The organism is Burkholderia sp. BCC0097 (genome assembly GCF_902832985.1).
GTDB lineage: Bacteria > Pseudomonadota > Gammaproteobacteria > Burkholderiales > Burkholderiaceae > Burkholderia > Burkholderia orbicola.
Map to the genome: position 1 here is coordinate 727,451 of NZ_CADFDM010000001.1, position 114,433 is coordinate 841,883.

At 64.2% G+C, this 114,433-nt stretch carries 102 protein-coding genes and 7 pseudogenes (1 of these 109 only partly in view); 68 read left to right on the forward strand and 41 right to left on the reverse strand.

The window, feature by feature from the left end; genetic code table 11:
• From HWX07_RS03200 to HWX07_RS03210, 3 genes are all read left to right on the forward strand, one after another.
• Positions 1-735: the 3' portion of a M20 aminoacylase family protein gene (locus tag HWX07_RS03200; protein WP_175875147.1), read on the forward strand. It extends 453 nt beyond the left edge of the window; the window shows 735 of its 1,188 coding nt (coding positions 454-1,188); its start codon lies beyond the left edge, outside the window; it ends in the stop codon at positions 733-735.
• A 61-nt stretch (positions 736-796) separates the two neighbouring features.
• The gene (locus HWX07_RS03205; RefSeq protein ID WP_175875148.1) at positions 797-1,969 is read left to right on the forward strand and encodes a porin; all 1,173 of its coding nucleotides are present in this window, start codon (positions 797-799) and stop codon (positions 1,967-1,969) included.
• A 13-nt stretch (positions 1,970-1,982) separates the two neighbouring features.
• Positions 1,983-3,263 carry an MFS transporter gene (locus tag HWX07_RS03210; RefSeq protein ID WP_175875149.1) on the forward strand — a complete coding sequence of 427 codons (1,281 nt, stop codon included), beginning with the start codon at positions 1,983-1,985 and terminating at the stop codon, positions 3,261-3,263.
• A 65-nt stretch (positions 3,264-3,328) separates the two neighbouring features.
• Here HWX07_RS03210 and HWX07_RS03215 read toward each other — a convergent pair whose 3' ends face one another.
• Together HWX07_RS03215 and HWX07_RS03220 are read right to left on the reverse strand one after the other, a co-directional pair.
• Positions 3,329-4,390 (reverse strand): alkene reductase, encoded by a 1,062-nt coding sequence (locus tag HWX07_RS03215; RefSeq protein WP_175875150.1) that lies wholly within the window; start codon positions 4,388-4,390, stop codon positions 3,329-3,331.
• 81 nt (positions 4,391-4,471) lie between these two features.
• Positions 4,472-4,780, reverse strand: a complete 309-nt coding sequence (locus HWX07_RS03220; RefSeq protein ID WP_006496873.1) for a helix-turn-helix transcriptional regulator — start codon at positions 4,778-4,780, stop codon at positions 4,472-4,474.
• Between the two features lie 251 nt (positions 4,781-5,031).
• Here HWX07_RS03220 and HWX07_RS03225 point away from each other — a divergent pair, with 251 nt between their 5' ends.
• The 3 genes and pseudogenes from HWX07_RS03225 to HWX07_RS03235 all read left to right on the forward strand — a co-directional run.
• On the forward strand, positions 5,032-5,742 hold the full coding sequence (locus HWX07_RS03225; RefSeq protein ID WP_175875151.1) for an HAD-IA family hydrolase: 711 nt from the start codon (positions 5,032-5,034) through the stop codon (positions 5,740-5,742).
• Positions 5,743-5,827: 85 nt separating this feature from the next.
• Positions 5,828-7,033, forward strand: a complete 1,206-nt coding sequence (locus HWX07_RS03230) for an alpha/beta hydrolase (RefSeq protein WP_175875152.1) — start codon at positions 5,828-5,830, stop codon at positions 7,031-7,033.
• A gap of 59 nt (positions 7,034-7,092) precedes the next feature.
• Positions 7,093-8,061: pseudogene (locus HWX07_RS03235) on the forward strand (D-2-hydroxyacid dehydrogenase family protein); the annotation flags it as partial.
• A gap of 274 nt (positions 8,062-8,335) precedes the next feature.
• On the opposite strand, the gene HWX07_RS03240 reads toward HWX07_RS03235, so the two are convergent.
• The 4 genes and pseudogenes from HWX07_RS03240 to HWX07_RS03255 form a co-directional block, all read right to left on the reverse strand.
• Positions 8,336-9,475 carry a patatin-like phospholipase family protein gene (locus HWX07_RS03240; RefSeq protein WP_175767637.1) on the reverse strand — a complete coding sequence of 380 codons (1,140 nt, stop codon included), beginning with the start codon at positions 9,473-9,475 and terminating at the stop codon, positions 8,336-8,338.
• A gap of 151 nt (positions 9,476-9,626) precedes the next feature.
• A pseudogene (locus HWX07_RS03245) lies at positions 9,627-9,779 on the reverse strand (transcriptional regulator); the annotation flags it as partial.
• 94 nt (positions 9,780-9,873) lie between these two features.
• Positions 9,874-10,215, reverse strand: a complete 342-nt coding sequence (locus HWX07_RS03250; protein WP_175767638.1) for a cupredoxin family copper-binding protein — start codon at positions 10,213-10,215, stop codon at positions 9,874-9,876.
• A 19-nt stretch (positions 10,216-10,234) separates the two neighbouring features.
• Positions 10,235-11,179, reverse strand: coding sequence for a metallophosphoesterase (locus tag HWX07_RS03255; protein ID WP_175875154.1), 945 nt, complete (start codon positions 11,177-11,179; stop codon positions 10,235-10,237).
• A 254-nt stretch (positions 11,180-11,433) separates the two neighbouring features.
• Here HWX07_RS03255 and HWX07_RS03260 point away from each other — a divergent pair, with 254 nt between their 5' ends.
• The 11 genes from HWX07_RS03260 to tssJ all read left to right on the forward strand — a co-directional run bounded on the left by HWX07_RS03260 (position 11,434) and on the right by tssJ (position 28,287).
• Positions 11,434-11,643, forward strand: coding sequence for a phosphate transporter (locus tag HWX07_RS03260; protein ID WP_175875155.1), 210 nt, complete (start codon positions 11,434-11,436; stop codon positions 11,641-11,643).
• Positions 11,644-11,730: 87 nt separating this feature from the next.
• Positions 11,731-13,485, forward strand: a complete 1,755-nt coding sequence (locus HWX07_RS03265; RefSeq protein ID WP_175875156.1) for an ABC transporter permease subunit — start codon at positions 11,731-11,733, stop codon at positions 13,483-13,485.
• Positions 13,486-13,496: 11 nt separating this feature from the next.
• A complete protein-coding gene (locus HWX07_RS03270; RefSeq protein ID WP_175875157.1) occupies positions 13,497-14,843 on the forward strand; it encodes a nitrate/sulfonate/bicarbonate ABC transporter ATP-binding protein in 1,347 nt (448 codons plus the stop codon).
• Positions 14,844-15,379: 536 nt separating this feature from the next.
• Positions 15,380-17,731, forward strand: a complete 2,352-nt coding sequence (locus HWX07_RS03275; RefSeq protein ID WP_175875158.1) for a type VI secretion system tip protein VgrG — start codon at positions 15,380-15,382, stop codon at positions 17,729-17,731.
• Positions 17,732-17,735: 4 nt separating this feature from the next.
• Positions 17,736-19,985 (forward strand): M23 family metallopeptidase, encoded by a 2,250-nt coding sequence (locus tag HWX07_RS03280; RefSeq protein WP_175875159.1) that lies wholly within the window; start codon positions 17,736-17,738, stop codon positions 19,983-19,985.
• 150 nt (positions 19,986-20,135) lie between these two features.
• On the forward strand, positions 20,136-20,588 hold the full coding sequence (locus HWX07_RS03285) for a hypothetical protein (protein ID WP_175875160.1): 453 nt from the start codon (positions 20,136-20,138) through the stop codon (positions 20,586-20,588).
• A gap of 219 nt (positions 20,589-20,807) precedes the next feature.
• Positions 20,808-21,068, forward strand: coding sequence for a PAAR domain-containing protein (locus HWX07_RS03290; RefSeq protein WP_175779911.1), 261 nt, complete (start codon positions 20,808-20,810; stop codon positions 21,066-21,068).
• On the forward strand, positions 21,068-22,405 hold the full coding sequence (locus HWX07_RS03295) for a hypothetical protein (protein ID WP_175875161.1): 1,338 nt from the start codon (positions 21,068-21,070) through the stop codon (positions 22,403-22,405). The genes HWX07_RS03290 and HWX07_RS03295 overlap by 1 nt, the downstream gene beginning before the upstream one ends.
• Positions 22,371-25,913, forward strand: coding sequence for an ImcF-related family protein (locus HWX07_RS03300; protein ID WP_175875162.1), 3,543 nt, complete (start codon positions 22,371-22,373; stop codon positions 25,911-25,913). Before HWX07_RS03295 ends, HWX07_RS03300 begins: the two co-directional genes overlap by 35 nt.
• Positions 25,910-27,760 carry a type VI secretion system baseplate subunit TssF gene (tssF, locus tag HWX07_RS03305; RefSeq protein WP_175875163.1) on the forward strand — a complete coding sequence of 617 codons (1,851 nt, stop codon included), beginning with the start codon at positions 25,910-25,912 and terminating at the stop codon, positions 27,758-27,760. Before HWX07_RS03300 ends, tssF begins: the two co-directional genes overlap by 4 nt.
• Before the next feature lie 17 nt (positions 27,761-27,777).
• A complete protein-coding gene (tssJ, locus tag HWX07_RS03310) occupies positions 27,778-28,287 on the forward strand; it encodes a type VI secretion system lipoprotein TssJ (protein ID WP_175767675.1) in 510 nt (169 codons plus the stop codon).
• Between the two features lie 120 nt (positions 28,288-28,407).
• On the opposite strand, the gene HWX07_RS03315 is transcribed toward tssJ, so the two are convergent.
• Positions 28,408-29,286: a MurR/RpiR family transcriptional regulator gene (locus HWX07_RS03315; RefSeq protein WP_124676378.1), complete on the reverse strand. Its 879-nt coding sequence runs from the start codon at positions 29,284-29,286 to the stop codon at positions 28,408-28,410.
• Between the two features lie 372 nt (positions 29,287-29,658).
• Here HWX07_RS03315 and ggt point away from each other — a divergent pair, with 372 nt between their 5' ends.
• On the forward strand, positions 29,659-31,410 hold the full coding sequence (gene ggt, locus HWX07_RS03320; protein WP_175875164.1) for a gamma-glutamyltransferase: 1,752 nt from the start codon (positions 29,659-29,661) through the stop codon (positions 31,408-31,410).
• A gap of 154 nt (positions 31,411-31,564) precedes the next feature.
• Positions 31,565-32,893, forward strand: coding sequence for a dicarboxylate/amino acid:cation symporter (locus tag HWX07_RS03325; RefSeq protein WP_077220095.1), 1,329 nt, complete (start codon positions 31,565-31,567; stop codon positions 32,891-32,893).
• A 3-nt stretch (positions 32,894-32,896) separates the two neighbouring features.
• On the opposite strand, the gene HWX07_RS03330 is transcribed toward HWX07_RS03325, so the two are convergent.
• Together HWX07_RS03330 and HWX07_RS03335 are read right to left on the reverse strand one after the other, a co-directional pair.
• Complete coding sequence (locus HWX07_RS03330) at positions 32,897-33,286, reverse strand: DUF3331 domain-containing protein (protein WP_175875165.1); 390 nt, start codon at positions 33,284-33,286, stop codon at positions 32,897-32,899.
• Positions 33,287-33,330: 44 nt separating this feature from the next.
• A complete protein-coding gene (locus tag HWX07_RS03335) occupies positions 33,331-34,623 on the reverse strand; it encodes an NAD(P)/FAD-dependent oxidoreductase (RefSeq protein ID WP_053525056.1) in 1,293 nt (430 codons plus the stop codon).
• A gap of 146 nt (positions 34,624-34,769) precedes the next feature.
• Here HWX07_RS03335 and HWX07_RS03340 point away from each other — a divergent pair, with 146 nt between their 5' ends.
• Positions 34,770-35,429: a TetR/AcrR family transcriptional regulator gene (locus tag HWX07_RS03340; RefSeq protein ID WP_124479727.1), complete on the forward strand. Its 660-nt coding sequence runs from the start codon at positions 34,770-34,772 to the stop codon at positions 35,427-35,429.
• A 24-nt stretch (positions 35,430-35,453) separates the two neighbouring features.
• On the opposite strand, the gene HWX07_RS03345 is transcribed toward HWX07_RS03340, so the two are convergent.
• On the reverse strand, positions 35,454-36,365 hold the full coding sequence (locus HWX07_RS03345; protein WP_175875166.1) for a LysR family transcriptional regulator: 912 nt from the start codon (positions 36,363-36,365) through the stop codon (positions 35,454-35,456).
• 112 nt (positions 36,366-36,477) lie between these two features.
• Here HWX07_RS03345 and HWX07_RS03350 point away from each other — a divergent pair, with 112 nt between their 5' ends.
• Complete coding sequence (locus HWX07_RS03350; RefSeq protein ID WP_175875167.1) at positions 36,478-37,239, forward strand: SDR family NAD(P)-dependent oxidoreductase; 762 nt, start codon at positions 36,478-36,480, stop codon at positions 37,237-37,239.
• Between the two features lie 24 nt (positions 37,240-37,263).
• Here the strand turns inward: HWX07_RS03350 and soxR are convergent, their stop codons facing one another.
• A complete protein-coding gene (soxR, locus tag HWX07_RS03355; protein ID WP_175875168.1) occupies positions 37,264-37,743 on the reverse strand; it encodes a redox-sensitive transcriptional activator SoxR in 480 nt (159 codons plus the stop codon).
• Positions 37,744-37,822: 79 nt separating this feature from the next.
• Between soxR and HWX07_RS03360 the strand changes: the two genes are divergently transcribed.
• Genes HWX07_RS03360 through HWX07_RS03370 form a run of 3 tightly spaced genes read left to right on the forward strand, consistent with a single transcriptional unit; the run spans position 37,823 to position 43,726 of the window.
• Positions 37,823-39,019 carry an efflux RND transporter periplasmic adaptor subunit gene (locus HWX07_RS03360; protein WP_175875169.1) on the forward strand — a complete coding sequence of 399 codons (1,197 nt, stop codon included), beginning with the start codon at positions 37,823-37,825 and terminating at the stop codon, positions 39,017-39,019.
• A 13-nt stretch (positions 39,020-39,032) separates the two neighbouring features.
• The gene (locus HWX07_RS03365) at positions 39,033-42,206 is read left to right on the forward strand and encodes a multidrug efflux RND transporter permease subunit (RefSeq protein ID WP_175875170.1); all 3,174 of its coding nucleotides are present in this window, start codon (positions 39,033-39,035) and stop codon (positions 42,204-42,206) included.
• On the forward strand, positions 42,203-43,726 hold the full coding sequence (locus HWX07_RS03370) for an efflux transporter outer membrane subunit (protein WP_175875171.1): 1,524 nt from the start codon (positions 42,203-42,205) through the stop codon (positions 43,724-43,726). Before HWX07_RS03365 ends, HWX07_RS03370 begins: the two co-directional genes overlap by 4 nt.
• Positions 43,727-43,777: 51 nt before the next feature.
• Here HWX07_RS03370 and aceE read toward each other — a convergent pair whose 3' ends face one another.
• Entirely contained in the window at positions 43,778-46,462 is a 2,685-nt protein-coding gene (gene aceE, locus HWX07_RS03375; RefSeq protein WP_175875172.1) for a pyruvate dehydrogenase (acetyl-transferring), homodimeric type, read from the reverse strand.
• A gap of 173 nt (positions 46,463-46,635) precedes the next feature.
• Here aceE and HWX07_RS03380 point away from each other — a divergent pair, with 173 nt between their 5' ends.
• Positions 46,636-47,091 carry a MarR family transcriptional regulator gene (locus HWX07_RS03380; RefSeq protein WP_175767659.1) on the forward strand — a complete coding sequence of 152 codons (456 nt, stop codon included), beginning with the start codon at positions 46,636-46,638 and terminating at the stop codon, positions 47,089-47,091.
• Between the two features lie 18 nt (positions 47,092-47,109).
• Here the strand turns inward: HWX07_RS03380 and HWX07_RS03385 are convergent, their stop codons facing one another.
• On the reverse strand, positions 47,110-48,222 hold the full coding sequence (locus HWX07_RS03385; protein WP_175875173.1) for a pyruvate dehydrogenase: 1,113 nt from the start codon (positions 48,220-48,222) through the stop codon (positions 47,110-47,112).
• A gap of 105 nt (positions 48,223-48,327) precedes the next feature.
• On the opposite strand from HWX07_RS03385, the gene HWX07_RS03390 reads away from it, so the two are divergent.
• The 3 genes from HWX07_RS03390 (at position 48,328) to HWX07_RS03400 (ending at position 51,297) form a co-directional block, all read left to right on the forward strand.
• A complete protein-coding gene (locus tag HWX07_RS03390) occupies positions 48,328-48,975 on the forward strand; it encodes a glutathione binding-like protein (protein WP_175875174.1) in 648 nt (215 codons plus the stop codon).
• A 282-nt stretch (positions 48,976-49,257) separates the two neighbouring features.
• Positions 49,258-50,508: an MFS transporter gene (locus HWX07_RS03395; protein WP_175875175.1), complete on the forward strand. Its 1,251-nt coding sequence runs from the start codon at positions 49,258-49,260 to the stop codon at positions 50,506-50,508.
• A gap of 177 nt (positions 50,509-50,685) precedes the next feature.
• Positions 50,686-51,297 (forward strand): cysteine hydrolase family protein, encoded by a 612-nt coding sequence (locus tag HWX07_RS03400; RefSeq protein ID WP_175875176.1) that lies wholly within the window; start codon positions 50,686-50,688, stop codon positions 51,295-51,297.
• Positions 51,298-51,362: 65 nt separating this feature from the next.
• Here HWX07_RS03400 and HWX07_RS03405 read toward each other — a convergent pair whose 3' ends face one another.
• The gene (locus tag HWX07_RS03405; protein ID WP_175767664.1) at positions 51,363-51,839 is read right to left on the reverse strand and encodes a nuclear transport factor 2 family protein; all 477 of its coding nucleotides are present in this window, start codon (positions 51,837-51,839) and stop codon (positions 51,363-51,365) included.
• Between the two features lie 326 nt (positions 51,840-52,165).
• Between HWX07_RS03405 and HWX07_RS03410 the strand changes: the two genes are divergently transcribed.
• Entirely contained in the window at positions 52,166-52,552 is a 387-nt protein-coding gene (locus HWX07_RS03410) for a helix-turn-helix domain-containing protein (RefSeq protein ID WP_175875177.1), read from the forward strand.
• Between the two features lie 250 nt (positions 52,553-52,802).
• On the opposite strand, the gene HWX07_RS03415 is transcribed toward HWX07_RS03410, so the two are convergent.
• Positions 52,803-53,174, reverse strand: a complete 372-nt coding sequence (locus HWX07_RS03415; protein ID WP_175875178.1) for a YXWGXW repeat-containing protein — start codon at positions 53,172-53,174, stop codon at positions 52,803-52,805.
• Between the two features lie 586 nt (positions 53,175-53,760).
• Between HWX07_RS03415 and HWX07_RS03420 the strand changes: the two genes are divergently transcribed.
• Positions 53,761-54,849, forward strand: coding sequence for a porin (locus tag HWX07_RS03420; protein ID WP_006480960.1), 1,089 nt, complete (start codon positions 53,761-53,763; stop codon positions 54,847-54,849).
• A gap of 176 nt (positions 54,850-55,025) precedes the next feature.
• Here HWX07_RS03420 and HWX07_RS03425 read toward each other — a convergent pair whose 3' ends face one another.
• Complete coding sequence (locus HWX07_RS03425; protein WP_006486027.1) at positions 55,026-55,424, reverse strand: GreA/GreB family elongation factor; 399 nt, start codon at positions 55,422-55,424, stop codon at positions 55,026-55,028.
• Positions 55,425-55,936: 512 nt separating this feature from the next.
• Here HWX07_RS03425 and HWX07_RS03430 point away from each other — a divergent pair.
• Positions 55,937-56,266, forward strand: a complete 330-nt coding sequence (locus tag HWX07_RS03430) for a DUF4148 domain-containing protein (protein WP_175875179.1) — start codon at positions 55,937-55,939, stop codon at positions 56,264-56,266.
• A gap of 155 nt (positions 56,267-56,421) precedes the next feature.
• On the opposite strand, the gene HWX07_RS03435 is transcribed toward HWX07_RS03430, so the two are convergent.
• On the reverse strand, positions 56,422-56,883 hold the full coding sequence (locus HWX07_RS03435; protein ID WP_012339746.1) for a CBS domain-containing protein: 462 nt from the start codon (positions 56,881-56,883) through the stop codon (positions 56,422-56,424).
• A gap of 411 nt (positions 56,884-57,294) precedes the next feature.
• Here HWX07_RS03435 and HWX07_RS03440 point away from each other — a divergent pair, with 411 nt between their 5' ends.
• A complete protein-coding gene (locus tag HWX07_RS03440; protein ID WP_175875180.1) occupies positions 57,295-58,452 on the forward strand; it encodes a tyrosine-type recombinase/integrase in 1,158 nt (385 codons plus the stop codon).
• A gap of 1,088 nt (positions 58,453-59,540) precedes the next feature.
• Here HWX07_RS03440 and HWX07_RS03445 read toward each other — a convergent pair.
• The 4 genes from HWX07_RS03445 to HWX07_RS03460 form a co-directional block, all read right to left on the reverse strand.
• Complete coding sequence (locus HWX07_RS03445) at positions 59,541-60,161, reverse strand: type VI secretion system amidase effector protein Tae4 (RefSeq protein WP_175875181.1); 621 nt, start codon at positions 60,159-60,161, stop codon at positions 59,541-59,543.
• Between the two features lie 3 nt (positions 60,162-60,164).
• Positions 60,165-60,719: a PAAR domain-containing protein gene (locus HWX07_RS03450; RefSeq protein WP_175875182.1), complete on the reverse strand. Its 555-nt coding sequence runs from the start codon at positions 60,717-60,719 to the stop codon at positions 60,165-60,167.
• A 239-nt stretch (positions 60,720-60,958) separates the two neighbouring features.
• On the reverse strand, positions 60,959-61,378 hold the full coding sequence (locus HWX07_RS03455) for a lysozyme inhibitor LprI family protein (RefSeq protein ID WP_080466856.1): 420 nt from the start codon (positions 61,376-61,378) through the stop codon (positions 60,959-60,961).
• A gap of 88 nt (positions 61,379-61,466) precedes the next feature.
• Positions 61,467-62,303, reverse strand: a complete 837-nt coding sequence (locus tag HWX07_RS03460) for a hypothetical protein (RefSeq protein WP_175875183.1) — start codon at positions 62,301-62,303, stop codon at positions 61,467-61,469.
• Between the two features lie 282 nt (positions 62,304-62,585).
• On the opposite strand from HWX07_RS03460, the gene HWX07_RS03465 reads away from it, so the two are divergent.
• Both HWX07_RS03465 and HWX07_RS36890 read left to right on the forward strand, forming a co-directional pair.
• Complete coding sequence (locus HWX07_RS03465; protein WP_154817377.1) at positions 62,586-62,954, forward strand: helix-turn-helix transcriptional regulator; 369 nt, start codon at positions 62,586-62,588, stop codon at positions 62,952-62,954.
• 84 nt (positions 62,955-63,038) lie between these two features.
• A pseudogene (locus tag HWX07_RS36890) lies at positions 63,039-63,284 on the forward strand (PAAR domain-containing protein).
• A 932-nt stretch (positions 63,285-64,216) separates the two neighbouring features.
• On the opposite strand, the gene HWX07_RS03470 reads toward HWX07_RS36890, so the two are convergent.
• On the reverse strand, positions 64,217-64,753 hold the full coding sequence (locus HWX07_RS03470; protein ID WP_175875184.1) for a hypothetical protein: 537 nt from the start codon (positions 64,751-64,753) through the stop codon (positions 64,217-64,219).
• A gap of 76 nt (positions 64,754-64,829) precedes the next feature.
• Between HWX07_RS03470 and HWX07_RS03475 the strand changes: the two genes are divergently transcribed.
• The 9 genes and pseudogenes from HWX07_RS03475 (at position 64,830) to HWX07_RS37150 (ending at position 71,839) form a co-directional block, all read left to right on the forward strand.
• Complete coding sequence (locus HWX07_RS03475; RefSeq protein ID WP_175875185.1) at positions 64,830-65,555, forward strand: hypothetical protein; 726 nt, start codon at positions 64,830-64,832, stop codon at positions 65,553-65,555.
• Positions 65,556-65,577: 22 nt separating this feature from the next.
• Positions 65,578-66,135 carry a hypothetical protein gene (locus tag HWX07_RS03480; RefSeq protein WP_175875186.1) on the forward strand — a complete coding sequence of 186 codons (558 nt, stop codon included), beginning with the start codon at positions 65,578-65,580 and terminating at the stop codon, positions 66,133-66,135.
• Between the two features lie 1,305 nt (positions 66,136-67,440).
• Positions 67,441-67,731 (forward strand): annotated as a pseudogene (locus HWX07_RS03485) (DUF72 domain-containing protein); the annotation flags it as partial.
• 106 nt (positions 67,732-67,837) lie between these two features.
• On the forward strand, positions 67,838-68,473 hold the full coding sequence (locus HWX07_RS03490; RefSeq protein ID WP_244129928.1) for a DarT ssDNA thymidine ADP-ribosyltransferase family protein: 636 nt from the start codon (positions 67,838-67,840) through the stop codon (positions 68,471-68,473).
• A gap of 2 nt (positions 68,474-68,475) precedes the next feature.
• Positions 68,476-69,180, forward strand: coding sequence for a hypothetical protein (locus HWX07_RS03495; RefSeq protein WP_175875187.1), 705 nt, complete (start codon positions 68,476-68,478; stop codon positions 69,178-69,180).
• Positions 69,181-69,196: 16 nt separating this feature from the next.
• Positions 69,197-69,397: pseudogene (locus HWX07_RS36895) on the forward strand (EexN family lipoprotein); the annotation flags it as partial.
• A gap of 24 nt (positions 69,398-69,421) precedes the next feature.
• Positions 69,422-69,826 (forward strand): type II secretion system major pseudopilin GspG, encoded by a 405-nt coding sequence (gene gspG, locus HWX07_RS36900; protein WP_347879180.1) that lies wholly within the window; start codon positions 69,422-69,424, stop codon positions 69,824-69,826.
• Between the two features lie 124 nt (positions 69,827-69,950).
• Positions 69,951-70,178, forward strand: a complete 228-nt coding sequence (locus tag HWX07_RS37145) for a DUF262 domain-containing protein (RefSeq protein WP_175875189.1) — start codon at positions 69,951-69,953, stop codon at positions 70,176-70,178.
• Between the two features lie 11 nt (positions 70,179-70,189).
• Positions 70,190-71,839: a DUF262 domain-containing protein gene (locus HWX07_RS37150; protein ID WP_347879181.1), complete on the forward strand. Its 1,650-nt coding sequence runs from the start codon at positions 70,190-70,192 to the stop codon at positions 71,837-71,839.
• 120 nt (positions 71,840-71,959) lie between these two features.
• Here HWX07_RS37150 and HWX07_RS36915 read toward each other — a convergent pair whose 3' ends face one another.
• The 5 genes and pseudogenes from HWX07_RS36915 to HWX07_RS03535 form a co-directional block, all read right to left on the reverse strand.
• A complete protein-coding gene (locus tag HWX07_RS36915; protein ID WP_175875191.1) occupies positions 71,960-72,712 on the reverse strand; it encodes a phage antirepressor KilAC domain-containing protein in 753 nt (250 codons plus the stop codon).
• Between the two features lie 169 nt (positions 72,713-72,881).
• Positions 72,882-73,046: a hypothetical protein gene (locus HWX07_RS03520; protein WP_175875192.1), complete on the reverse strand. Its 165-nt coding sequence runs from the start codon at positions 73,044-73,046 to the stop codon at positions 72,882-72,884.
• Positions 73,047-73,225: 179 nt separating this feature from the next.
• Positions 73,226-73,387, reverse strand: a pseudogene (locus HWX07_RS03525) (RNase H family protein); the annotation flags it as partial.
• 1,077 nt (positions 73,388-74,464) lie between these two features.
• Positions 74,465-75,136 (reverse strand): hypothetical protein, encoded by a 672-nt coding sequence (locus HWX07_RS03530; RefSeq protein WP_175875194.1) that lies wholly within the window; start codon positions 75,134-75,136, stop codon positions 74,465-74,467.
• Positions 75,137-75,190: 54 nt separating this feature from the next.
• Positions 75,191-75,793, reverse strand: coding sequence for a GIY-YIG nuclease family protein (locus HWX07_RS03535; RefSeq protein WP_175875195.1), 603 nt, complete (start codon positions 75,791-75,793; stop codon positions 75,191-75,193).
• Positions 75,794-76,437: 644 nt separating this feature from the next.
• On the opposite strand from HWX07_RS03535, the gene ribA reads away from it, so the two are divergent.
• Positions 76,438-77,082 carry a GTP cyclohydrolase II gene (gene ribA, locus HWX07_RS03540; RefSeq protein ID WP_124652145.1) on the forward strand — a complete coding sequence of 215 codons (645 nt, stop codon included), beginning with the start codon at positions 76,438-76,440 and terminating at the stop codon, positions 77,080-77,082.
• 282 nt (positions 77,083-77,364) lie between these two features.
• Here ribA and HWX07_RS37250 read toward each other — a convergent pair whose 3' ends face one another.
• The gene (locus tag HWX07_RS37250; protein WP_175875471.1) at positions 77,365-77,751 is read right to left on the reverse strand and encodes a VOC family protein; all 387 of its coding nucleotides are present in this window, start codon (positions 77,749-77,751) and stop codon (positions 77,365-77,367) included.
• 301 nt (positions 77,752-78,052) lie between these two features.
• Here HWX07_RS37250 and HWX07_RS03550 point away from each other — a divergent pair, with 301 nt between their 5' ends.
• Entirely contained in the window at positions 78,053-78,343 is a 291-nt protein-coding gene (locus HWX07_RS03550) for a hypothetical protein (RefSeq protein WP_077218667.1), read from the forward strand.
• Between the two features lie 205 nt (positions 78,344-78,548).
• Here HWX07_RS03550 and HWX07_RS03555 read toward each other — a convergent pair whose 3' ends face one another.
• From HWX07_RS03555 to HWX07_RS03565, 3 genes are all read right to left on the reverse strand, one after another.
• On the reverse strand, positions 78,549-79,313 hold the full coding sequence (locus HWX07_RS03555; RefSeq protein WP_175875196.1) for a hypothetical protein: 765 nt from the start codon (positions 79,311-79,313) through the stop codon (positions 78,549-78,551).
• Between the two features lie 50 nt (positions 79,314-79,363).
• Positions 79,364-79,972: an acyl-homoserine-lactone synthase gene (locus tag HWX07_RS03560; RefSeq protein WP_011547407.1), complete on the reverse strand. Its 609-nt coding sequence runs from the start codon at positions 79,970-79,972 to the stop codon at positions 79,364-79,366.
• 210 nt (positions 79,973-80,182) lie between these two features.
• Complete coding sequence (locus tag HWX07_RS03565) at positions 80,183-80,626, reverse strand: DUF4902 domain-containing protein (protein WP_175875197.1); 444 nt, start codon at positions 80,624-80,626, stop codon at positions 80,183-80,185.
• Positions 80,627-80,699: 73 nt separating this feature from the next.
• On the opposite strand from HWX07_RS03565, the gene HWX07_RS03570 reads away from it, so the two are divergent.
• On the forward strand, positions 80,700-81,419 hold the full coding sequence (locus HWX07_RS03570) for an autoinducer binding domain-containing protein (protein ID WP_011547409.1): 720 nt from the start codon (positions 80,700-80,702) through the stop codon (positions 81,417-81,419).
• Positions 81,420-81,457: 38 nt separating this feature from the next.
• On the opposite strand, the gene HWX07_RS03575 is transcribed toward HWX07_RS03570, so the two are convergent.
• The 6 genes and pseudogenes from HWX07_RS03575 to HWX07_RS03600 all read right to left on the reverse strand — a co-directional run bounded on the left by HWX07_RS03575 (position 81,458) and on the right by HWX07_RS03600 (position 88,675).
• On the reverse strand, positions 81,458-82,165 hold the full coding sequence (locus HWX07_RS03575; RefSeq protein ID WP_006483946.1) for an MgtC/SapB family protein: 708 nt from the start codon (positions 82,163-82,165) through the stop codon (positions 81,458-81,460).
• 305 nt (positions 82,166-82,470) lie between these two features.
• Positions 82,471-84,015, reverse strand: a complete 1,545-nt coding sequence (locus HWX07_RS03580) for a TolC family protein (RefSeq protein WP_175875198.1) — start codon at positions 84,013-84,015, stop codon at positions 82,471-82,473.
• Positions 84,002-86,068: an FUSC family protein gene (locus HWX07_RS03585; RefSeq protein WP_175875199.1), complete on the reverse strand. Its 2,067-nt coding sequence runs from the start codon at positions 86,066-86,068 to the stop codon at positions 84,002-84,004. The genes HWX07_RS03580 and HWX07_RS03585 overlap by 14 nt, the downstream gene beginning before the upstream one ends.
• A complete protein-coding gene (gene mdtN, locus HWX07_RS03590; RefSeq protein ID WP_175769609.1) occupies positions 86,049-87,098 on the reverse strand; it encodes a multidrug transporter subunit MdtN in 1,050 nt (349 codons plus the stop codon). The genes HWX07_RS03585 and mdtN overlap by 20 nt, the downstream gene beginning before the upstream one ends.
• Positions 87,095-87,388 carry a hypothetical protein gene (locus tag HWX07_RS03595; RefSeq protein WP_175875200.1) on the reverse strand — a complete coding sequence of 98 codons (294 nt, stop codon included), beginning with the start codon at positions 87,386-87,388 and terminating at the stop codon, positions 87,095-87,097. The genes mdtN and HWX07_RS03595 overlap by 4 nt, the downstream gene beginning before the upstream one ends.
• A gap of 383 nt (positions 87,389-87,771) precedes the next feature.
• Positions 87,772-88,675, reverse strand: a pseudogene (locus HWX07_RS03600) (LysR substrate-binding domain-containing protein).
• 188 nt (positions 88,676-88,863) lie between these two features.
• Between HWX07_RS03600 and HWX07_RS03605 the strand changes: the two are divergent.
• The 5 genes from HWX07_RS03605 (at position 88,864) to HWX07_RS03625 (ending at position 93,279) form a co-directional block, all read left to right on the forward strand.
• Positions 88,864-90,009 carry a metallophosphoesterase gene (locus tag HWX07_RS03605; protein ID WP_175875201.1) on the forward strand — a complete coding sequence of 382 codons (1,146 nt, stop codon included), beginning with the start codon at positions 88,864-88,866 and terminating at the stop codon, positions 90,007-90,009.
• Positions 90,010-90,180: 171 nt separating this feature from the next.
• Positions 90,181-90,780 carry an alpha-ketoglutarate-dependent dioxygenase AlkB gene (locus tag HWX07_RS03610; protein ID WP_175875202.1) on the forward strand — a complete coding sequence of 200 codons (600 nt, stop codon included), beginning with the start codon at positions 90,181-90,183 and terminating at the stop codon, positions 90,778-90,780.
• Between the two features lie 305 nt (positions 90,781-91,085).
• A complete protein-coding gene (locus HWX07_RS03615) occupies positions 91,086-91,292 on the forward strand; it encodes a hypothetical protein (protein WP_006478718.1) in 207 nt (68 codons plus the stop codon).
• 321 nt (positions 91,293-91,613) lie between these two features.
• Positions 91,614-92,093: a type 6 secretion system effector deamidase TecA gene (tecA, locus tag HWX07_RS03620; RefSeq protein ID WP_175875203.1), complete on the forward strand. Its 480-nt coding sequence runs from the start codon at positions 91,614-91,616 to the stop codon at positions 92,091-92,093.
• Positions 92,094-92,382: 289 nt separating this feature from the next.
• Positions 92,383-93,279, forward strand: a complete 897-nt coding sequence (locus HWX07_RS03625) for an IclR family transcriptional regulator (protein WP_011547419.1) — start codon at positions 92,383-92,385, stop codon at positions 93,277-93,279.
• A gap of 108 nt (positions 93,280-93,387) precedes the next feature.
• Here HWX07_RS03625 and HWX07_RS03630 read toward each other — a convergent pair whose 3' ends face one another.
• Complete coding sequence (locus HWX07_RS03630; RefSeq protein ID WP_175875204.1) at positions 93,388-94,467, reverse strand: porin; 1,080 nt, start codon at positions 94,465-94,467, stop codon at positions 93,388-93,390.
• Positions 94,468-94,911: 444 nt separating this feature from the next.
• Between HWX07_RS03630 and HWX07_RS03635 the strand changes: the two genes are divergently transcribed.
• From HWX07_RS03635 to HWX07_RS03710, 16 genes are all read left to right on the forward strand, one after another.
• The gene (locus HWX07_RS03635; protein WP_006478721.1) at positions 94,912-95,229 is read left to right on the forward strand and encodes a non-heme iron oxygenase ferredoxin subunit; all 318 of its coding nucleotides are present in this window, start codon (positions 94,912-94,914) and stop codon (positions 95,227-95,229) included.
• Between the two features lies 1 nt (position 95,230).
• Complete coding sequence (locus HWX07_RS03640; protein ID WP_175875205.1) at positions 95,231-95,542, forward strand: recombinase-like helix-turn-helix domain-containing protein; 312 nt, start codon at positions 95,231-95,233, stop codon at positions 95,540-95,542.
• Positions 95,543-95,602: 60 nt separating this feature from the next.
• Positions 95,603-96,673: an aromatic ring-hydroxylating dioxygenase subunit alpha gene (locus HWX07_RS03645; protein ID WP_175875206.1), complete on the forward strand. Its 1,071-nt coding sequence runs from the start codon at positions 95,603-95,605 to the stop codon at positions 96,671-96,673.
• Complete coding sequence (locus HWX07_RS03650) at positions 96,666-97,436, forward strand: SDR family oxidoreductase (RefSeq protein WP_175875207.1); 771 nt, start codon at positions 96,666-96,668, stop codon at positions 97,434-97,436. Before HWX07_RS03645 ends, HWX07_RS03650 begins: the two co-directional genes overlap by 8 nt.
• A gap of 34 nt (positions 97,437-97,470) precedes the next feature.
• Complete coding sequence (locus tag HWX07_RS03655; RefSeq protein WP_011547424.1) at positions 97,471-97,998, forward strand: cupin domain-containing protein; 528 nt, start codon at positions 97,471-97,473, stop codon at positions 97,996-97,998.
• An 18-nt stretch (positions 97,999-98,016) separates the two neighbouring features.
• The gene (locus HWX07_RS03660; protein ID WP_175875208.1) at positions 98,017-98,928 is read left to right on the forward strand and encodes an alpha/beta hydrolase; all 912 of its coding nucleotides are present in this window, start codon (positions 98,017-98,019) and stop codon (positions 98,926-98,928) included.
• A complete protein-coding gene (locus tag HWX07_RS03665) occupies positions 98,925-99,782 on the forward strand; it encodes an IclR family transcriptional regulator (protein WP_011547426.1) in 858 nt (285 codons plus the stop codon). The genes HWX07_RS03660 and HWX07_RS03665 overlap by 4 nt, the downstream gene beginning before the upstream one ends.
• Positions 99,779-100,576 (forward strand): SDR family oxidoreductase, encoded by a 798-nt coding sequence (locus tag HWX07_RS03670; protein WP_175875209.1) that lies wholly within the window; start codon positions 99,779-99,781, stop codon positions 100,574-100,576. Before HWX07_RS03665 ends, HWX07_RS03670 begins: the two co-directional genes overlap by 4 nt.
• On the forward strand, positions 100,569-102,236 hold the full coding sequence (locus HWX07_RS03675) for a thiamine pyrophosphate-binding protein (RefSeq protein WP_175875210.1): 1,668 nt from the start codon (positions 100,569-100,571) through the stop codon (positions 102,234-102,236). Before HWX07_RS03670 ends, HWX07_RS03675 begins: the two co-directional genes overlap by 8 nt.
• Complete coding sequence (locus HWX07_RS03680) at positions 102,229-103,056, forward strand: aspartate dehydrogenase (RefSeq protein WP_175875211.1); 828 nt, start codon at positions 102,229-102,231, stop codon at positions 103,054-103,056. Before HWX07_RS03675 ends, HWX07_RS03680 begins: the two co-directional genes overlap by 8 nt.
• Positions 103,057-103,128: 72 nt before the next feature.
• Positions 103,129-104,619 carry an aldehyde dehydrogenase gene (locus tag HWX07_RS03685; protein WP_175875212.1) on the forward strand — a complete coding sequence of 497 codons (1,491 nt, stop codon included), beginning with the start codon at positions 103,129-103,131 and terminating at the stop codon, positions 104,617-104,619.
• 18 nt (positions 104,620-104,637) lie between these two features.
• Positions 104,638-105,600 carry a VOC family protein gene (locus HWX07_RS03690; RefSeq protein WP_175875213.1) on the forward strand — a complete coding sequence of 321 codons (963 nt, stop codon included), beginning with the start codon at positions 104,638-104,640 and terminating at the stop codon, positions 105,598-105,600.
• Positions 105,597-106,841, forward strand: coding sequence for an FAD-dependent oxidoreductase (locus tag HWX07_RS03695; protein WP_175875214.1), 1,245 nt, complete (start codon positions 105,597-105,599; stop codon positions 106,839-106,841). The genes HWX07_RS03690 and HWX07_RS03695 overlap by 4 nt, the downstream gene beginning before the upstream one ends.
• Positions 106,842-106,879: 38 nt before the next feature.
• Positions 106,880-108,280 (forward strand): MFS transporter, encoded by a 1,401-nt coding sequence (locus HWX07_RS03700; RefSeq protein WP_175875215.1) that lies wholly within the window; start codon positions 106,880-106,882, stop codon positions 108,278-108,280.
• Between the two features lie 173 nt (positions 108,281-108,453).
• Positions 108,454-109,005, forward strand: coding sequence for a GNAT family N-acetyltransferase (locus tag HWX07_RS03705; protein ID WP_175875216.1), 552 nt, complete (start codon positions 108,454-108,456; stop codon positions 109,003-109,005).
• Positions 109,006-109,079: 74 nt separating this feature from the next.
• Positions 109,080-109,481, forward strand: a complete 402-nt coding sequence (locus tag HWX07_RS03710; RefSeq protein WP_175875217.1) for a PPC domain-containing DNA-binding protein — start codon at positions 109,080-109,082, stop codon at positions 109,479-109,481.
• A gap of 147 nt (positions 109,482-109,628) precedes the next feature.
• Here HWX07_RS03710 and acnB read toward each other — a convergent pair whose 3' ends face one another.
• Positions 109,629-112,214 carry a bifunctional aconitate hydratase 2/2-methylisocitrate dehydratase gene (gene acnB / locus HWX07_RS03715; protein WP_175875218.1) on the reverse strand — a complete coding sequence of 862 codons (2,586 nt, stop codon included), beginning with the start codon at positions 112,212-112,214 and terminating at the stop codon, positions 109,629-109,631.
• Positions 112,215-112,620: 406 nt separating this feature from the next.
• On the opposite strand from acnB, the gene HWX07_RS03720 reads away from it, so the two are divergent.
• Complete coding sequence (locus HWX07_RS03720; RefSeq protein ID WP_175875219.1) at positions 112,621-113,385, forward strand: BPL-N domain-containing protein; 765 nt, start codon at positions 112,621-112,623, stop codon at positions 113,383-113,385.
• A 22-nt stretch (positions 113,386-113,407) separates the two neighbouring features.
• On the opposite strand, the gene HWX07_RS03725 is transcribed toward HWX07_RS03720, so the two are convergent.
• The gene (locus HWX07_RS03725; RefSeq protein WP_124460524.1) at positions 113,408-113,881 is read right to left on the reverse strand and encodes a nuclear transport factor 2 family protein; all 474 of its coding nucleotides are present in this window, start codon (positions 113,879-113,881) and stop codon (positions 113,408-113,410) included.
• A 139-nt stretch (positions 113,882-114,020) separates the two neighbouring features.
• Positions 114,021-114,269: a hypothetical protein gene (locus HWX07_RS03730; protein WP_006478739.1), complete on the reverse strand. Its 249-nt coding sequence runs from the start codon at positions 114,267-114,269 to the stop codon at positions 114,021-114,023.
• Between the last annotated feature and the right edge of the window lie 164 nt (positions 114,270-114,433).

Here is a 114,433-nt window from a genome sequence, read left to right on the forward strand (position 1 = left end):
GAGGGCCTGTTCGAGCGCTTTCCCTGCGAGCGCGTCTATGCGCTGCACAACGCGCCGGGCGTACCGGTCGGTCATTTCGCGCTGCGCTACGGCGCGATGATGGCGTCGTCCGATTCGGTGATGATCACAGTGACGGGCAAGGGCGGGCACGGCGCGATGCCGCAGCACGCGAGCGATCCGATCGTCGCGGCGGCGAACATCGTGACCGCGCTGCAATCGATCGTCGCCCGCAACATCGATCCGGCCAAGGCGGCAGTGGTGACCGTCGGTACGTTCCATGCCGGCACGGCCCCGAATGTGATTCCGGAGACCGCGACGCTGCAACTGTCGGTCCGCTCGCTCGACGCGGCCACGCGCAACGAGGTCGAGGCGCGGATTCGCCGGATCGCCGACGCGCAGGCCCAGGCCTACGGGACCGTTGCGCAGGTCGACTATCAAGCCATCTCGCGCGTGGTCGTCAACGACGCCGCTGCCGCGGATCTCGCGGTCGAGACGATCACGGCGCTGGCCGGCGCCGGTGGGCTCACGCTGCTCGACGACGGTGTGATGGGCAGCGAGGATTTTTCGTGGATGACGGAACGCGTGCCGGGTTGCTACGTGATGCTCGGCAACGGACTCGATTCGCACGGCGGCTGCTCGGTTCACAACCCGGGCTACGACTTCAACGACGACGCGCTCGGCTGGGGCGCGGCCTATTTCGTCGGTATCGCGGAGCGCTTCCTGGCAGCAGTCTGACGAGGGCGCTGGCCAGTCGCGGCAATTCGGAATTTTTCTCGATGAAAAATAAGGAAAACGAATGAAGAAGAGACTGACATGTGGCGCTGCGTGCCTGGCGCTGGGCGCCGGAAATGCCTGCGCCGTGCCGTATCAGGACGTATTGCTCGCGACGGTGCCGGAGTTCAACGGCGGGCTGAAGGAGGGCGTGGCGCTGTACGGCTCGGTCGACATGGGGATCAACTACCAGTCGGTGGCTGGGCGGTCGACGTGGCAGACCCAGAGCGGCGGCGAGTGGACGTCGAAACTCGGCTTCTTCGGGCGCGAGAATCTCGGCGGCGGATGGCGCGCCGAATTCAATCTCGAAAGCGGTTTTCTCGCGAACAACGGTGCGCAGCAGGATACGCAGTCGTTCTTCAACCGGCAGTCGTGGATCGGCCTCGTGTCCGACCGCTATGGCCGGCTGCGGGTCGGCAAGCAGATCGGCACGGGGCTGCCGCTGTTCATCGACGTGTTCGGCACCGTGGGCACCAATTCGGTGTACACGTGGCTCGGCGCGGCCGCCGTGCAGACGGCGCGCGGCGTCGGCTACAACAGCGACCTCGGACCGGGCGCGACACAACTGCCGGCGCGCGTCGACAACGCGATCACCTATCGGACGCCGATCGTGGCCGGCACCACGACGCTGATGCTGATGTACGCGCCCAGCAACGTTGCGGGGCGCGCGCCGGCCGCGTCCGCGCAGGGCGCGCTGCTGCAGTGGTACAACGGCACGACCTATCTGGCGGCGAGCTACAACCAGGTGTGGGGCGTCAATGGCGCGAGCACGGTACGCAACGACCTTTACGGGCTTGGCGCCGTGTACGACACCGGACGGCTCGTGCTGTCCGCGTCGTTCAATCAATATGCGCCGAAACTTGCCGGCGACGGGATCGCGCGCGTGTACACCCTGGGCACGATCGTGCCGTTCGGCGTGAATGCGGTTCGCGCGTCGGTCGTCTATCGCGATACGTCGGGCGTGCGCGATGCCGCCGGCCGGCCGGCGAAGGATTCGGCGCTCGGCGTCATGCTCGGCTACGACTACCTGTTGTCCAAACGTACCGGCCTCTACGCGCGGGCGGGGTTCATCCGCAATTACGGGATGTCGACCGTTCTGCTGAACGGCAATCCGTTGCCGACCGAGCCCGGCGGCTCGACACCGCGCACCGGCATGACGCCCGTGACGATGTCGCTCGGCATGTATCACAACTTCTGAACGAGGGCTTCGGATGAGCACCCTGAATCGCGCGGCTGCCGCGCAGACCGTCGACGCGCGACGCGCGATGCGGCGGACCGTCGCCGCGGCTGCACTCGGCAACGGACTCGAATTCTTCGACTTCACCGTATACAGCTTCTTCGCTGTACTGATCGGCCGGCTGTTCTTTCCGGCGTCCAGCGATGCGGGGGCGTTGATGCTGTCGCTGGCTACGTTCGGCGTCGGTTTCGTCGCGCGGCCGCTCGGCGGCGTCGCGATCGGCGCGTATGCGGACCGCGTCGGGCGCAAGCCCGCGCTGGTGCTGACCGTCGCGCTGATGGCGCTCGGCACCGGCATCATCGGATTCGCGCCGACCTACGCGCAGATCGGCATCGCGGCGCCGTTGCTGATCGTGATCGGCCGGTTGCTGCAGGGTTTTTCGGCAGGTGGCGAGGTCGGGGCCGCGACGACGTTGCTGATGGAGTCGGGCGGCACCCGTCGGCGCGGCGAACTGGTGAGTTGGCAGATGGCCAGCCAGGGCGGTGCGGCGCTCGCCGGCGCGCTCGTCGCGTTGACGCTGTCGCGCAGGCTGTCGCCCGATGCGCTCCAAGGATGGGGCTGGCGTGTGCCGTTCGTGCTCGGCCTGCTGATCGGGCCGGTCGGGTTTTATCTGAGACGCCATCTCGACGACACGCTGCCGCATCCGGCAGCCGGCGCGCCGCGTGTCAGCCGCCGCATTCCCTGGCGGCAGGTCGCGGCCGCCACGTTGCTCGTGATCGGCGGCACGTCGACGATGTATACGATCGTGTTTTTCCTTCCGTCGTTCCTGACGCTGACACTCGGCATGCCGGCTTCCGTCGCGTTGCTGTCCGGTTGCACGGCGGGTGGGGTGATGCTGGTCGGCTCCCCGTTCGCAGGCCGGTTCGCGGACCGCCTGCGCCGCCGCAAGCCGATGCTGCGAACGGTGTGTGTGATATCGACCGCACTCGTGCTGCCGGCGTTTCATGCGATGCACACGTGGCCGTCGGTCTTCACCGTGCTGGCGGTCGTGATCGTGCTGATCGGTCTGATGACGCTGTCGAGCCCCGCGGGCTTCGTGATGATTCTCGAAGCCTTGAGACCGGAAGTCCGTGCGACGTCGCTCGGGATGATCTATGCGCTCGGTGTGACGATCTTCGGCGGTTTCGCGCAGTTGATCGTCAGCGCGCTGTGGCGGGCGACGGGCAGCTTCTATGCGCCGGCCTGGTACGTGCTCGCCGGCGGGGTGGCCAGTCTCGTCGGCCTGGCGCTGTTTCGCGAGGAAACGGCACGCTGAAGCAGCGTGCCCACGCGACGAGAAGGGCGCGGCGCACGGCCGTGTGCCGCGCGTGTCGTCGGCCGTCAGGCCGCGTCGCTCAGCGCCGGGTAGTCGGTGTAGCCCGTTTCGCCTTCCGCGTAGAACGTCTCCGGCACCGGCTTGTTGAGCGGCGCGCCGATTTCGAGGCGGCGCGGCAGGTCCGGGTTCGCGATGAACAGCTTGCCCCACGCGATCGCGTCGGCGGTGCCGTTCGCGAGCGCGGCCTGCGCGGTGTCGAGCGTGAATTGCTCGTTCGCGATCAGCGGGCCGCCGAACGCTTCCTTCAGGCGCGGGCTCAACTGGTCGCCCGAATACGATTCGCGCGTGAAGATGAACGCGATCTTGCGGCGGCCGAGTTCGCGCGCGACATAACCGAAGGTGGCCGCCGGATCGGAATCGCCCATCGTATGCGCGTCGCCGCGCGGTGCGAGATGCACGCCGACCCGGCCGGCGCCCCACACGTCGATCGCCGCGTCGACCACTTCGAGCAGCAGGCGCGCGCGATTCTCGATCGGGCCGCCGTACGCGTCGGTGCGGCGGTTGGTGCTGTCCTGCAGGAACTGATCGAGCAGGTAGCCGTTCGCGCCGTGGATCTCGACGCCGTCGAAGCCCGCAGCCTTCGCGTTTTCCGCGCCCTTGCGGTATGCGGCGACGATGCCCGGAATTTCGTCGAGTTCGAGGGCGCGCGGCGTCACGAACGGGCGCGGCGGACGCACGAGACTCACGTTGCCGCCCGCGGCGATCGCGCTCGGTGCGACCGGCAGGTCGCCGTTCAGGAACATCGGATCGGAGATTCGGCCGACGTGCCAGAGTTGCAGCACGATGCGTCCGCCGGCCGCGTGCACGGCTTGCGTGATCTGCTTCCAGCCTTCGACCTGCTCGTCGGACCAGATTCCCGGCGTGTCGGCGTAGCCGACGCCTTGCGGCGTGACCGACGTCGCTTCGGTAATGATCAGGCCGGCCGACGCGCGCTCGGCGTAGTAGCGCGCCATCAGTGCGTTCGGCACGCGCGCCGCGCCCGCACGGGAGCGGGTGAGCGGCGCCATCACGATGCGGTTCGGCAGGGTCAGGTCGCCGAGAGTAACGGGATCGAACAGCGTGGGCATGGCAGATAACCTCTTCACGAAAGGCGGGGAAGCCGTCGCGTCATGTGCGATGGCGCCCCGCATGGCCGGTTCGGCCGTTGGCTAGAGTTCGCGGCGCAGTGCGTCGTGAAATGCGTCGATGACGGCCTCGTTGCGCTGGAAGAACGCCCACTGGCCGATCCGCGTCGACGTCACGAGCCCCGCGCGCTGGAGTGTCGCGAGGTGCGCGGAGACGGTCGACTGCGACAGCCCGCAGCGCGCGTCGATCTGGCCCGCGCAGACGCCGTGTTCGTACGGTAGCGTCTGCTGCGGGAAATGCTCGCCGGGCGTTTTCAGCCAGACGAGGATCTCCCGGCGCACGGGGTTCGAAAGCGCTTTCAGGATCGCGTCGATGTCGAGTTCGGTCGGCATGGAAAGGCTGGGCGTTCGGTCAGGCAAACGGGTATCGTCGTTAGGCGAATCATATATCGGACTTTGACGATATGTTTGAAAGCACTATCGACAATGGGGTTGATAGCGTGGGGCGATCGCGAGGGCGGATCAACGCCGGGGCACCGCGCCTTCAACCCGGCTGCCCGGTTTCAGGTCGCGTCGGCGACGATCTCCTATCGCCGCCCGCGTAACATACGGGACAGCGTTCCTCGTGTTTACGGAGTCCTTTCATGTCTGTTCGGGCCGTCATATTCGATTTCGACCTGACGCTGGCGGATTCGTCCGCCGCGATCATCGAATGCACCGAGTACGCATTGCATCAGCTGGGCGCCGCCGGTCCGACGCCCTCGCGGATCCGCGCCGTGATCGGGCTGCCGCTGCCCGACATGTTCCATTCGCTGACGGGCGAAACCGAAGCGGCGCGGGCCGAGGCGTTCGCACGGCACTTCGTGGCGCGCGCCGACGAGATCATGGTGCCGGGCACCCGCATCTATCCCGAAGTGCCGCCGCTGCTCGCGGCGTTGCGCGAGCAAGGGCTCGCCGTCGCGATCGTGTCGTCGAAGTTTCGCTACCGGATCGACGCGATTCTCGAGCGCAACGGCTTGCAATCGCTGGTCGACGTGTTGATCGGCGGGGAAGACGTGCAGCGCCACAAGCCGGATCCGGAAGGGCTCGTGCAGGCCCTGGCGCGGCTCGGTTTGCCCGCTGCGGCGGCGATCTACGTCGGCGACCACGCGGTGGACGCCCAGGCGGCCGAGCGTGCCGGCGTGCCGTTCGTCGGCGCGGTGAGCGGCATGACGTCGTTCGGCGCATGGACGCAAGCCGGCAAGCAGGCAGTGCCGACGCATATCGGCGAACTGGTCGGCATCGTGCAGCAGATGCAGTGTCGCGCGGACGAAACGTGCGCCGACGCCGAACGCGGTGCGCAACCGGCCGGCTGACCCGTTTTGCGTGACCGGCAGGCGGCGCGCGACGGATTTTGCGACCATCGCCGTTCAAGTCATATCCGCCACTCGAGCTGCCGCCATGTCCGTCATTTCCGTCGCCTTTTCCCGCATTCGACGCTCGCGTGCGCCATCGGTCGCCCGGGCCGTGTCATATGCCGTTCCGCTCGTGCTGGCCTGCGCCGCCGTCGGCATGCTGGTCGGTGCGCGGCCGGCCGAAGCCATGACACCCACGCAACGCGAACGGCTCGAAGCGCCGGTCAAGGCCGTCGCCGACCAGCGCGTGACCGTCGACACGCCGCAGGGCAGCGCGGTGCTGCCCGTCTACGCCGACCATCCGCTCGATCAGGCCGCGCCCGACGTTGTACGCGTATTCATCGTGATTCACGGCACGCTGCGTAATGCCGACGCGTACTACGCATCGGGGCGCAAGGTCGTCGAAAAGGCCGGTGCGGCCGGCGCGGGCACGATGGTCGTCGCGCCGCAGTTCCTGACACGCGCCGATGCGCGCGCGTTTTCGTTGGGCGCATCGACGCTCGCGTGGACGCAGGAAGGATGGAAGGGCGGCGAACCGGCCCGCCAGCCGGCCCCGGTCAGCTCGTTCGCGGCGCTCGACGCGTTGCTCGCGCATTTCGCCGACCGCAGCCTGTACCCGTCGTTGTCGACGGTCGTCGTGATGGGCCATTCCGCCGGCGCACAGTTGCTGCAGCGTTATGCGGTGGCCGGGCGCGAAGGCGACGCGCTGGCGCGTACCGGCATCGCGGTGCGCTACGTGGTCGCGAACCCGTCGAGCTACCTGTATTTCGACGACGAACGGCCGAATGCCGATGCGCTTGCGGGGGGCGCCTGTCCGCGCGCGACCGAATGGAAATACGGGTTGAAGTCGGCGCCGTCTTACGTTGCGTCACAGGACGTGCGCGATCTCGAAACGCGTTACGTCGCGGGCCATGTCGTGTACCTGCTCGGGCAGGCCGACACGAATCCCTATACGCATTTCATCGATCGCTCATGCGCGGCGATGGCGCAGGGGCCGTACCGGCTGGCGCGCGGGCTCGCTTATTTCGATTACCTGAAGAACCGGCATCCGGACGATCTCGCGCAGCAGGTCGTCGAAGTGCCGGGTGTCGGACATGACGGCCTCGGCATGTTCACGTCCGCTTGCGGGCTGGCCGTGCTGTTCGGGCAGGCGTTGCCGCGGTCGTGCCCGGTCATGGCCGGCACCGCGGCGGACTTGCGTGCGCCCGACGAAAATGGATCGATCAGAAAAATGCAGGAATCGGGAAGATAAATTCATTTCCACGCGCGGCCTTCGCGGTTCAGGATGACGGCGTGCCCAGGAGTTCCCCGATGAACATCACGATCCTCGACGACTATTCCGACACGCTGCGCACGCTGCCGAGCTTCCGCAAGCTGGACGGGCATGCGGTCACGGTCTGGAACGACCCTGTGCAGGACGACGACGTACTGGCCGAACGCCTGCGCGATATGGAGGTGCTGGTGCTGATCCGCGAGCGCACGCAGATTCGCGCACCGCTCATCGCGCGGTTGCCGAAACTGCGGCTGATCAGCCAGCGCAGCGTCTATCCGCATATCGACATCGATGCGTGCACCGCGCACGGCGTGATCGTGTCGTCGAACCAGCACGCGGGCACGCCTTCCTATGCGGCCGCGGAACTCACGTGGGGCCTCGTGCTGGCCGCGATGCGCCAGATCCCTCGGCAGATGCAGGCATTGCAGGCGGGCAACTGGCAGATCGGCGTCGGACGGACGCTGCGCGGGCGTACGCTCGGCATCTACGGCTATGGCCGGATCGGCGCGGAAGTCGCACGATACGGCGCCGCGTTCGGGATGAACGTGCTCGTCTGGGCGCGCGAAGCGTCGCTGCAGCGCGCACGCGACGACGGCTGGCGCACGGCGCCGGACAAGCGCACGTTCTTCGAAACCTGCGACGTGCTTTCCCTGCACATGCGGCTCGTGCCGGCCACGCACGGGATCGTGACGGCCGAGGATCTGGCGCGGATGAAGCCCGACGCGCTACTGGTGAACACGAGCCGCGCGGGCCTCGTCGCGCCGGGCGCGCTCGAAGCGTCGTTGCAGGCAGGCCGGCCCGGGATGGCGGCGGTCGACGTGTACGACACCGAGCCGCTGCGCGATCCGCAGCATCCGTTGCTGCGCTTGCCCAACGTCGTATGCACGCCGCATATCGGCTACGTGACCGAAGACGAATACGAAACGCAGTTCTCGGATGTGTTCGACCAGATCGTGTCCTATGCGGCGGGGCAGCCGATCCACGTGGTCAACCCGGATGTGCTCGCGCGCGAAGCGGCATCGATCGAGCCGCTGATTCTCGATCTGCTCGAATGGATCGGGTCCGGCGCGCGGCCGTACGACGAGGTGATCGACGCGTGGCGCACGTCGTGCCCGCGCCTGCCGGTGTGGGAGGAGGCCTGCGCACGCGGCTACGTGGTCCGCCATCATGCGCCGGGCGGTGTGGCCGAGGTTGAAGTGAGCGAAGCCGGCCGTGCGCATATCCGGGCCGCGCGCGCATGACCGTGCCGGGCAGTCGGCGCGCGGTGGCGTCTCCCGCGTGTCATGCCGTTTTTTCCGGGGCCGGCGCGGCGTCCGGATCGAACACCGTCAAGCCTTCCGTCGGGTCCATCGGCAGCTCCCACGGCCGGGCGGCGATGGCCCGTTTCGCCGCGTCGTAGCCAGCCTGCCGGCGGGCCGCGACGCCGGCAGGCGTGAAATCGATATCCTTCCACTGATTGTCGCCGTCGAGCCGCGGTGCGGCGAGCTTGATCAAGTGCATCGTGGTTTCGCATCCCCACGCGGCGAGCCGTCGCACGGCCGGCGACGCGCGGTCGGCTTCCGGCACGTGCCGGACCAGTTCGCGGATCACGTGACGCAAGCGGTGAATCTGCTGCTGGCGCGCGATGTGGCTGTCGGTGCGGCTCGCGTACTGGATGTCCTTTTGTCGTTCCGACACCTGCCAGATGCTCTCGGGCTCCGGGCCGGCCGGATTCCACATCTGCACCGAGAAGATGACCGAGCTGCGGCGCGGGTTGTCGTCGAGCACGACCTCGACCGGTGTATTCGAATACACGCCACCGTCCCAGTACGGCGCGCCGTCGATCCGTATCGCCGGGAACGCGGGCGGCAGCGCGCCCGAACTCATGATGTGGTCGATGCCGAGCCGCGTATCGCGCGAATCGAAATAGCGCATCGTTCCCGTGCAGGCATTGACCGCGCTGACGGTCAGGCGCGGATGGCCCGCGTTCAGCAGATCGGGATCGATCAGCGACGCCAGCGTGTCGCGCAGCGGCGCGATCCGGTAGTACGACGCACGATCGACGCCGAGCCGTACCAGCGGCCCGAGCCACGACGCCGGATTGGGCTGGAAGAAACCCGCGATGCCGCCGCCGATGATCATCAGCTCGGCCAGTGCCCGGTCCCAGCCGGGCAGCAGCGGCGGGACGTCGAAGCGGGTTCGCTCCGTCACGCGATGCCAGAATGCCGACAGCTGGTCGTAGCGCCGTTCCGGTGGATTCCCCGCGATCAGCGCCGCGTTGATCGCGCCGATCGACGTGCCGACCACCCAGTCGGGCCGGATCCCGGCTTCATCCATTGCCTGGAATACACCAAGCTGGAACGCGCCCAGTGCGCCGCCGCCCTGGAGCACGAGCACGACTTGCCCGGGGAGGTCCATTCGTGCCGGCTGGCTCGTGGTCATGGCTTGCCTCGCTGCGTGTGACGGTGGGATCGGAACCGAACGGTTCGATTCAGTTTAGGCGATCGACGGCGCGGAGCCGCCCGCTGCGCAATGGCGGCTTGCGCTTTTTGCTGCGCCGGTCGCTTTCGATCCTTGGGTGCGGCGGGCCGGCGGGCGGCACGTGCACCCGGTTGACGCCGAAATCGCGCAGGCCGCCGGCGTCGCCGAGACGCTGGCGGATGCGCTGCGCGCACGGCGCATCGAACGGCCGCGGGTAGCCACTGCCGCGGCGTTCGGGCACGGCCTCGACATCGAGGGTGGGCATGGGCGGCGCCGTGTGCGGCGCGGACGAAGGGGACGACGGTCACTATCGGCGGCGGCCGCCCGTCGTTCCCCCGCGCGTTGCGTGGCGGGCCGCGTCATTCGACGGTGATCGTCTCCTTCATGTACGGATGAATCCCGCAGAACACCTTGTAGACGCCCGGCTTGTCGAAGCGGAACGCGTACGTCTCGTCCTGGTCGAGCGCCTTCGAATGAAAGATGCCGGCGTCGTTGACGACGGTATGCGGCTCCGCGTCGAGGTTCTTCCACGTGATCGTCGTGCCGGCCTTGATCGTGGTCGACATCGGCGAAAACATGAAATTGCGGATCGTCACGAGCGGGCCGTTCGGGCCCTGCGCGAACGCGGTGGGCGGCGTGCCGGCGGCGGCCCCGCACAGGAGCAGCGTCGCGACGAATCGAGATGGCTTGAAGCGGATCATGTCGGTCTCCTTATATTCATCAGGCGAGCGTCGCATCGTGCAGCGTCGACGCGACCGGATGGCCCGCGAATTCGACGGTCGTCACGCCGAGCATCGACGGCAGCCGGTCGCGCGGCACCGTGAGCGGCACGGGGCCCGGGCCGTTGCCGGCCGTCGGCTGCGGGAACGCGGTCGAGCGAGCGGTATGGAACGTCACGTTGCCCTCGACCTTCGACACGATTTGATGGATGTGCCCGTTCAGGACGGTGACCGAGCCGAAGCGGCGCAGCAGCGCCATCGTCTGCGGCGCGTCGCCGGTGCCCCAGCCCCACGGTTCGTAGATGGTCCACATCGGCATGTGCGAGAACACGACGATTGGCGTGCTCGACGAGCGGCCTTTGAGATCCTGCGCGAGCCACGCGAGCTGCTCGTCGCCGAAGCTGCCGAGCCCGTTCGGCTTGAAGTGCATCACGTTGACGAGGCCGATGAAGTGAACGCCCGCGTGGTCGAAGCTGTAATAGCCGCGGTTGTCCGACGCCTTGCCGAATCGGCCGAAATATTCGGCGCCCGAACCGTCGGTGACGTCGTGTTCGCCGGGCACCGTATGCAGTTCCGGCACGCGCAGCGCGGACAGCAACTGCGACGCGTGGTCGAATTCCTCGGGCTTCGACAGGTGCGTGATGTCGCCGGTATGGATCGCCAGCGCGGGCAGCGCGGGCATCCCGTTGACGAGGTCGATCGTCTGCTTCAGCGTGGCCGACACGTCGGGATTCGCGTCCTTGTTGAAGCCGATGTGCGTATCGCTGATCTGCACGAACAGCGGCCGGCCCGCGTCGGCCGGGCGCGCCTCGCCGGTCTGCGCGAGCGCGAGGTCGAACGGCGTGAGGATGCCGCCCGACAGCGTGAACAGCGTGCCGAGGCCGCCGAAGGCCATGCATTGCAGGGCCTTGCGGCGCGACGGGCGGGTGGGGGGCGATGAAGACATGTAAGCCTCGCATTCGTGTGACGAAACCGGACGGCCGGATCGTCCTGGAATAAGCCGGCGCCTTCCCATGCGATACCGGCGAAGCGGCGGATTTATTCCCGACCGTTGCGAGATCGAACGCGCGTGTCGGCGGCCGGCGGCGCGATGCGCGACTGCCGCCGGATGACCCGTCAATGTCCTGTAAGTGACACGTCACATTTGCGTCACGGCCGCCCGATAGCCTCCCACTCCGAATCCCCTCTCCGGAGCCCTTCATGCCGAACCTCGCGGCAACGGACACGGGCGGTGCGGTCGGTCGCCGCATGCGCACCCTCGGCCTCGCGCTGCTTTTTCCGATCATTGTCAGCGGCATCGCCCCTGTCGGCATGCGTCCCGGCGCGGATCGCCGCTTAGTCAAGGAAGGCCCGGTGCTGTCGTTCGCGCTGCCGATCACCTCGTACCGGGCACTGCACGGACCGTCCTGATTCGCGCCGCTGCCGCGACGCCTGGCCGCGCGGCACGCGGCCGGACCCATCGATTTTCAATTCAACACAAGACACAAGACGCTACCGATGGATATCAGTTTCTTCGATCCGAATCGCACCGCCAACGCGTCCGCGTGGCGCGTGCTGCCCAACCGCTGGGACGCGATCGCGTTTCCGCTGATCATCGGCATACTCGCGATGGCGATCGTCGGTTTTCACCAGACGATGGCGCCGATCGGTGTGCTGCAGACGCAGAAGATCTCGCTCGATCCGTCGAACCTGCCCGAATACGCGTTGCGCACCACGCTGCGGATGCTCGCCGCGATGATCGCGTCGCTCGTGTTCACGCTCGTCTACGGCACGCTCGCCGCGAAAAGCCGCCGTGCGGGCATGGTGCTGATCCCGATCCTCGACATCCTGCAGTCGGTGCCGGTGCTCGGCTACATCTCGTTTACGGTCACGTTCTTCCTCGCGCTGTTTCCGGGCCGCGTGCTCGGCGCCGAACTGGCCGCCATTTTCGCGATCTTCACGAGCCAGGCCTGGAACATGACGTTCAGCTTCTATCAGTCGCTGCGCACCGTGCCGCGTGACCTGAGCGAAGTGTCGCGCGGCTTTCACCTCACGGCGTGGCAGCGCTTCTGGAAGCTCGAAGTGCCGTTCTCGATGCCGGGCCTGATCTGGAACATGATGATGTCGATGTCCGGTGGCTGGTTCTTCGTCGTCGCGTCGGAAGCGATCACCGTCGGCAACCAGAAGATCACGCTGCCGGGTATCGGCGCGTATCTCGCGCAGGCGATCTCCGACAAGAATCTCGGCGCGGTCGGGTGGGTGATCGTCGCGATGTCGGTCGTGATCCTCGCCTACGACCAGTTCCTGTTCCGTCCGCTCGTCGCATGGGCCGACAAGTTCCGGATGGAGAACACCGCGTCGGGCGATGCGCCGCAATCGTGGCTGCTCGACATGATGCGGCGCACGCACCTGATCCATCAACTGCTCGTGCCGGCCGGCTGGCTGCTGTCGCAGGCCGCGCGGATTCCGCTGCGCGTGCCGTCGCTGACGGGCACGCGCGTGCGCGGCGCATCGGCGCGCCGTTCGTCGCGCATCGGCGACATCGTGTGGGCCGCGTTCGTGATCCTGCTGACGGCGTACGTCGCATGGCGCGTCGTCAGCTTCGTCGCGACCGGCGTGACGATGGCCGAGGTCGGCCACGTGCTCGTGCTCGGGCTCATCACGCTGCTGCGCGTGCTGGTGCTGATCGCGATCGCGTCGGTGATCTGGGTGCCGCTCGGCGTGCTGATCGGGCTGCGCCCCAAGTTGGCCGAGAAGATCCAGCCGCTCGCGCAGTTCCTGGCCGCATTCCCGGCGAACCTGCTGTTCCCGGTGTTCGTGATCGTCATCGTTCATTTCCACCTGAACGCGGACATCTGGCTGTCGCCGCTGATCGTGCTCGGCACGCAGTGGTACATCCTGTTCAACGTGATCGCCGGCGCGATGTCCTATCCGAACGACTACAAGGAAGCGACGAAGAATTTCCGCATCCGCGGCTGGCAATGGTGGCGCCAGGCGATCCTGCCCGGCATCTTCCCGTACTACGTGACCGGCGCGATCACCGCATCGGGCGGTGCGTGGAACGCGAGCATCGTGTCCGAGTTCGTGCAGTGGGGCGACACGAAGGTCGTCGCGCACGGTCTCGGCGCCTACATCGCGCAGACCACCGCCGCCGGCGATTTCCCGAAGATCATCCTCGGCATCGCCGTGATGTCCCTGTTCGTCACCTTGTTCAACCGCCTGCTGTGGCGTCCGATGTACGCCTATGCGGAATCCCGGCTCCGTCTCGATTGAGAGTAAGCGCGATGCAAAATTCGAACGTTATCAACGCCCCCGTCAAGACGTCCCAGCCGCTGCAGCCGCCCCGGCTCGGCGAAGAAATCCTGCGCGTCGAGCATGTGAGCCGCGGCTTCAACAAGACCCAGGGCGAGCTGCTCGTGCTCGACGACGCGAACCTGTCGCTGCGCGAAGGCGAAATCGTCGGGCTGCTCGGCCGCTCGGGCTCGGGCAAATCGACGCTGTTGCGCATCATCGCCGGCCTGATCGAACCGACCGGCGGCGAAGTGACCTACCTCGGCAAACCGCTGCGCGGCCCGGCCGAAGGCGTCGCGATGGTGTTCCAGACCTTCGCGCTGTTCCCGTGGCTCACCGTGCTGCAGAACGTGGAAGCCGGGCTGGAGGCGCTCGGCGTCGGCGCGCGCGAACGGCGTGAGCGTGCGCTCGCCGCGATCGACCTGATCGGTCTCGACGGCTTCGAGAACGCGTATCCGCGCGAGCTGTCGGGCGGGATGCGCCAGCGCGTCGGTTTCGCGCGTGCGCTCGTCGTCGACCCGACCATTCTGCTGATGGACGAGCCGTTCTCCGCGCTCGATGTGCTGACGGCTGAAACGCTGCGTACCGATTTGCTGGACCTGTGGACGCAAGGTCGCATGCCGATCAAGTCGGTGCTGATCGTCACGCACAACATCGAGGAAGCGGTGTTCATGTGCGACCGGATTCTCGTGCTGTCGTCGAATCCGGGCCGGGTGATCGCCGAGATCAAGGTGCCGTTCAAGCATCCGCGTAACCGGCTCGATGCCGATTTCCGCAAGCTCGTCGACGACATCTACGCGAAGATGACCGCGCGTCAGACCGACGAAGCGACGAAGAAGGGGCTCGAGCTGGGTAGCTGGATGCCGCGCGTGTCGACCAACCTGATGGCCGGCCTGATCGAGACGCTCGCGATGGCGCCGTACCATGGCCGCGCGGACATGCCGGAAATCGCACGCTCGCTGCATCTGGAGGTCGACGAACTGTTTCCGATCGCGGAAGTGCTGCAGCACCTCGGCTTCGCCGACGTGCGCGAAGGCGACGTGTTCCTGACGCCGCCCGCCCGCGTGTTCGCGGAATTCGGCACGCAGGAGCGCAAGCTGATGTTCGCGGATCACCTGCTGAAGCACGTGCCGCTTGCCGCGCGGATCAGGAAGGTGCTGAACGAGCGTCCGGGTCATCGCGCGCCGCGCGTGCGTTTCGAGCAGGAACTGGAGGATTTTCTGTCCGACGAAGCGGCGGAGGAAACGCTCGATGCGGTGATCGACTGGGGGCGGTATGGGGAGGTCTTTTCGTACAACGACAAGACGGAAGTGTTCAGTCTGGAGGATGTCGAGTCGTAAAGCCGGAAAGTAGAACTGTAGGGCGCGACATCCATTCGTCGTCGATGTCGCGTCGACGTCGGAGCGTGACAATTTTCTACATTTCCAAATTCGGTTATTTATCATATTGTCGGCTTAATGTCGCTCGATATATTGAAGGTTTATAGGGGGGATTTATTGGATATCGTTCCGTCTAAAATCTACTTGAATTTCGCGAGAGTGGATTTCTCCGGTAGTGACCGGTGAGCCTCTTGGTGGCAGTATTAAGACCTATCTTTCTCATTCAGTGGTTGGATTTTAGTGGTGCTTGTTGAGATCGCTTTTGATGTAATAAGAGATAAGAAAAATAGAAATTTAATTTTATTTGTATGAAAATTTCATCAAATAAAAAATTGATTTATGTGAGTGTGTAAATATTTCGAATTGCCAGATATGTGACCGGTGCGTGTTCATTTTCGTGAGCACATGCTTCACTGGCGAGAGCGTTGTGGCACTGCGTCCCTGAATGCGTAAATGGGCGAGCGTGCCGGTGTAAAACCTCTCGTTCAACGGCAACCATGCGAACCATTCAGGATGTACTGAAACACCCCAATTCGGTCGTTACCCAGCCGCTGCATCTCGAGATTGCGGCGCTCGATGCGCCAGTCTCCGTTTTGTCGTTCGTCCTGACCGAGGAAATGAATACGCCATTTCTCGCGGACATCACCGTAACCTCGCAGGACAAGCGGATCGACGGTGCGACTATTGTGGGCCAGCCGGCAGTCTTCACGATCGAGGAGCATGCTTCCGTGCCGGCGCTGGCCGCGGTGATCGATCCGGTCCGGCATGCGGCGCGTACAGTGCACGGCGTCGTCACGCAATGGACTCGCGTCAGAACGTCCCGCGACGAAGCAACCTACCAAGTCCATCTGAAGCCGCGTTTCGCGCTGCTTGAAGAGGTGCACGATTCGGCCGTATTGCTGGACAGGTCGTTTCGCGAGCTGCTGAGCGACATGATCGTCGATCGCAGCCTGTTCCAGTCCTTCGACGTCGAGTTCGAGCTGGAAGGGCTCGACGGGAAGCTGGAACAAACCGTGATGTATGAGGAGACGGTCGCGAACTTCATCGACCGGCACTGCCGGCGCGCGGGAGTCTATTACTACTTCAAGCAGGCGAAGAAAGAGGACGGCCCGCAACGCGACACGCTGGTGTTCGGCAATACGCCTCGGGGCTATATGCGAGCGCTCGAGGTGCCGTTGATGCCGCATTCCGGTCTGACGAGTTGGCACGAGGCGGTTCTGACGCTGGAAGTCACGCGCGCGCTGGTGCCGCAGACGGTGCGCGAATGGGACCACAACTATCGCGTCCCCGACGATCCGCTGCAGGTCGAATCGATCGTGGCCCATGACGACCCCTCGGTATACGGGAGCGTCAACCGCAGCATCGAGCATTTCCATTCGGTCGAGGAGGGGCAGGCGCTGGCTGACGCGCGGCGTGACGAACTGCTCACGCGGCAAGTGCGGCTCACGGGCACAAGTAACGTCATCGGCATGACGCCTGGCATGGTGGTGCGGATCACCAATGACGAGGTGGACGAGGCGCCGCACGGGATGGTGATCACGAAGCTCGTCACGATTGGTAGCCGGAGCCAGTCGGTGGTCAACACCTTCGAAGCGATTCCCGCACATCGGACCTATCGGCCCGAATATGTCCCTGAAAAGCATTGGCGATGGATCGCCGGCATGCTGATTGGTGTGGTCGAGTCGGGCGATGACGAGCCGTACGCTTGGATGGACGAATATGGCCGATATCGCGTCAGGCTCCTGTTCGCCCGGCACAGCGGCAAGCGCGGCACGAACAGCATGCCGTTGCGCGTGCTGCGTACATCCGCGTCGTACCAGGGCGGCCTGCACATCCCCTTGCTGCCGCGGTCCGAAGTACGCGTCGTCGCGACCCAGGGAAATTGCGACCGCCTGCTGATCGCGGGGGCTCTGCATGACCATGCGCGTCGGGACCTCGGCCATGGCAAGGAGGGTTGGTATAGCCGCGCCGTATTCCGCTCGCCATTGCTCGGCAACAAGTTGCGCTTCGAGGATCTGAAAGACCACGAGGGCATCCGGTTGGCGACGGTGTTCGGGCAGTCGTCGCTCAACATGGGCCATCTGGTCGACAGGGACAAGAACAAGCGCGGCCAGGGTTTCGAATTGACGACGCAGAACTGGGGCACGTTGCGCGCGCCGAAGGGGCTGTTCGTTTCGGCAGACGCAGCAGGCGGATCCGGGACGCCGCATCTCGACATGCCCGCCGCTATCGCGCAACTCAAGACCGCATTGCAGCGCGTAACGGACCTTGCGGCCGCGACGACGCAAGCCAAGGCCGACCCTGCTGACCGCGCGACGCAGGCGGCGCTGCTCGACGGCCTCGATCAGCTTCGCGACGCGGGGCTGCTTGCGAGTGCTCCCGGCGGCATCGCATTCGTGACACCGAAATCACTGCAGCAATCGGCGGGTGAGAACGTGATCGTGACCGCAGGCCGGGACATGGATGTGAGCATCGTCAGGCGGCTGCGCATGGTCGCGGGTGACCTGATCTCGCTGTGTGCGCACAAGCTCGGCATCAAGATTTTTTCGAAAGGAAAAATCGAGCTTCAGGCACAAGGCGCTTCAATGGATCTCTTCTCCGACGAGCAATTGCACGTGTCGAGCGCCGGCGCGAATGTGCTCGTGAGCGCCAAGACAAGGGCGATGGTGGCTTGCGGCGGCGCGTCGATGACTATCGAGAACGGGAATGTCGTCTTCAATTGCCCGGGTGAATTTCGTATCAGGGCTTCCTCGTTCGTGTTCGAAGGGCCGCGCCATACATCCATCAACTTGCCGCAACTGCCGGTGAGCGACTACTCGCCCAGTTCAAGATACAGCCACACACGGTAACGACATGATCATCAGCCCACCTTTTTTGCCCAAAGCCGGCCTTGCGGCGCCGACCGGGACGAACCCCGATCCGATGATGGACGCCGTAGACGAGCGCGAATGCGATCACGGCGTCTATCCGATCGCCTTCGATCGGCGCTGGCATTGCGGCATGCATCTTCAGCCCGATGAGAAAGGCGAGGTGTACGCGATCGCCGATGGGGAAGTCGTTGCCTATCGGGTCTGCCAGCATGCGGTCGACAGCGGCAGGAGCCATACGGGATTTGTGTTGCTCAAGCATACGACCGAGACGGGCGAAGGCCGTACGCTGATCTTCTACTCACTTTATATGCATCTGCTGCCGCTGGTGGAATATAGGAAGCACGGTGCGGACAAAGAGCGTTTGCCGGAATTCCTGCGCATGCCGACTGGCCCGGTGAGCAAGGGGCAGGTGACGCCGGCTGTCTCGGGAGAGGGCAAGAAGATCCGGCGCAAGGATGTACTGGGGTGGCGCGGCCAATATGAGGACATGCCGCATTTGCATTTCGAAATCTTCATGTTGCCGGGGGATTTCGACGCTTATTTCGGAAGCACGCAACTGGGTAGCAGCACGCCCACTTCGCCGAATGGAACGGACTGGTGGGGGCACGCGTATTTCGTCATTCCGGCAGGCAGCAACTTTCGTCGTTTGCCTGAGAAGGCTGATGCTCGAAACAAGTTGCACGGGATTGAATTCAAGCCGGGTCACGAGGGCTCGAATACCTTGCCGTTGCTTGTCGAGACCTACTTCAGCGTCGGCTCGAAATACACCAAGGTCTGGAGTATGGCGGAGGACGGCACCCGCACGCTGCTTACGCCGCAACCCGTCAAGGAAAAGGACTACGAATACGACCTGTACAAACGTGCGACGGAGCTTTATTCGTCATGTCCGAGCGACGGCTACGAGTTGCTGCGCTTCGGTCGCATCCTGTCGCAGTCTCAAACACTGGCGGCAGATGCGCGCACGACGTGGATGCAGGTCAATTGGGCGACAGGCAAGGCAGGCTACATCGATATCAATGACCCAAGTATCCAGAAGTTCTCCGACGCAGATTTCCTGTCATTTATGGGCTGGCAGAAAATCAGTGAAGGGAGCACGCCGTTCGACATTGATGGAATGTGCGATGTGGCTGCGTTGAAGGAAATACTGGGCGATGCCGCTCCGTACGAGGTACCGGCAGTGAAAGATGAAACGCCGGAAGCTCATACGACGAGAGCGCTTTCAGGGTATGTGCAAGGCAACGCGCAGGTACGGCAGCAGTTGCGCGGGCTCATCTGCAACGCACCGAGTGAATGGGACAGTACGAACAACGAGGAGCGCTATGCGCGTCTGCTCGACGAGGGTGGCTACTATCACGGAAATAACAAAGGCTACAACGATTTCATGAAATATTTGAAGGAGGTTCAGTTTTGGGACAAAACAGGGCTTCCGGCGGGGCAGAAGTTGTGGTTTTTTCATCCGCTTGCGTTCATTCGGCATTTTAGGAAGTGCGGGTGGCTAAGCAAGGACGAAACCGCTCACTGCATCCGCAGCACGATTAGGGAAAAAGGGCGTGAGGTTGCTCTGCTCTCAAGGTCTGTCGTTATTAAGCGGCTTAGTGAGGCGACGGAGCGGCGTCCGGAAAATTTACATGCGAGTTTTTATATTATTGCTAGAAAATATGGAATCTCGTCCAGTTTTTTGCGTCTCGCACATTTGTTCGGTCAGTTGACGGCAGAAACGGGGCGCCTGGAATTTATGCTCGAAGGTGGTGGTCCTTCATACTTCGATAAATATGAACCTGGCCATCTGGAGGGCAACAACCTCGGCAACACGGAGAAAGGTGACGGAATACGATTTAAGGGGCGGGGATTGATCCAGGTTACTGGAAGATATAACTATAAATTGTATGGAGAATATCGAGGTAGGGCTTTCGATACGGATGAAACTAGTTCCTTGCTTGTAACGGATCCCTATAACACATGTGATGCTTCGGGGTGGTATTGGGCATCGAAACAGCGACGGCGGCTTGTTAAAAATCCGATAACTCGTAAAGACGAGATGGTGCCGCTTGGTAAACTCAGCATCAACTACTGGGCCGACCAAGGCGGGAGCGATGCTGTGACACTTCAAGTTACGAAGTGTATCAATCCAGCCGGTGTGGCTATTGATTGGCGCAAGCAGGGGTTTAATAACGCTTGGTACGAGCTCAATGATGAGGTAGGACCGAATGTCGACTACAAGCCAGTAATGTGAGGAATCGTGAGGCTAATCATTTTTCTTAGATTTGGTATTTTGGGTCTTGTGGCATTTGTATGTGTGGCGAGCGGCAAGGAACCAGAGAGAGTGTCGAGAGCTGATTGTCATTTGTCGTTTGCGGTTCCCAATGGTTTTGAGTATGTCGACGTGAAGCACACCATCACATTGGGGAAAGATGAGTGCTACATACCGTTTCTATATACGGGGCGGCTCGCGCTTAAGCGAGCGGGCGCTATACCGCGCATGTCCGACGACTGGCGCGCTTTGACAGATTTTTCTCTGACCGTCGAGGCAGTGCCGGTAGCGGATACTCTGACGAAAATCGAGTCGACGGCGGGGGCGCCTCAAAACGGTCTATTTAAGATGGTGTCGCGGGAGCATATTCGGTTGTCAGGTGGTGATCTCTATATCATAAACTACTCAGCTAAAGAACCGACGGCGATTGATGTTGGGTATCAAAAAAGGCAGCTAGTTTTCATCGCTGGCAACGGTGCGCGCTCGACTGTTTTTCGTCTGTATTATGGAAATCGAACTGATAAGGTAGGTAAGGAGAGGGAGCGGGCGTTCAGGGGTCTATTCTCGTCATTTCGCTTTTTTTGATTTGCTGGGTAGGCCGAAAAGCATGCATGAATTCAGGGCGGTAGTGTGCAAAAAAGATGTCGCTATGGGAATTAACGAAGAGGTGAGTGATTCAGAAATGTCCAAAAATAGTTTTTGGTTGATCAGACAAGCTTCTCTTGCGTGCTCCAGTCTGCTGTGAAGGCAAGGCCAATTTCTTGGTGCGTTGCCTCCTTAAATAACTCGATGGATCATCAAAAAATGAAATCTCCCATCCGCAAAGACGACAAACTCGAACACGGCGGCGAAGTCACCAATGGCTCACCATGGACAACATTCATGGGCAAACCGCTTGCCCGCAAGGGCGACGAGGCATTCTGCGAGCAGCATGGCCAGACCGTCATCGACGAAGGCGCCGACAAGTTTCCCGATCGCGACAACAAGCCATTCGCGCTGGACGGCCATCGCTGCGCATGTGGTTGTCGATTGATCTCGTCGTTACCGAACGTCCACTTCGAATAATGCCTGTCGACCTTTCCCAGGCGGGGCGCCCGAGCGCCTATCCGAGCCATCCCCGCTTGTGGCCGTGGTGGTTCTGCATCTGGCTAGCCTGCGCGGTTTCCGGAGCAGCAATTGCCCTGCTGACCTGGCCGAAGGGTGAACGGGCAGGTAGCCTCTGGTTCTGGTTCTGCATCGTCGGTATCCCGAACGGGCTATTCGGCCTTCTGTTCGCGATCGAACGCGCACGCTATGAGGCCATGTGGTACCGCGCATACCACCGGAATCTCCTTCGCGATCGATGGCTGGCGGAGCGAATCCGTGTCGCGCAGCAACCGCTTCGAGTGCTTGGCGTGGGTTACTGCTTGCCTTTGAACGGCCAGACGCTTGCCCAGGCGATCCGTGCCGGCGCGCGTCTGCCGCGATCGCAACAACCTCGCTATGGCGCGGGAGTCGTCGTGCATTGTCGCTTTGATGACCCGCCGGAGAGATCCGACGAGGTCGGCGACATCGACGAGATTGATCTGGCCGGCGACAGTGAAGCCGATGCCACAGCAGATGCACCGCCAAAGCGACCCCTTACTCAGTTGGCGTTCAGGATCGCCGAAGCGCTCGAACCAATCGCAGCGAGCCTGCACGCGCTGACGCACTACGAAGCCACCCACTGGCCGAAGGTGCGCGTACTGGCCGAACCCGGCAAAGAAGCTTTGCGCGAGCAGGAAGTGCACGACGCGCTGCAGTTAGCCGGTCTGCCGCTGCTTGCGGTGTCAGCCGCACCAGCTTCGCACGGGTTACTGATTGCAGACGCATGGCTCGACACCCGTGACGCATGTCCGCTGCTCGTAATCGCAACGGCATGGCATGAAGAATGGCCTCCTACCGGCAGTACGGAGGGATGTGTCGCGGTGCTGCTCGATGCCGGCGTCTACCGTCTACCGGAAGGGGTGCCCGTGATGGCGTCCCTGCATCGGCCTGTCGAGGGCAAGCGTGACGAGATCGAATACGGTTTCGCGAATGCCGTGATCTGGGGCGATACCGATTCCGATGCCGTGACGCGTGCCTGGATCACGCGCGCGATCAAGCGTTGCAATAAGGGGCTACGCATCGCGAACCTGACGACGCTTGCGAATAGCGACGCGCAATACGACCTCACCACCATCGTGGGGGATTTTGGCAATGCCAACGGCTGGCTCTCCATCGCAGCCGCTATCGAATGCGGTGCTGTCGACGCGCCGCAACTGATCGTCGATGGCGTGCAGTCCGCCATCATCCATGTGCTTCCCGGTATCCCCGGGAAGGAAACTTCGTTGCCTGGACACACTCAGAATGACCGATCCGAAACTGACTTTGCGATCGCTTGACTCGGCACGCGCTGCAGATGCTCAGCCCTCCGGACGCGTTGCGCTCTGGGGCGTGGTGGTTGCGGCACTGATCGTCGCGGCTTTCGTGATCGGCCTTGTATGGGCGCGCGGCGACTTGTTCGATCTCGCGCCCGGCGGGGCGCGGATGCAGATGGTGGTCGTCATCGTCATTGCGTTGATCGTCTTCGTTGCCATACATCTCTGCTTGTTTTTTATTGGCGCATACAGCATCGCCGGACGGATGTTTCGGCGGGACATCGGCGAGGCGACGAAGGCGCAGAAGCCGCTGAAACGCGACGCCCGTCTGCAACGCCTAGTCGAGGAACTACAGGTATCGCAGGGCCGGCTCTGGCGATACCGATCACCGTGGCTGATGGTGAGCGGCGCGGACACGTTGATCGATCAAGTCGCGCCGGGCCTGAAGCGTGCGGGCGCGATGCCGGTCGGCAACGCGATCCTCGTACATGCAGCACCTGACGGCATCGACGCGGGCGTATGGCGCAGGCAGATCCGTAAGCTGCGGAGCAGACAGCCGGTCGACGGCGTTGTGCACGTCACGCACGTGGACGAGCGCGATATCGAATTGCCGCGCGTACTTGCTGCGCTGGCGGCCGACATCGGCTGGGCCGCGCCTGTCACGTTGCTGCACGCCGTGCCCGCGCAGGGCGATCGCCCCGAAACGTTCGAAGCGATCGGTGCATTTCCGCGGGCGGCGTACAAGGGGGAGCAGCCGGCGCTGGACTTGCGCGATCAGCTTGCCGCGATCGAACGTGGTACGGCGGACGCGGGCGTGCAGCAATGTACGGCGCCCACGCGGATCACCTATCTAGCTGAAATCTCGCAATACATCGGGACACAGCTCGAATACATCGTTACCGGCTGGCAAGTGCTCCTGGCATCGCAATGGTTGCGCGCGCCCCTGGCTGGCGTGATGTTCGCCCCCGTATTTAAGGCGACAGCGGCCATGCCGACGCCGGTGCCGATCGCTGCGGACCATAGCGCACCGGTGACGAACATGTCGATTGAGTTCCCGCCGCAACCCGCTGCACTTCTACCCGCGTGGGGCGCAATCGCCAGCAGGCGACGCATTGGCCGGCGGGTAGGATTCTACTGGCCGAATGCGCTGGCGATCGGCGTGATCGTTGCGGCGATAGCGTGGTGCGCATGGATGACCGCATCGTTCGTCGGCAACCAGCAACTCATGCGCGAAGCGAAGGCGGCAGCGCGCGCAGCGGTCGATGCGCGGCCGCAGACCGCTGCCGCCTGGCGCGCGCAACTGGCGCTACAACAGTTGATGGAAAGGCTCGAATACCGGCAGCAGCATGGCGCACCGTGGTACCTGCGGGCGGGGCTGTCCCGCAATGACGATATCCTCGCCGGTCTCTGGCAACCGTACCGAATCGCTGCGACCCGCAACTTGCAGGCGCCTGTCGTACAAACGATCGACGAACTGTTGAAGGCAGCAGATCAGGCGCGCGCCGATAGCCTGCAATCTCAGGACACGCGACGTAGTACCTACAACGCGCTCAAGACTTATCTGATGCTCGGCGAGCCCTCGCTTGCCGAGCCCGCATTCCTGAAGCGCGCGCTCGTCACCCTGTGGGCGCGGCCGGTCGAGATGCCGCTCGGCGAGCGTGACGATACTGGCAGGCGGCTTGCAGGCTTCTACGCCGATCACCTGAAAGCGCATCCCGAATGGCGGATCGCGACTGACGATCGCATCGTGACTTCGACCCGCAACATGCTGGTCACGCAGATGGGACTCGCATCGGCTGACGACACGGTGTACCAGCGCATTCTCGACGAGGTCAAAAACAAATACGCCGACGCGTCGCTCGAAACGCTCCTGAGCGGCGCCGATGCGCGCGGGATGTTCGCAGCGTCGCAGACTGTCCCGGGGATCTATACCCGTGCCGCGTGGGACGGCATGGTCGCCGCGGCAATCGACAAGGCGTCACATGAACGCCGGATCAGCAGTGACTGGGTGCTGTCCGGTCCGCAGGGATCGCAGAGGGTCGGCAATACGCTCGCGTCGGGCATGATCCAAGCCACGGCAATCGGCGCTGAGAAACGCGCCGCCGAGGAACTGAAGCAGCGATTGACGGTCCGGTATTTTGGCGAATACACGGCGGCATGGCAGCGCATGCTCAACAGTATGCAATGGCAACCGGCGCCCAATCTCAGCGGTGCGATCGAACAGCTTTCCCGACTGGCGGACGCTCAGACGTCACCGTTGATCGCGCTGATGAGATCCGTGCAGTATCAGGCGTTAGCGGGGCGGCCATCGCAGGCGCTGGCCGACACCCTGGTGAGAAAGGCGCAGAACCTGATCGGGGCTGACGACGAGGTGGGGACGACCGTCGTCAACCCGCTCGACAAGGCGTTTGGCCCGCTGCTGGTGCTGATGGGCGACACGGGCGCGGCGTCTCCCGGGGAAAACGGAAAGCGCGCCACGCCGGCCGACATCGCGCTAAGCGGTGTCAGCTTGTCGCGCTACCTGACGGCCGTCACGACGATGCGGCTGAAGTTGCAACAGATCGCGAGCAGTCCGGACGCTCAGGTCATGGCGCGCTCGCTCGCCCAGGCAGTATTTCGAGGAAAGTTGTCGGAATTGTCGCAAGCGCGCAACGACGCGGCGCTCACGGCCGCGAGCCTGGGTACGGCGTGGGCGGGTTTCGGCGATACGGCGTTTGCGCAGCCGCTCGAAGCCGCATGGCAGACGATCCTGCAACCGGCAGCAGCGAGCCTGAATGACGCATGGCGAGCCGGTGTTGCCGCACCGTTCAACGCGGCGATGAGCGGCCGCTATCCGTTCTTCGATACGCAGGCCGATGCGTCCTTCGCCGAGCTTGGCCGCTACGTGCGGCCCGATACCGGATTGATTTCGCGTTTCGTTGCGACGCAACTGGCCGGTGTGATGAAACTCGAGGGCGACCATTGGGCACCCAGCGAGCTCGCCCCGCAGGCGTTGCGGTTCGATCCGGCATTCCTGAGCGCCGTTCGGCAGTTGTCGACGGTTGGCGCACAGCTCTACCCGCAGGCCGACGCCGGGGAGAAGTTCGACATGATGGCGCTGCCGACGCCGAACGTGACGCGCTCGGAACTGTCGTTCGACGGCATGCAGATCGTCTATTTCAATCAGCAGGAGCGCTGGACCCCGTTGGCGTGGCCCGGCAACGGCCTGAACGGGCACGCGAGGCTCACATGGCAGACGCTCGACGCCGGCCTGCGACAGGCATTTGATGCGACCGGCGATTGGGCATTCCTGCGTCTGCTGAGCCAGGCCGAGATCAAGCCGCTCGACGGCACGCGCTATCGGCTCACGTGGAACACGGGGGGCGATGAGCCGTTGTCGTACGTGTTGCGCACGCGGGTCGGAGCCGGGCCGATCGATTTGCTGAAACTGCGCGGGTTCCGCATGCCGGATCGCATTTTCGTCGTCGGCAAGGCAGGTGCCGTGCCGACGATGCCGCTTCTGCCGCCGCTGCCACCGGATTTCCAGCCATGAGTGAAGACAAGACCCATCCGACGAAGCACGCCGGCGGCGGTTTCGGGACGGAGGACGACTGGTACCTGCGCTATTTCGATGCGGAGATGCGATACCTGCGCGAGGCGGGGAGGGAGTTCGCGAGGTCCCAGCCCCAAGGCGCCCGCCGCGTGGGGATGACGATGCCCGGCGCGCGCCACGACAGTGTCGAGCAGACCTACGAGGGTTTCGCGTTTCTCACGAGTCGGCTGCGGATGAAGCTCGACGACGCCGCGCCGGAAATCACCGATCCACTGCTCGATCATCTGTGGCCGCATGCAGGCCGCACGATTCCGTCGCTGACCATCCTCGAGTGCGTGCCGCGCTCCGGCGAGGCGCGGATACTCGATACGCTGCCGCCGGGATTGCAGGTACGTTCGACACCGGTCGGACCGGACGGGACGATATGTGTCTATCGAACCACTCGGGCGATACACCTGTTGCCGCTCAACGTGCGTGAAGCGGGCGCGCGCATGCGCGAGGACGGCCGTACGGTGATCCGGTTCGCGTTCGACCTGCTGCACCGAGAACAGCGGTTGCTGGACGACCTGTCGCGTATCCGGCTATACCTGCATGGCGACCGGCCGACTGCATCGGCGCTGTACGCGGTTTTCACGCGCCAGGTGGAGTCGATCGGCGTGCGCATGCCGCGCCTGCTCGACGGCCAGCTACAACCCCGCCCGGCGATGACGATCGAGGCGGCGGGCTTCGGCGCGCAGGCGCGACTGTGGCCGACCGACCTTGATGCACGCGACGCCGATCTCGACTGCGAGCAGACGATGCTCGAATATTTCTCGTTCCCCGAGAAGTTCCACTTCGTGGACTTGTGCGGTTTCGACGCGGCCAGTGTGCCGCCGGGCGAAACACGGCTTGAATTCGAGATCGTGATTCGAGACCGGATTCCCGGTGACGCCACGTTAGGCGCGGACAACATCCGGTTGTTCTGCACGCCGGTGATCAATCTGCTCGAACTGGACGCGCAGGCCATTCGCCCCAATGCGCATGACCGCGACTATCCGGTGCGCGCCCCGGCCTCCGCAGGCGAGCACGTCGAGCCCTACGACGTACTGTCGGTCGTGGCGACCGATCCGCGTACCGCAAGGCAATACCCGTATCAGTCCATCAAGGCATTCCGGCACCGCGGCGGGATGATCCGGCACGAGTCGCCGGATCGGTACTACCACGCTTCGATTCGGCAGGGCGTGACGGGCCGGCGCGAGATGGTCGTGACGTTGGGCGGACATCTTTGGGATGAACCGGGCAGCTTGCCGGACGGACACGTAACGGTCCGGGTGTTGGCAAGCAACGGGCGCCTGCCGCGGATGGCGCTGCGTGAATCGATGGTTACCACACCTGCTTCGACCTTCAATGGTGTCGAGCGCGTGCACAATTTGACGGCCCCGACGATGCCGCTGTATCCGCCGCGCGGCGGCGATTATGACTGGCGGGTGATTTCTCACTTCAATGGGGCCGGCACAACCGAGCTGAACATGATGGACGCGAATGTGCTGCGCGGCGCGCTGTCGTTGTACGACTGGACACGAGAGGACGATAACCGGCGACGCATCGATGCGATTCATCACGTTTGGCTCGATGAGGAAACGGAACTGGTGGGGGCGCGTGTCGACCGTATCGTGAATGTGAACGTGGGTATCGAGCCGTCGGGTTTCGCCGGGCCGGGTGACGTCGCGCTGTTCGGCGACGTACTCAGCCGTTTCGTCGGCCGCTATGCGTGCTTCCATTTCGCGGTGCGGCTCGTTCTGTATGAAGGCGTGGGCGGCCCGAGCCGGCGCTATCCATGCACGATCAAGACGGGAGGCTGGCTGTGACACCGCGAGCACGTTCGATGATGCGAAGCATTCGATTGGCGGCTGCTATTGCGATGACGGCCGCGTTGCTGTCTGGCTGCGGTATGTGGCAATCGATGAAAGAGACGACCGCCGGCATGACACGCGCGATTTTCGTCACGAAGGTCAAGCAGATGAACCTCGTGATCGAAAGCCGCGCCGCACTCAACGAGAACGAGCAGGGACAATCGCTACCGGTCGTGATGCGTGTCTATCAGTTGAAGGATGTGAATATCTTCGAGAATGCAGCTTACGTCTCGCTGCTCGATGACGACAGTGCGTTACTGAGGGCGGATCTGCTCGACAGCATGGAGACCACGCTCGTGCCGGGCGCCACGGTGACGCTGTCCGCGCCAATGGCAGCCGACGCGCAAGTTGTGGGCGTGGCGGGATTCTTTCGGGATCAGCGCGATGCCGAGTGGCAACTGGTGATTCCGAAGTCGCAGTGGAAGAAGACGAATCCCGTCAAGCTGGTCGTGACGGGCAACCGGATGGAGCTGGCGCCCTGAACGAGGGAACGCGACGGTGGTTGGCGTGGCGCGTTACCAGTGGGGTATGAAGTTCGGGATTCGAATTGCACACGCAACGAGGCCGAGCGCTGATGCCCAGGCCTGAATGACGAGGCGCCATCACTCCGGCAAATCCCGCCGACTCACATCCCACTCGATCCCGCCCGCATTGAGCTGCTCGATCTTCTCCATCCGCTGCCGCGCCAGTTCCGGCAGCCGGTTCGTCACGCCGATCACCAGCGCTTCGGCGAGCGCCAGCGCGGGCACGTTGGTCTGCAGCATCGCGAAAGGGCGGCCCTGGATACGCAGCACGATCTCCGCGAACTCGCCGATCGGCGAGCGCCATTCGTCGGTGATCAGCAGGATGCGCGCGCCGAGTTGGTGCGCGGCCTGCGCGAAGCGGATGCTGTCCTTCTGGTAGCGGCGAAAATCGAAGATCACGAGCACGTCGGTGCGCCCCATGTCGGCCAGCGCGACGGACGCGAGATTCACGTTCGGCTCGACGTACTGCACGTGCGGCCGCGTGTAGGCGAGCATGAACGAGAACAGCGACGCGAGCGGTGCCGTATAGCGCCCGCCGCCGCAGAAGACGCGCACGTCCGGATCGGCCAGCACCGCCACGGCTGCGTCGAACGCGGCCGCGTCGAGCCCGTCGATCGTCGTCGCGAGCGATTCGGACAGCCGCTGGAAAATCGCCGCGTGACTATCGCGCATACCCGTTTCCGAATGGAACGCATCCATCCGCGCGAGCGGCGAATTCATCGCGGTGTCGATCTCGTCGTGCAGCGCCTGCTGGAACGACGAGTAGTTCGGAAAACCGATCCGGACGACGAAGCGGAACACGGTCGGGTCGCTGACTTCCGCCTGCTTCGCAAACTGCGCGATGGGGCCCAGGCCGAGACTGGGATAGCGATCCAGCAACGCCTGCGCGACCTTCTGTTCCGACGGCGTGAAGCTATCCATCTGGGATAACAGCAACGCCCTGATGCTCGTCCCCATCGGCACTCCGGCTCTCTATCTGAATTGAATGACCAAATGAAACGGCAGACGTGCGTCCGCCGGCGACTGCACGCATGTTAGCCGATTGACGGGCGACAGGCCGCGTGCGGTCCCAAATTAGAGGGACGTATCACCCGGCCCGACGATATGTTCATATGTGTAATAAATCAAACATTCGTCGGTAGACATCTCGGCGTACCTTCATTTTAAATTCAGTAATTACCCTAGTTTTTGACGCAAAAAAGCGAGTGATATGATCGCGGCCTCGCTGAAATGTATCGTTTATTACATGTCGAATCGGCAGCGTCGACAACCAGTCGCGCGTCGACGCATCCCGGCATGGTCCGGTTTATTCGTCTGGAGGATTCCGTCATGAGGCGGCTCGTAGTACTCACCCTGTTGTCGGCAATCGGCGTGTGCGCGTTCGCCGCGTCGGACCCGGCGGTCGAAGCGAAGAACGGCATGGTCGTGTCGTCGCAGCATTTCGCGTCGCAGATCGGCGTCGACATCCTGAAGGCGGGCGGCAATGCGGTGGACGCGGCGGTGGCCGTCGGCTATGCGCAGGCCGTGACCAACTCGTGCTGCGGCAACATCGGCGGCGGCGGTTTCATGACGATCCACCTGGCCGACGGTCGCGACCGCTTCATCAATTTCCGAGAGACCGCGCCGGCCGCGGCATCCGCGAACATGTATCTCGATGCGGCGGGCAACGTGATTCCGGACCAGAGCCTGTACGGCTATCGCGCGGTCGGCGTGCCGGGCACGGTGGCCGGCCTCGATCTCGCGCAGCGCAAGTACGGGAAGCTGACGCGCAAGCAGGTGATGGCGCCGGCGATCCGGCTCGCACGCGACGGCTTCGTGCTGACGCGCGGCGATACCGACATCCTCGACACGACCGTCGAGCGTTTCAGGAAGGACCCGGAAGCCGCGCGCATCTTCCTGCGCCCGGACGGCACGGCGCTGCAGCCGGGCGACCGCCTGGTGCAGAAGGATCTGGCCCGCACGCTCGAGCGCATCGCGGAGCAGGGGCCCGACGCGTTCTATCACGGCGAGATCCCGAAGATCGTCGAGGCGGCGGCCAGGCGCGGCGGCGGCGTGATCACGGCGGCCGATTTCGCGTCCTATCGCGCGCAGGACATGGCGCCGCTGACGTGCACGTACCGCGGCTACGAGTTCGTGTCGGCGCCGCCGCCGAGCTCGGGCGGCGTGACGATGTGCGAGACGCTGAACATCCTCGAAGGGTATGACCTGCGCAAGCTCGGCTACCACTCGGCCGCGGCGGTCCACTACATGATCGAAGCGATGCGCCATGCGTACGAAGACCGCAACACGCTGCTCGGCGATCCGGATTTCATCGACAACCCGGTCGCGAAGCTGACGAGCAAGGAATACGCGGCGCAGATCCGCAAGAGCATCCATGCCGATACGGCGACGCCGTCGGTCGACGTGCAGCCGGGTGTCGGCGTGCACGAGAAGCCGGAAACGACGCATTACTCGATCGTCGATCACGACGGCAATGCGGTGTCGACGACCTATACGGTCAACGGCCGCTTCGGCGCCGTGGTCATCGCGCCGGGCACGGGTTTCTTCCTGAACGACGAGATGGACGACTTCACCGTGAAGGTCGGCGCGCAGAACCTGTTCGGCCTGGTGCAGGGCACGCGCAACTCGATCGCGCCGGGCAAGCGTCCGCTGTCGTCGATGGCGCCGACCATCGTGAAGAAGGACGGCAAGGTGTTCATGGTGGTCGGCTCGCCGGGCGGCTCGCGCATCATCACGATCACGCTGCAGACCGTGCTGAACGTGATCGACTACGGAATGACGCCGCAGGACGCAGTGGCCGCGCCGCGCATCCATCATCAGTGGCTGCCCGACGCGGTCTATTACGAAACCTACGGCCTGTCGCCCGACACGCTCGCGATCCTGCGCAACATGGGCTACAAGATGGTCGAGCAGACGCCGTGGGGCGCCGCCGAGCTGATCATGGTCGGCCTGCCGGGCACCGAAGCGGCGAGCCGCCAGAGTTCCGGGAACGATTCGTCCGTGTCCGGCAACGTGCGCGTCGGCTTCATCTACGGCTACAACGACCCGCGCCGTCCGGCGGGCTCGGCGATCGGCTACTGACCCGATCGTTCCATCCTGAATCGCTGCCGCCGGCGTTCGCGTTGCCGCGAATGCCGGTGCGGCGGCAGGCGCGTCCGTCAGCGGGCATCCGCCGGCACGAGCGGCATGCGCGCCTTTCTTCCGTCAACTCCATCGCCACCCGGCGAATTCAGTCATGAACAAACGAATGTCTGCGGCAGGCTGGATCCTGCTCGCGATGGCAGCCGGCATCCTGGTCGGCTACCTGATCTACACGCAGCTTCCCGACAAGCAGGCGGCCACGGAAGTCGCCGGCTACATCTCGCTCGTCTCCGACGTGTTCCTGCGGCTGATCAAGATGGTGATCGGCCCGCTGGTGTTCTCCACGCTGGTCGTCGGCATCGCGCACATGGGCGATGCGTCTTCGGTCGGGCGCGTGTTCGTGAAGGCGCTCGGCTGGTTCGTCACCGCGTCGCTGATCTCGCTGCTGCTCGGCCTGCTGATGGCGAATCTGCTGCGGCCCGGCGAGAACCTCGGCTTGCCGCTGCCGGACATCGGCGCGTCCGCGCATCTCGCGACGTCCAAGTTCACGCTGAAGGATTTCGTCGGTCACATGGTGCCGAAGTCGATCGCCGAGGCGATGGCGAACAACGAGATCCTGCAGATCGTCGTGTTCTCGATGTTCTTCGGCGTGGCGCTAGCCGCCCTCGGCGAGCGCGGCAAGATCCTCGTCGCGGCGATCGACCAGCTCGCGCACGTGATGCTGAAGATCACCGGCTACGTGATGAAGCTCGCGCCGCTCGCGGTGATGGCCGCGATGGCGTCGACCGTGGCGGTCAACGGGTTGTCGATCCTGCTGAAGTTCGCGGTGTTCATGGGCGATTTCTACGCGAGCCTCGTGCTGCTGTGGGCCACGCTCGTCGCGGCCGGGCTGCTCTTCCTCGGCCGCCGCGTGTTCAAGCTGCTCGCGCTGATCAAGGAAGCATTCATGCTGTCGTTCGCGACCGCGAGCTCCGAAGCCGCGTATCCGAAGATCCTCGACGCGCTCGACCGTTTCGGCGTACGTCGCAAGATCTCGAGCTTCGTGATGCCGATGGGTTACTCGTTCAACCTCGACGGCTCGATGATGTACTGCACGTTCGCGACGCTGTTCATCGCGCAGGCCTACGACATCCACCTGTCGCTCGGCACGCAAATCACGATGCTGCTGATCCTGATGCTGACGTCGAAGGGGATGGCCGGCGTGCCGCGCGCATCGCTCGTCGTGATCGCGGCCACGCTGCACCAGTTCAACATCCCTGAAGCCGGGTTGCTGCTGATTCTCGGTGTCGACACGTTCCTCGACATGGGGCGCTCGGCCACGAACGCGGTGGGCAACTCGATCGCCAGCGCGGTGGTCGCGAAGTGGGAAGGCGAGCTGATGTCGGAGTCCGAAGCGAGCGCGCATGCCGCGCATCTCGATGCCGAACTTGAACGACAGAACAACGCTCCGGCCTATGGCGCCGGTCAGCCCACATCGACCTGACGGTCAGGCCGCCAGCGCTTCGTCGATGCACGCCGCGAGCACCATCGCGGCGGCGTTGCCGGGCGTCGAGCCGAGCAGTTGAGGCGCATAGACGCTGTCGCCGATCTCGATCGATCGCCCCGACAGCGCGCACACGCCGCGCTTGCGCGTCGTGAACAGGCGCCACTTCTGGTAGCCGTAGTGCCCGGTGCAGGCGTCGCACCACGAAATCATCACGGTGTCGGCCGTGGGCCGTTCGAGCACGCTGATGGTCGGCTTGCTCGTCGCATCCCACGACGGCAGCCGGTCGCGCGTGACGCTGCGCCGTCGCGGCCCGCCCCACGAGACGGACGGCATGTCGAAGCTGCCGATTGCGGCGACGGTCATGACCCAGGGCGCTACACGATTGTTCATGTTTCTGTTCCTCGAAACGTTACGCGGTGCCGCGACGCGCGGCATCACGACAGGCGGATGCGCGGCTGCACCCAGCCGTTGATCCGTTCGGCGATCCACAGCAAGGTCGCCTTGGAGAAACCGTGCAGCGCCTGCTGGTGCCGCCGGTAGAGCATCAGGTGGCTGAACTGCGCGAAGCGCCCCTGGATGAAGCCGCCGCGGAAGAAGCCGAACTGCCCGAGCGTGCCGAACGCGTCGTAATCGCTGATCGACACCAGCGCGCCGAAATCGTGGAACGCGAACGGCGGAATCGGCGTACCGTCGAGCCAGGCGGGCAGGTGCTTCGCGAGATGCTCGGCCTGTTGCGTCGCGACCTGCGCGGTCGGTGGCAGCGGCCGCTCCTGGCCGTCGGGCAGCAGGCTGCCGCAATCGCCGATCGCGAACACGTGCTCGTCGCCGGTCGCCTGCAGCGTGGGGCCGACCACGATCTGGTTCGCGCGGTTCGTATCGAGCCCGCCCAGCGCCTGCATGAAATCGGGCGCCTTCACGCCGGCCGCCCACACCATCAGGTCGGCTTCGGCGAACGAACCGTCGCCGTAATGGAAACCGTTCGCGTCGGCCGACGTGACGCGCGTCGACGTCAGCACGCGAAAGCCGATCTGTTCGAGCCGCCGCTGGGCCGATGCGGAAATCCGCGGCGGAAACGCGTTGAGGATGCGCGGGCCGCTTTCGAGCAACGTGAGTTGCAATCGCTCGCGCACCGTGTCGTCGCCGTACGCCTGCGCCACTTCCAGCAAACGGCTCAGCTCCGCCGCGAGTTCCACGCCCGTCGCGCCCGCGCCGACGATCGCCACGCGAAACGGCTCGTCGCGCGCGATGCTGCGGAACACGCGCATCCGTAACGCTTCGTTGAAGGTCTCCGCCTGCTGCTGGCTGTCGATGAAGTAGCAGTGCTCGCGCACGCCGGGCACGCCGAAATCGTTGGCCTGGCTGCCGAGCGCGAGGATCAGCACGTCGTATTCGAGTTCGCGTGCGTCGATCACCACGTCGCCGTCCTGCGAGCGGATCTCGCCGAGCTGCACGCGGCGGCGCGCGCGATCGAGCCCCTTCAGTTCGCCGGGCTGGTACGTGTAGCCGTGGTCGCGGGCATGGGCGAGGAAAATCACCTGTTGCTGCTGGACGTCGCGCGTGCCGGCCGCGATCGTGTGCAGCATCGGTTTCCAGATGTGCGTCGGACTGCGATCGACGACCGTGATCTGCGCGCGCCCGGACCGGCCGAGACGCTCGCCCAGGCGGGTCGCGAGCTGCAGCCCGGCGATCCCGCCGCCGACGATGACGATGCGTGTAGGGGTTGTCATGTATAAATCATCAAGTGATGAATAAGGTATGATCCTAGCGCTTCCCGGCTCCGCGTGTCAACGGAGCGGGGCAGGCCGCCCGCTTCCGGTACGTGAAACCGGGGACCGAACACGGGCATTCGAATCGTTCAAGGAGCAGGAAAAACGTGGCAGAAGTCACTGAGCGCGCGCCGTCGAAGCGGCGTACGCGCGGACGGCCGCTGGCGGATGCGTCCGTCGGCCCGGACGTGATATTGCGGGCCGCGCGCCGCACGTTCGCGAAGCGCGGCTACGACGCGACGAGCGTGCGCGAAGTCGCGCGCGAGCTGGGCATCGACGCGGCGCTGATCGCCCATCACTTCGGTACGAAGGAAACGTTGTGGCTGGCGGTCGTCGAGCAGATCGTCGAGCTGGCCGAACCGATGTTCGACGCGCTGCGTGCGTTGCGCGCGTCGTCGCTGCCGCATCGCGACCGCGTGCGGCGCGCGCTCGAGCTGTGCGTCGATCACGAATTCGCCGAGCCGGATATCGGCATGTTCTTCTCGACGGCGGCGACCGAGGAGGGCGGGCGGCTCGACCGGCTGCAGGAGCGGATCGTGCGCCCGTATCACGACGCGATGTTTCCGCTGCTGGCGGACGCGGTCGAGGCCGGCGCGATCCGTCCGGTCGAGCCGAACGTGCTGTTCTTCATGATCGCGAGCGCGATCGGCACGACGGTGTCGTACAGCCACATGATGCTGGAGTACACGTCGCTGCCGACACGGCCGGAGGCGTTCCGCGAGGCCGTGCTCGGCGTCGTGTTCAACTTCCTCGGCGACCGGGCCTGAGCGCCGCGCGCGCGATGCGCGCGGTCACGTCGCGGCAACCAGCCCCAGTTCGCGTACCGCGTTCCGCGCGCTCTCGCGCAGCGCATCGACGAGCGGCGATGACGTGCGGTACGCGAGCGCCAGTTCGTACGCGAGCGGGCTGCCCGCATCCTTCAGTTCGCAGAACGTAATGCCTTGCGGATGCATCGGCACGAACAGGCGCGGCATCAGCGCGACGCCGATGCCGCCCGCGACGAGCCCGGCCGTCGTCTGCATCTGGCGCGGCTGCTGGACCACCCGCGGCGCGAAGCCCGCCTGCGCGCACGCCGTCACGATCAGCGCATGCATGCCCGGCCCGTGGTGCGCGGCAAACATGACCCACGGTTCATCCGCCAGCTCGGCCAGCGCGATGCGGCGGCGGTGCGCGAGCCGGTGGCCGTCGGGCAGCGCGGCGACCATCCGGTCGCGCAGCAGCGGTTCGACATGCACGTCGCCGGCGTCGGCCACCGGCAGCACGACGAGGCCGGCGTCGGTGCGGTCCTGCCGCAGCGCGAGCACCTGGTCGGCGGTCGTGCCTTCCTCGAGCTGGAAATCGACGTTGGGATGCCGTTCCTGAAACGCGCGGAGGATCAACGGCAACAGCGCGTTCACGGTGCTGTCGACGAAGCGCAGCCGCAGCGTGCCGCCGAGGCCGGCGCCCGCGCGGCGCGCCACGGCCACCGCGCGCTCGGCCTGTTCGAGCGCGCGCCGCGCTTCGAGCAGGAAGGCCTCGCCGGCCGGCGTGAGCCGCGCGCCGCGGTTGTCGCGTTCGAGCAAGGCGACGCCCAATTCGTCCTCGAGCTTGCGGATCGCCGTGCTGAGCGGCGGCTGGGCCATGTGCAGCCGCTCGGCCGCGCGCCGGAAGCTGAGCGTTTCGGCGACCGCGATGAATTGCCGGAACTGGCGCAGATCGATCATGCGATACCTTTTACGTATCAAGATGTCATTGAATTCGTATTTTACCTATCGTCGTACGTTGCCCACACTGCAAATGTCACCGATCGTCAAAACAGAGAAAGGAGGGCAGGTCATGACGGACAACGAACGGCAGCGAACGGCCATCGTCACGGGCGGGTCGAGCGGAATCGGCTTCGCAATCGCGAGCCGGCTGGTGCAGGACGGGTATCGCGTCGCGATAGTCGGGCGCGATGCGGCGCGGCTGGAGGCGGCCGTCGCACGGCTCGGCGGTGCGGCGATCGGGCAGGCAGGCGATCTGAGCGTGCGGCGCGACGCGGAAGCGGTGGTCGCCGCGATTGCCGCAAGGTGGCCGCGTATCGACGTCCTCGTCAACAACGCGGGACTGACCGGACGCGTCGGCGCGGATACGAAGGCGGGCGAAGCGGAGGCCGTATGGGACGCGGTGCTCCAGGCGAACCTGAAAAGCCTGTTCCTGACGACGATGGCCGTGCTACCGCACCTGGCCGATCGCGCCGCGCGCATCGTCAACATCGGCTCGATCGCGGCACGCGCCGGCAGCCTGTTGCCGGGCGGCCTCGCCTATGCGGCCGCGAAGGCCGGTGTCGAAGGCTTCACTGTCGCGCTGGCACGCGAACTCGGGCCGCGCGGCGCGACGGTCAATACGGTCGCGCCCGGCTATATCGCCGGCACGCGTTTCTTTGGCGACAACGGGGTCGCGCCGGCCGTCGCGGCAATGATCCGCGTGCAGACGCCGGTTGGCCGCGCCGGACAACCGGACGACGTCGCGGACGCGGTCGCGTGGCTCGCCGGGCCGCGGGCGTCGTTCGTCACGGGCGCGACGATCGCGGTGAACGGCGGCTGGCGCGTCGGGTGACACGGCGCGCGTGCGGCCGGCACGTCATTCGGCATCGGTCGGCGGCTTGTCGCCGAGCCAGCGCCGCGTGCCGGGCCCGTTGCGGCCGGCGCGGTCTTCCGGGTTGGTCAGCTTGCAGCGTTTCAGCGACAGGCAGCCGCAGCCGATACATTCGTCGAGGTTGATGTAGAGCCGCTGCAGCTCCTCGATCCGGCTCGCGACGCGCTGCTTCCAGCCGCGCGACAGCCGCTGCCAGTCCTTGTTGCTGGGCGCGGTGTCCTCGGGCAGGCTGACGAGCTGTTCGGCGATTTCGTCGAGCGAATAGCCGATCTTCTGCGCGAACACGATGAACGCGATCAGGCGCAGCACCGCACGCGAATAGTGGCGATGGCTCGAGCCGTTGCGGTGCGACTTGATCAACCCGCGCGTCTCGTAAAAACGCAGCGTCGACGCCGGCACGCCGCTGCGCGCGGCCACTTCGCGGATCGACAGCAGCGGCCATTGCGGGGTTTCCTGGATACCCATGACGCCCTCCGGGAAAGCTTGACTTGAAGTTAACTTCAACTTTTATGCTACGCGGCAGTTTAACCCGTCGCGAGGCATCATGCTCTCCTTTTCCCTACGCAGGACCTCGCCTTTGGGCGCGGCCTGCGCCCTGTTGCTGGCGTTGTCGGGCTGTCACGACGGCAAAGACACATCGTCGGCCCAGCCGCTTCCCGAAGTGGGCTTCGCCACCGTCGCGCCGCGCACCATCCGCCTCGCGGACGAATTCAACGGGCGCGTCGAAGCGGTGGACGCCGTCGAACTGCGGCCGCGCGTGAGCGGCTACCTGCAGCGTGTCGCGTACAAGGAGGGCGATGTGGTCGCGCAGGGCGCGCTGCTGTTCGAGATCGATCCGCGCCCGTACCGGATCGCGCTCGACCGGGCGAATGCGCAGCAGCAGCGCGCCCGTGCGGCCGCGAGCCTCGCGAACGTGCAGTTGAAGCGCGTGCAGACGCTGATCGACGCGCATGCGACGTCGCAGGAAGAACTCGACAACGCGCGCGCCACCGCGGAGCAGGCGCGCGCCGATCTGCAGGCGGCCGATGCGGCCGTGGCCGACGCGAAGCTCAATCTCGGTTTCACCGAGGTGCGCGCGCCGATCGCGGGCCGCGTCGGCCGTGCGGTCGCGACCGTCGGCAACCTCGCGCGCGCAGACGACACGCTGCTGACGACCGTCGTCTCGCAGGACCCGGTCTACGTGTATTTCGATTGCGACGAGCAGAGCTACCTGCGCTACAACGCGCGGCGCGCCGATTCGACGCATCGCGCGATCGGCGCCGATCCGGTGCGCGTCGGGCTCGCGAACGAGACGGGTTTTCCGCATGCGGGCACCGTCGATTTCCTCGACAACCGGCTCGATCCGCAAACCGGCACGATCCGCGCCCGTGTGCGGCTGCCGAATGCGGACCATACGTTCACGCCGGGGCTCTATGCGCGCGTGCAACTCGTGAGCGGCCGCGACCAGGACGCATTGCTGGTTGACGACAAGGCCGTGCTGACCGACCAGGACCGCAAGTACGTGTACGTGATCGGCCCGGGCGACAAGGCGCTGCGCCGCGACGTGACGATCGGCCGCGAACTCGACGGCGAGCGGATCGTCGAGAAGGGATTGCAGTCGGGCGACCGTGTGGTGGTGGACGGCGTGCAGCGCATCTACTATCCGGGCGCGCAGGTGAAGCCGAAGGCGCTGCCCGCACGCGCCGCGGCGGGCAACGCCGCGCAGGCGCTCGCCGATGCCGGCGCGCCTGCCGCGCACTGACGGGAGCGAGACGATGGATTTCTCCCGCTTCTTCATCGACCGGCCGATCTTCGCGGTCGTGCTGTCGATCGTCATTTTCGCGCTCGGCCTGATCTCGATCCCGATGCTGCCGGCCGGCGAATATCCGGAAGTCGTGCCGCCGAGCGTCGTCGTGCGCGCGACGTACCCGGGCGCGAACCCGAAGGAAATCGCCGAGTCGGTGGCCGAACCGCTGGAAGAGGCGATCAACGGCGTCGAAGGCATCATGTACATGAAGTCGGTTGCCGGGTCGGACGGCAGCCTGCAGGTCGTCGTCACGTTCCTGCAGGGCGTCGATCCCGACACGGCTGCCGTGCGCGTGCAGAACCGCGTGAGCCAGGCGCTGTCGCGCCTGCCCGAGGAGGTGCGCCAGTACGGCGTGACCACGCAGAAGCAGTCGCCCACGCCGCTGATGTACGTGAGCCTCTATTCGCCGGATAACAGCCGCGATTCGCTGTACCTGCGCAACTACCTGACGCTGCACGTGAAGGACGAACTGTCGCGGCTCACCGGCATCGGCGACGTCGGCGTGTACGGCTCCGGCGACTACGCGATGCGGCTGTGGCTCGACCCGAACCGGCTCGCGTCGCGCGGGCTCACCGCGAGCGACGTGATCGCGGCCGTGCGCGAGCAGAACGTGCAGGTGTCGGCCGGCCAGCTCGGCGCGGAACCGTCGCCGAAGAAAAACGACTTCCTCGTGTCGATCAACGTGCGCGGCCGTCTGCGCACGGTGCAGGAATTCAGCGACATCGTGCTGCGCAACGGCGACGACGGCCAGGTGGTGAAGCTGTCCGACGTCGCGCGCATCGAGCTCGGCGCGGGCGACTACACGCTGCGCTCGTATTTCAACGACAGGCATTCGGCCGTGGTCGGCATCTTCCTGTCGCCGGGCGCGAACGCGCTCGACGTCGCGAAGGCCGTGTATGCGAAGCTCGACGAATTGTCGAAGCGCTTTCCGCCCGGCGTCGCGTATCGCCCCGTGTGGGACCCGACGGTGTTCGTGCGCGAATCGATCCGCGCGGTGCAGCACACGCTGATCGAGGCCGTGGTGCTGGTCGTGCTCGTCGTGATCCTGTTCCTGCAGACGTGGCGCGCGTCGATCATTCCGCTCGTCGCGGTGCCGGTGTCGGTGGTCGGCACGTTCGCGTGGCTCTACCTGCTCGGCTATTCGATCAACACGCTGACGCTGTTCGGGCTCGTGCTCGCGATCGGGATCGTCGTCGACGATGCGATCGTCGTGGTCGAGAACGTCGAGCGCAACATCGCGCAGGGGTTGAGCCCGCGCGATGCCGCGCACCAGGCGATGCGCGAGGTGTCGGGGCCGATCGTCGCGATCGCGCTCGTGCTGTGCGCGGTGTTCGTGCCGATGGCGTTCATGTCGGGCGTCACGGGCCAGTTCTACAAGCAGTTCGCGGTGACGATCGCGATCTCGACGGTGATCTCCGCGATCAATTCGCTGACGCTGTCGCCCGCGCTCGCCGCGAAGCTGCTGCGTCCGCACGGCGCGCCGAAGGATGCGTTGACGCGCGCCCTCGACCGCGCATTCGGCTGGCTGTTCCATCCGTTCAACCGCTTCTTCGAGCGCAGTTCCGATCGCTATCACGGCGTCGTCGGGCGCACGCTGAAGCGGCGCGGCGTGGTGTTCGCCGTCTATGCGGCGCTGCTTGCGGCGACCGCGCTGCTGTTCAACGCGGTGCCGGGCGGCTTCATCCCGGTGCAGGACAAGCTGTACCTGTTCGCGGGCGCGAAGCTGCCGGAAGGCGCGTCGCTCGCGCGCACCAGCGCGGTGACCGAGCAGATGACGAAGATCGCGCTCGGCACGGACGGCGTCGAGATGGTGCCGGCGTTTGCCGGGCTGAATGCGCTGCAGGGCGTGAACACGCCGAACATCACGAACTCGTACGTGATCCTGAAACCGTTCGACCAGCGTCACCGCAGCGCCGCGCAGATCAACGCGGACCTGAACGCGCGCTTCGCGGCGATCGATGGCGGCATCACCTATGCGCTGATGCCGCCGCCGATCCAGGGTCTCGGCAACGGTTCGGGCTACTCGCTGTACCTGGAGGATCGCGGCGGGCTCGGCTACGGCGAATTGCAGAAGGCGCTCACCGCGTTCCAGGCCGCGGTCGCGAAGACGCCGGGGATGAGCTATCCCGTCAGCTCGTACCAGGCGAACATCCCGCAGCTCGAGGTGAAGGTCGACCGGCTGAAGGCGAAGGCGCAGGGCGTCGCGCTGACCGATCTGTTCAATACGTTGCAGGTGTATCTCGGCTCGATGTACGTGAACGACTTCAACGTGTTCGGCCGCGTGTATCGGGTGATGGCGCAGGCGGATGCCGGCCACCGGCAGACGGCCGCCGACATCGCGATCCTGCGCACGCGCAACGCGAAGGGCGAGATGGTGCCGATCGGCTCGATGGTGACGGTCGGGCCCGCGTACGGTCCCGACCCGGTCGTGCGCTACAACGGCTATCCAGCCGCCGACCTGATCGGCGACGCCGATCCGAAGACGATGTCGTCGTCGCAGGCGATCGCGAAGCTGCAGCAGATCGCGAAGGACGTGCTGCCGCCGGGCATCACGCTCGAATGGACCGATCTCAGCTATCAGCAGGTCACGCAGAGCAACGCGGCGATCGTCGTGTTTCCGCTCGCGGTGATGCTGGTGTTCCTGGTGCTCGCGTCGCTGTACGAGAGCTGGACGCTGCCGCTCGCGGTGATCCTGATCGTGCCCGTGTGCATGTGCGCGGCGCTGTTCGGCGTGTGGCTGTCCGGTGGCGACAACAACGTGTTCGTGCAGGTCGGTCTCGTCGTGCTGATGGGGCTCGCGTGCAAGAACGCGATCCTGATCGTCGAATTCGCGCGGGAGCTCGAGATCCAGGGCAAGGGAGTGGTCGAAGCGGCGCTCGAAGCGTGCAAGCTGCGGCTGCGTCCGATCGTGATGACGTCGGTCGCGTTCATCGCGGGCTCGGTGCCGCTGCTGATCGGCAGCGGTGCGGGCAGCGAGGTGCGGGCGGCCACCGGCGTCACCGTGTTCGCGGGGATGCTGGGCGTCACGCTGTTCGGGCTGTTCCTGACGCCCGTGTTCTACGTGGCGATCCGCAAGCTCGCGGGCGGCACGCCGGCCGTCTGGAGCGAACAGCACGGCACCCTCGAAGGAGAAAACCGATGAGCGCCGCTTTCCGTCTTTCCGCGCTCGCGATGTCGGTGACGCTCGCCGCATGCGCGGTCGGCCCGGATTTCAAACGGCCCGATACGGCCACGGCCGCGCGGTTCGCGCGCGACACGCATCCGGCGACGCAGCGTGATGCGGCGCCGGCCGATACACCGCACGATATGCCGTCCGACGCGTCGGCGGACGCCGATGCCACGTTCTGGCGCGGGTTCGGCGATCCGGCGCTGACACGGTTGATCGACGCGGCGCTCGCCGCGAACCAGGACTTGCAGGTCGCCGTATCGCGCTACGACGCGTCGAATGCGCTGCTGTCGCAGGCTACGTTCGACCGCTACCCGACGATCACCGCGAGCGGCCAGATCGGCCATCAGCTGATGAGCAAGGACCAGGCGTTCGGCGCGCCGCGCAGCCAGCGCGATACGCCGACGTCCAGTGTCGGGATCAATGCCGCGTGGGAGCTCGACCTGTTTGGCCGCGTGCGCCGCTCGATCGAGTCGCAGCGTGCGGAAACGGCGGCCAGCGCGGCCGACGTGCGCGCGTTGCGCGTCGCGATCGCGGGGGAGGTCGCGAGCACCTACGTCGATCTGCGCGGCTCGCAGGAGCGGTTGCGGATCGCTCGCGAGAACGCCGACAACCAGAAGCAGACGCTCGCGCTGATCAATGCGCGCGTCGGCGCGGGGCGAGGCTCCGAACTGGATGCGGCGCGAGCGCGTGCGCAGTACGAATCGACGACCTCGCGGATCGCCGTGTACGAAGCCGCGATCGGCGTCGACGAGCATCGGCTCGCGGTGCTGACCGGGCAGACGCCGGATGCGCTGATCGGCCGGTTCGATTGGCCGAAGACGGGTACGCCGACAGGCACGCCGGTGCCGCTGCCGGCGCTCGCGGCCGACATCGATCCCGGCACGCCGGGCGACTTGCTGCGCCGCCGCCCCGATGTCGCGGCCGCCGAGGCGCGGCTGCATGCTGCGACCGCGCGCGTCGGCGTCGCGACCGCCGACCTGTTCCCGCGCTTCACGCTGTCGGGGCTGCTCGGCAGCGCGACGAGCAGCTACGGGTTCTTCCGTGCGGGCAGCGACACCAACCTGATCGCGCTCGGCATCGACTGGTCGTTCCTCGACGTCGGCCGCGTGCGTGCGCGGATCGCCGCGAGCGACGCGGAAGCGGCCGGCCAGCTTGCCCAGTACCGGCAGACCGTGCTCGGCGCGCTGGAGGAAACCGAGAACGCGCTGCTGCGTGTCGCCCGCACGCGTGACGAGACCGCGCACCTCGTGCGGGCGGCCGACGACAGCGCACGCGCGGCGCAGCTTGCGCAGGCACGCTTCTCGGCCGGCGCGATCGACTACTACGAAGTGCTCGACGCGCAGCGGACGCTGTTGCAGGCGCAGGATGCGGCGGCTGACGGGCGGATGCGCAGCGCCGCATCGACGGTCGCGCTGTACAAGGCGCTCGCGGGCGGCTGGCCGTCGGGCACGGAGCAGGGCACGCCAGGTCCGCTCGCTCGGTCGGGGCAGTAGCGCGAGCGGCGCGGCAGGCCGGGACGATCTTGCCTGCCGCCTACCGCATGACTACACCGTGGCCGGATCGATCTTGTCGATATCGATGCCGTAACGCCGGATCGCTTCGCCGACGCGCGCCCGTTCGATCACGCCGTCGTCGGCGAGCGCCTTCAACGCCGCGATCACGATGAAGTGACGGTCGACCTCGAAGAACGTGCGCAGCGCCTCGCGTGTATCCGAGCGGCCGAAGCCGTCGGTGCCGAGCGACACGAAGCGGCGGCCGTCGACGAACGCCCGGATCTGGTCGCCGACGATCTTCATGTAGTCGGTCGCGACGACCACGGGACCCGCGCGGCCGTCGAGGCATTGCTGCACGTACGGCACGCGCGGTGCCTCGTCCGGATGCAGCAGGTTCCAGCGTTCCGCTGCAAGCCCGTCGCGGCGCAGTTCGGTCAGGCTCGTCGCGCTCCATACGTCGCTCGACACGCCGAAGTCCTGTGCGAGCAGGTCGCTTGCGGCGATCACTTCACGCAGGATCGCGCCGCTGCCCATCAACTGCACGTGCGGCGTCTCGGCCGCGTGCGACGTGCCTTCGCGCAGCAGGTAGATCCCCTTCAGGATGCCGGCTTCCGCGCCGTCGGGCAGCGCCGGATGCGGATAGTTTTCGTTGAGCAGCGTGATGTAGTAGTAGACGTCTTCCTGCTCCGCGAACATCCGCCGCAACCCGTCGCGCACGATCACCGCGAGTTCGTACGCATAGGTCGGGTCATACGACACGCAGTTCGGAATCACCGACGACAGTACCTGGCTGTGCCCGTCGTTGTGCTGCAGCCCTTCGCCCATCAGCGTCGTGCGGCCCGACGTCGCGCCGAGCAGGAAGCCGCGCGTGCGTGCGTCGCCGGCGGCCCACGCGAGATCGCCGACCCGTTGCAGCCCGAACATCGAATAGAAGATGTAGAACGGGATCGTCGGCAGCCCGTGGTTGCTGTACGCGGTGCCGGCGGCGATCCACGACGCGATCGCGCCCGATTCGTTGATGCCTTCCTGAAGGATCTGTCCGTCCTTCGCTTCCTTGTAGTAGCTGAGCTGGCCCGCGTCCTGCGGCGTATAGAGCTGGCCCAGATGCGAGTGGATGCCGATCTGGCGGAACAGACCTTCCATTCCGAACGTGCGCGATTCGTCCGGCACGATCGGCACGACCAGCTTGCCGAGCTGCGGGTCCTTCAGCAGCGTGCCGAGGATGCGCACGAACGCCATCGTCGTCGACAGGCCGCGCTCGCAGGTGTCCTTCAATTGCGCGTCGAACGCGGCGAGCGGCGGCGTCGGCAGCGGCCCGACCGCGTGGAAGCGGGCCGGCACGTGGCCGCCGAGCGCGGCGCGGCGTTCCGCGAAATAGCGAGCCTCGGCGCTGCCCGGTTCAGGCTTCAGGTAAGGCAACTCATCGAGCTGCGCGTCGCTGACCGGCAGTGCGAAGCGGTCGCGGAAGGCGCGCACCGCCTCCGCGCTCATTTTCTTCAGCTGATGGTTCACGTTCTGGCCTTCGCCGGCTTCGCCCATCCCGAAGCCCTTGACGGTCTTCGCGAGCACGACCGTCGGCCGGCCGTCCGCGCGCATCGCCTGCGCATAGGCCGCATGCACCTTCTCCGGATCGTGGCCGCCGCGCGCCAGTTTCCAGATGTCGTCGTCGGACAGGTCGGCGACGAGATCGCGCAGTTCGGGATACTTGCCGAAGAAATGCTCGCGCACGTACGCGCCGCTTTGCGATTTGAAGGTCTGGTAGTCGCCGTCCACGCACTCCATCATGCGCTGGCGCAGCAGGCCCGTCGTGTCGCGTTCGAGCAGGCGGTCCCAGCCGCCGCCCCAGATCACCTTGACGACGTTCCAGCCGGCTGCGCGAAACGTGCCTTCGAGTTCCTGGATGACCTTGCCGTTGCCGCGCACCGGGCCGTCGAGGCGTTGCAGGTTGCAGTTGACGACGAAGATCAGGTTGTTGAGCCGTTCGCGCCCGGCGAGCGAGATCGCCGCGAGCGATTCGGGCTGGTCCATTTCGCCGTCGCCGAGAAACGCCCACACCTTGCGGCCCTGATGCGCTTTCAGCCCGCGATATTCGAGATAACGCATGAAACGCGCCTGATACGCGGCCGTGAGCGGGCCGAGCCCCATCGACACGGTGGGGAATTGCCAGAAATCCGGCATCAGGCGCGGATGCGGATACGACGACAGCCCGTCGCGACCGGCTTCACGGCCGGTCTCGCGGCGGAAATTGTCGAGCTGCGCGTCGGTGATGCGGCCTTCCAGATACGCGCGGCCATAGATGCCGGGCGCCGAATGGCCCTGGATGTAGACCATGTCGCCGTCGAACGTATCGGTGCGGCCGCGGAAGAAGTGGTCGAAGCCGACGTCGTACAGCACGGCCGCCGACTGGTAGGTCGCGATATGCCCGCCGACGTTCGAATGCCGGCCGGCGCGCAGCACCATCACCATCGCGTTCCAGCGGATCATCGCGTTCAGCCGCCGCTCGAGCGCGAGATCGCCCGGGTAGGCCGGCTGGCGCTCGCGCGGCACCGTGTTCACGTACGCGGTCGTCACGCGGCCGTGCAGGTCGCCATGCCGGGCCGCGTCGAGATCCGCGAGCTGGTCGAGCAGGTAGTGCGCGCGCGGGCGTCCTTCGAGCGCGATCACGGATTCGAGCGCATCGAGCCATTCGCGGGTTTCCTGCGGGTCGATGTCGGGTAACGCGAGAGGTGCTGTCATGCAGTGTCTCCAGAAGCATCAGGCAGCGCGCAGCGACGGTCGTGGCGCCGCGTCGCGCGACGAAACGCCCGCCGGTCGGCGGGCAACTAGTTGCAATTGCAATCGTGTGACGGGCATTGTTATCGAGGTAAAATTTAATTGCAACTGCAATTAAATGAAAGGAACGACCTGACATGAGCGCACCCGAACCCGATCTGTGGTTCTCGTTCGTCCGCGCGCACCGGACGATGATTCGCGAGATCGAGCGTCGCCTCGCGGCGGCCGGCCTGCCCGCGTACGCGTGGTACGACGCGCTGTGGGGGCTCGAAAGCGGGCCCGACGGCACGCGCCGCATGCACGAACTGGCCGACGTGCTCGCGATCGAGCGCTACAACCTCACGCGGCTCGTCGACCGGCTCGAACAGGAGGGGCTCGTCACGCGAGCGCGGTCGGCCGACGACGGCCGTGCCGCGTTTGCGAGCATCACGGACAAGGGGCGCACGCTGCGCAGGAAGATGTGGAAGGTGTACCAGGCGACGGTTGCGGAACTGTTTCTCGACCAGTTCACCGGCAAGGAGCAGGCGACGATGACCGCCGCGCTCGACCGCGCGACCGCCGCGGCGCGCGACGCGGCGGCCGACGCGAAGTAGCGGCACGCGGCGCGTGCGTCAGCCGCGCGCATGGTCGCGCATCGCCCGGGCGGCCCAGGCGGCCGGCACGCGGCCATCGTCGGCCAGCAGGCGCAGCGCGACCGCGACGATCCAGCGCGCGGTCGGCACGCGTGCGCCGAGCCCGGCCGAATCCGCGCCGAGCGCGGTGAAGCGGGCCGGCACGAACGCGCCGATCTGCGCGGCGACGTGCCGTGCATATCCGGTCACGGCAAGCACCGGCGTGCCGCCTTCGCCGAGGCAGGCCCGTACGTGCGGGACGCGTGGCGCGTGATGCGGATGCAGCAGGTTCCAGCGTTCGGCCGCGCGACCGTCGCGCGCGAGCCGCGTATAGCTCGGGCAGCTCCAGATCGTCGAGTCGATCCGCCATTCGTCGTGCAGCAGCTTGGCGGCTTCCGTCACTTGCGCGAGCGTGCTGCCTGCGCCGCACAGCCGGATGTGCGCCGACGCGCCGGCGGCCGCACGCCGGCCGGCCCGCACCATGCCGCTGAACGCATCGCGAGCCGCCGCGGCCGACAGCGGTTTCGCATCGAGCCCGCAGTCGTCATGGCTCGCGAGATAGAAGAAGCCCGGTTGCCCGGAGACGTAGAGCGTGCGCAGCGCGTGACGCAGGATCGCGATCGCTTCGTGTCCCGACGCCGGATCGTACGGTGTGCATGCCGCGTTTGCAGCGAGCCAGTGCGGGACGTCGGGCGTCACGCCCTTCGGCCATGACGACGCGGCCGTTTCCGCATCGTTGACGAAGATTCCGCGATCGACGGTTTCGATCGATGCCAGCCGTAGCCGATCGATCTCGCGTGCATGCAGCAGGTACAGCAGCGGCCGCTCGAAACACTTGCCCGGATCGAGAAAGCGCAGCGGCCACGCACTGATGTGGCGATGCGCGTGCGTGCCCGGAAACGATTCACGCGCATCCGCGCGGACGATCCAGGCGCGTTTCGACGTCGTCGCATCGTGTTCGAGGCAATCGGCGGCCGCGCGCATCGCGCCGAGCGGGGACACCGCCGCGCCCGGCGGCGCGAGCCGCCGCGTCGTCAGTCGTTCGAGGCAGGCCGCCGCGGCGCGGCGGGTATCGGGTGTCCGCACGGGCGGACCGGGTCGCGCAGTCTGCATGTCCCTCCTTCGAGTACTGGCTTGTCGCCGGCGACATCGGTTCCGGCATAGGATTGCAATTGCAACGATTGTAGTTGCAACGACAACCCGATGACAAGGACCGACATGACCTCAGCGCACTCCCTCACGTTCTATACGGCCGACACGCCGAACGGGCACAAGATCGCGATCTACCTGGAAGAGGCCGGGCTCGCGCACGATCGCGTGCAGGTGAATCTGTCCGCCGGCGAGCAGCGCAGTCCGACGTATCTCGCGATCAATCCGAACGGCAAGATCCCGGCCATCGTCGACCACGATGCGGGTTTGGCCGTATTCGAATCCGGCGCGATCCTCGGCTATCTCGTCGAGAAGACGGGCTGCCTGCAGCCTGAAACGCTGGCCGAGCGCACGGCGGTCCAGCAATGGCTGCATTTCCAGATTGGTGGAATCGGGCCGATGCTCGGCCAGTTGTGGTGGTTCCTGCATGCATCGAAGACGGGCAACGCGGAAGCGATCGACCGCTACCGCAAGGAGGCGCTGCGTCTCTACGGCGTCGTGAACGGCCGCTTGTCGGAATCGGCGTATCTCGCGTCGTCGCGCTATTCGATCGCCGACATCGCCGCGTTTCCGTGGCTGCGCACGGCGGGCGAGCTCGATCTCGACGTTGCCGGCTTCCCGCACGTCGAGCGCTGGCTTGCCGAGATCGCCGCGCGGCCGGCCGTGCAACGAGGCCTGATCGCCTGCCGCGCGCCAGTGGCCGAGGCGGCGCACTGACATCGCATTGCCCGCGCGGCCCGGACGGTGCGGGGCCGGCCGCCTGCCGGGAAACATCGTTCTCCTTCGTCGTAAACGTCTCGAATGCAGGATATTTGCGCCGTTCGATCCGCTTTGGCGTGGCCGTGAATCGATGACGAAGTGGCGTACGGCCGCCACCCCGGCCGTCCAGACGCACGAATAGCTGGAGAGCCGATGCTTAGCATCGCGGCCGGCGGCCTACCGCGGCGGCCGCCCGGTCATTACGCTTGGGCGATCATCCACTCTGTCCGGAAGGTCGCCATGTCCCGGCTCGACTACAAGCTGCTCGGCCCCTGCCTGCTCGCCATCGCGCTCGACGCGATGGGGTTCGGGCTCGTCTATCCGATGATGTCCGCTATTTTCAGCGACCCGCACGCGGGTATCCTGCCGGCCGACGCCGGCGCGCACGCGCGCAATTTCTATCTCGGTCTCGGCTACGGGATCTACCCGCTGTGCATGTTCTTCGGTTCGTCGCTGATGGGCGAGCTGTCCGATCGCTACGGCCGCCGGCGGGTCCTGCTGCTGTGCGTGCTCGGCCTCGCGGCCGGCTACGCGATGATGGCGGCCGGCGCATGGCATGCCAGCGTTGCGCTGCTGCTGGCCGGCCGCGGGCTCACCGGCCTGATGGCCGGTTGCCAGGGCATCGCGCAGGCGGCCATCACCGATCTGAGCACGCCCGACACGAAGGCGTACAACATGAGCATCATGTCGCTCGCGTTCAGCGCGGGCGTGATCGTCGGCCCGGTGCTCGGCGGCGTCACGTCCGACCGGACGATCTCGCCGCTGTTCGATTACGGCACGCCGTTCATGCTGGTCGCCGCGCTGTCGCTGATCTGCGCGTGCTGGACCTGGGCGTCGTATCGCGATTCCGCCGCGCCGCGCGGCGATACGCGCATCGATCCGTTGCTGCCGCTACGGATCATCGTGGAGGCCGCGCGCCAGCGCAACGTCGCGTTCCTGTCGGTGGTGTTCTTCCTGATGCAGGTCGGCTACGGTCTCTACCTGCAGACCATCATGCTGCTGTTGCAGGCGAAATTCGGCTATACGAGCGCGCGGCTCGGATTGTTCAGCGGCGTGATCGGCCTCTGCTTCGTGTTCGGCCTGCTGTGCGTCGTACGGCTGATGCTGCGCGTGTGGCGCGTGATCGATATCGCGAAGACGGGCCTGCTGGTGGCCGGCCTTGGCCAGATCCTGTCCGCGCTGTTCCCGCACGAACCGGTGCTGTGGGCGCTCGCGATGGTCGTCGGCTGCTTCGACATGGTGGCGTACACGACGATGTATACGGCATTTTCCGATGCCGTCAGCTGCGATCGGCAGGGCTGGGCGCTCGGCGTCGCGGGCTCGGTGATGGCGGTCGCGTGGGTCGTGACGGGCGCGCTGACGAACCTGCTGCCCGTATTCGGCGAGACCGGTTTGCTGCTGATCGGCGGCGCGGGTTTCCTGCTCAGTTTCGCGATGATGGCTGCGTATGGCCGCACGCGGCGGGGCGCGCGCGCGGCCGTGTTGTCGTAGGTGGCTCACATGCACGTTGGCCCGATCCTGTCGGACGTTGTCCCGCGCGCCGCTGTCGCATGACGCCGCGCGGCCCGACACTGGCGCGTCGCGGCCGGAGAGGTTCCGGGCTGCGTGCGGCGGCGCCGGCAGGCCCGGCGCGCCGTTCCGTCAATGTGTCAACCGAGAGAGCTTGCCATGCAACATCCAACCATCCGTACCCTGGCCGGCGCGAGCGCGCCGACGTCGATCGCCGCCGCCCGCACCGCGCTGCTGGTGATCGATTTTCAGAACGAATACTTCAGCGGCCGGCTGCCGATTCCGGACGGGCCTCGTGCGCTGGGCAATGCGCGGCGCGTGATCGCGTTCGCCGACCGCGCGGGCATTCCGGTGTTTCACGTACAGCACGTCGGTGCAGCCGACAGCCCGATCTTCGCCGACGGCAGCGACGGCTTCCGCTTTCACTCGGACCTGCAGCCGGCGCCGCATCACGCAGTCGTGAAGAAAACGTCGGTGAGCGTATTTCCGACGACGGACCTCGATGCGCGGCTGAAGGCGGCCGGCATCGACACGCTGATCGTCACCGGCCTGATGACGCATGCGTGCGTGGCCGGCGCGGCACGCGATGCGGTGCCGCTCGGCTATGCGGTGATCGTCGTCGACGATGCATGCGCCACGCGCGACCTCGACGTCGCGGACGGCGGCACGGTGCCGCATCGCGACCTCCATCGTGCGACGATGGCCGCGCTGTCGGACACGTTCGGCGACGTGCTGACGACCGAGCAGGTGCTGGCGCTCGGCGTCGCGTGACGGCGGCCGGGTTCGCGCGTCGGTCGGCCCAGCCCGGCGGCCGGCCGATGCGCGGGCTCCGTGCATCAGAACATCGTGTTCCGGTTCGCGGACGTTTCGGGCACCGGCTGGATCACGTCCCAGTGTTCGACGATCTTGCCGTCCTTCACGCGGAAGATGTCGACCACCGCTTCGCCGCGATCGCCCGGACGCTCGGTCGCATGAACGTGCAGGTAGACGAGGTCGCCGTCGGCCGCGCTGCGGACGATGCGCGCGCGCGATGCCGGGTTCTTCTGGAACGCGCCGACGAAGTACGACACGAACGGCTGCTTGCCGTCCGGCACGTGCGGGTTGTGCTGCTTGTAGTCGTCCGCGACGACGGCGGCGGCCTCGACCGCTTCGTGCCGGTTGAAGAAGCGGTCGTAGAACGTCAGCACGAGCTGGCGGTTGGCTTCCTCGGCGGCCAGGTCGCGCGCGGCCGGGCCGGCGGCCAGCGCGGCCGTCGATGCGGCCAGCAAGACGAACGCGGCAACGGCGCGAACGGGGGAGCGGAACGAAGGCATGTCGCGTTTTCCTCGGTTGACGATTCGTGGACGGATGCGCGAGCGCAACTGGGTGTTGCGCTCGCGACGACCGGCGGGCGATGACGGCTTGGCCGCGGGATGCATGTCGTATCGGCACGAAGGTTTCGCCGACCGGACCATGAGGTTGCAGGTGCCGGGATGGCGAGGCGCGCGGCATCGTCATGCTTCGTTGAACTGGCGAATCCGGGGCGGTTGTCGGGCCGATCGAATGGTACAGTTGCCGCGAACCCGTCACAAGAAGTCACCGCGGTGTGAACAGGTCACGCCGCGGTGACCGTGCATCGCCCGTGAAAGAGACTCCCGTCATGCCGCTTCCGTCCGCCGACGAATCCGTCGAACTCGATCAGCCGTGCCCGATTCGCGATGTGCTCGACCGCATCGGCGACCAGTGGAGCCTGCTCGTGCTCGAGGCGCTGGCGGGCGGAGCGATGCGCTTCAACGAACTCGGCCGTACGATCGGCGATGTGTCGAAGCAGATGCTGTCGCGCACGCTGAAGCGGCTCGAACAGGACGGCTTCGTCAGTCGCACGCTGTTCGCCGAAGTACCGCCGCGTGTCGAATATGCGTTGACCGACCTCGGCCGTTCGTTCCAGACGCCGATGCAGGCGATGATCCGGTGGGCCGACGAGCATCATCGCGCGATCTGCGCGGCGCGCCGTCGGGCGCGTGAGCTGGAAGGGGGCGGGCGCTGAGCGCGGCGCGCGCATCGGTTCGCCGATTGACGATGCGCGGCAGATGAGCGCGATGGATCGAAGCATGGCCGGACGCATTCGCATCGCCATCGCGTGGCTTCGTTATCCGAAGGATGTCGTCGAAATGGGCGGCCCGACGACAGGTTGACCGGGCGCCCCTGCCGTCGCGCATGATTCCGTGGCGCGGACGGCGGCGGTTCTCGCGCGCTGTTCCGCTCGGGCGCTTCATCGGCCGAAGCCGAGCCGCTGCTTACCGCCACGAACCGTCGACGTAGACCCAGACCGGCCCCTGGCGGCGCCAGTAGCCGGGCACCCAGCGGCGCCCGGGGCGCCGCGCGACCCAGCGGCCGGACACCCATATATAGCGGCCGCGCTGCCAGCGCCAGTAGCCGTCCGTCCATATATAGCCGTGCGGCCGGGGTGGTGGCGGGCGACGGTCGTGGCGTGCCGCCGGCGGCGCGAAGCGCGGCCGATCCGCATAGGGCGGCCGGCCGGGGGCATGGTTCGGGCCGGCGGGCCGGTACCCGGGCGGGGCGGGCTGGGCCGCGGCGGCGCGCAGCCAGCCGGTGCCGACGAAGGCGGCGGTCAATCCGATGGCGCGCAGCAACGAGCGTCGATTCATGGCGGTTCCTGTTCTGTATTCGAGGCTGCCTTACATTAGCCTGCCGGTACGCTTACCGGGTTACGCAGGCGGTTAAGGCTGTTACCGCGTGTCACGGCAGGCGCGAGCCGCCTTTTCGCTTTCTAACGGCTGACGGGATCTCGCGGTGGTCAGGCGTCGCTCCCTGTTTACCGGTCGAGGGCGACGTTTTAGATGCGGGATGGCCAATATTTGAGATTGAATCGGGTAACAATTACCGATTTAGGGGTGCCGAATCGAATCCGCTTGTTGTTTCTATGCAACCGTCAAGACGATGACATGAAAGAATGGTGCGATGAAAGGCTCCAAAAAGCCGTCGTCAAGAAGTCAAAAACAAGCGTTAAAACAAATACTTATGACGAGTCCCCACTTTCATTATTTCTAGTTCTGGAAAAGCTTATTTCTTTATTTGCGGATCGCTCCCCTAGGGTACACCCCTAAACTCACGGTTCCCAAACGGGCAACTATCCGGGCGCCGCCAGCAGGACCGATGGCGCTCCCGGGCGGTTGCAGACCGTTTATGAACAAGGTCGCGAGACCTGCCTCTTTTTAGAAGGGAGCTCCACGAATGAACAAGACTCTGATCGTTGCAGCAGCTGCAGCATCGTTTGCTACCGTCGCTCACGCGCAAAGCAGCGTCACGCTGTACGGCGTGCTGGACGCAGGCATCACCTACCAAAGCAACGTCGGCGGCAAGTCGCTGTGGTCGATGGGCTCGGGCATCGACCAAAGCCGTTTCGGTCTGCGTGGTTCGGAAGACCTCGGTGGCGGCCTGAAGGCAATCTTCACGTTGGAAAGCGGCTTCAACATCGGTAACGGCCGCTTCGCAAACGGCAACGGCGGCATGTTCAACCGCCAGGCTTTCGTCGGCCTGTCGAGCCAGTACGGCACGGTCACGCTGGGTAAGCAATATGACGCAACGCAAGACTACCTGGCGCCGCTGACGGCAACGGGCTCGTGGGGCGGCACGTACTTCGCGCACCCGCTGAACAACGACCGTCTGAGCACGAACGGCGACGTCGCGCTGAACAACTCGATCAAGTACACGAGCGCTAACTACGCTGGCCTGCAATTCGGCGGTACGTACTCGTTCTCGAACAACACGAACTTCGGCAACAACCGCGCATACAGCGGCGGTCTGTCGTACCAGTTCCAAGGTCTGAAGCTGGGTGCAGCATACTCGCAAGCAAACCTGGGTGACGGTACCAACACGAACGGCGCATCGACGCTGGGTGGCCAAGGCCGTGTCCGTACGTACGGTGCTGCTGCTGGTTACGCATTCGGCCCGGCACAAGTCGGCGCTGCATGGACGCAATCGCGTATCGACAACCAAGCTGCTGGCGTTCCGACGCTGCGCGCTGACAACTACGAAGTCAACGCAAAGTACAACCTGACGCCGGCTCTCGGCCTGGGTGCTGCTTACACGTACACGAACGCGAAGGTCAACAACGGCAGCTCGCACTGGAACCAGTTCGGCGTGCAAGCTGACTACGCTCTGTCGAAGCGCACCGACGTGTACGCACAAGCTGTGTACCAACGTGGCGCGAAGGGCAACAACATCGTTGGCACGGGCATCTACAACGGCGACAACACGACGGCATCGAGCTCGTCGGTCAACCAAACCGCAGCAACGGTTGGTCTGCGTCACCGCTTCTAAGCGTGACGGGCGGGGTAACCCGCTTCGCAGCATCGAAAAGGCGCCTTCGGGCGCCTTTTTTTCGTGTGCCGAGTGCGATGGCGGCAATCCGGATCGTTCGGATGCAAAAAAGCGAGGCCGGTGCCTCGCTTTTTTCGTTCTGCGCCCGTATGGCGCGGCGCGGGGCGACCGGTGGCTCAGCGCGTGTATTCGCCGTTGGCTTCCGGCTGGAACACGATCGCGGCGACCTTCATCAGTTTTTCGGCGCCACTCGGCTGCATCACCTTGACCATCTGGCCGCGTTGCGTGCCCAGCAGTGCCATGCCGACGGGCGAGAAGACGTTCAGGCGGCCGAGTTCGAGGTTGGCGGCGTCCGGATAAACGATCGTCCACGTGGCCTGTTCCTGGGTCGCTTCGTCGAGCAGCGTGATCTGCGAGTTCATCGTGACGACGTTCGCCTTGATGGCGTCGGGCTGGACGATATCGGCGCGTTCGAGCAGCGTGTCGAGCATCGTCTGGAAGCGCGGATTGTGCTCGGCGTGCTTTTCGAGGCGAGCGACGTCGAGTTCGGTCAGCTGGTAAAGGCGTTGTTTCATGGTGGTTCTCCAAATGATCGGCAGGGGCAGGCGTGGCGTGCCTGTGAGGATCGCCCGGAGCCTGTCTAACCTGGCTCCGGGTGGAGACCGAGCGGTCAGATCAGGCGCCGGGCAGGGGCGAGCGGTGCCTGGGCCGTGCGTCGAGCGAGGGGATGCGCCGGCTGGCCGGCGCGCGCGCGCACGCCGGCCGGGCCGGACGGCGAAACCGAAAGGGGCGTGAGCGCGTACATGGTGGATGGAATATCGGCTGGCGAATAAAACCTTACGATTCTACAACACAACCTTCCAGGCATGTGATCGGGTTGTTGGCGTTTCGTCAGCGATTGTTGTGTAGATGAAGCAAGTTGCAACGAGCCTGTCCGGAAACAGTGGGCGATTTTTTCCAAAAATGCAACGCTGTATGTTCAAACTAAGGGTTTCCCCTTGGAGGGGCGCGCACTACACTGGATTCAATCGCTTCAGACAGTCTTGTCGAGGCGACGTCAAAAGAGAACATATTCCGGAGGTAAATCATGAAGTCGATCATCTACGCAGCCATCGCCGCATCCGTCCTTGCCGCTCCGATTGCATCGTTCGCGCAGTCCGAGCAGGGGTTGACCCGCGCTCAGGTCAAGGCCGAACTCGTGCAGCTCGAGCAGAACGGCTACAAGCCGCTGGCGAGCGATTCGCAATATCCGAGCGACATCCAGGCCGCCGAGCAACGCATCCAGCCGAATCAACCGATGCTCGCGCAAGCCGATACGAGCGGCTACGGTGCGGTGGCGACGGGTGCCGCGCAAGGCGGCCGCCGCGTGACGCGTGACGCGCCGAATCCCGTGAATTCGGTGTACTTCGGTAACTGATTGAACATCCCGGTCTGCCCGAGCGCACCGCTGAATTGACGAGACGCGCGCGAACTGCGCGTGCCGTCCGCCCGCAGGAGCAGAACCTCCGTCGCCGCATGCCGGCGGCTTTCCGCCCAGACGCTGACGCGTTTGGGCCTTTTTTGCTGGGCGGATCAGGCGGACGTGACGGTGGGCGTGCCGTGGATATAGTGTTCGAGCTGGCTGATCGTGAACTGCTGATCGGCAATCACGCTCTTCACGAGGTCGCCGATCGAGATGAGACCGACCAGCTTGCCGCCGTCGAGCACGGGCAAGTGGCGCATCCGGTGCTCGGTCATCAGCGCCATGCACTCGTCGGTGGATTGCGACGGTTCGACGTAGCGCACCTTCGCCGTCATGATTTCCTCGACGCGGGTGGCTTTCGACGAGCGGTCCTGCAGGACGATCTTGCGCGCGTAGTCGCGCTCGGTGACGATGCCCGCGATGTCGTCGCCGTCCACGACCAGCAGTGCACCGATGCCCTTTTCCGCCATCAGCTTGATGGCGTCGTAGACGAGATCGGTCTTCGTGACGGTGTAGATGGTACGGCCCGAATCCGGCTTGGCCTTGAGAATCTGCGCGACAGTCGTGCTCATTCGCTTTCTCCGTGTGCAGGTCGATGCAGGGCAGGCGGGGCGTGCTGCGCGTCACCCGGTGAGCCCAGTATAGCCGGGCGGGCGGCGGCAGTCGCGTGACGTTTCCAGATTAGCGGTAAACTCCCGTCACGCACCATCCACACAACTCCTACATTCCTGAAGTTTCGATTGAATTCATGATGTCTTCGCGTCCCCAATCGCCCACGCCGGGCAAATGAAGATAATCATAGGAACATTCTCCCCCCTCTTTTATTCATTTTAAGACCTTGATTTTAATTGTAATTTTTAAGACTTTGGCCTCCAGCGTGGTCTTTCCGAAAGTGGTCTAAAAATGTCGTACTTACGCGGAAGTTACGCGACGCGGTATACTTGATTCCGTAAATTCACAATGTGTGCGTGGCACGGGGAATCATGGCGAAGGAAAGTACGACAAAGGTGAACATCCGGTCGCGCACCGCGCGAGCGAAGCTTAAGCATCAGAATGAGCCGTATTGGGATGCCATCCGGCGCGGTCTGCACATCGGCTACAGAACGTCCACGCTGGCTCCCGGGACATGGGTTGGGCGCATGTACAAGGACGGGCGCTATCACCATACGACGCTCGATGGGCAACCCGAATTTGACGACGCTCGAAGGCAGGTTGAGCAGTGGGCGGATGCGCTGATCCAAGGTGCTGCGAAGAAAGCGGATAGTCCAGATACGCCCCTTACCGTAGAGGATGCTTGTAAGAAGTACGTTGAGAATTTGGAGGCTCGCAAGGGGGCAAAGAGCGCCTACGACGCGTCTAATCGCTTCGAACGGTTGGTGTACGGTAAGCCGATCGGAAAGACGATGCTCGCGCTGTTGGAGACGAAGAACATTGAAAAATGGCTTAACGCCCAAACGGCGGGGGCTGTCGGGGATGATGATATCCGTAAGGCTCGGGATTCAGCTAACCGCAATCTGAAAAGTCTAAAGGCTGCACTCAATTTTGCGAGAAGAAACAAATGGGTTGCAAGTGACGTTGAATGGAAGGTGGTTGGCTATTTCGAGAAAGTGGATGTTAATCGGGATGGCTTTCTGACAATCGAACAACGTAATCATTTGCTCGGCTGTATGCCAGACGATTTGCGTTTGTTCGCAACCGCGTTGATGCTTCTTGGTTGCCGTCCGGGAGAGTTGGCTAAGGCTCTTGTGTCGGACTATAACCCGAATACTGGAACGCTTACCCTGCGTCCAAGCAAAACGAAATCGCGCGCAATATCGCTGTCTACCAAGGCGCAGGAATTATTTGGTGAGCAGGTGAAAAATAGAGGTGGCGGCGCTCCCTTGTTCATGACTGACCGACACAAAAAATGGACTGTTGACGCATGGCATAGTCGATTTGTAAAGGCGCGATCTAAGGCAGAAATGCCGAACGCGGTTCTATATTCTGCGAGACATAGTTTCATTAGCGAACTGCTGACGAAGGGTGTACCAATACATGACGTGGCGAAATTTACGGGAACGTCGGTCAAGCACGTGGATAAGAATTATGGCCACTTGACCAAAGAAGGGCAGGACCGAATTAATCGCATCGCGATACTTTGAAAAGCCGTCCGGCATTCCAACCGGGCGGCTCTTTTGCTTTCGGTGTCTCCGCGAGTAGCATTTCCACGATTTTCTATGGGAACGCTATCCGGTCTGAATAAGGGCAAGCGGGTCGATGTGGCAGGGATGGGGTGTTATCTGCGTTTACTATCTGTGTTTACTATATATCCAATATAGTCATTTCCAGAAAAGTCTGTAAAACACCATATCGATGGTCAGTGAAGTGCGTGTTTCACCGGTCTTGGTCTGTAAAACACACGCCTTCCATCCCGCGATTTCGCGGCACTATTCCGCGAAAGTGCGGAATCACTATATAGAACAGATATAAACACAGATGTAAACGCAGATAACGCCTGTCGAGTCTGTCGGTGCATGCTCGTGCTGTGTAAATGCTTCTGAAAACGAGACCTTTTTGTTCTGTACAATGCAAACAAGCCATGTTCCAATTTGACGAGTGTATTAATCAACGTCGAGGAACATATGAATAAATCTGTAAAAACTGGAGTGGAGTTCGTATCTCGCGCCGTCCAAGCAAACAAGATATTCGCCGCCAAACAATCGTGCGTCGCTGAGGAACACTCGAATGCCGCATCTGGCGTTGAGGAACACGACGGGCGGAGATACGTCGTCCTGCGCAATGTAAGGGGCGTGCTGGCCGTATATCGCATCCGAAACGATAACGACCGTCTGCGCCGCCTCAAACGCATCCCGTCATTCGTGATTGGGTAAAGCTCGGCGGGTAGGTACCCCTCAAATGTGCAGGATGCGCATCGCAAGGAACCAGAGGACCCATTGCGCAACAACAGCACCGACAAGGGAAGCGACTACGGTACGAGCCGGTCGTCTCTGCGAGAACAGGAAGAAGCCAAGCAGAGCAAACAAGATCGGCGGGCCGAACAGGTAGACGAACAACTCAATTGTGGAGCCAATCGTTGCGCGGCATGCGTCAACGCCTCCGCCACAAGTTCCGGCCGGTGGGGTACACCAATGCTCGATCACCGTGCATAGACGCGAATCAACCGCAGACCATGAGATCACGCTGACGAGTCCTGCGATCGCAAAGCCGATCGTTCCCAATAGCCGCCGCATCATTTGATTTCCCAAAAGAGGATTTGCTTCGAGTTCCGGAGGTCTGACCAACCCAGACGGGTGCCGGCACCGAACGCTTGGAGGCCCATCACCCGGCCAAAAGTCGCAACCGCATCGGGGGCGCTGCTGACGGTCAGGCGCGAACCATTCCATAGATCGATGTGCCCGCCACTGGCGTTCGCAGCGGCCTCGCCGTCACGTGACCAGTAGCGCGAGAACTGGATAATTCCCGTGCGTCCTTTCACCTTCGATTCCCAATCGGCCCCGGTGATGTTCTCCGCTTTCGGCAGTCCGGCGAAAGGCTGAAGTTGCAACCATTCGCCAAGTTCATCCGCACGTGTCGCGGTCGGCTTGCCTTCGAGCATGATGCGGCCGATGGTCTGAGAGCCGGACATGGGCTTTACCGTCTTCTGTGAAAACGACCTCATTTCCACGCCGACGCGATGCAACATCACACTTATGCGGATAGCACACTGATTGTCGTAATCTGGGTTGTTGTACGGATTGCCGTAAGGGTAGGCGTCCCAAAGCTCTTTGAACGTGATCGCCTTGACGGGAATCTCTCGCTGCGAACCTGCTTGCTTGTTCGTGTCGATCTTGCTCGGTTTCGTGTGCGGCATCGATCATTCCCCGTGGTGCTTGGCGATAGCGTCGTCGCCCCAGTAAACGGTGTAGCTGCCCGGATCGTCCCCGGTGTAGACGCGCGGTATCGTCCCGCCGGCATCGAGTCGGCCGAAATGCACGCGGCCGTCTGCGGTTTCGACGTAGTACGGCAAGCCTTCGACCTGATGTTCGGTTGCCTTAACCTGCTCATCGAACGCGCCTTTCTTGACCGATGCGACGCCGCCATCCGCAGTACGGCTTGATACCACCTTACCGTGCCCCTCGATCATGTCGTCGCACCAAGTTTCGCCGCCGAGGCCGGCAATGATTTTCGGTGGTTTTGGGCATCCGCAAAGCACGATGTCCTGATCGAGCGCTTGCTCGCCAGACATGCTCATGCGGTACGGGCCGCCCGATTTCGCGATGACTCCGGGAGACTTGCAGGCAGCGCAGAAGGCTGGGCCGCCGATCAATGCGACCTGATGCCCGTTCATGGTGATGGGTGGCCCGCCATGCGGCAGGACGGTGCCACCGCTCGACAACGTATCCCCGACCACTGCGAGTTTTCGCAACATGCGTGTGCCCCTCGAATATGTGGCGTCAGCGCGCAGCGCCTCGGCCTCTCTCAATATTGTTCGGATGAATCGATGCAGATTCTACCAAGTCGAGCTAATAGAGGGCATCCGCAGACACTAACCGACCGAGCAGAAAAAAGCCCCTTGGACGAACATCCAAAGGGCTTCTTCATTGAATCAGTACGACGCCACGTAGCGCGGCTTCCTGATCTACCGTGATTCTGAGCGCCGTCGGTCTTTTACTCGCCGCCTTCCATGTCGCGGATGGTTTCGAGCAGGTCAGCTTGTTTCGCCACCGCATCGAGCATGAAATCGTTGCTGACTGCGAACGCTGCCGAAGCGCTTCCGGCCACATGGTTGTTCAGATAGTTGACCGTGCCATCGCGGGATTTGATCCAGTCCTTCTGCATCTGGTTCAGTGCTGCGATGCCCGCCGAATCATTGGCCGCCTTGCGGTGCGCTATCAACTTGTTGTAGGCCGCGTTCAACCGTTTCTTTTGCACTGCGACTGCGGCATCGTAGCAGCGCGCTTGCTGTTCCTGATCTTGAGCGTGGTCGAAACACTGCTTCACCGGATCAGCCTTCGTCGGCGTGGCAGCGTGAGCTGACGTGGCGAGAGTGGCGAACGATACGACGGCTGCTGCGATGATTTTGTTCATGATTGCGCTCCTTGTAATCGGATTTCTGATTTGGTTTTCCAGACGATCGGCGTTCTCTTGTTGCTCCGACTTCCGGGGGAATTCTGTTTTAGTGGGTACCTGCGTTGGTCGGCTGGTTTTCGGTGCATGTGGTGGTCATGCCGTTTGCTTTCGTGGAGCAGTAGCCGATCCAACCGTCGATTTCGCTCGAGTCGAACGTGATTTGCGCATCACGGTCCGCAGGCCAGTACGAGACGGCGTAACCACACTGCTTGCTCGCGAAAATAATCGCGGGCTTGTAGACTGGCGAATTGAAGTTGACCGGCGTTTGCTTGATCAGCTTGATGTCCGGGCAGGATGCGGACACGTTTGGCAGTTTCTGTTGCGCGGATTCGCTCGCCTGATCGGTATCCATGCCACGATCTTTCGCGGCGCGCGCCCACTGATCGGCGGTAGATGCGCGATGGTCGGCAATCGCATTTTCTCGGGCGGCGTCGCTGTTGGCGCTCGCCGCTTTCGCTGCGGTTGCAGCTTCTGCGGCGTTTTCGGCGCGCTTGGCAACCATCATCACGCCGACCATCGTAGCCTGACAGCGGTTGGAGAATTCGTAACGTGCCAGACTTGCGGCCGTCATGAGATTCGCGAAGTTTCCGTACGCTTTGGTCGCACCGGCCGTGCACGCTTGATCAGCCAGCGCGGCCCCCTTCTTTTGCACTACAGTGCGCATCATGCTGCGAAGTTCCCCACCGCTCGGGCCGGACAACTTGTCGCCGCCCATTTCGTAATTCAGTAGCTTCAGGTCTGCCGCGCAGGAATCTAGAAAGCGCGCGACCGTTTCGCACGATTGCGGGAGTGCCGCACCTGCCGCGTGTGCTGTGCAGGTGATGATTGCGGCGGCGGACACGACGGCCAGCTTGACGATTGTCGCTGCGGAATTGCGATTCATTGCTTCGCCCCGAAAGGTTTGTTTATTTGGGCAGCGGCGCTCGCCGCTGCTCGCTGGAATAAAAAGCGCCGACAGGGGGCCGTCGGCGAAAGAAGGTTCCGGCCATCAAAGGCACGAGATTTTTGCCGGAACCGGCCAAGATGTGCCCGCGGCTCCGAAGTGTCGCGGGGAATTCGCTGCAGCACATAATATACCTCATAGGGAATAATATGTGTGGTGACGCCCTTCACGCTGCGGTGCGGAGAACAGACACTTCCCCGACTACCGGGGAGGACATCTGTCTTGAGCAACGCTGCACAACTTGCGAAGTCCATTGGCGACGCCATTTCCGCTCGCCGGAAGGCGCTTGGAATGACTCAGGAAAAGTTGTCCGAACTCATCCAGATCGAGCAATCTTCCCTATCGCGAATCGAACGAGGGACCTTGATTCCAAATCTCGAACGACTAGCAGGGATTGCCGAAAAGCTCGACTGCCGTCTTGCCGACTTGTTGGGAGCTAGCGGAACTAGTGCAATGGATCGCGCGATCCGTATTCAGGAGCGACTGGAAAAACTGTCGCCAGCGCAGCAGGAAGCATTCGAAAAATTGATCAACGATGCATTTGAATTGGTTGAGGCGTCGTCGAAAAAGCGAAGCAGGTCGGGCGATTGATGTCCGTGATTGACGCAGGTTCTTGGGGCACGGCGAACTGGCACTGGTCGCCGGGCGAAAAGCCAGACAGGTAACACGGATACTGTGGCGGGGCCGGTCCAAGAAGTCCACGCTGTTCGCACCCGACGGCACGCACATCGCATATGAGATCGACGATGTGTTTTGCCAGGTGTGTAAAACTATCGGAAAAATTCAATGCGTCGGCCCGCGACTTTCGATGACCGGGCCGACGATCGTCGCGTTGCCCTGAGTGATGATTTGTGCGTTTGCAAGTGTTCGGTACCGCCGTTGCTCGTCGCGTCGCAGCATGTCATGTCGGTTGATGTCTGACGCGACATGAGAAGCCGATTAGTCGGCAGTCGCAGGTTGTAGATATAGCTACCAAGAACGCCAAAAATACAAACAGGGGAAGGTATGAAGCCCAAGGGGATCGCACGCATGCTCGCGCTTGGCGGGTGCGCGTGGGCATTGCTGTCGGGTTGCTCGTTTGAGCGAGCGCAGACAGCGGCCGCAGCGCAAACGCAGATGATTGGACTCTCGAAGAGCGAGGTCTTGGCGTGTATGGGTATCCCAGCGGCGAAGGCCGTTGAGGGAGCTACAGAGGTATGGAGCTACGAGACGGGGAACGGGCGAACCGATACTGTTTCCAATGGCTACTCGAATACCAATGCGGCTGTAACTGGAGCCGCTCAGGCGGCTCGTATCGGAAATTCTGTCTACGCGACGGGCGCAGCAGCAGGGAGTAGCCAGACGAGCAGTTTTGGATTCGGATCGACACGCCGCAGATCGTGCACCGTCTCGATCGTCATGACGAACGGCTCGGTGTCCCGCGTGAACTATAGTGGACCAACCGGCGGCGTTTTAACAAGAGGCGAACAGTGCGCGTTCGCAGTTCAGAACTGTACGCACTGACCTGACGATCGATATTTGCTGTTGGTAACGAAGCCCGGAGAGGTAGTCATGACTGGCTGTTTGGAACGGGATGCCGGTAACGGCGCATGGTGTCGCGTAGGCTCGTACGAGTTCGTGCACCGAGCGGTTGGACGATCACCAATCGCATTATTCGGCGCAGGCCCGTGTGGACGCTGCAAAACGGCTACAGATCGGAGGGCGGATTTTTGTCACCGTCCGATGCGATGACGCTACGCGATCAGTTGGGCGGGCTTTCGTGCTCCACGCAGAAGGAGGCAACGTAAGCGCTTCATCCGAGACGGTTCGCGACCACTCCACTTCAGCCTACGATGTCGAGATAATTCTGAACATCATGGGCCGACATGCACGACAGTCGATGTGGACACGAAATCCGTATCGGGTTTGCCGTGTTCGTCAAACGTGCCGTTGTGGGCTTCCATATCTGCCGTTAGCACCACTGTACTGCCGATTCTCAAGACGATGGTACGCATGTCGTTCATTTCTGCATTCGGCGCGAATTCGTACTCACCGCCAGTGTCTGCCAGTAGGTCGATATCAGGGACAACCGCGTCGCGCTTATTCGGCGTAATGATCGCATTGGCCTTGGCTTCGTCCGAAACCTGTTGCACGCATAGCACGAACGAGTCGCCGTCCTTCTTGACCAGACGGAAGGCCACACTTCGAGGATTCTTCGACTTCACATGCACGACGAGCAGGCGTAGATCGTCCCGGTATGGGAGCACCTGCGTTTCGATGGACAGATTGCTTTGCCAGTTGGTAGCCCCGGCAAGATCGAACTGATAATACGCCCACACGCCGCCGCCGAAGATCGCGAGGCACGACAACACCTTCAGAGCAAGGTCCGCTATATCAAGTGCTCTTTTCATGGCGAGAGTCCCATCCGAGATGTGTCATGATAGTGGATAGAGGTGACCGTTCGAATTCAGGGAATCGGAGACGAGGATGATGGGACGCTCCACCAAGAATCAGAAAAAGCAAGAGCAGGAAAGACGTGTGTTTGAAATGTTCGCACGCGATTTCGAACTGCCTGCCGGGGAAATCCTCTATGGCGACAAGCCCGATGTCGTCATAAATGGGCAGCGTAGGATTGGCATCGAAATTACAGACTTGTACCTTGCCGATGGAAACGATCCAGACAGCGAGCAGGTGCAGCGACGGCACCGTGACGCAGCAGTCCAGCAAGCGCAAGCACTGTATCTCGAAGCGGGCGGGCGCTCGACAGAGCTTCATTTCGCCTTCGATTTCGACAAACCTATCCGTAAGATTGAGCCGCTTGCAAAGGCAATCGCGGAGCTAGGGCTTCGTATCGAAAGCGGACCGTCCGGCAACGTTCCTGATGACATGCTCGAACACATTCCTGAATTGACTTGGGCATACTGGAACGGTCGAGAATATCCTGATGCCAGATGGCGGGTTACGCAAAGCTATGCTACGCCCTTACTCTCGCTGCCACGCGTCGAAAAGGCTATAGCCGAAAAGACGGTACTGGCGAAGGAATACCAAGAGTGTGACGCGTATTGGCTGTTGGTGGTCGTAAATTTCTGGAACCCGGCATCCGATCAGGACATTTCTTGGCCGGAAGCAGCGACAGTTCACGCAGGGGCCTTCGAACGAATCCTGCTCTACAGGACGCACTTTGCGCCTTTCCAAGTGCCGATGCGGCGATAACGTAGGCAGACCGGGGACGTATGTGCTCGCAAATTATGAGCCGACCGCGCCGGATGCAAAACGGATGTTCGAGCGTGTTCTCAACGGTCGCAAGCCTCATCAGGCATGGCTTTGTTCGCAGCTTGGCATATCCGACACCGACTATGTCCGATGGCTGCGGATGTTGTTCATGCTCTTTGTGGAATCGGGGGAGGGGGGGCTCTCTATGCTAGAGAGCATGGTGAAAGCAGTGTTTGAGCGAAAGAGCCATGCTGCGGCAGTCATGGTGTGTAGCTATGGCGAAGCACGATGCCTACTATCTGATCGTGGTTTCAGTCAATTTACAGATCGGCAGGACCAGATCGGCTTAGAGTTTAATCTTCGCCACAACGCTTTTATTCGTTACCTGTTTGCCGATCACGCTGGGTTGGTTCCTAACGCGCCACGCGAACTAATTGAGTGCCATCAGAAACAGAACCATCCGGTCCAGCTTTACTATCGCGTAGACGATCTCGAATGTCTACGAGCGTTTAACCGGAACGCAATCTACTTTTGCCATAGTCGCGTATTCTGTTCGTCCCGCGAAGAAATTCTTCTCTAGGAGCGCCACCCGCGTAATCAGGTCGAGGCCCTTACTCGGGTGGTTGTCCTCCTTGTGTTGCATAGCGGCGTTTCAGCGCTTGCATCTAAGGTCCTGCAGGGCGGAACTGATTCATGCGGTCTGACGCTGTGTGTTTGGTCTAGTCCAGCCTTATCACCTCACTCCGGGAGTATCGGCACCATGCAACGCCAACAATGCAGACGCGACAAAGCCGCCACCTATTTCTAGGTGAGCGACTGAGGCTCATCACGCACAGGCGCGACCTGCCGGGGGCCTAAACTGCGCAGGCCCGTTTAGTTCACTTGACGCCTAGCATCACAGTGCTAGACTGCAAACGTCATTACAAGAAAAGCTGGTAACGATGCTTGGCCTAGGGCGATCGACCTCTCACAGTTTTCGCCCTAATCTGCTTAGCGCAGATGTAGCCACGCCAAGATCATGTAGTTCACAGCGATTGCGAAGTACAAGAACGACGGATGAAGCGAGTGCATGTCGCACCTCCATGCTCAGGTTTGAACAAGCCGCCGACTCGACCAGGAGTTTGGCGGCTTCACTTTATGTAGCGGTGCTTCCTGCTACATGAATTCATCCTAAACCCTTTCTTATTTTTTTTCACGAACTCTACGTATGAGTTCGTCATTCTCGACAATACTGCGCGGTGATAGAGGGAGACTGTGGTATGCCTACCCGTTGGGCTGCAACGCTTCCCAGCCTCTGTATCTGCCTCGCGTCGATTGGGATCATGACTCCCTCGATGACGTGGAACATGTTGTCGAGATTGCACATTTGCTCCTCGACTTAGCGCCCGCAACGTCATCGTTTTCCCGCCGTCGTCCTTCATGAGCAGTCCGAGCGTGTCCGTTCTCGAAGATTGGTTGCGGTGGCCTACTCTCCGTCAACGTCAACGTCAACGTCAACGTCGGGTCATTGCTGTTCTCGATGATCATGTTCTCAGCGACTATCGGTCACGCGAATCCAATGTGCTGCCGGCACTATCGAGTGCTCGGGTGAATTAAGTGAATTCATAATAGTCCGCTTCACGCTCCCGAACCTGTCGATCCGCATCCGCCGGCCGCAGACCTGCGCCAAGGTCAAATCCCGATGGCTTAACGAATTCAGGCCCAGCCACGTTGCGGGGCCTTTTCATTTCGGTACGTTGGCATACCGGGTCGGCCGTGCGAATTGATGCGCGAGCCGGTCGCAAGCTTCCGTCGTCAGATTGTCCAGACCGATTGCGCAGGCCCAGAACGCGCAACCGGCGCGTGGCCGCGCAATGACGCTTTCAAACTTCGGATGTTTGCATATGGCGTGACGAAGCGTGCACATACGGTCTGGGAGGTGACTTCCCCGGAATTGGTGATTGTGCGGCTGCATGGCCGCAACGTTTCGGCCTGGAGCGGGGCAGAGTCAGTGGCCGAACGGTTCAATTACGAGTATGGGGAGGACGAGCTACGCGAGCTTGCACGACCCATCGCGGAAATCGCGGGGTGTTCGGCCAATACTCATGTGACGTTCAACAACTGCTATCGGGATGTGGCGCAGCGCAACGCAGGGACGATGATGGAGCTACTAGGCGCGACAAGGGATGTGGGGTGATTTTGCGGAGGCCGAAGAACGTGACTCTCAGGTAGCAAGCTTGTCAACTGAGGTATATTAGGTGCTGAAAGCAAAAATATTCAGACCAAATATGCTCGGGGGCATGATGGTGGCAAGAACAATACAAGAGTTTTCGACGGAACGAGAAATCCCGTATTTGTTACATTTCACCAGACTATCCAACCTCCAATCCATCCTTACGCACGGGTTGGTATGCCGTGATAGGTTGGATGGGAGGAATATTGTTGGCACCGTGAACGATCATCATAGGATCGACGGCACGGATGCCGTATGTGTGTCAATCGGTTTTCCCAACTACAGAATGTTCTACCCGTGCCGGTGCGACCATCCAGACGAGGAATGGGTCGTAATCGTTATCCGATCCTCTGCGCTTTGGAAGTTGCCATGCGCTTTCTGTACCGAGAACGCAGCAGCCGCCCGAGTCACAGCTATCCCGCTGCATCAGCGAACCGGACTCGCTGCATTTCGAGCCATGTACGATGACTTTGACGATAAAATTCGTGCCAATCTGAATTTGAAGAACTACATGCCGACCAATCCGCAGGCGGAGGTACTGATGCTGGAAGGTGTACCGGTGGAGTACATCGCGGGCGTTGCCGTGCGAAATAGCGTAATGAAGGCTCAGCTTGAGGCACTGCATCCGGGTCTCAAAGTGTGGAGCCATGACGTTTTTTATTCGGCCCGCAGCGACTACGCGCACTGGAAGCCACAGCAAGCATAGACATGGCTACACGCCCGATATTCACCCCGTCCCTTAGTGGCCCCTTGCTCGTCTCGACGGAGCTTGTGGAGTTCCAATGGTTTCCTGGCATGGCAAAAAGCCAAGCTCAGAAGTCAATTGAGTCACTTCATCAGGTGGCGAAGGAACGACTGCACGTCGATAGAGTGTTGGAAATATCCAGCAAGTCCAAGGACGATTACGGCGTCAAGCTGAGTGCGTTTAATCTTATGATTAGAACGCCACGTCGCCAATACAGTCTTGAGTGTGCCTATCAAGCCAGCAAGGTATTTGAGCGTGGCGGCCCCTTCACGGACCTGCTAAATGCCAAGTCAATTGATGCGAAGCGCGATCCGCGCCTTACACAGTTCGGCAGACTGATTAAATTTCAGTGGTACGGCACGGACTGGCCGCTCCAACCCCGAACTGCATTCTATGACTGGCTTTATATCAACGCTTTGCACAGGCAACCTGAACTTGCTGAGATTGTTTTGACTTACCGCGCGTTCTCTGACATTGCGTTTAACCCCGAACGCTCGATCAACTGTCAGGCGTACGCCGCTGCACTTTATGTATCATTGTATGAGCGTGGGCTGTTGAAAGACGAGATTTTGAAAAATCAGGACGAGTATCTGCGTGTGATAAACACGGGTGCGGTCAGTAACGCGCACGAAAACACCCTTCGAAATAGATCTCTACTTGATGAGTAGAACAACGGGGATGTTCATGAATATCAGACCAATCGTGGCAGTGAGCTTGCTGTCGATCACGCTTACTGCTTGTGGCCCAACGCATGTGTCCGGACTGGATCGAGTCGTCAAGGTTGAAGAGTTCGACCAGCAACTTGACCTTAGAAGGCGCGTAATGGCCGAATGCAATTCGAATCCCGGTCAGTTGAAAGACGATCCGAATTGCATCAATGCGAATGCGTCTCAGGACAAAGCTGAAAAGCTGCGCGCAGAAGAACAGCAGAAAGCGGCAATGGCTCTTGTGGCCGGGGTGGCTGCGATGGCAGCGAACCCTAGTGCAATGCGGCAGGACGAAGCGCGCCGCATAGCTGCACGGCAAGACATTGGTGTTTTCCTACAGGCACTTAAGCTTTACCGCCTCGACAATGGACGTTATCCGTCGCAAGAGCAGGGACTCGCCGCACTGGTTCATAAGCCGACCATTGACCCCGTCCCGAACAACTGGAAGGACGGGGGCTACATCGAGCGCCTGCCGAACGATCCGTGGGGCAATTCCTACAAGTATCTGAATCCGGGCGCGCACGGAGAGATTGACGTGTCCAGCTACGGCGCGGATGGCAAGGAAGGCGGCGAAGGCAACGACGCTGGCATAGGTTCGTGGCAGTAGGCCATCCATGTCGCGAGGCGATCCCTTCATTCCTTTCCTGCTGCCTATTGGAATCGTGGAGTGCCCCTGTATCGACAGGGGCGAATGCCGCTGCTCATATATCAATCGTTGACTGGACTCCGCAATGGACTCACGTACCTTTAGCATTCAGCAAATTTACCAAGACAGACGCCAGTACCGGGTTCCGTTCTACCAACGACCCTATGTGTGGAACCGCGAAGACCAATGGGGAAGGTTATGGGAAGACATTCGTGATAAGGCTGAAGCGCGTCTAGCTGGCGACAAGGTTGTTCCGCACTTCATGGGGGCGGTTGTACTGGAGCCACAGAAAAAACAGGTCTGGTTGGCGTAGAGCGTCATCACATCATCGATGGGCAGCAGCGTCTAACCACGATGCAATATGTACTAGCTGCGCTGGTGCATGCCTTGCGCGAATGGGACCAACTCACCTTCCTGCCAATCGTTGAAGGATGCTTGCATAACTCCAATCCCGAAACAATGGAGGATCGGGAGGTTGAAGTCTTTAAGCTGTGGCCGACTTTTCGCGACCGCGATCAATATGTTCAGGCGATGACTGCCGAGTCGTTGGTACAGTTGCGCGAGCGCTTTCCCAGTAGCTTCACTCAGTCAGGCAGTCTCCGAAAGATTGGTGTCGATCACCCGCCGGCACTGGAGGCCATTGTCTTCTTTCTCAGTGCTATGACCGACTGGGCGCGGGAACAATCAGAAGCAAAGCCCGCAGATATTGCCGTTGCGTTGGCCACTGCTGTTCTGACCGATCTGTCCATCGTATGCATCTCGTTAGGCGAAGAGGACGACGCTCAAGTGATCTTTGAGACACTCAACGGGCACGGTGCTGAACTGCATGCGACAGACCTTATTCGTAATTTCATCTTCATGCGGGCAGGAGGAAACGCAGATGACCTCTATGCGAATCTCTGGTGCCAGTTTGAATCGCCTTTGTGGTCCGAGCCGCAATCACGTGGCCGATTAAACCGCCCTCGGTTGGAGTGGTTCGTACAAACAGCCGTCCAGGCTGAGACGGGCGATGAGATCGACATTGGACGCCTTTACACGGGATATCGTCGCTTCGTGGACGGTTCACCAGAGCTGCGTGGGGCTTCGGCACAACTGGACATGCTAAACAAGCATGCAGAGCACTATCGCGCCTTGGTTACCGGGACGGGTGATACTCCTATCGGTGTGTTTGGGCGACGGATTGGGGTCTGGGATGCTTCGCCAACCCACGCTCTGGCACTGAGAGTGGCGGCTTCGGCGCTGTCGGTGGACGAGCAGCGGGAGTTCTATGAATGCATCGAATCGTATCTAGTCCGTCGTGCCATCTGCGGGTTGACCCGAAAAAGTTACAACAAGGTGTTCGCTCAGCAATTGAAGAAGCTTCAGGCCGGTCAATTGGGGGTTGCTGCATTTCGTGCGGCGTTGGCCGAGCCGAGCGGAGAGGCGTCAAGGTGGCCGCGCGACGAGGAATTTCGCCGTCATTGGTTGGAGGGCGACGCGTATCCCGGGCGATTGGATGCCGCTAAGCTTCGGTCGCTCTTTCATCGGTTGGAAACAGCGCTGCGCTCTGAGCGTAGCGAGGAACGGGTACCGCTAGCACTAGATACGCTAGATATCGATCATATTCTGCCGCAGAGTTGGTCCAGCTATTGGCCGCTGCCCGATGGCACAAGCGTCTCGACCAATGACGTGCATGAAGCGCGAATTCTCCAGTTCGTGCCGGACAATCTTGACAAGCGTTCTACGGCCATTCTTGCCCGTGAGCGGGCGGTGCCGCAGTTGGGTAATCTCACTTTGGTTCATTACGGTGTAAATCGATCACTACAGAACAGTGCCTATGCAGAAAAGCGTCAAGCATTGTTCGAGCATTCGAATCTACAACTCAATCGCGAGTTGATGCAACTCCAGCAGTGGGACGAGGTTGCTATTGCGAATCGCGGCGAAAAGCTGTTTGAGGTGGCGCGGGTGCTGTGGGGCGGTCCTGCATCACTCTAATAAGTGAGCAGCCGCCCCAAAAAGTGGAGCGGCTGTCTTCTCATATCTCGGGGTCGTCATAAGTGTTTGTGAGGGATTTTTGAGTATGGAGACGCATTCCTCATTGCGCTACTTTGACGATTAAACAAATTTCCTAAGGGGGCGCGGCAGGGTTTCGATATACTTCGAGTACCACGTCGTCAGCGCCTGCATTCCCGAACCCGTCGCCATAACCTTGCGATTAATTTTTACTTCGCCATCTGGGGTAGTCCACGTTGATTGCACGACCGCAAGCAACCCGTTATTTACGTATTTCTGCATTGGCAAGCCGCTATCCTTGCGAAGAATTTCGCAATCCTTCAGGGCGCGGCGCAAGTTGATATGTCCAATGGGCTTGATCTTTGATAGCGTTTTTGCAACTTCGTCAAAGGTCAGCAGGTCATCTGACGCCCGCATAGCTTCCGCAAACTGCACATCCGGTTTGTGATACTCGATCACCTTGGCTTGTTCTTGATTCTCGTTTTCGAGCGCTGCGCGCTGTTCCTCCAAGTCTGCGGCCAATCGAAGCGCTTCCCCAAGTGTTTGCGGAATCTGGAAAGTAGATTTTGCCGCCTGAGTCTCCAACTCCTGCCAGCGGTCAACGAGACGCGCCGTAAATTCAGGCGATAGCTGCGCGACCACCACGATACTGTCGCGCTTGCCTTGCTCGCCGCGAAACACATATTCAACAGAGGGACGGCCCCTGGTTGCCTTTTCCTGCATTGCAGGTAAAGCAATTACGCCCCGTTCGGTTAGGCGCTCGATAGCTACGCGCACGTTGTCGTGTCGTGATCCAACCAAGTCCGCGATTTCGCGTGATGACATGGTGACGGTCTGCGTCTGGTCGAAATTCATTAGACCATTGCTCATAATGTACTCTCTCCAAAAATATTTGGGAAATCTGTAAATCTGGGTGTGCGCTATGCTAGTTTCGGCAGAACACTAATAATTGCGGCGAGCAGGGCAGTCGCGATTACTGCGGACAGCGCCAGATTGCCCGCAGGGTGTTGGCGAATTTGTTTCATCATTGTTGATCCCGTTTTTCAGATTCAGCCAATTCCCGGCGCAGTGCTGCACGTGTCAGGCGAACAATGCTCGTATCGCGTTCCGCTGCGAGCTCTTTAATCGATGCGTGCATTTCTGCCGGCACCTCAACGATGATTCGCGCCAATTTTCTTTCTTGAAGCATGGTGAATTTCCTTGTTGGATTGTTCTTGAAAAATCTATTTACTTTTCCTGTTCTTAAATTGAGTGTTGATCGTCGGAAATTAGTTGCGTCATTTGAAGAATGAAGTTGCGTATATCGCAAAAGTCTAAATAATCGGGAGTAAACAAAGAAAAACCCCGCTGGATCGCTCCGAGCGGGGTTTAATTAATGTACGGCTGCATAGCACTTGCGGCGAGTCTGTCGGCACGTTCGTTCTCTGCATGGCCGTGGTGGCCGCGCACCCATTGCCATTTAACGGCGTGGACGGCATAAAGAGCCTCTAGGCACTGCAACAGATCGACGTTGAGAGCCGGCTTACCAGCCACCGGGGTAGATTTCCACGGGGGTCATAGGTATTTCCTGATTATTCGGATTGGCTGAACAATTTTCCTTTCAGGCAATCGGACCTGCGCGCTACGCGCTTGTGTCCGTAGCTCGCGCCCGCTGCGCGGTCACGAAACCGCCTTCAGTATTTATAAAGAAAAACAGGATATAGAAAGATGCGGGTTATATTCTGCTGTAGGTGGGAAGTCCGGACGAACCTATCCCAAGGGACAGTCTAAAAAACCTTCCCTTAGGAGTTCATCCAGGCTTCCCACTTACAGCATATACTCATGCGATTAAACATGTCTGCCATAGTATGGGTCCCGCCGGAATCATAGCCGTAAGTGTCCACGCTATGACTTAGTGAGAGTTACCCTAACACAAGGATACCGCTACCGGCCTCACTCAACACAGGCCCGGGCCAACCGCTGAGACTTAACATGAACTCTGAACCGTCATGTGTTACTCAATCTCGTTGAACATACGAAATCTGCATTCCTATCGCCGCCGGGACGTTTGTAGCTACCAAGTACGCCCGTTAGTTTTTAGCACCGCCCCAAGTGGTTATTGTTCGGTCCCCCGAACGGTGCCTAGTCAGAGAACAATTTTGTGCTGTCTTCTCGCCGGATGGTTACGGTCCCGCACGTTCGCTGACTCAAGATATTCATTGGTCGAATTTAATTTCCGGTCGCCCATCGAATTAATTTTTCCTACCCTGTTCGATCAAATTGGGTTGCGTGCGGCTAATTTCGGGGTGTTGGCTGGCACAACCTGCAAAAAGTTTACCTATGCTGCTCGGATTGTTCGCTCGAGTCTTGTTAATATGGGGCTGAAGAATTCATTGATTTTTTATGGCGAACAATCTTTTCGTCGCACCACGCGAACCCGTTGGAGTGCCTGAAAAGGGCTGAAAAAATAACCCTTACTTGTTTGATCGGAGGCAGGGCGTATAATGCAAAATCCCTGCCGCATTTGCATCTGCGTGGAGCAAGTGCACTCAGGGCTGTAAAATAGAAAGGCCCGCGCTCCAATATAGAGGGCGGGGCTTTCAGCCGGTCAGTTTGTAGATTGGGCTATCAGCGAGTACATGCGCCGTCTACGACCCATTCTTGCGGTGCGCCATTAGCCGACACGCGGAGATAGATAGTAGAGCGTTCGAAGATCGTGAGCGATTCGCCTTTGGTATAGTGCTTCACGATATTGCCGGGTCCCGCTTCATTATACGAGGTGCAGATTTTTGCTGTTACCGGCAATGTTTGACCAACAGCGACCGGAATGGGTTTTTTAGGGTGCGTGTATCCGTATTCACGGGTGAGTCGATCCAAACCACCCTGTAGCGCGTTACGGGAGTTGTTCGATTTCATTTCCGCACGGTTGACTTGCCCGAACGGCATCGTTGTTTCTACCCACTCATACGCCGTCACGTGAACGTCTGAGCCGTTTGAATCGAGTACAAATCGAATTCTGTCTACGGGCGTAGTGCTGTACGAATTGCCTAGGAGCAATTGAGCAAAGACGGCTTGCTGACCTTCTAGCGTCCTGCTGCAAACAACCATGTTCGGATTTGTTTCAGTGACCATCCCACCGACCGTGGAGCATCGGGCAATCAACAGATTTTGTACATCCGCAAGCGTTGTACCTTCGAAGGTCGTTTCTGGATAACCCGACGTAGTTTCCGTCATCAATGCTTGCTGTGTGGCGCAGCCAAACAGAAACGGCAGTGTTGCAGTAGCAAGTTTTAGTCTCATAGGTTCCCCGTTATTTTTGATTTCTTGTTTGTGTTGTTGTTTGTGCTTTGCTTGCTACGACCAGCAGTTACAATCTGCACCGCATCCGGGCGGGGTAAGGCACTCAGACGAAACGGGAGGGCTGCTCAAGTCCATAGGCTGATATGGAATTCTATCTCCCCCGTTAATCAGGCGATTGTTCTCCCAAGATTCGATAACCCCAATGTCGCGCTCGCTACAGTGATAGCAATACATGTACATGGAATAATTTTCGTAAAGGAAGCTGCGCAGTAATTCTCTTAATTCATATGGGTCAACATAAAACCATTCGGACAATTGGCCGGACTCGATGTGGACTATTCGTTGGTAACGCTGCCAAAGCATCTGTTTGGCCGCATCTTCAATTTCATGAATCTTCGTTGCGCTAACGCCCTCTTTAATTTTGAAGGCGTAAAATAGGGTGTAAAATGGATTTTGAGGGCTACTCGCTCTTGTTCCAAGTTCGCCAGTGGTTAGCCCAATTTTGGCTCTGCCGGGACGTTCAAGGTCAACCCCGATGTAGATCCATCCGACAACGGAGTTTTGCTGTCGCTGCCTCTCCCACTCAACTTGAGACGATTTAAAATCATCATAGTCGTACTCGTTGAATTCATCTTTCCAATATTTATTTATGGTCACTTTCCACGCTCCAAGTCGAGGCACGGCGCTACCCGCAACTCTCGGAGTCTAGCGCGAAATGGTGGAGGTAGCACAAAGCCTCATATAGCCGCAGGCCACGGTAGGGCACAAAGGAGGCGACCGTACGGTAACTCCTTGTCACGAACCAAATTCAGGATGACAGCGAAGTCTGCTACGTCGCCAAAGTAAACTTTTGGGTATATGAAGCCTCAATACCTGACGCGCTCGACCCCATCGCTCTGACGCCGATCCCCTTTGAGCAGATCAAGCGCGGCACGCGCGAACGCCCAGAGCTGGTGGCACAGGTTGTTTCCATCCTCCAACGCGACCTAGCCATTGCGACCCAGCTTGCTAGGCGTGCTCCTAGCGTACTGAACGCGCCGGTACATCCGGCGATTAGACAGGCCCTAATTGACCTTGCAGCGGACGTCATAAAGCAGGGCGCGCGGACCCGGCGGAGCCCGCGGTACATGCCAGTCCGGAAGAGGTTCGTGAGGTCGCACACGACATCTTACGGCGGCTGGGGCGGTGAAGTATCAAGAAAGTGGCAGTGCGGTAAACTGCGCTTAGTGACGGTCTGTTTTGTTGTACTTACGCGACAACTTACGCGGCGGACCAAAGAAACTTCACCAAATCAATTACTTATGAAAGATTCAGGTTTGCCCACGCCGGGCAATGGCCAGGCCGACGAGTGCGTGACGCTCGTCGCCACGGCGTCGCTGCCCACGCGCTACGGTACGTTCACGTCATACGCGTTTCGCGTATCGGGCAGCGATGCCGAACATCTCGCGCTCGTGATGGGCGACGTGACGGGCGAACAGTCCGTGCTGACCCGGCTGCATTCCGAATGCCTGACCGGTGACGTGTTCGGCTCGTACCGCTGCGATTGCGGCGAGCAACTCGATCTCGCGTTGCGTTACATCGCGGCCGAAGACCGCGGCGTGCTGCTGTATCTGCGCGGCCATGAAGGCCGCGGCATCGGCCTGAGCAACAAGATCCGCGCATACGCGCTGCAGGAGCAGGGGCGTGACACCGTGGAGGCGAACCTCGATCTCGGCTTGCCCGACGACGCCCGCGAATACGACTCGGCTGCTGCGATCCTGCGCATCCTTGGCGTGACGTCGGTGCGGCTGATGAGCAACAATCCGAAGAAGTTCGATACGCTTGTGAAGCATGGCATTCCTGTCTGCGAACGCGTGGCGCTCGCGGTGCCCGTGCGTGAGGAAAACGAACGGTATATCCGCACGAAGCAGACGAAGTTCGGGCATTACTTCGAAGAAAACGAGTAACCCGAGCGGGCGGCGCTAGCGCCTGTTTCTCGTCATCTGTTGTTCCGATCGTCGCCGGTACACGCGACGATCGCGATTTCCTTCCCCTCATGCGTTCCAGTGCCGCGCTTGTGACGTCAACTGCGTTGGGCGTGGCATTCGTCCTTCCGTACTCCCGTAACGATCACGCCATCGAATCGATATCGAAAACCTGACGCTGCATCGTTGGCGACCGGCGAGTGCGGATGTGCTACCGCCGGCGGCAGCCACCCCGGCGTGTAACGCCTCACGCACGTCTGCCCATCAGCGCCACGTGCCATTCTGCAAAACGATCCGGTAACCGTCGGCATCCTCGAAGGTCTGACCTGATATTTCCCAGTACGGATTGAACGACGTCACCGGCATGAAGCCATGTACGGTCGCACGCTCGCAGGCGGCTTCCCATTCCGGCCGATCGGGCAGGTAGAACACGATCAGGTCCTCGGGCGTCGGTGACGGTGCGATCGGATGGTCAGGGCAGTGCGTGAACTCGAAGTGATAGTCGAGGTCTTCGCGTCCGAGCATCACGCCGGAAAAGCCGTCGTGATCGTCGAAGCGCGCCAGTACCGACAGATCGAGGGCGTCGCGATACATGCGTTCGGTGCGGGCGAGGTTGTTGACCGGGCGGGCAATGCGCAGATGGGCGTGCAAGATGACCTCGACGGGAAGTGGCGGGCCGATCAATGATAAGCCGGTCGATCGCGATTGGGCGAGGCGAGCGGATCGTGTTTCGGGCGATACTGGCCGTATCGAACGATATCGATTCGGCCCGGCCAAACGAATCGAATTGTGTCGAGCCTTGTCTCGCGAAAGAAAAACATGACGCATTTCGATCCAGTGTGCGCACTCCGCATCACAGCGGCTACCCATCGGCAAGACCTTCGCATTCATGCGTTCGGCGGCGCTTGCCGCACGACGTGCGGGCACGCGCATGCCGGTAGGGAACTGACGAATGGGTAAGCCCGATCTGCGCCGGCCGGTTGCCGGACCTTACCGCCAGTCGCGATGGGCAGCCGGGCTGGAGGCCGCGTTCGGATGGGTGGCAAAGGGGACGTTGGTGCTGGCCGGCCTGGCGATGGTCGCGTTGGCGGCGCTGACGGGCGACGTCGGTGCCCTGACGGACCTGCCGACGACCAGGAAGGGCTGGCTGTACCTGCTGCTGGCGCTTGTCGTCGCGGTCGCGCTGATATTTGCGATACACCACTACTGGCTGCGACCGACTGGTATGCGTCCAGCAGGCTAGCCGGACGGGGAGGGTGATGTGGCCCCGTAAATCATTTGGGCAATAAAAAAGCCCGCTACTGTGAGCGGGCTGAATCCATGTTTGGAGACATGGAGGAGACAGACGTAAATTTAAGGGAAAACCCGGACGTTTGCAAGCCCTCGTTGCATCCGCGCAACTTGCCGCCGCGCAGACCGCCTTGTGGCGGCGCACGGCACGGCCTCATTCACATGCCGGCGGCCCGTGCGTGCGCCGCAACCGCGCCGAACCGCTCCTGCGCGACGGGCAGCGCGTATTTGCTGCGCATCTCCGTCTCGATCCACGCGCATGCCTCGCGCGCGCAGTCGGTCAATGCGTGCCGCGTCGCATGCCCGTCGATGTCGTAGACGAAACGCACGCCGACCTCGTCATCGTCAACCTGCCGTTCGAGCTGATTAAGCTGCAGTTGCGGCCCGTGCTGTTGCGACAGCGCCCGCAATTCGTCGAAGTGATATTCGAGCCAGTCCGCGAAGAACAGCGCGTCGCTATGGCTGGGCAGGCGGAAGGCCGCGCTGCGCGACGGGCGCGCCGCGGTTTCGGCCGCCGCCGCATGCGGTTCGCCGCCGGTGGCGACGGGCAGGGCGACCGGCGCGAGCGGGTGCCGAATCTGGCGGTACGGCTCGCGGTCGCGCAATGCGTGCCATAGCAATTCGTCGCCGGCGGCGCCGGACGGCTGCATCGTCAGGTCGTGGCGGCCGCCCCCGGCCGGCGCGATGTCGCGGATCACGAGGCGCAGCGAGCACAGCGGCTCGTCCGCGACCAGCAGCGTTGCCGGGCGCGGCAGCCCGCACACGAGCGGCGCGGCGCCGACGGCACGAAACACGAGCCCGCGGCGGTCGAGCCGCACGAGCGGCAACGGCCTGGGAAACGACGGATACGCGACCGCGATGCGGGCGCCGCCGGCGCTCGTCAACCCGGGCATCATCGCGCGAAAGACCTGAGACTGATCCACGTTGGTTCTCCTTCGTTACGATGCCGCCCGGATGGAACGCGCGTTCCAGCTCAGGCGGCGATAGCTTGCCGGGTAGTCTGCCCCGGCTCTATTCCTAGCGCAGCAAACGTTTGCGGATCGATGTCGATCCAGCACGCGACCACCAGACGCCCATCTACCTGCTTCGGCGGGCCTGCGCGGTGCGCGTGTATGCCGATCCGGCGGAACAGCCGCTCCATGCTCGCGAACGTCACGCCGATCAGCTGCCGCGCGCCGAGCTGCGCCGCGCACTCGACGACGGCCGCGAGCATCGGACGCACGGCCCACTCCGCGTTGCCGGAGCCGCCTTCGTCGTCGGTCGCCGCGAATCGGGACAACTCCCAGACGGCGGCCGATTGCGGCAGCGGCATGTCCTCGGCGACCAGGTCGGCGAACAGCGACTTCAGCAGATACGGGCGCGTCGTCGGCAGCAGGCGCGCACATCCGCACATGTCGCCGTCGGCGTTTCGCGCGAACACGTAGACGGTATCGTCGCGATCGAACTGGTCACGCTCGAAACTTTCGTTCGCCGACGGGAGCGCCCAACCGAGCTGTTCGACGAACACACGGCGCCGATAGCGCCCGAGATCCGCCGCGAGTTCGTGTGGCAACCGCCCTTCCTCGTGAACGAAGGTCTGCATGGATGTCCTCGGATCTGTGCTTTTATATGCGTGCATTACAGCGCGCGGCACGAGGAGCCTGTAACTGGTAACTCTTACAGGGTGGCGACGTAAAGACGCCGTTCGGGACGTGGTAACGGTTTCTTGATCGACGGGATTGAAAACCGGGCGGCTTTTATTTATAAAGAGCGCCAGTCTGGCAAAATCGTCGGAAGAATGCGCGGCCGGTTGTCACTGGAGCGTGGGGCCGGCATGATAGGCGTCGTTGTGCCCGAGCAGGGCCGACGCGACCGCGGCAGGCCAGTCGATCGCGGCGAGTCGCGCGGCGAGCGCGGCGGCCGTGCGGAACATGCCGATGTCGGCGCCCTTGGCGTCGATGGCCATCACGTTGCTGCGGACGTCGCCGCCCGCGATCACGAACGTGCCCGTCGCGCGTTCGAGGTACCAGTCCCAGCCGACCGTCACGTAGGCGACGCCGGCACCGGGCGGGCGATGCCATTCGGTATAGCCGGCGAGGCGGGCGTCGATCGCGTTGTCGCGCAGTTCGGCCAGCAGCGACGGATCGAGGCCGCTCGCGACATGGTCGAGCGCGAGTGCGGCCAGTGCGCCTTCTGACAGGCGTACGTAGCCGTCCGGGGACGGGCCGGGGACAGGGTGCAGCAAGGGTGAAGTCATGCGCGGAATGTATCAGCCTCGAACGGGTGCTGGAACCTGACAAGTATGACAGCGTGACGTTGTCGGAGAACGAATGGAACTGCGCTGGCAGGATGCCTACCAACAATTCAGCGCCGCGGAAGACGAGCAGCAGCTCTTCCAGCGGATCGCCGCCTATTCCAAGCGGCTCGGATTCGAATACTGCTGTTACGGCATTCGCGTACCGCTGCCCGTTTCGAAGCCCGCGGTCGCGATCTTCAATACCTATCCGGACGGCTGGATGGCGCACTATCAGGCGCAGAACTACATCGAGATCGACTCGACGGTTCGCGACGGCGCGCTCAGCACCAACATGATCGTCTGGCCGGACGTCGACCGGATCGACCCGTGCCCGCTGTGGCAGGACGCGCGCGATTTCGGGCTGTCGGTGGGCGTCGCGCAATCGAGCTGGGCGGCGCGCGGCGCGTTCGGCCTGCTGAGCATCGCCCGCCATGCCGACCGGCTGACGCCGGCCGAGATCAACATGCTGACGCTGCAGACCAACTGGCTCGCGAACCTGTCGCATTCGCTGATGAGCCGCTTCATGGTGCCGAAGCTGTCGCCGGCGGCGGGCGTCACGCTGACCGCGCGCGAGCGCGAGGTGCTGTGCTGGACGGCCGAGGGCAAGACCGCGTGCGAAATCGGCCAGATCCTCAGCATCTCGGAGCGGACGGTCAACTTCCACGTGAACAACATCCTCGAGAAGCTCGGCGCGACCAACAAGGTGCAGGCGGTCGTCAAGGCGATCTCGGCGGGGCTCATCGAAACACCTTGACGCGACGGCGGCGCCGGAGGCGGCGGCCGCCACGCGGCTCACTCCATCATCGGCTCCGCTTCCTTCGCGGTCCAGCTCACGCTGGAAATGCTTTTCTCCATGCTCATCCGGCTCGCGATCTGCTCGAGCTTCTGCTGATCCTTCGGATGCAGCTTCAACGTCGCGGTGACCTTCAGCCGGTCCGGCTGGTCGGGCACGTCCTCGCTCGTGAGGCTCTGGAACGACAGCGGCTTCGCATACATCGCGTTCGACAGCAGCGTGCGGATGTGCACTTCGTCGGCGGCAAGGCAGATCACGGTGATCTGGTATTCGCGCACGAGATCGGCATTGGAGACGGGCGTCGCGTTGATGGCCTGGCTGACGCCGCGCAGCACCGTATTGGTGAGCAGCACGACGCCGGTACCGGCGAGCGCGGGCACGTAGTGGCCGGAGCCGGCCAGTACGCCGACGGCGGCCGAGCACCACAGCGTCGCGGCCGTGTTGATGCCCTGGATCGAGCCCTTGTCGCGCATGATCACGCCGCCGCCGAGAAAGCCGACACCCGACACGACATACGCGGCGATCTGCGTGACGCCCGCGACGCCGTTGCCGGTCAGCACGCCGAGCGTGACGAACAGGCACGCGCCGCTCGCGACGAGCGTGATGGTGCGCAGGCCGGCCGTGCGCTGGCGCATCTGGCGCTCGAGGCCGATGGCGACGCCGCAGGCGAACGCGGTGAAAAGGCGAAGTGCGAAATCGAAAGTCATGGTTGTCCTGCCGTGCAAGAAGCGCATGCCGGCACGCGCCGCCGCGGCGCAAGGCCGAAGGCGACGCGGCGCTAGCCGTCATCGCGCGGTACTGTACCGCGCGAATGCGTCATTCAGTGTGAAACGGGTGAGCGTGCGGCTCGCGGAACGCGAGCCGGGGCAGGAGAACTGCGGCGGACAGGCGTTCAGGCGGCAAGCGGCGCACGCAACGGAGTGCTGCAACTGTCCACGATGGTTCCTGAAGGAAGAATGGGCGGCATTCTAGTGGGCGGCGCGCGCCTGCGTCAACCGCCTTGCGGCCGGCGCTACTGCGCCGAGCCGATCGTCCCGGTCGCGAGCGCGAGCGCGGCGGCGGCCGACAATGCGCCGGCATAGCTGTCGACCTCCGCGTTGCGCGCGGCGAGCAACTGGCTTTGCGCGATCGTCGCGTCGGTGACCGAGCCGACGCCGTTCCGGTACGCGATCAGCGCCGCGTCGTAGCTCGTTTGCGCGGCATCGACGAGCGCCTTCGCGGCGTCGTGCGACGCGAGGCTCGTCTGCACCGCGTTCTGCGCGGCGACGACTTGGCGCACCGCTTCCTCCTTGGTCCGCGTGAGGCGCGCGGATGCGCTTTCCGCGTCGTTGCGTGCCTGCATCAGCACGGCCGAGCGCAGGCCGCCGTCGTACAGCGGGATCGTCACGCCGAGGAACACGCCGCCGCCGTAGCGGCTGCCGTTCAGGTTGACGGTCGGCGCCTGGTCGCCGATCGCCGGCAGCGCGGAAATGGACGTGCCGCCGCTCGCATACGACGTCGACGCGGACAGGAAGATCTTCGGCATGAACGCGGCTTGAGCCGCCTTGATCTTCGCGCGGTTGGCTTTTTCGACCGCGAACGCGCCCTGCAGGTCGGGGCGGCGCGCGATCGCGTCCGACACGATCGCGTCGACCGACGAACCGAGCGCGGGCGGCAGCGGCCGCTTCGGCAGCGCGGCGATGGTCGGCTTTGACAGCGGCGAGATGCCCAGCGCGGAGACGAGGGCGAGGTAACTGTCGCTCTCGGCGCCGTTCGCCTGCACGAGCGCGAGGTTCGCCTGCGCGCGGTTCTGCGTCGCCTGCGCGAGCTCGACGACCGTGCCGACGCCGTGCTTGAGCCGTGCGCGGGACGCCGCGAGGATCGCATCCGCGTTCGTGAGCCCCTGTTGCGCGCTGAGCGCGCGCGAGCGGGCGGCTTCGTAGCGGTAGTACGAGACCGTGACGTCGTGAATCACCTGCTGGTGCACGGCCGTGAACGCGACGTTCGACGCGATCGATGCCTGTTCGGCCGCTTCGACGCGCGCCGCGCGGCCGCCGAAATCGAACAGCAGCCATTGCAGCGACAGCGCCGAAATCGTGCCGTGCGCGGTGGTGTTGCTGGATGAATCGCCGAGGATCGTCGACGTCGAGCCGTGGTTCGCCTGGTACGCACCCATCGCCGTCGCCGACAGGCGCGGGAGATAGGCGGACTTGGCGAGGCCCACCGCGAGCGCTGCGTTGCGCGCGTCGTTCCATGCGATGCGGGTCAGCGGATTGGCCGATTCGGCGAGATCGATCAGCTCGGGCAGCGTGTACGCATGCGCGGCGTCGAGCGCGGCCGGCGGCGACACCGACGCGAGTGCCGGCGAGGCAGGCAGCGTGTAGTCATGCGCACCTTGCGCGGATGCGCGCGGCGGCGCCGCCACGATGTCGCCCGCGGCGGACGTTTGCGGCTGCCACGGGCGGTCGGACGCCTCCGGCGCCAGATCGATCGACGACGTCGCGCAGCCTGTCAGCGCGACGGCGGTCGCGAGCACGGTGGCGACGATCGCGGCGGCCGGCGGTTCAGGTAGGCGCATGAGGGGCAGGCTCCTTCGGTGTGGCTTGACGGGCGGCGTCGGCGATCTGCGCGAGCCGCGTGTCGATCAGGTTCAGCAGCGCATCGCGCGCGGGGTCGGTGCGGGCGGCGCTCGATGGTGGCGTCGGAGCGGGCGTGCGGGGTGTTGTTTCGTCGTCGCCCCGTTCAGTGACGCGCGAGAGTTGCGCGCCGATTGCCGCGTCTCCCGGCCTGCGTTCGGCGAGCAGGAACAGCGGGCCTTCGATCGCGCCGAGTTCCGCGAGCGCGCGCCGCCGGGTGGCGAGCCACGTCGCGGCCGGCCGCACCCACGACGGCTCGTAATGGACCAGGCCGAGCTCCTGCGAGATCGCGCCGTGGCGGGCGAACGCTTCGGCGGCCAATGCGCGCCGTTCGGCCGGCTGCGCGATCTGCGCGATGCGTCGCCACTGGTCGAGCAGCGCGGCGAACGCGACGTCGATCTGCTTGCCGATGCTGACCGGCCAGATGCGCGTGAACACCAGATACACGACGACGTTGCCGAGCAGGATGCCGATCGTGCGGTCGCGCGCGATCGTCAGGTCGAAGCCGGGGCCGGCGCCCTGGATCACGCACAGGAAAAACGCGAACGCGACCTGGAAGCCCGCATACGCGATGCGCGGCGAGCCGAACGCGATCCACGCGGACAGCCACGCGCCGGCGAACACCAGCGCCATCAGGTGGCCGACCGACGACAGCGCCGGCACGACGAACACGAGCGCGGCGGTGCCGAGCAATGCGCCGATGATGCAGCCGAAGATCCGCAGCGTGAGCTTTTCGACCGTTTCGGCCGTCGAGCCGAGCGACACGATGTAGCAGGTGACGACGCAGGTATGAATGCCCGACCAGTCGAGCTGCGAGTACAGCAGGTAGCAGAAGATCGCCGCGGCGGTCGTCTTCAGCGCATAGCGGATGTGGTCGGGATTGGTGCGTGCGTCGGGCAGGAAGAAGCCGCCGCGTGGCACCGGTGCCGGCGCGGCGACGGGTGCTTCGGGCGTGGCTGCAGCGGCGGCGGGCGTTGCGTCGGCCGAAGCCACCGCCGTTGCATCGGCCGTCGGCGCCGTCGCGCCCGGCTCCGCGAAATGCGTGATCGCTGCCTGGAGATCGGTCGCGGCGATGCGCGCGAGTGGCGGCAGCGCGTCGACGGGCGGCAGCGCGAGCGTCACGTCGACCGGGTAGCCGCCGCGCTCCAGAATGGCGGCCATGTCGTCGAGCGTCGCGGCGATGGGCGTGGCGAACGCATCGGGCAGCCGCGCGTCCGGCTCGCGATCGGCCAGCGCGACGCCGACCATCAGCGCGGTGCTCGACGCGACGGCCTGCCGCAGCGCCGCGAAGTCGGCGGCGCTCGACGAGCCTTCGAGCTTCGACAGCTTGAGCCACGTGAGGAGCTGCTTGTCGCCTTCGCGCAGGCTCGCGTCGAACGCGGCGCGGGCGTCGTCGTCGCCGCGCAGTCGCCGTGCGGCGAGCCGCAGCCGCTTCGCGAGCTGCGCGTGCGCGAGCTTGCGCGGTGACGGCGCGATCAGCAGGTTGACGACGATGGCCACGCCGACGGGGATCGCGATCGTCAACCAGATGTACAGCAGCGCGCGGGTGGCGGCTTCGCCGAACGGTGCGAGGCCGAGCTGGTCGAGCCCGAAGCCGACGATCATCGCGAGGATCGCGCCCACCGGGCGCAGCTTGCTCGCGGAAGTCAGGTACAGGAGGGCGACCGACAGCACGGCCATGCACGCGACCCGCAGGATCGAATAGTCGATGCTGAAGATCGCGATGCCGAGCACGAGCCCGATCACGATCGTGACGATCAGCAGCAGCGCGGCCGCGAGCACGACGCTCGTCACGCGGTCCGCGCGGATCATGAAGAACACGACGTACGCGGACAATGCGGCTTCGGGCGTGCCGTACGCGGCCGTCACGAACGCGGTCAGCGCGCAGATCAGCGCGACGCGCACGGCGATCGCCGCGCGCCCCGGAAACGGCGCGAGCAGCCGCAGGACTTCGCGCGGGCCCGGCGCGCGAACGTCAGCGGCAGGCTGAGCCATGCCGGACCTCGACGATCGCGCTTGCGCCGACACGCACGAGCTTGCCGTCGGGTTCGTCGAGCTTCACGCGCACGGGGAAGCGCTGCGCGACGTGCACCCAGTTCACCGAGCGCTGCACGATCGGCAGCGAGCGCGGCAGGTTGATGCGATCGCTGTCCGCGATGCCGGCGCCGATGCCGACGACCTTGCCCGTGAGCGGGCGGTCGCGGTCGATCATCGAGTAGACGGTCGCGCAGTCGCCGACCGCGATGCGATTGAGCGACGTCTCGCGGAAATTGCCCACCGCGAACCATTCGCTCGCGTCGATCAGCGTGAAGATCGACTGGTTCGGCGCGAGGGTTTCGCCGGGCAGCACGCTCAGGCCCGTCACGAGCCCGTTGTGCGGCGCGCGCACGACCGTATCGTCGAGCGCATGCTGCGCGCGGGCCAGCGCGGCTTCGCGCGCATGCAGCGTCGCGATCGCGTCGGCGTCGTCGCCGATCGTCTGCGCGGACGCGCGCTGTTGCTCCTGCGCCTGCGCGAGCGACACGGACGCGTCGCGCTGGCGCACCTTCGCCTGGTCGAACTGTTGTGCGCTGACGTAGCCCTGCGCGGCGAGCGGCGCGAGCCGGTTCACGTCGCGCGTCGCGAGCTCGTAGTTCTGCGTCGCGCGCTTGACCTGCTCGGCGGCGACCGACGCATTCGAGCGCTCGCCGATCAGCGAGCGGCGGCGCGTGTCGAGCGACGCGCGCGCGAGTTCGAGGTCGGCCTGCGCCTGCGCGACGGTCAGCCGGTACGGCACGGGATCGATCACGTACAGCAGGTCGCCTTTCGCAACGCGCTGGTTTTCATGCACGGCGAGCTGCACGATGCGACCGCCGACCGGCGACGCGACGTGCACGACGTCCGCGTCGATCGACGCGTCGTCGGTGGACGGGTAGGCCGTCGTGCGGTGGTACGCGTACGCAAGCGCCGCGATGCCGAGCGCGACGATCGCGAGCGCGATCACGCGGCCTTTGACGGAGGGGCGGGCGATGCCGGCGGCCTTCATGCGAACGGCCCCGTGCCGGTGAGCCAGACGATCACGGCGACCACGAGCCCGATCGCGGTGCAGACGGCGAGCTGGTAGGGCACCGTCGCGGCCCAGCCGGTCGCGACGAACACGCGATGCGCGATGATTGCGCCGACGACGCCGACGATCGCGCTGACGAGCCACAGCGGGAAGTACGCGCCGAACAGCACGTAGGACGGTGCGCCGCGCGATGCGCAGCCCGTGAGCGGCAGGGCTGGCGCCAGCACGGCGGCGACGCGCAAGGGCACGCGCGGCGTTGTTTTTCTCATGGTGTGACGAGCTCGACGTTGGGGTGGGATGCCGGGCGCGGCGCAATGCGAATCGTCGCGACCGGGCGGGCCGCGACGACGATTCCGGGATACGGAGCCGATCATAAATCAGCCCGATGCGGATCGCCAGCGATCCGGCATGCGTTTACGGCACGGGTCGTGGCTGGCCGGGGCCGCGCCGTCGCTCATGCCGGACGGTCCGGCAGTGCGTGTCGGCAGCGATGATCGGGCCGCCGCGAGTCTGCCAGCACCCGCTCGCGTAGGGTTGCTAACGGACTGTCAAGGATCGTCAGACGGAAAGCGCGCAGTGGAATTTGCCCGGCCGACGCAGCGGCAATCGGCGCGCAAACCGTCGATTGCCGCTCGAACGCATGCGAATCCGGTCAGTCCGCCTGACCGCGCGCATCCTCGACGAGCAGGCCGACGAGATCGCGCGCGAAGCGCGGCAACGCATCCAGATCGGCGACGCAGATCTGCAACTGGCGCTCGGCCCAGTCGTCCTCGAGCGCGACGAGGCGCAGCGCCATCGTCCTCGCATGGCGGCGCGCGGTGCCTTCGGGCAGCACGCCGACGCCGACGTTCGCCTCGATCATCCGGCATGCGGTTTCGAAGTTGCTGACCTGGATGCGCCAGCGCAGCGTGCGCTGCACGTCGGCGGCCGCGCGCTTCAGGAAGGTATGGATCGCACTCGCCTCGGGCAGGCCGATGAAGTCGTGGTCGAGCGTCGCGACGAACGGCATCGACGCCAGGCTGGCGAGCGGGTGACCGAGCGCGGTCGCGAGCACGAGACGGTCGCGCCGGTACGGCATCGCCTGCAGCCCGTCGGTGCACACGTCGCCGGCGACGATGCCGATGTCGATCATGCCGTCCTGCACCGCGCGCACGATGTCGGGGCTCAGCCGCTCCTGCATGTCGATCGTCACGTCCGGATGGTTGACGAGATAGTGACGCAGTACGCCCGGCAGGAACTCGCTCATCGCCGTGGTGTTCGCGAACACGCGCACGTGGCCTTTCACGCCCGACGCATATTCCTGCAGGTCGCCGGTCAGTTGCTCGAGCTGGCGCAGCACGCGGCGCGCATGCGCGAGCAGCGTGTCGCCCCGGCGCGGTCAGCGTGACGCCCTGGCTCGTGCGGCTCAGCAGCTTCACGCCGACCTGCTCCTCGAGGTGCTTGATGCGGGTGCTGGCGGCCGGCACCGACAGATGCGCGCGTTCGGCGCCGCGTGTCAGGCTGTTCGCTTCCGCGACGTGCGTGAAAAGTTTGAGGTCGACGATATCGAAGCGCATGGACGTGGCGGCGGGAGGATGGCCGATTATCGCGCGAAGCCGCGCGGCGCTGCACCGTCGGCGGCGACCCGTCGTCGCGGCCGGGATCTGTGTACCATCGTGCGTAGGGCGCGACGCGCGGCACCGGGGCATCACGGCCCGTGCGCCGCGAGCCGCGGAGGCGGTCGTGTAACGAAGGTGAACGTTTCATGCGAAGTTTCTTTGTCCGGTTCATTGCAATCGGCGTGCTGTTCCATCTGTACGTCGGGATGCGGATCATTCCCGATGCGTTCGCGTCGCCGCTCGCGCGTACGATCGCGGCGCTCGTGCTGGCGAGTTTCGTCGTCTTGATTCCGGTCGGCATGTTCTCGCGCCGCTTCGACGAAGGCTGGGCGGCCACGCTGGTCGGCTGGGCCGGCGCGCTCGTGATGGGCTTCTTCTCGTCGCTGCTGGTGCTGACGCTCCTGCGCGACTTCGTGCTGCTCGGCGTGCTCGTGTGGCGGCATCTCGGCCATGACGGCGCATGGCCCGGCGCCGCGCCCGACACGGCGCTCGGCGTGCTGGTGGCCGCGGTGCTCGTGACCGCGATCGGGTTCGTCGGCGCGCGCCGTACGGCGGCGGTCAAGCGCGTGTCGATTCCGGTCGCCGAGCTGCCGGCCGCACTCGACGGGCTGACGATCGTGCAACTGTCCGATATCCACGTCGGGCCGACGATCAAGCGGCCCTACATCGAACGGATCGTGCGCGCGGTCAATGCGCTCGACGCCGACCTGGTGGTCGTGACGGGCGATGTGGTGGACGGTTCCGTCAAGCGCCTGCGCGAACACACCGCGCCGCTCGGCCAAATGCGCTCGCGGCACGGCACGTTCCTCGTGACGGGCAACCACGAGTACTACGCGGGTGCGCATGCATGGATCGACGAGTTTCGTCGTATCGGGCTGACGGTACTGCTGAACGAGCACGTGTTGATCGAGCGCGGCGGCGCACGCGCGGTGCTCGCGGGCGTGACCGACTTCACGGCGGGCGGCTTCGATCCCGCGCATCGCAGCGACCCCGCGCAGGCGCTGGCCGGTGCGCCGCGCGACGTCGGCACGAAGATCCTGCTCGCGCACCAGCCGCGCAGCGCGGAAGCGGCGAACCGCGCGGGCTTTACCGTGCAGTTGTCGGGGCACACGCATGGCGGCCAGTTCCTGCCGTGGCCGCCGTTCGTGCGGTTGCAGCAGCCGGTGGTCGGCGGACTGAACCGCTTCGGCGACATGTGGCTGTATACGAGCCGCGGTACCGGCTACTGGGGGCCGCCGAACCGCTTCGGCGTGCCGTCCGAGATCACGCTGATCCGGCTGACGCGCGGCTAACGGATGGCAGGGAGGCGGCCGTGACGCAATATGAACGCGTATCGCGGTGCACGGCGGTTTTCTCGGCGGCTTTCTTTCAGCGGGGAATGACAGCGCATGGCGGGGCGCGGCGCCGTTGGCTAGTATGCAGACATGCCTCGTTTGTTCCGTTCCTTGCCCGTTCCTGCCGACATGTCGACGCCCGATCTCTTTGCTGATACGCCCGCGCCCGACGTGGACTGGTACCCGGACTGGCTTGCGCCACCCGCCGCGGACCACGCGCTGGCCGCGCTGATCGACGAGGTCGCGTGGCGACAGGACACGATCCGCACGCCGCGCGGGCGCATTCCGTTGCCGCGGCTCACCGCGTGGCAGGGCGAGCCCGATGCCGTGTACGTGTACTCGGGGATCCGCAACGTGCCCGAACCCTGGACTCCGGCCGTGCTCGGGCTGAAGCACGCGGTCGAGGCGACGTGCGGCGTGGGTTTCAACAGCGTGCTGCTCAATCGCTATCGCAACGGGCTGGACAGCCTCGGCTGGCACGCGGACAACGAACCCGAACTCGGCGACGCGCCGGTGATCGCGTCGGTGAGTCTCGGCGCGATGCGCGTGTTCGATCTTCGCCATCGCGCGACCGGCGTCACGCATGCGTACCGCCTCGTGCATGGCAGCCTGCTCGTGATGCGCGGGCGCACGCAGGTCGAATGGCAGCACCGCGTGCCGAAGGCGCCGGGCGTGCAGGGCGAACGCGTCAACCTGACCTTTCGACGCGTGTCGATGGCGGCCGGATAGATCGCGCCCCGTTTCGGGGATTCACGAAAGGCCAATGCAAGCAATCGGTCGCCTGTGCGGCACGTTGCCGCACGAATCCGGTGCCGCGTTGTCCGGCCGGGCGCTCAGGCTTGTCCCGCAAGGCTTTCAGGTAGATTCGATCGACCCCCCGGTTCCGATAGGTGAGTGAAACCTCTGATGGTGCGTCGCAACAATTATTGACTACACTGAGGAATGGCACAAACGCGTCGGCAGGCCGACGCGACCCTTTGGACATGCCTCCATGCGTAGCCGATGCAGCGCGCGACGGGGCAGGAGCACAACGCGTGACCGTACTCGACCCTTCCTTCGAACCCTCGCTACACGTCTTCGAGCAAGACGGCGGATGGCAATGGGCGCTGACGGTGAAGCGGGCGACCGGCGTCGGCGTGAAAGTCGTGGCGTTCAGCCGCGAAGGCTTTCGCGGCGAAGCCGAGGCATACGCCGCCGGCCAGCTTGCCCGCGCCGAATATGACCACGCCGTGACGGCCTGACGCCGCCGCGGCGACTCCGCCCGAGGATCGTCTTCCTCCGTGCCGTCCGTTGCCGGACGGTGCTTTCCCGACTGTTTCTCATTTCTGGTTTTTCGCTGGCCGTTTTGCCACGCCAATCGTCCGTGCGGTTCGATGCTGAAGCATCGCGCCGGCTCCGACACGCGTAGCGGAAGCCTGCGCGCGGGTTTGCGACCTCCCGAGCAAGTGCGAGCCCCGTATGGCGGAAGCGCGCCTGGAAGATGCCGAGCCATATCGTAATAAGATATTACGTTATCGCATCGGCGGGACGATGACGTCCCGCATTCCTGAAAGGAGCTATCCGTGCAACTGACCCAGTTAGGCGGGCATGTCGCCCAATCCGGCATCGCCGAACGGCAAAAACACGCGCAGGCGCTGATGTTCGGGATGGCGAACATCGACGAGTACGTGTCCGGCGGCGTCTGCTACGACGCCGCGGCGTATGTCCGGTATCTGCTGCGCGCAGATGCGATCATTGCGCCCGGTACGCTGCTCGACACGATCGGCCAGCTGTGGAAGACGCGCTTCAACTTCGAGACCGGCAATCAGTGGGACGGGCGCGCGAGCATTCCGGCGGGCACCGCGGTCGGCTTCGCGCGCGGCACCAATGTCTTTCACGCCGCGATCGCCGTCGGCGGCACCCGGATTCGCGGGATCAACGGCGGCCTGCTGGGCGCCGGATGGCTGCATCCGGTCGATCTGGCACGCGTGCTGCAGCCGGACCCGGCCGGCGGCTTTACGTACGACCGCACGACCATTCGCGTCTATCTGTCGCGTCTGTAGGCTGCCTGGCGTCGAAGCTCACGCTTCGGCCATCGTTGCCCGACCGCGTGCCGCGTGCCAGCGTCGCGCGGCCGCCTTCCCGCCGTCCGGCGATTTCCGCATGGCGTCGCGCTGTCCAACGCTGCTATCCTCTCGACCTTGAATGGCGCGTCATGGTGCGTGGATGCGCGTGCTGCATCGCGGCGCCGCGCAGCGGTGCGAGCCCACGCGCGCACTGAGGTAGCATGACTGAATCTCCACGGCGATCCATGACCTGTTTCGTGACTGATTTCCTTCCGTCCATGTCCACATGGTCAAGACAACGATGAGCGATGCACCTGAGCCGGCGGCGCCTGGCGACGACGAGTCGTCGGGCGGCGGCGCTTCGTCCTATCTGGTGCCGGGGCTCGAACGCGGGCTGCGGATCCTCGCCGAATTCTCCGCGCGCGAGCCCGTGCTCGGCGCACCCGAGCTGTCCAAGCGCATCGGCATTCCGCGCACGACCACGTTCCGCCTGCTGCAGACGCTCGAGGCGCTCGGTTTTCTCGAACGCGTGAACGGCGACCGCTATTTCCGGCTCGGCGTCGGTGTGCTGCGGCTCGGCTTCGAATACCTGAATTCGCTCGAACTGACCGATCTCGGTACGCCCGTGCTCGAACGGCTGCGCGATTCGACCGGCCTGTCGACGCACCTCCTGATCCGCGACCAGCGCGACGTGGTGTTCGTCGCGAAGGCGCAAAGCAATGCGTCGATGTTCGGTTCGGTGAAGGTGCACGTCGGCACGCGCTTGCCCGCGCATGCGACCGTGCACGGCCACGTGCTGATGGGCGACCTGACGCGCGATGCGCTGCGACAGCTCTATCCGGAGAAGAAACTCGAACAGTTCACCGAGCGCACGCCCGGTACCGTCGACGAGCTGTACGAGCGCGTGCGTCATTACGCGCGGCTCGGCTACGCGGTCAGCGAGGCGGCGTTCGAGAGCGGCATTTCCGCGGTGACGGCGCCCGTGCGCGATCATTCGGGCTCGATCGTCGCGGCGATCACCGCGACGGTGCCGCGCTCGGAGATCGGCGAGGCCGGCGAGAAGGAGCGGCTCGTCGAAGCCGTGTGCGGCGCGGCGGTCGACCTGTCGCAACGGCTGAACTATCGTCCGCTCGAAAGCGACCCGACGTTCGCGCATGCGCGCCACAAGGTCGCGATGTTCTGACGTTCGCGCATCGAGCCGGCCGCGGCGCGCGGTATTGCAGACGAAGAGAGCGGCCCGCGGGCCGCTCTTGTCGTTTTCGGGCACCGCCGGCGCGGCGCCTGAGTTCGCTCAGAACGAGTGATGAATGCCGGTCAGCACGATCACCTGGTTCGCGGTGCTCGACACGCCGGCCGTGAAGAACGCGGCCTTCGCGCCGCCCGAACCGTGTTCATAGAGCACGTTCGCATACAACTGCGTGCGCTTCGACAACGCGTAGATGTCGCCGAGTTCGACCTGCGTCCAGCGGCGGCCGGCCAGCGTCGTGGTCGCCGCGCCGCCCGCGATCGTGTTGAACGCGCTGCTGCGGTAATTCACGCCCGCGTCGTAGCTCTGGAACGTGTCGGAAAACCCGTTCGACTGCATCTTCACGCGCGTGTAGAGGCCGTGTACGAGGAAGTCGCCGATCTGGTACGACGCGCCTGCGCCGATGTTCTCGACCTTGCTGGCGAGATAACCGTTCGCGGTGTTTTGCCCCTGGAACGACGTGATGCCCGTCTGGCTGATCAGGATCGAGCGGTCGTGCTCGTTCGAGTAGACGGCCGACGCCTTGAACGGCCCGTTCGCATAGTTCAGCGCGACGCCGACCGATTTGCCGGTCGAGAAGTTCGTCGTGTTGCCGAGCGCGAGCGTCGCCGCGGCCGAGAAACCCGCGAAGGTCGGCGAACGGTACTTGATCGAATTGTTGTACGGCACGTTGCCGGTCGCGGCGAGCCCGTCGATGTTGCCCGGATGGAACGCGTACCAGCTCAGCGCGAGATACGCGGTACTGAGCGGATCGAGATAGTCGAACGTCAGCGGCGTCTGGCGGCCGAGCGTCAGCGTGCCGTAGCGCTCGGCACTGAGGCCGACGAACGCCGCGCGGTTCCAGATCGTGTTCGCCGTCGCGAACTGCCCGTTGTTCGTATAGAAGCCGTTTTCCAGCTGGAAGATCGCCGACAGTCCGTTGCCGAGATCTTCCTTGCCCTTCAGGCCCCACCGGTCGGGCTGCGTATTGCCCTGGATCATCGCCCACTTCGCGTGGCCGCCGACGTTGTTCACGTACGCGACGCCCGCATCCAGGCTGCCGTACAGCACCACGCTGCTCTGCGCCCACGCGCCCGACGCGGCGCCCATCCCGATGACTGCTGCTGCTACCGCATGCTTGACCATTTGATCTCCTGACTCTCCAACCTGATGAATACATGTTGTGACGGCCTGCGCGGGGACGGCCGGCCGTCGCGCATGTTCATCGCCGAGTGGGCATTCTTGTGTTCCATATAAGGAACAATGTGCCTTTAATGGAATGGAGTATAGTGGCGGCGTGCGCCCGATCAAAAATAAATTTTTCGGGACGGATGAGCGCCGGGCAGACGCCCGGCAATCCTGCGTGATGTCTTGAAAAAGCCGATAAATCCCCGTCGAATAACAAAAAATTACATTCGGCAGGGTAGGCGGAGGGGGCGGTCGAGCGAGGTGTCGGTGTTTTCCCTAGGACATGCAGCTTTTTATTTTGATCGCAGAAAGTCGCTTCTATAATCACCATCCATAAACTGACGTTCCGAATATGGAACAAATCGGAACAAACCGAGAGTCGATCAGAAGGAAGGGTGTGAGATGTCTGAACAATGGATTTGCGCCGGTCACGCCGGCGCGCTGTCGGAAGACACGCCGATCGAGTTCAAGCGGACCGACGGCGTGGAAATCGGGATCTACCGCGTCGGCGACGACGTGTATGCGCTCGAGAACGTATGCCCGCATGCGTACGCGCTGCTGACGCAGGGGTTCGTCGACGAAGGCACGGTCGAATGCCCGCTGCACGAGGCCGTGTTCGACATCAAGACGGGCGCATGCCTGAAGGGGCCGGGCGGACGTGCGCTGAAGCAGTACGCGGTGCGCCTCGCCGGTGAAGAAATCCAGATCAAGGTGGAATGACATGAAAGAAGCGACCGTCAACTTCAATCCCTTCCTGAAGCCGTGGGTGGCGCCGCAGCCGAACAACGTCGCGGGCAAGGGGCAGATCGAGATCCCCGGCCAGGTCGAGAACCAGATCTGGCAGAACCGCAAGGCCGCACCGACCCAGTACGAGAACGACCTCGGCGATGCGCTCGAACGCGTGTTCGAGAGCGGCGCGACCGAACTGGACGAGGTCGTCGCGGGCCTGAACCGCATCGGCTTTCGTGCGCCGGACGGCACGGTTTGGACGCCTGAGCGTTTCCGCGCCGAAATGGCCTCGCTGGCGGAATGAACGCACCGACCGCGCCGCGCGCCTGAGCGCCGCCCCGACAACCGCATCCGGAGCACACTGATGACGTCCCCCGATCAACACGAAACCCAACACGACCCGGTCCGCGACTATCTCGACCGCGGCATCAAGAACTACTGGTATCCCGTCGCGCCAAGCTGGCAGGTGTCGAACGCGCCCGTCGGCCTCACGCGCCTGTCCGAGCAGATCGTGCTGTGGCGCGATCACGAAGGAAAAGTCCACGCGCTGGAAGATCGCTGCCCGCACCGCGGCGCGCGCCTGTCGCTCGGCTGGAACCTCGGCGGCAACATCGCGTGCTGGTATCACGGCATCGAAGTCGACGGCGGCGGCACGGTCAACCGCGTGCCGGCGGTGTCGAACTGTCCGCTCGAAGGCACGAAGTGCGTGAAGTCGTATCCGGTCGAAGAGAAGGCCGGCGCGATCTTCCTGTGGTTCGGCGACGAAGCGCACGGAGAGCCGGCGCCGCTGAACCTGCCGGAAGAACTGGTCGCCGACGAGTACGCGCACTTCCTGTGCGTGTCGAACTGGAAGTGCAATTACCAGTACGCGATCGACAACGTGATGGACCCGATGCACGGCGCCTATCTGCACGCGACGTCGCATTCGATGGCCGAAGGCGACAAGCAGGCCGACATGCGCGTGCGCAAGACGGACACGGGCCTGATGTTCGAGAAGATCGGCCAGCGCGACGTGAACTTCGACTGGGTCGAGCTCGGCGAAACGGGCTGCCTGTGGATGCGCCTCGCGATTCCGTACAAGCAGAAGTTCGGCCCGGGCGGCAACTTCGGGATCATCGGCTTCGCGACGCCGGTCGACGGCGACCACTGCCAGGTCTATTTCTGGCGTACCCGCAAGGTCGGCGGCTGGCAGCGCGACGTGTGGCGCTTCATGTACCGCAACCGCCTCGAAGGGCTGCACTGGGACGTGCTCGAGCAGGACCGCTACGTCCTCGAAAGCCTCGCGCCGCATGCACGCGATCACGAATACCTGTACCAGCACGACGTCGGCATCACGCGCGTGCGCCGGATGCTGCGCCAGCGTGCGCAGGAGCATCTGTCCGCGCTCGACGCGCATCGTGCGGCGCACGCCGCCGCGGAGCCCGCGAATGGCTGAGTTCGCTCCGGTCATCGCGCTGCCCGGCCGTCGCGTGCTCGTCACGGGCGGTGCGCGCGGCCTCGGCGCCGCGTTCGTGACGGCGCTGGTCGAAGCGGGCGCGCAAGTCGCGTTCGGCGACGTGCTGGCGGAAGAGGGCCGCGCGCTGGCCGCGCGGCTCACGCAAGCCGGCCACACCGCGCATTTCTTCGCACTCGACCTGGCCGACCCGGCGAGCATCGATGCCTTCGTCGCGCAGGGCGCGGCGGCGCTCGGCGGCCTCGACGCGCTGATCAACAACGCGGCGATCACGAACTCGGGCGGCAAATTGTCGACGGAGCTCGACGTGTCGACGTGGGACGCCGTGATGAACGTGAATGTGCGCGGCGTGTGGCTCGTCAGCAATGCGGCGCTGCCGCACCTCGCGCGGTCGGGTCGCGGCGCGATCGTGAACCTCGCGTCGGACACCGCGTTGTGGGGCGCGCCGAAGCTGCTCGCGTACGTCGCCAGCAAGGGCGCGGTGATCGCGATGACGCATGCGCTGGCACGCGAGTTCGGCGCGCATGGCGTGACGGTCAACGCGATCGCGCCGGGGCTGACCGAAGTCGAGGCGACCGCGTACGTACCGGCCGAGCGTCACGCGTTCTACCTGCAGGGCCGCGCATTGACGCGCACACAACTGCCTGAGGACGTGACGGGCCCCGTGCTGTTCCTGCTGTCGGATGGCGCGCGCTTCGTGACGGGCCAACTGCTGCCGGTGAACGGCGGCTTCGTAATGAACTGATTTGAAGTTTTCACTCGGAATGAAGGAGAGGACGATGGCGGACGCCGATCTCGAACGCAAGTCGTGGGACCAGCCGGAAGGCGCAAGCTTCAACGACTGGATGGAAGGGCGCGTTGCGCGCTACGAAACGCGGCGCTACGACTGGGACGCGCTGAAGTTCCAGGCCGACTACGACCCGAAGTACCGCCGCGCGCAGATGCGCTATGTCGGCACGGGCGGCACGGGCGTCGCGAAGGACGTCAACACGGTGCCGGCAGGCAACTTCACGTTCTCGACGATGGTCATCCCGGCCGGCAACATCGGCCCGAGCCACATCCATATCGACGTCGAGGAAATCTTCTTCGTGCTGCGCGGCAAGATGAAGGTGATCTGCGAGCGCGACGGCGAGACGTGGGAAGCGATCCTCGGCGAGCGCGACCTGATCTCGGTGCCGCCGGGCGTGTATCGCACGGAAATCAACATCGGCGAGGAAGATGCGCTGATGTGCGTGATGCTCGGTTCGTCGAAGCCGATCACGCCGACGTATCCGCCCGATTCGCCGCTCGCGAAGATCAAGCGTTGAGACGGGGCGGGTGAAGCAATGAGTGTCATCGACAAGCGTGAACTCGACCGCACCGCGGCGTTCGCCGCGCTGCTCGGGCAGTTTCCCGAGCAGCGTTGCGCGGCCGGCGCGGCGGGCACGATCGGCTACCGCGAGGCGGGCGCAGGCAAGGCCGGCGCGCAGCATGCGGGTCGCGCGCTGCCCGTCGTGCTGCTGCACGGGATCGGCTCGGGCGCCGCATCGTGGGTCTGCCAGCTCGACACGCTGAGCGCATCGCGGCGCGTGCTTGCGTGGGATGCGCCCGGTTACGGCGTGTCGACGCCCGTGCACGGCGCGTCGCCGGCCGCCGCCGATTACGCGGCATCGCTGAACGCGTGGCTCGAGGCACTCGGCATCGAACGCTGCGTGCTGGTCGGTCATTCGCTCGGCGCGATCATCGCGGGCGGTCTCGTCCGCGTGATGCCCGCGCGGATCGCCGGGCTGCTGCTGATTTCGCCCGCCGGCGGCTACGGCAGCGCGCCAGCCGACACGCGCGAATCGCGCCGCGACGCGCGGCTCGCGATGCTCGCGGAACTCGGCCCGGCCGGGCTCGCCGAGCAGCGCAGCGGCAACATGCTGTCCGGTTTCGCGAACGAGGAGGCAAAGGCATGGGTGCGCTGGAACATGGCGCGCGTCGTGCCGGCCGGCTACGCGCAGGCCACGCATCTGCTCGCGAACGCCGATCTCGCGGCCGATCTCGCCGGCTTTCGCGGCCGCACGGCCGTGGCCGTCGGCGCGAACGACGCGATCACGCCGCCCGCCGCGTGCGAGCGGATCGCCGCGGCCGCGCACGTCGGGCTGCAGGTGATTCCGCAGGCGGGGCATGCCGGCTACGTGGAAGCGCCGGCCGTTTATTCCGCGCTGATCGATACGTTCTGTCGTCAGTGCGACCCACAGCGGGGGCTGGCATGAGCGAACCGCTGCAACAAAACGAATCCGACAACGCGAAGGCCGAAGCCAGCTATGTCGTACCGGGCCTCGAACGCGGGCTGCGGATTCTCGCCGAATTCTCGCCGCGCGAGCCCGTGCTCGGCGCGCCCGAACTGTCGAAACGGCTCGGCATTCCGCGCACGACGGTGTTCCGTCTGCTGCAGACGCTCGAATCGCTCGGTTTTCTCGAGCGTGCGGACAAGGATCGCAACTACAAGCTCGGCATCGCCGTGCTGCGGCTCGGCTTCGAATACCTGAGCTCGCTGGAGCTGACCGATCTCGGCCTGCCGGTGATCGAGAGCCTGCGCGACGCGACCGGCTTCACGACGCACATCGTGATTCGCGACGGCCGCGACGTGGTGTTCGTCGCAAAGGCGCAGAGTCAGTCACCGGTGTTCAGCTCGATCCGCGTGAACGTCGGCACTCGGTTGCCCGCGCATGCGACGACGCACGGCCACGTGCTGATGGGCGACCTGTCGCTGAAGGAGCTGCATGCGCTGTATCCGGAAGGCGCGCTGAACCGGATGACGAGCGCGACGCCGGAAACGGTCGACGCGCTGTACGACGTGATCCGCGAGGATGCGCTGCGCGGCTACGGTGTCAGCAATTCGTCGTTCGAGCGCGGGATCTCGGTCGTCACGGCGCCGGTGCGCAACGAGACGCAGAAGATCGTCGCGTGCATCACGGTGACGGTGCCGCGTCCGGAGATCGACGCGGCGCTGATCGCGGACGGGCTGATCGACAAGGTGCAGCGCGCGGCGGCGGAATTGTCGCGGCGGCTCAATTACCGCTCGGATGACGAGCACACGTTTCTCAAAGCTTTAGGACTCCGATGATCCAGATCGATCTGACCGGGCAAGTGGCGGTGGTGACGGGCGGCTCGTCCGGCATCGGCCTCGCGACGGCCGAGCGGTTCCTGCAGGCCGGCGCGTCGGTCGCCATATGCGGCCGCGACGGCGACCGCCTCGCACGCGCCGAAGCGATGCTGCGCGACAAGTACGCGGGCGTACAGCTGCTGGCCGCGCGCTGCGACGTGCTCGACGAAGCCGATGTGACCGCATTCGCGCAAGCGGTGTCCGCACGTTTCGGCCGTGCCGACATGCTGGTCAACAACGCCGGCCAGGGCCGCGTATCGACCTTCGCCGACACGACCGACGATGCCTGGCGCGAAGAACTCGAATTGAAGTACTTCAGCATCATCCGCCCGACGCGCGCATTCCTGCCGCTGCTGCGCGATGCGGCCGCGCCGACGATCACCTGCGTGAACTCGCTGCTCGCGCTGCAGCCGGAGCCGCACATGGTCGCGACCTCGTCGGCGCGCGCGGGCGTGCTGAGCCTCGTGAAGTCGCTCGCGACCGAACTCGCGCCGCAGCGCATCCGCGTGAACTCGATCCTGATCGGCATCGTCGAGTCGGGGCAGTGGCGCCGCCGCTACGACACGCAGGCGCAGCCCGGTGAAAGCTGGGAGGACTGGACGGGCGCGCTCGCCCGCAAGAAGCACATTCCGCTGAATCGCTTCGGCAAGCCTGACGAGGCCGCCTGGGCACTCTTTTATCTCGCAACGCATCTGTCGTCCTACACGACGGGCAGCCATATCGACGTTTCTGGAGGCTTTGCACGCCATGTCTAAAAAAACCACGGTTGGCGAGCTGATTGCCGCCTTTCTCGAGCAGTGCGGCGTGAAGACCGCCTTCGGTGTCATCTCGATCCACAACATGCCGATCCTCGACGCGATCAACTCGCGCGGCAACATCCGGTATGTCGGTGCGCGCGGGGAAGCGGGTGCGCTGAACATGGCCGACGGGCTGGCCCGCGTGTCGGGCGGCCTGGGCGTCGCGTTCACGAGCACGGGCACGGCGGCCGGCAATGCGGCCGGCGCGATGGTCGAGGCGCTGACGGCCGGCACCGCGCTGCTGCACGTCACCGGGCAGATCGAGACGCCGTATCTCGACCGGGATCTCGCGTACATCCACGAAGCGCCCGACCAGTTGTCGATGCTCGACTCGATCTCGAAGGCCGCGTTCCGCGTGCGCACCGTCGAAACCGTGCTGCCGACGATCCGCGAAGCCGTGCGCATCGCGCAGACGGCGCCGACGGGCCCCGTGTCCGTCGAGATTCCGATCGACATCCAGGCGGCCGAAATCGAATGGCCGGAAGACCTCGCGCCGGCGCACGTCGCGGTGCGCGAGCACGACAGCGCCCGCGTCGCGAAGCTCGCCGACGCGCTCGCGGCCAAGCGCCGCCCGCTGCTGTGGCTCGGCGGCGGCGCGCGCCATGCACGCGAGGAAGTCGAACGCCTCGTGAAGCTCGGCTTCGGCGTCGTGACGAGCGTGCAGGGCCGCGGGGTGCTGCCGGAAGATCATCCGGCGACACTCGGCGCGTTCAACGTGCATGCGTCCGTCGAAGCGTTCTACAAGACCTGCGACGCGCTCGTCGTGGTCGGCTCGCGGCTGCGCGGCAACGAAACGCTGAAGTACAAGCTCGCGCTGCCGCAGCCGCTGTTCCGCGTCGATGCCGATGCGCTTGCCGACAACCGCGGCTATCGCAACGAGCTGTTCGTGCACGGCGATTCGAAGCGCGTGCTGGCCGAGCTGGCCGACCGCCTCGAAGGCCGCCTGTCGGTCGATCCGCAATTCGCGGCCGATCTGGCGGCAGCCCGCGAGGAGGCCGTGGCCGACGTGGCGAAGGGCCTCGGGCCGTACAAGAAGCTCGTCGACACGCTGCAGGGCGCGGTGGGCCGCGACTACAACTGGGTGCGCGACGTGACGATCTCGAACAGCACGTGGGGCAACCGCCTGCTGAAGATCTTCGAGCCGCGCTCGGGCGTGCATGCGCTCGGCGGCGGCATCGGCCAGGGCATCCAGATGGGCATCGGCGCGGCGCTCGCGGGCGCGGCGGCGAAGACGGTCTGCCTGGTCGGCGACGGCGGCCTGATGGTCAACGTCGGCGAGCTCGTCACGGCCGTGCAGGAAAACGCGAACGTGATGATCGTGCTGATGAACGACCAGTGCTACGGCGTGATCCGCAACATCCAGGACGCGCATTACGGCGGCCGCCGCTGCTTCGTGCAATTGCACCAGCCCGATTTCGCGCAGTTCTGCGCGAGCTTCGGCCTCACGCACTACCGGATCACGTCGCTCGACCAGGCCGAAGCGATCGTGCGCGAAGGGATTGCGAAGGAAGGGCCGGTGATGGTCGAGGTCGACATGCTGTCGGTCGGCTCGTTCGCGTCGAACTTCGCGGGGCCGCCGGTGAAGAAGGACGAGCCGACGGAGCGCCAGTATGCGTAACGGGCAAAAGCGGGCGCGCGCCCCCGTCGACGTCGCGATGATCGGCTTCGGCGCGATCGGCGCGGCCGTGTACCGCGCGGTCGAGCACGATGCGTCGTTGCGCGTCGCGCACGTGATCGTGCCGGAACACCAGCGCGCGGCGGTGCAGCGCGAGCTCGGCGGCGCGGTGGAGGTCGTGTCGTCGGTCGACGCGCTGGCTCGCCGTCCCGAGTTCGCGCTCGAATGCGCGGGCCACGGCGCGCTCGTCGATCACGTCGTGCCGCTGCTGAAAGCCGGCACCGACTGCGCGGTCGCGTCGATCGGCGCGCTGTCCGATCTCGCGCTGCTCGACGTGCTGTCGCGGGCCGCCGACGAAGGCGGCACGACGGTGACGCTGCTGTCCGGCGCGATCGGCGGCATCGACGCGCTGGCGTCCGCGAAGGAGGGCGGCCTCGACGAAGTGCGGTACGTCGGCCGCAAGCCGCCGCTCGGCTGGCTCGGCACGCCGGCCGAGGAATTGTGCGACCTGCGCGCGCTGACCGAGGAAAAGGTGATCTTCGAAGGCACCGCGCGCGACGCCGCGCGGCTGTATCCGAAGAACGCGAACGTCGCGGCGACGGTGGCGCTCGCGGGCCTCGGCCTCGACGCGACGCACGTGCGCCTGATCGCCGATCCGGCCGTCGAGCGCAACGTGCACCGCATCACCGCGCGCGGCGCATTCGGCGAGATGTCGCTGGAAATGAGCGGCAAGCCGCTGCCCGACAACCCGAAGACGTCCGCATTGACCGCGTACAGCGCGATTCGCGCGCTGCGCAACCGCGCGGCCTGCTGCGTGATCTGACCGGACCATCGAGCATCCGTCCGCGCCATGGCGAGGGCGGATGCGCAGAGACAGATTTGTGGGACTTGTGACATGACTCCTTTCGATACGCGCCTCGTACCCGACGGCAACCTCCTGATCGGCGGCGAGTGGCGGCGCGGCCGTGGCGCGCCTTACACGAGCATCTATCCGGCCGACCAGTCGGTGAACATGGAAGTGTCGACGGCGAACGCGGAAGACGCGGCCGATGCCGTCGTGGCGGCCGACGCCGCATGGCGTCGCGCCGATTGGGCCGGGCTCAAGCCGCACCAGCGCGCGCAGGTGCTGTACCGCATCGCCGACCTGATCATGCAGCGCCACGAAGCGCTCGCGAACCTGCAGCGCCGCGACAACGGCAAGCCGATCGGCGAGACGCGCGTGCTGGTGGCCAGCGCCGCGAACACGTTCCGCTACTTCGCGGCTTGCCTCGAAACGCTCGATGAAGAGTTGACGCCGTCGCGCGGCGACTACCTGACGATGAGCGTGTACGAGCCGATCGGCGTGATCGCGGCGATCACGCCGTGGAATTCGCCGATCGCATCCGACGCACAGAAACTCGCGCCGGCGCTGGCCGGCGGCAACGCGGTGGTGCTCAAGCCGGCCGAAGTCACGCCGCTCGTGTCGCTCGCGCTGGCGCGCATCTGCGAGGAAGCCGGCGTGCCGAAGGGCGTGCTGAGCGTGCTGCCGGGCAAGGGTTCGGTGATCGGCGACGTGCTCGTGCGTCATCCGCTCGTGAAGAAGGTGTCGTTCACCGGCGGCACCGAAGTGGGCCGCGGCATCGCGCGCATCGCGGCCGAGAAGCTGATGCCGGTGTCGCTCGAACTCGGCGGCAAGTCGCCGACGATCGTGTGCGACGACGCGGATCTCGATCACGCGGTCAACGGCGTGCTGTACGGCATCTTCAGCTCGTCGGGCGAAGCGTGCATCGCCGGTTCGAGGCTGTTCGTGCAGCGCGCGGTGTACGACGCTTTCATGCAGCGCCTGGTGGCCGGCGCACGCAAGCTGCGCGTGGGCGACCCCACGCGGCCCGACACGCAGATGGGCCCGCTGATCACCGCGAAGCATCGCGAATCGGTGGAACGCTACGTCGCGCTCGGGCTGGAAGAGGGCGGCCGGCTGCTGTGCGGCGGCGAGCGGCCAGCGGGCGACGGGCGCGAGCACGGCTTCTTCTATGAGCCGACGATTCTCGAAGGCTTGCCGAACAGCGCGCGCATCTGTCAGGAAGAAATCTTCGGGCCGGTGCTGGTGGCGATGCCGTTCGACGACGAAGCGTCGCTGATCGCGCAGGCGAACGACAGCGTGTTCGGCCTCGCGGCCGGCATCTGGACGCGCGACTACAAGCGCGCATGGCGCATCGCGCGGGCGCTGGAAACGGGCACCGTCTGGATCAACACGTACAAGCTGTTTTCGATCTCCACGCCGTTCTCGGGCTGGAAGGAGAGCGGGATGGGGCGCGAGAAAGGGCGTCTCGGCATCCGCGAATACATGCAGCAGAAGAGCCTCTACTGGGGCTTGAACGACGCGCCGCTGCCGTGGGCGAACTGAGCGAAGGGGAATGACGCAATGAGCATCTTGGGAATCGAGCAGATCACGTACGGTGTCGACGATCTGGCCACCTGCCGGCGCTTTTTCGCCGACTGGGGCTTGAAGGAAGTCGCGCACGACGACACGCGTGCGCGTTTCGAGACGTTGAACGGCTGCACCGTGCTCGTCGTGAAAGCCGACGATCCGTCGCTGCCGCCCGCGTTCGAGGCAGGCCCGACGCTGCGTGAAGTCACATGGGGCGTCGCGACGCCGCGCGAACTCGATGAACTGCGCACGAAGCTGGCCGGCCAGCCCGGCTATTACGCGCAGGACGATGCGCTCGGCTGTATCGACCCGAACGGGATGGCGATCCGTATCGAAGTGACGCGCAAGCGCGCACTCGACGTCACGGGCTCGCCGTCGAACGTGTGGGGCCAGACGCTGCGCGTCGACCAGCCGAGCCCGATCTATGCGCGCGCGGAGCCGGTCGAAGTCGGGCACGTGGTGTTCTTCACGAACTGCCTCGACGCGCAGGAAAAGTTCTATCACGATCTGCTCGGCTTCGAGACGTCGGACCGTTATCCGGGCCGCGGCGCGTTCATGCGCTGCGCGCCGCACGGCGGCCATCACGACCTGTTCCTGCTCGCGCTGCCTACGGCCAAACGCGGCCTGAACCACGTCGCGTTCACCGTGCGCGACATCCACGAAGTGTTCGGCGGCGGCATGCACATCGACCGCTGCGGCTGGGAAACGCAGCTCGGCCCGGGGCGTCATCCGGTGTCGTCCGCGTACTTCTGGTACTTCCAGAATCCGGCCGGCGCGCTGATCGAGTACTACGCGGACGAAGACGTGCTGACGCCCGAATGGCAGCCGCGCGAATTCGAACCGGGCCCGACCGTGTTCGCCGAATGGGCGGTCGACGGCGGCCTCGACGGCAACACGCGCCGGCAGAAGAACGCGAAGGCGCCGGAAGGCAAGTTCATGACGGAGCGCAAATCGTGAGCGAAGCAAACACACAGGAGCAGCCCGCGTCGGGCACCGTCGTCGTGATCGGCGGCGGCCAGGCGGCCGGCTGGGTGCTGAAGACGCTGCGCGCCGAAGGCTTCGCGGGCCGTCTCGTGATGATCGCCGACGAGCCGCACCTGCCGTACGAGCGCCCGCCGCTGTCGAAGGCCGTGCTGGCCGGTGACGCGGACATTGAAACGGTGCGCGTCGTGCGTCCCGATGAATTCGACGCGCTGAACGTCGAGGCATGGCAGCCGGAACGCGCGGCGTCGATCGATCGCGCCCGCCGCGTGGTGACAACCGAAAGCGGCCGCGAGATCGAATACGACCGGCTCGTGATCGCGACCGGCGGCACGTCGCGCCGCCTGCCCGAGGCGCTCGTCAAGACGTCTAACTTGCATTACCTGCGCACGCTCGACGAAGCGGCCGCGCTCGGCGAGAAGCTGCGCGCGAGCCGGCGCGTGCTCGTGATCGGCGGCGGCTGGATCGGCCTCGAAGTCGCGGCGACCGCGCGCAAGCTCGGCGTCGAAGCGGTGGTCGTCGAAGGTGCGCCGCGTCTGTGCGGCCGCTCGGTGCCGCAGATCGTGTCGGACTTCCTGCTCGATCTGCATCGCTCGAACGGTGTCGACGTGCGGACGGGCGCGGCGCTCGCGTCGCTCGACGCGCAGCCCGACGATGCGTCGAAGGTACGCGCGACGCTCGCCGACGGCACGACGATCGACGCCGATTTCGCGGTGGCCGGCATCGGCCTCGCGCTCAATGCATCGCTCGCGAGCGACGCGGGGCTCGCGGTCGACGACGGCATCGTCGTCGACGAATACGGCGCGACGAGCGACCCGGCGATCTTCGCGTGCGGCGACGTCGCGAACCATCACAACGGCTGGCTGAAGCGGCGCGTGCGGCTCGAATCGTGGGCCAACGCGCAGAACCAGGCGATCGCGGCGGCGAAGGCCGTGCTCGGCGTGCGTGCGCCGTACGCGGAGATTCCGTGGTTCTGGTCCGATCAGTACGACGTGAACCTGCAGATCCTCGGTGATCTGCCGGCCGATGCGCAGCTCGTCGTGCGCGGCGATCTCGCCGCGCGTCGTGCGACGCTGTTTTTTGTCGGCGACGGGCATGTGAGAGGTGTCATCGCCGTGAACAACGCGCGTGAGTTGAAGCTCGCGCGCAAGTGGATGAACCAGGGCCGGGCAGTGGATACGGAAGCCTTGGCAGACACGACCCAAGCGCTTGCCTGACCGGCCCAACCCGGAAAGAGATCCAGGAGATCCTCCGCATGAGCACTTTCGACAACGTCGTGGCCGGCAAGGCCACGATGGAAGCTGCCGCCTCCACGCCCGGCGCGATCATCGCGCGGCTCGAGCGGCTTCCGGCCAACGCGATGCAGATCCGCGCACGCGTGCTGATCGGCACCGCGACGTTTTTCGACGGCTTCGACGTGATCACGATCGCGGCGACGCTGCCGCTGCTGATTCACAAATGGGGGCTGTCGCCGACGCAGATCGGCATGCTGATCGCGTCCGGCGCGATCGGCCAGCTGATCGGCGCATTCCTGTTTCCCGCGCTCGCTGAAAAGCATGGCCGCGTGAAAGCGATCGCGTGGAGCTCGGCCGTGATCGGCATCACAAGTATCGCGTGCGGCTTCGCGCCGACCTTCGAGGTGTTCGTGCTGCTGCGAATCCTGCAGGGGCTCGGGCTCGGCGGCGAGTTGCCGGTCGCGGCGACGTACATCAACGAGATCACGCGCGCGCATGGCCGCGGCCGCTTCGTGCTGCTGTACGAGATCGTGTTCCCGATCGGCCTGCTCGTGTCGATGGCGCTCGGCGCGTGGCTCGTGCCGCGCTTCGGCTGGGAGATCATGTACTTCGTCGGCGGGCTGCCGGTGATCCTCTCGCTCGTGCTCGCGCGCCTCGTGCCCGAATCGCCGCGCTGGCTCGCATCGCGCGGGCGGCTCGCGGAAGCCGGGCGTGCGGTCGGCGTGTTCGAAGGATCGGTACGCGGCGAGCTGCCGCCGGTCACGCAGGCGGCCGCGTTCGACGAGATGGTGCGCCAGCATCCGAAGCGCAGGATGAGCGACCTGTTCAGCGCCGCGTATCGCAAGCGTACGCTCGCGGTGGCGACGTTGTGGGCGACCTGCGGCTTCATCCAGTACGGGTTGTCGACATGGTTGCCGACGATCTACAAGAACTTCTATCACGCGCCGCTGCAACTCGCGCTGAATCTCGCGGTGATCGGGTCGGTGATGGGCGTGCTCGGGTCGCTGGCCTCAGCGCTGCTGGTCGACAAGCTCGGCCGCAAGCCGGTGATCGTGTGGTCGTTCGTGCTGTGCGCGCTGTCGCTGGCGCTCGCGGGCATCTATCACGCGGCGTCGGTGTACGTGGTCGCGATCTTCTGCTCGCTGTCGCTCGGGTTGATGGCGTCGGGCTTCATTACCGCGTACGTCTACACGCCGGAGCAGTATCCGACGAGCATCCGCGCGTCGGGCTGCGGGCTCGGCAGCGCGTGGCTGAAGATCGCGTCGTTCGTCGCGCCGATGGTCGTGCCGCACGCGATCATCGGCGGGAATCTCGCGCCGGCGTTCTACCTGATCGGCATCGTGCCGCTGATCGCGGCGGTGACCGTGCATTTCGTCGGGATCGAGACGAAGGGGAAGGTGCTGGAAGCGCTCGAAGCGTAAGCGTATTCCGCAGCGGCGGATGGCGTGAACCGAAAGGCTCGGGCGATGTTCCCCGGGCCTTTTTGTTTCGCGGCGATCCCGCAATGGTGAGCAGGGCGCCGAGCGTACGCGCGATTGTTGGCGCGCGGCTCGCGTGTTCTAATTCACGGTCCCGATTTCGTTAGACGAATGCCATGCCCCTGTTCGAACCCGTCACGCTGACTACTTCCCGCCTCGTGCTGCGGCCGCTTCGCGACGCCGACGCGCCGGCCTTCTTCGAGATCTGGTCCGATGCGGAAGCGATGCGCTACTTCTCGTTCTCGCCGATGACGCAGATCGAGCAGGCCGAGGCGCGCGTCGCGCGCAACGTGCAGACGTCCGCGAGCGGGGGGAGCCTGACCTGCGTGCTGGCGCTGCGGGAAACCGGCGAAGCGCTCGGCGAATGCGCGCTGTTCCATGCGAACGAGCAATGCCGGCGCGCCGAGATCGGCTTTAGCCTGCGGCGCGCGTTCTGGCGCGGCGGATACATGCGCGAAGCGGCGTCGGCGTTGATCGACCATGCCTTCGGCACGCTGCGGCTGAACCGGCTCGAGGCCGATATCGATCCGCGCAACGCTGCGTCGGCGGGGCTGCTCGAGCGGCTCGGCTTCGTGCGGGAAGGGCTGCTGCGCGAACGCTGGATCGTCGGCGACGAAGTGTCGGACAGCGCGCTGTACGGGTTGCTGGCAAGCGATCGCGGCACGTAAGCGGCCGACTTGCCGAATTCGCCGGGCGAACGTACGCTTGGTCGACCCCACGATCGACCAGCAGGTTCTCGACCATGCAAGCCCATCCTTTGCGTCTTTCCCCCGGCGACGATCTGCGCGGTGCCATCGAGGCAGCGCTACATCGGCACGAAGCGCACGCGGCCTTCGTGATCCAGGGCATCGGCAGCCTGCACGTCGCGCATTTGCGCTTCGCCGGCATCGACCAGCCGACCGAGTTGCGCGGCGACCTCGAAATCCTGACGCTCGCCGGCTCGGTATCGCCGGACGGCGCCCATCTGCATATGTCGGTCTCGGATGCGGACGGCCGCGTGACGGGCGGCCATGTCGCGAGCGGCTGCGTGGTGCGCACGACGGCCGAGATCCTGCTTGCGCTGCTGCCCGCGCATCGTTTCTCGCGCGAGCCAGACGCGGGCACTGGCTTCAACGAACTGGTGATCCGGCACGATCCTTCGTGAGCCGAGCGGCGACGCCGCATGCGTGTCGTGCAGCGGCGATCGCGATGTCGTTTCCACCCTGCATAAAAAAAGCGCCGCGGCCATTCGGCCCGCGGCGCCTTTCGGTGCGCTGCGACGTCGACCACCCGCCGCAGTCCGACTGCGTGCTTACACCTGCACGGTGTCGGCCACTTCCTTGAAGTCCTCGATCTGGTCGAAGTTCATGTACTGGTAGATCTTGTCGCCGTTCGCGGTGAGCACGCCCATGTCGGCCATGTACTCTTCCTTGGTCGGGATCTTGCCCAGACGCGAGCAGATCGCGGCCAGTTCCGCCGAGCCGAGGTACACGTTCGTGTTCTTGCCCAGTCGGTTCGGGAAGTTGCGGGTCGACGTCGACATGACGGTCGCGCCTTCGCGCACCTGTGCCTGGTTGCCCATGCACAGCGAGCAGCCCGGCATTTCGGTCCGTGCGCCGGCCGTGCCGAACACGCCGTAGTGCCCTTCTTCCGTCAGTTGCTTCTGGTCCATCTTGGTCGGCGGCGCGACCCACAGCTTGACCGGAATGTCGCGCTTGCCTTCGAGCAGCTTCGACGCGGCACGGAAGTGGCCGATGTTGGTCATGCACGAGCCGATGAACACTTCGTCGATCTTCGCACCGGCGACGTCGGACAGCGTCTTCACGTCGTCCGGGTCGTTCGGGCAGGCGACGATCGGCTCGTGGATGTCGGCGAGGTCGATCTCGATGACGGCCGCGTATTCGGCGTCGGCATCCGGCGACAACAGTTGCGGGTCGGCCAGCCACTGTTCCATCGCCGCGATGCGGCGTTGCAGGCTGCGCGGGTCCTGGTAGCCCTGCGCGATCATCCACTTGAGCAGCGTGACGTTGCTGTTCAGGTACTCGATGATCGGTTCCTTGTTCAGGTGCACCGTGCAACCGGCAGCCGAACGCTCGGCGGACGCATCCGACAGCTCGAACGCTTGCTCGATCTTCAGGTCCGGCAGGCCTTCGATTTCGAGAATGCGGCCCGAGAAGATGTTCTTCTTGCCCTGCTTGGCGACCGTCAGCATGCCTTGCTTGATCGCGTACAGCGGGATCGCGTTGACGAGGTCACGCAGCGTGACGCCCGGCTGCATCTTGCCCTTGAAGCGGACCAGCACCGATTCCGGCATGTCCAGCGGCATCGTGCCGGTGGCGGCCGCGAACGCGACCAGGCCCGAGCCTGCCGGGAAGCTGATGCCGATCGGGAAGCGCGTGTGCGAATCGCCGCCGGTGCCGACGGTGTCGGGCAGCAGCATGCGGTTCAGCCACGAGTGGATCACGCCGTCGCCCGGGCGCAGCGCGATGCCGCCACGCGTGCTGATGAAGTTCGGCAGCGTCTGGTGCGTCTTCACGTCGACCGGCTTCGGATACGCGGCGGTGTGGCAGAACGACTGCATCACGAGGTCGGCCGAGAAGCCGAGGCACGCGAGATCCTTCAGTTCGTCACGGGTCATCGGGCCCGTGGTGTCCTGCGAGCCGACCGAGGTCATCTTCGGTTCGCAGTACGTGCCCGGGCGCACGCCCTGGCCTTCCGGCAGACCGCACGCGCGGCCGACCATCTTCTGCGCGAGCGAGAAACCCTTGCCGCTATCGGCCGGCTGGTGCGGCAGGCGGAACAGCGTCGACGGCGCGAGGCCGAGCGCTTCACGCGCCTTCGCGGTCAGGCCGCGGCCGATGATCAGCGGAATGCGGCCGCCGGCGCGCACTTCGTCGAACAGCACGTCGGACTTCACCTGGAATTCGGCGATGACCTTGCCGTCCTTCAGCGCCTTGCCTTCGTACGGGCGCAGTTCGACCACGTCGCCCATGTTCATCTGCGACACGTCGAGCTCGATCGGCAGCGCGCCGGCGTCTTCCATCGTGTTGTAGAAGATCGGGGCGATCTTGCCGCCGAGGCACACGCCGCCGAAGCGCTTGTTCGGGACGAACGGGATGTCTTCGCCGGTGAACCACAGCACCGAGTTGGTGGCCGACTTGCGCGAGGAGCCGGTGCCGACCACGTCGCCGACGTAGGCGACCAGATGACCCTTTTCCTTCAGCGATTCGATGAACTTGACCGGGCCGCGCTTGCCGTCTTCTTCCGGCGTGATGCCCGGGCGCGCGTTCTTCAGCATCGCCAGCGCGTGCATCGGGATGTCGGGGCGGGTGGTGGCGTCCGGTGCCGGCGACAGGTCGTCGGTGTTGGTTTCGCCCGTGACCTTGAACACGGTGATGGTCAGGCTTTCCGGCACTTCCGGACGGCTCGTGAACCATTCGGCATCGGCCCAGCTCTGCAGCACGGCCTTCGCGTGCGCGTTGCCCTTGTCGGCGAGTTCCTTCACGTCATGGAACTGGTCGAACATCAGCAGGGTTTTCTTCAGCGCGTCGGCGGCGACGGCCGCGACGGCTTCGTCGGACAGCAGCTCGATCAGCGGCTGGATGTTGTAGCCGCCGAGCATCGTGCCGAGGAGTTCGGTCGCGCGTTCGCGCGAGATCAGCGGGCAGGCGGTCTCGCCTTTCGCGACGGCGGCCAGGAAGCCGGCCTTCACGCGGGCGGCTTCGTCGACGCCGGCGGGCACGCGATGGGTGATCAGGTCGAGCAGCGTCTGCTCTTCGCCGGCCGGCGGGTTCGTCAGCAATTCGACCAGTTCGGCGGTTTGCTGAGCCGTCAGCGGCAGGGGAGGAATACCGAGCGCGGCGCGGGCGGCCACGTGAGCACGAAAGTTTTCAAGCATGGGGAGACCTGCTGATATTGCGTTGGAGGGGAAGGCCTTGCCGGCACTCCGGGGCGATTCCAGGCACTGCTTTGAGCGGGATTCTAATCTCAATGAGGTGGAACGTCAAATGTCTTATGTCTTATATAAGACTTGGTGACGCGAAAGACGGGAGGCGCGGCTCCATGGCGGAGCGGGCCTTGCCGGGCGGGGTCCGGCGGGTGGATGCAGGGTGTCGGTTCAGGTCGTCGGTGTCGCACATATCTGCACAAGCCCGCAGGAAACGGTACACACGACGCGCATTCGGGCGGCTACGCTTCTGTCACGCAGCTTGCAATCGGGTTCCGGAACGGGAGGCGGAAACAGGCGCGCGCCTGTCGATCCGGCTCGAGCGGCAGCGATTCCCTTGACTTCGGCGATCCACGACATGCGCTCCAGAGACGCGATTTTCCTGATGGCGGCGCTCGTCGCGTCGCCGGTCGTTCACGCGGCCACGACCGGCGACGCAGCGCGCGACGCGGCCAGCCGGCCGGTCGCGCTGGTCTATCGCGGCCCTGCCGCGTGCGACGGGTGCCCCGAAACCATCGCCGCCCGCCTGCGGGAGTCGGACTACCGGTTCCGGGTGATCTACGTGGGGCCGGCGGAACCGCTCAAGATCACGCCCGCGGCGCTGGCCGGTGCGGCGCTCTATGTGCAGCCGGGCGGCGGGCAGGACATTCCGGGCGCGGCGGCCGGCATCGGCCGACATGCGATCAGGGCCGTGCGCCAGTACGTCGCCAACGGCGGCCGATACCTGGGGCTCTGCATGGGCGCGTACCTGGCCGGCGCGCAGGGTTTCGGGCTGGTTGCCGGCGATATCGACTCCGAGGTCGACCGGCCGGGTTCGACGCTGCACGGCATCGCCGACACGGTGACGCCGGTCGTCTGGCGCGGGAAAAAGCGCTGGATCTACTATCAGGACGGCGCGAGGCTGCCGGTCGCGCCGCTCGGCTCCGGCGGGATCGTGCTGGCGATCTACCCGAACAAGGACATCGCGGCCGCCACGTACCGCTACGGCAAGGGGCGCGTCGGCCTTGCCGGCCCGCATCCCGAAGCCGATGAAAGCTGGTATCGCCAGAACGGCCTGACGAACCCGGACGGCGTGGCGCCGGACATGGCCTACGACCTGATCAACGCGACGATGAAGCCGTAGCGAAGCGGCCGCGGCGCGCGGCTTATTTTCGTTTGGCCCGATATGCGTCGAGATTTTTCCGTGCCTGCGCGCGGATCGCGCGCTGCATGAAAGGCGTCCAGCCGAGCAGCGCGCCCTTCATCCCGAGCGCCTGACGCGCCCAGCGCCACAGGTCGAAATGGTCGCGATGCTCGACGATGCGTCCATCGCGAAACCGGAAGCGGGCGTCGATCCGGTTGACCACCCTCCGTCCGGTCGCGGCGAACCGGTATTGCGCGCTCCACTTCGCGCGCCCGGCCTGATCGTCCGCGGCGACTTCGCCGAACGTCAGCGAGAACTCCTGGGCCCGCGCGACCAGCATTCGCCACATGTCGCGCGCGAGTTCGCCGCGCAGTTCGCCGAACGCCGGATCGCTGAACACGATGTCGTCGGCATAGCACGCGAGCATCGCGTCGATGTCGCGCTGCTGGAAGGCCGTGTAGAAGCGCTGGATCAACTCGGTGTTCGAATGGGTCATGTCGGGCGTAACGGGCAGGGAGGGCGGACGGTGACGTCCGTCGAAATGTCGATCGGGGCAGTGGCGGCGGGCAGCACGAACCGGCGCCCGCGCCCGCGACTTCGGGCGTGGCGGGCTCGCCGCCGGATGATGATACGCGTCAGCGCGCCGCCATCGCGACGTCCTGATTGCCGCGGCCCGTCACCAGGCAGCCCGACATGAAGGCCTCGCTCTGGCTGCCGGCGGCGGCTTCGCCGAAGCCGCGACCGAGCGCGTCGGCCTTCACCTGCGCGGCGCCTTGCTCGCACGCGAGCGGGCTGGCGTCGCGGCCCTGCGCGTGCAGGATCGCGCGATCGCCGATGAGATACGCCAGCAGGGCAAAAACAGCGATATGGACGGCTCGTCTCATGGTTCGTCTCCTCGTCGCTCAAGCGTAACGCGGACACGTCCGACGAAGCACTTGGGGCTTCCCCCGGTAAACGTCTGCTGAAAGCGGTGGGGGCAGGGCGATCCCGTCCTGTTTTTCCCCGCCGCCCGACGGACGGGCAATGCGCGGGAGTTTGACGAATGTCA

Bases quoted from the DNA above. Each gene is read 5' to 3' on its own strand.
- HWX07_RS03205 (WP_175875148.1), top strand. From the start codon at position 797: ATGAAGAAGAGACTGACATGTGGCGCTGCGTGCCTGGCGCTGGGCGCC.
- HWX07_RS03210 (WP_175875149.1), top strand. From the start codon at position 1,983: ATGAGCACCCTGAATCGCGCGGCTGCCGCGCAGACCGTCGACGCGCGA.
- HWX07_RS03215 (WP_175875150.1), bottom strand. From the start codon at position 4,390: ATGCCCACGCTGTTCGATCCCGTTACTCTCGGCGACCTGACCCTGCCG.
- HWX07_RS03220 (WP_006496873.1), bottom strand. From the start codon at position 4,780: ATGCCGACCGAACTCGACATCGACGCGATCCTGAAAGCGCTTTCGAAC.
- HWX07_RS03225 (WP_175875151.1), top strand. From the start codon at position 5,032: ATGTCTGTTCGGGCCGTCATATTCGATTTCGACCTGACGCTGGCGGAT.
- HWX07_RS03230 (WP_175875152.1), top strand. From the start codon at position 5,828: ATGTCCGTCATTTCCGTCGCCTTTTCCCGCATTCGACGCTCGCGTGCG.
- HWX07_RS03240 (WP_175767637.1), bottom strand. From the start codon at position 9,475: ATGACCACGAGCCAGCCGGCACGAATGGACCTCCCCGGGCAAGTCGTG.
- HWX07_RS03250 (WP_175767638.1), bottom strand. From the start codon at position 10,215: ATGATCCGCTTCAAGCCATCTCGATTCGTCGCGACGCTGCTCCTGTGC.
- HWX07_RS03255 (WP_175875154.1), bottom strand. From the start codon at position 11,179: ATGTCTTCATCGCCCCCCACCCGCCCGTCGCGCCGCAAGGCCCTGCAA.
- HWX07_RS03260 (WP_175875155.1), top strand. From the start codon at position 11,434: ATGCCGAACCTCGCGGCAACGGACACGGGCGGTGCGGTCGGTCGCCGC.
- HWX07_RS03265 (WP_175875156.1), top strand. From the start codon at position 11,731: ATGGATATCAGTTTCTTCGATCCGAATCGCACCGCCAACGCGTCCGCG.
- HWX07_RS03270 (WP_175875157.1), top strand. From the start codon at position 13,497: ATGCAAAATTCGAACGTTATCAACGCCCCCGTCAAGACGTCCCAGCCG.
- HWX07_RS03275 (WP_175875158.1), top strand. From the start codon at position 15,380: ATGCGAACCATTCAGGATGTACTGAAACACCCCAATTCGGTCGTTACC.
- HWX07_RS03280 (WP_175875159.1), top strand. From the start codon at position 17,736: ATGATCATCAGCCCACCTTTTTTGCCCAAAGCCGGCCTTGCGGCGCCG.
- HWX07_RS03290 (WP_175779911.1), top strand. From the start codon at position 20,808: ATGAAATCTCCCATCCGCAAAGACGACAAACTCGAACACGGCGGCGAA.
- HWX07_RS03295 (WP_175875161.1), top strand. From the start codon at position 21,068: ATGCCTGTCGACCTTTCCCAGGCGGGGCGCCCGAGCGCCTATCCGAGC.
- HWX07_RS03300 (WP_175875162.1), top strand. From the start codon at position 22,371: ATGACCGATCCGAAACTGACTTTGCGATCGCTTGACTCGGCACGCGCT.
- tssF (WP_175875163.1), top strand. From the start codon at position 25,910: ATGAGTGAAGACAAGACCCATCCGACGAAGCACGCCGGCGGCGGTTTC.
- tssJ (WP_175767675.1), top strand. From the start codon at position 27,778: ATGATGCGAAGCATTCGATTGGCGGCTGCTATTGCGATGACGGCCGCG.
- HWX07_RS03315 (WP_124676378.1), bottom strand. From the start codon at position 29,286: ATGGGGACGAGCATCAGGGCGTTGCTGTTATCCCAGATGGATAGCTTC.
- ggt (WP_175875164.1), top strand. From the start codon at position 29,659: ATGAGGCGGCTCGTAGTACTCACCCTGTTGTCGGCAATCGGCGTGTGC.
- HWX07_RS03325 (WP_077220095.1), top strand. From the start codon at position 31,565: ATGAACAAACGAATGTCTGCGGCAGGCTGGATCCTGCTCGCGATGGCA.
- HWX07_RS03330 (WP_175875165.1), bottom strand. From the start codon at position 33,286: ATGAACAATCGTGTAGCGCCCTGGGTCATGACCGTCGCCGCAATCGGC.
- HWX07_RS03335 (WP_053525056.1), bottom strand. From the start codon at position 34,623: ATGACAACCCCTACACGCATCGTCATCGTCGGCGGCGGGATCGCCGGG.
- HWX07_RS03345 (WP_175875166.1), bottom strand. From the start codon at position 36,365: ATGATCGATCTGCGCCAGTTCCGGCAATTCATCGCGGTCGCCGAAACG.
- HWX07_RS03350 (WP_175875167.1), top strand. From the start codon at position 36,478: ATGACGGACAACGAACGGCAGCGAACGGCCATCGTCACGGGCGGGTCG.
- soxR (WP_175875168.1), bottom strand. From the start codon at position 37,743: ATGGGTATCCAGGAAACCCCGCAATGGCCGCTGCTGTCGATCCGCGAA.
- HWX07_RS03360 (WP_175875169.1), top strand. From the start codon at position 37,823: ATGCTCTCCTTTTCCCTACGCAGGACCTCGCCTTTGGGCGCGGCCTGC.
- HWX07_RS03365 (WP_175875170.1), top strand. From the start codon at position 39,033: ATGGATTTCTCCCGCTTCTTCATCGACCGGCCGATCTTCGCGGTCGTG.
- HWX07_RS03370 (WP_175875171.1), top strand. From the start codon at position 42,203: ATGAGCGCCGCTTTCCGTCTTTCCGCGCTCGCGATGTCGGTGACGCTC.
- aceE (WP_175875172.1), bottom strand. From the start codon at position 46,462: ATGACAGCACCTCTCGCGTTACCCGACATCGACCCGCAGGAAACCCGC.
- HWX07_RS03380 (WP_175767659.1), top strand. From the start codon at position 46,636: ATGAGCGCACCCGAACCCGATCTGTGGTTCTCGTTCGTCCGCGCGCAC.
- HWX07_RS03385 (WP_175875173.1), bottom strand. From the start codon at position 48,222: ATGCAGACTGCGCGACCCGGTCCGCCCGTGCGGACACCCGATACCCGC.
- HWX07_RS03390 (WP_175875174.1), top strand. From the start codon at position 48,328: ATGACCTCAGCGCACTCCCTCACGTTCTATACGGCCGACACGCCGAAC.
- HWX07_RS03395 (WP_175875175.1), top strand. From the start codon at position 49,258: ATGTCCCGGCTCGACTACAAGCTGCTCGGCCCCTGCCTGCTCGCCATC.
- HWX07_RS03400 (WP_175875176.1), top strand. From the start codon at position 50,686: ATGCAACATCCAACCATCCGTACCCTGGCCGGCGCGAGCGCGCCGACG.
- HWX07_RS03405 (WP_175767664.1), bottom strand. From the start codon at position 51,839: ATGCCTTCGTTCCGCTCCCCCGTTCGCGCCGTTGCCGCGTTCGTCTTG.
- HWX07_RS03410 (WP_175875177.1), top strand. From the start codon at position 52,166: ATGCCGCTTCCGTCCGCCGACGAATCCGTCGAACTCGATCAGCCGTGC.
- HWX07_RS03415 (WP_175875178.1), bottom strand. From the start codon at position 53,174: ATGAATCGACGCTCGTTGCTGCGCGCCATCGGATTGACCGCCGCCTTC.
- HWX07_RS03420 (WP_006480960.1), top strand. From the start codon at position 53,761: ATGAACAAGACTCTGATCGTTGCAGCAGCTGCAGCATCGTTTGCTACC.
- HWX07_RS03425 (WP_006486027.1), bottom strand. From the start codon at position 55,424: ATGAAACAACGCCTTTACCAGCTGACCGAACTCGACGTCGCTCGCCTC.
- HWX07_RS03430 (WP_175875179.1), top strand. From the start codon at position 55,937: ATGAAGTCGATCATCTACGCAGCCATCGCCGCATCCGTCCTTGCCGCT.
- HWX07_RS03435 (WP_012339746.1), bottom strand. From the start codon at position 56,883: ATGAGCACGACTGTCGCGCAGATTCTCAAGGCCAAGCCGGATTCGGGC.
- HWX07_RS03440 (WP_175875180.1), top strand. From the start codon at position 57,295: ATGGCGAAGGAAAGTACGACAAAGGTGAACATCCGGTCGCGCACCGCG.
- HWX07_RS03445 (WP_175875181.1), bottom strand. From the start codon at position 60,161: ATGCCGCACACGAAACCGAGCAAGATCGACACGAACAAGCAAGCAGGT.
- HWX07_RS03450 (WP_175875182.1), bottom strand. From the start codon at position 60,719: ATGTTGCGAAAACTCGCAGTGGTCGGGGATACGTTGTCGAGCGGTGGC.
- HWX07_RS03455 (WP_080466856.1), bottom strand. From the start codon at position 61,378: ATGAACAAAATCATCGCAGCAGCCGTCGTATCGTTCGCCACTCTCGCC.
- HWX07_RS03460 (WP_175875183.1), bottom strand. From the start codon at position 62,303: ATGAATCGCAATTCCGCAGCGACAATCGTCAAGCTGGCCGTCGTGTCC.
- HWX07_RS03470 (WP_175875184.1), bottom strand. From the start codon at position 64,753: ATGAAAAGAGCACTTGATATAGCGGACCTTGCTCTGAAGGTGTTGTCG.
- HWX07_RS03475 (WP_175875185.1), top strand. From the start codon at position 64,830: ATGATGGGACGCTCCACCAAGAATCAGAAAAAGCAAGAGCAGGAAAGA.
- HWX07_RS03490 (WP_244129928.1), top strand. From the start codon at position 67,838: ATGGTGGCAAGAACAATACAAGAGTTTTCGACGGAACGAGAAATCCCG.
- HWX07_RS03495 (WP_175875187.1), top strand. From the start codon at position 68,476: ATGGCTACACGCCCGATATTCACCCCGTCCCTTAGTGGCCCCTTGCTC.
- HWX07_RS37145 (WP_175875189.1), top strand. From the start codon at position 69,951: ATGGACTCACGTACCTTTAGCATTCAGCAAATTTACCAAGACAGACGC.
- HWX07_RS36915 (WP_175875191.1), bottom strand. From the start codon at position 72,712: ATGAATTTCGACCAGACGCAGACCGTCACCATGTCATCACGCGAAATC.
- HWX07_RS03520 (WP_175875192.1), bottom strand. From the start codon at position 73,046: ATGCTTCAAGAAAGAAAATTGGCGCGAATCATCGTTGAGGTGCCGGCA.
- HWX07_RS03530 (WP_175875194.1), bottom strand. From the start codon at position 75,136: ATGAGACTAAAACTTGCTACTGCAACACTGCCGTTTCTGTTTGGCTGC.
- ribA (WP_124652145.1), top strand. From the start codon at position 76,438: ATGAAAGATTCAGGTTTGCCCACGCCGGGCAATGGCCAGGCCGACGAG.
- HWX07_RS03550 (WP_077218667.1), top strand. From the start codon at position 78,053: ATGGGTAAGCCCGATCTGCGCCGGCCGGTTGCCGGACCTTACCGCCAG.
- HWX07_RS03560 (WP_011547407.1), bottom strand. From the start codon at position 79,972: ATGCAGACCTTCGTTCACGAGGAAGGGCGGTTGCCACACGAACTCGCG.
- HWX07_RS03565 (WP_175875197.1), bottom strand. From the start codon at position 80,626: ATGACTTCACCCTTGCTGCACCCTGTCCCCGGCCCGTCCCCGGACGGC.
- HWX07_RS03570 (WP_011547409.1), top strand. From the start codon at position 80,700: ATGGAACTGCGCTGGCAGGATGCCTACCAACAATTCAGCGCCGCGGAA.
- HWX07_RS03575 (WP_006483946.1), bottom strand. From the start codon at position 82,165: ATGACTTTCGATTTCGCACTTCGCCTTTTCACCGCGTTCGCCTGCGGC.
- HWX07_RS03580 (WP_175875198.1), bottom strand. From the start codon at position 84,015: ATGCGCCTACCTGAACCGCCGGCCGCCGCGATCGTCGCCACCGTGCTC.
- HWX07_RS03585 (WP_175875199.1), bottom strand. From the start codon at position 86,068: ATGGCTCAGCCTGCCGCTGACGTTCGCGCGCCGGGCCCGCGCGAAGTC.
- mdtN (WP_175769609.1), bottom strand. From the start codon at position 87,098: ATGAAGGCCGCCGGCATCGCCCGCCCCTCCGTCAAAGGCCGCGTGATC.
- HWX07_RS03595 (WP_175875200.1), bottom strand. From the start codon at position 87,388: ATGAGAAAAACAACGCCGCGCGTGCCCTTGCGCGTCGCCGCCGTGCTG.
- HWX07_RS03605 (WP_175875201.1), top strand. From the start codon at position 88,864: ATGCGAAGTTTCTTTGTCCGGTTCATTGCAATCGGCGTGCTGTTCCAT.
- HWX07_RS03610 (WP_175875202.1), top strand. From the start codon at position 90,181: ATGTCGACGCCCGATCTCTTTGCTGATACGCCCGCGCCCGACGTGGAC.
- HWX07_RS03625 (WP_011547419.1), top strand. From the start codon at position 92,383: ATGGTCAAGACAACGATGAGCGATGCACCTGAGCCGGCGGCGCCTGGC.
- HWX07_RS03630 (WP_175875204.1), bottom strand. From the start codon at position 94,467: ATGGTCAAGCATGCGGTAGCAGCAGCAGTCATCGGGATGGGCGCCGCG.
- HWX07_RS03635 (WP_006478721.1), top strand. From the start codon at position 94,912: ATGTCTGAACAATGGATTTGCGCCGGTCACGCCGGCGCGCTGTCGGAA.
- HWX07_RS03640 (WP_175875205.1), top strand. From the start codon at position 95,231: ATGAAAGAAGCGACCGTCAACTTCAATCCCTTCCTGAAGCCGTGGGTG.
- HWX07_RS03645 (WP_175875206.1), top strand. From the start codon at position 95,603: ATGACGTCCCCCGATCAACACGAAACCCAACACGACCCGGTCCGCGAC.
- HWX07_RS03650 (WP_175875207.1), top strand. From the start codon at position 96,666: ATGGCTGAGTTCGCTCCGGTCATCGCGCTGCCCGGCCGTCGCGTGCTC.
- HWX07_RS03655 (WP_011547424.1), top strand. From the start codon at position 97,471: ATGGCGGACGCCGATCTCGAACGCAAGTCGTGGGACCAGCCGGAAGGC.
- HWX07_RS03660 (WP_175875208.1), top strand. From the start codon at position 98,017: ATGAGTGTCATCGACAAGCGTGAACTCGACCGCACCGCGGCGTTCGCC.
- HWX07_RS03665 (WP_011547426.1), top strand. From the start codon at position 98,925: ATGAGCGAACCGCTGCAACAAAACGAATCCGACAACGCGAAGGCCGAA.
- HWX07_RS03670 (WP_175875209.1), top strand. From the start codon at position 99,779: ATGATCCAGATCGATCTGACCGGGCAAGTGGCGGTGGTGACGGGCGGC.
- HWX07_RS03675 (WP_175875210.1), top strand. From the start codon at position 100,569: ATGTCTAAAAAAACCACGGTTGGCGAGCTGATTGCCGCCTTTCTCGAG.
- HWX07_RS03680 (WP_175875211.1), top strand. From the start codon at position 102,229: ATGCGTAACGGGCAAAAGCGGGCGCGCGCCCCCGTCGACGTCGCGATG.
- HWX07_RS03685 (WP_175875212.1), top strand. From the start codon at position 103,129: ATGACTCCTTTCGATACGCGCCTCGTACCCGACGGCAACCTCCTGATC.
- HWX07_RS03690 (WP_175875213.1), top strand. From the start codon at position 104,638: ATGAGCATCTTGGGAATCGAGCAGATCACGTACGGTGTCGACGATCTG.
- HWX07_RS03700 (WP_175875215.1), top strand. From the start codon at position 106,880: ATGAGCACTTTCGACAACGTCGTGGCCGGCAAGGCCACGATGGAAGCT.
- HWX07_RS03705 (WP_175875216.1), top strand. From the start codon at position 108,454: ATGCCCCTGTTCGAACCCGTCACGCTGACTACTTCCCGCCTCGTGCTG.
- HWX07_RS03710 (WP_175875217.1), top strand. From the start codon at position 109,080: ATGCAAGCCCATCCTTTGCGTCTTTCCCCCGGCGACGATCTGCGCGGT.
- acnB (WP_175875218.1), bottom strand. From the start codon at position 112,214: ATGCTTGAAAACTTTCGTGCTCACGTGGCCGCCCGCGCCGCGCTCGGT.
- HWX07_RS03720 (WP_175875219.1), top strand. From the start codon at position 112,621: ATGCGCTCCAGAGACGCGATTTTCCTGATGGCGGCGCTCGTCGCGTCG.
- HWX07_RS03725 (WP_124460524.1), bottom strand. From the start codon at position 113,881: ATGACCCATTCGAACACCGAGTTGATCCAGCGCTTCTACACGGCCTTC.
- HWX07_RS03730 (WP_006478739.1), bottom strand. From the start codon at position 114,269: ATGAGACGAGCCGTCCATATCGCTGTTTTTGCCCTGCTGGCGTATCTC.